The 111645-nt window shown below is 60.1% G+C and carries 118 protein-coding genes and 2 pseudogenes (1 of these 120 only partly in view); 53 read left to right on the forward strand and 67 right to left on the reverse strand.

All coding sequences use genetic code 11. The features are described from left to right. From tnpC to ABH944_RS23080, 4 genes are all read right to left on the reverse strand, one after another. Window positions 1-1415 (reverse strand): IS66 family transposase (gene tnpC / locus ABH944_RS23065; protein WP_404659501.1); only part of this gene is annotated, 1415 nt, incomplete at its 3' end. 55 nt (window positions 1416-1470) lie between these two features. After that, the gene (tnpB, locus tag ABH944_RS23070) at window positions 1471-1818 is read right to left on the reverse strand and encodes an IS66 family insertion sequence element accessory protein TnpB (RefSeq protein ID WP_062093208.1); all 348 of its coding nucleotides are present in this window, start codon (window positions 1816-1818) and stop codon (window positions 1471-1473) included. Continuing rightward, complete coding sequence (gene tnpA, locus ABH944_RS23075) at window positions 1815-2222, reverse strand: IS66-like element accessory protein TnpA (RefSeq protein ID WP_404659504.1); 408 nt, start codon at window positions 2220-2222, stop codon at window positions 1815-1817. The genes tnpB and tnpA overlap by 4 nt, the downstream gene beginning before the upstream one ends. A gap of 15 nt (window positions 2223-2237) precedes the next feature. Beyond that, window positions 2238-2870, reverse strand: a complete 633-nt coding sequence (locus ABH944_RS23080; protein WP_404609834.1) for a hypothetical protein — start codon at window positions 2868-2870, stop codon at window positions 2238-2240. A 298-nt stretch (window positions 2871-3168) separates the two neighbouring features. Here ABH944_RS23080 and ABH944_RS23085 point away from each other — a divergent pair, with 298 nt between their 5' ends. Beyond that, window positions 3169-3591 carry a GFA family protein gene (locus tag ABH944_RS23085; protein ID WP_404609833.1) on the forward strand — a complete coding sequence of 141 codons (423 nt, stop codon included), beginning with the start codon at window positions 3169-3171 and terminating at the stop codon, window positions 3589-3591. A gap of 62 nt (window positions 3592-3653) precedes the next feature. Here ABH944_RS23085 and ABH944_RS23090 read toward each other — a convergent pair whose 3' ends face one another. After that, on the reverse strand, window positions 3654-4550 hold the full coding sequence (locus ABH944_RS23090) for a LysR substrate-binding domain-containing protein (protein ID WP_404609832.1): 897 nt from the start codon (window positions 4548-4550) through the stop codon (window positions 3654-3656). Window positions 4551-4668: 118 nt separating this feature from the next. Here ABH944_RS23090 and ABH944_RS23095 point away from each other — a divergent pair, with 118 nt between their 5' ends. Together ABH944_RS23095 and proS are read left to right on the forward strand one after the other, a co-directional pair. Then, a complete protein-coding gene (locus ABH944_RS23095) occupies window positions 4669-4854 on the forward strand; it encodes a 4-oxalocrotonate tautomerase (RefSeq protein ID WP_404609831.1) in 186 nt (61 codons plus the stop codon). 209 nt (window positions 4855-5063) lie between these two features. Beyond that, on the forward strand, window positions 5064-6608 hold the full coding sequence (gene proS / locus ABH944_RS23100) for a proline--tRNA ligase (RefSeq protein ID WP_404609830.1): 1545 nt from the start codon (window positions 5064-5066) through the stop codon (window positions 6606-6608). 190 nt (window positions 6609-6798) lie between these two features. Here the strand turns inward: proS and ABH944_RS23105 are convergent, their stop codons facing one another. The 7 genes from ABH944_RS23105 to ABH944_RS23135 all read right to left on the reverse strand — a co-directional run bounded on the left by ABH944_RS23105 (window position 6799) and on the right by ABH944_RS23135 (window position 14130). After that, a complete protein-coding gene (locus tag ABH944_RS23105) occupies window positions 6799-7308 on the reverse strand; it encodes a hypothetical protein (protein WP_404609829.1) in 510 nt (169 codons plus the stop codon). A 289-nt stretch (window positions 7309-7597) separates the two neighbouring features. After that, window positions 7598-8233, reverse strand: coding sequence for a DUF2894 domain-containing protein (locus ABH944_RS23110; protein ID WP_404609844.1), 636 nt, complete (start codon window positions 8231-8233; stop codon window positions 7598-7600). A gap of 43 nt (window positions 8234-8276) precedes the next feature. Continuing rightward, a complete protein-coding gene (locus ABH944_RS23115) occupies window positions 8277-8924 on the reverse strand; it encodes an OmpA family protein (RefSeq protein WP_404609828.1) in 648 nt (215 codons plus the stop codon). Further along, window positions 8921-11278, reverse strand: coding sequence for a DUF802 domain-containing protein (locus tag ABH944_RS23120; RefSeq protein WP_404609827.1), 2358 nt, complete (start codon window positions 11276-11278; stop codon window positions 8921-8923). Before ABH944_RS23120 ends, ABH944_RS23115 begins: the two co-directional genes overlap by 4 nt. Window positions 11279-11288: 10 nt before the next feature. Continuing rightward, entirely contained in the window at window positions 11289-12023 is a 735-nt protein-coding gene (locus ABH944_RS23125) for a DUF3348 domain-containing protein (RefSeq protein WP_404609826.1), read from the reverse strand. Between the two features lie 208 nt (window positions 12024-12231). After that, window positions 12232-12900 carry a Vgb family protein gene (locus ABH944_RS23130; protein ID WP_404609825.1) on the reverse strand — a complete coding sequence of 223 codons (669 nt, stop codon included), beginning with the start codon at window positions 12898-12900 and terminating at the stop codon, window positions 12232-12234. Between the two features lie 9 nt (window positions 12901-12909). Continuing rightward, a complete protein-coding gene (locus ABH944_RS23135; protein WP_404609824.1) occupies window positions 12910-14130 on the reverse strand; it encodes a helix-turn-helix domain-containing protein in 1221 nt (406 codons plus the stop codon). Window positions 14131-14254: 124 nt separating this feature from the next. On the opposite strand from ABH944_RS23135, the gene ABH944_RS23140 reads away from it, so the two are divergent. Beyond that, complete coding sequence (locus ABH944_RS23140; RefSeq protein WP_404609823.1) at window positions 14255-15022, forward strand: DUF899 domain-containing protein; 768 nt, start codon at window positions 14255-14257, stop codon at window positions 15020-15022. An 8-nt stretch (window positions 15023-15030) separates the two neighbouring features. Next, window positions 15031-15855 carry a DUF2182 domain-containing protein gene (locus tag ABH944_RS23145; protein ID WP_404609822.1) on the forward strand — a complete coding sequence of 275 codons (825 nt, stop codon included), beginning with the start codon at window positions 15031-15033 and terminating at the stop codon, window positions 15853-15855. Between the two features lie 21 nt (window positions 15856-15876). Here the strand turns inward: ABH944_RS23145 and ABH944_RS23150 are convergent, their stop codons facing one another. Further along, window positions 15877-16890 (reverse strand): SGNH/GDSL hydrolase family protein, encoded by a 1014-nt coding sequence (locus tag ABH944_RS23150; RefSeq protein WP_404609821.1) that lies wholly within the window; start codon window positions 16888-16890, stop codon window positions 15877-15879. Between the two features lie 397 nt (window positions 16891-17287). Here ABH944_RS23150 and ABH944_RS23155 point away from each other — a divergent pair, with 397 nt between their 5' ends. Both ABH944_RS23155 and ABH944_RS23160 read left to right on the forward strand, forming a co-directional pair. Then, on the forward strand, window positions 17288-18232 hold the full coding sequence (locus ABH944_RS23155; RefSeq protein WP_404609843.1) for a hypothetical protein: 945 nt from the start codon (window positions 17288-17290) through the stop codon (window positions 18230-18232). A gap of 17 nt (window positions 18233-18249) precedes the next feature. After that, window positions 18250-18612 carry a hypothetical protein gene (locus tag ABH944_RS23160; protein WP_404609820.1) on the forward strand — a complete coding sequence of 121 codons (363 nt, stop codon included), beginning with the start codon at window positions 18250-18252 and terminating at the stop codon, window positions 18610-18612. A 64-nt stretch (window positions 18613-18676) separates the two neighbouring features. Here the strand turns inward: ABH944_RS23160 and ABH944_RS23165 are convergent, their stop codons facing one another. Continuing rightward, on the reverse strand, window positions 18677-19300 hold the full coding sequence (locus ABH944_RS23165) for an ABC transporter ATP-binding protein (RefSeq protein WP_404609842.1): 624 nt from the start codon (window positions 19298-19300) through the stop codon (window positions 18677-18679). 403 nt (window positions 19301-19703) lie between these two features. Between ABH944_RS23165 and ABH944_RS23170 the strand changes: the two genes are divergently transcribed. Continuing rightward, entirely contained in the window at window positions 19704-20606 is a 903-nt protein-coding gene (locus tag ABH944_RS23170) for a DUF4148 domain-containing protein (RefSeq protein WP_404609819.1), read from the forward strand. 144 nt (window positions 20607-20750) lie between these two features. Further along, a complete protein-coding gene (locus ABH944_RS23175) occupies window positions 20751-20855 on the forward strand; it encodes a potassium ABC transporter ATPase (RefSeq protein WP_404609818.1) in 105 nt (34 codons plus the stop codon). Window positions 20856-20970: 115 nt separating this feature from the next. On the opposite strand, the gene ABH944_RS23180 is transcribed toward ABH944_RS23175, so the two are convergent. The 6 genes from ABH944_RS23180 to ABH944_RS23205 all read right to left on the reverse strand — a co-directional run bounded on the left by ABH944_RS23180 (window position 20971) and on the right by ABH944_RS23205 (window position 27116). Continuing rightward, complete coding sequence (locus tag ABH944_RS23180; protein WP_404609817.1) at window positions 20971-21825, reverse strand: urea carboxylase-associated family protein; 855 nt, start codon at window positions 21823-21825, stop codon at window positions 20971-20973. A gap of 74 nt (window positions 21826-21899) precedes the next feature. Further along, window positions 21900-22610 (reverse strand): GntR family transcriptional regulator, encoded by a 711-nt coding sequence (locus ABH944_RS23185; RefSeq protein ID WP_404609816.1) that lies wholly within the window; start codon window positions 22608-22610, stop codon window positions 21900-21902. Continuing rightward, complete coding sequence (locus tag ABH944_RS23190) at window positions 22607-24127, reverse strand: amino acid ABC transporter permease/ATP-binding protein (RefSeq protein WP_404609815.1); 1521 nt, start codon at window positions 24125-24127, stop codon at window positions 22607-22609. Before ABH944_RS23190 ends, ABH944_RS23185 begins: the two co-directional genes overlap by 4 nt. A gap of 112 nt (window positions 24128-24239) precedes the next feature. Next, window positions 24240-25040 (reverse strand): ABC transporter substrate-binding protein, encoded by an 801-nt coding sequence (locus ABH944_RS23195; RefSeq protein WP_404609841.1) that lies wholly within the window; start codon window positions 25038-25040, stop codon window positions 24240-24242. 586 nt (window positions 25041-25626) lie between these two features. Then, window positions 25627-26286: a ProQ/FinO family protein gene (locus ABH944_RS23200; protein WP_404609814.1), complete on the reverse strand. Its 660-nt coding sequence runs from the start codon at window positions 26284-26286 to the stop codon at window positions 25627-25629. A 248-nt stretch (window positions 26287-26534) separates the two neighbouring features. After that, complete coding sequence (locus ABH944_RS23205; RefSeq protein ID WP_404609813.1) at window positions 26535-27116, reverse strand: DJ-1/PfpI family protein; 582 nt, start codon at window positions 27114-27116, stop codon at window positions 26535-26537. Between the two features lie 286 nt (window positions 27117-27402). On the opposite strand from ABH944_RS23205, the pseudogene mnmC2 reads away from it, so the two are divergent. Then, window positions 27403-28116: pseudogene (gene mnmC2 / locus ABH944_RS23210) on the forward strand (tRNA (5-methylaminomethyl-2-thiouridine)(34)-methyltransferase MnmC2); the annotation flags it as partial. Between the two features lie 171 nt (window positions 28117-28287). Here the strand turns inward: mnmC2 and ABH944_RS23215 are convergent. Beyond that, window positions 28288-29667: a sigma-54 dependent transcriptional regulator gene (locus ABH944_RS23215; protein WP_404609812.1), complete on the reverse strand. Its 1380-nt coding sequence runs from the start codon at window positions 29665-29667 to the stop codon at window positions 28288-28290. Window positions 29668-30324: 657 nt separating this feature from the next. Beyond that, on the reverse strand, window positions 30325-31296 hold the full coding sequence (locus tag ABH944_RS23220; protein ID WP_404609811.1) for a LysR substrate-binding domain-containing protein: 972 nt from the start codon (window positions 31294-31296) through the stop codon (window positions 30325-30327). Window positions 31297-31398: 102 nt separating this feature from the next. Between ABH944_RS23220 and ABH944_RS23225 the strand changes: the two genes are divergently transcribed. The 6 genes from ABH944_RS23225 to ABH944_RS23250 all read left to right on the forward strand — a co-directional run bounded on the left by ABH944_RS23225 (window position 31399) and on the right by ABH944_RS23250 (window position 37799). Beyond that, window positions 31399-32475 (forward strand): ABC transporter ATP-binding protein, encoded by a 1077-nt coding sequence (locus ABH944_RS23225; protein WP_404609840.1) that lies wholly within the window; start codon window positions 31399-31401, stop codon window positions 32473-32475. 68 nt (window positions 32476-32543) lie between these two features. Further along, a complete protein-coding gene (locus tag ABH944_RS23230) occupies window positions 32544-33254 on the forward strand; it encodes an HAD-IA family hydrolase (protein ID WP_404609810.1) in 711 nt (236 codons plus the stop codon). Next, a complete protein-coding gene (locus tag ABH944_RS23235) occupies window positions 33251-34582 on the forward strand; it encodes an NAD(P)/FAD-dependent oxidoreductase (RefSeq protein ID WP_404609809.1) in 1332 nt (443 codons plus the stop codon). The genes ABH944_RS23230 and ABH944_RS23235 overlap by 4 nt, the downstream gene beginning before the upstream one ends. Before the next feature lie 62 nt (window positions 34583-34644). Continuing rightward, complete coding sequence (locus ABH944_RS23240; RefSeq protein ID WP_404609808.1) at window positions 34645-35511, forward strand: ABC transporter permease; 867 nt, start codon at window positions 34645-34647, stop codon at window positions 35509-35511. Window positions 35512-35534: 23 nt separating this feature from the next. Further along, entirely contained in the window at window positions 35535-36326 is a 792-nt protein-coding gene (locus tag ABH944_RS23245) for an ABC transporter permease (protein ID WP_404609839.1), read from the forward strand. Window positions 36327-36371: 45 nt separating this feature from the next. Next, complete coding sequence (locus ABH944_RS23250; protein WP_404609807.1) at window positions 36372-37799, forward strand: aldehyde dehydrogenase family protein; 1428 nt, start codon at window positions 36372-36374, stop codon at window positions 37797-37799. Here the strand turns inward: ABH944_RS23250 and ABH944_RS23255 are convergent. Together ABH944_RS23255 and ABH944_RS23260 are read right to left on the reverse strand one after the other, a co-directional pair. After that, complete coding sequence (locus ABH944_RS23255; protein ID WP_404609806.1) at window positions 37787-39466, reverse strand: GMC family oxidoreductase; 1680 nt, start codon at window positions 39464-39466, stop codon at window positions 37787-37789. The two genes, ABH944_RS23250 and ABH944_RS23255, sit on opposite strands and share 13 nt — an antisense overlap. A gap of 888 nt (window positions 39467-40354) precedes the next feature. After that, window positions 40355-41395: an ABC transporter substrate-binding protein gene (locus ABH944_RS23260; RefSeq protein WP_404609805.1), complete on the reverse strand. Its 1041-nt coding sequence runs from the start codon at window positions 41393-41395 to the stop codon at window positions 40355-40357. Window positions 41396-41801: 406 nt separating this feature from the next. Here ABH944_RS23260 and ABH944_RS23265 point away from each other — a divergent pair, with 406 nt between their 5' ends. Next, window positions 41802-42164 carry a hypothetical protein gene (locus ABH944_RS23265; protein ID WP_404609804.1) on the forward strand — a complete coding sequence of 121 codons (363 nt, stop codon included), beginning with the start codon at window positions 41802-41804 and terminating at the stop codon, window positions 42162-42164. On the opposite strand, the gene ABH944_RS23270 is transcribed toward ABH944_RS23265, so the two are convergent. Continuing rightward, window positions 42135-43007, reverse strand: a complete 873-nt coding sequence (locus tag ABH944_RS23270; protein ID WP_404609803.1) for a substrate-binding periplasmic protein — start codon at window positions 43005-43007, stop codon at window positions 42135-42137. The genes ABH944_RS23265 and ABH944_RS23270 overlap by 30 nt on opposite strands. Before the next feature lie 229 nt (window positions 43008-43236). Between ABH944_RS23270 and ABH944_RS23275 the strand changes: the two genes are divergently transcribed. The 4 genes from ABH944_RS23275 (at window position 43237) to ABH944_RS23290 (ending at window position 48621) form a co-directional block, all read left to right on the forward strand. After that, complete coding sequence (locus ABH944_RS23275) at window positions 43237-45330, forward strand: ATP-binding protein (RefSeq protein ID WP_404609802.1); 2094 nt, start codon at window positions 43237-43239, stop codon at window positions 45328-45330. Then, the gene (locus ABH944_RS23280) at window positions 45327-47354 is read left to right on the forward strand and encodes a hybrid sensor histidine kinase/response regulator (RefSeq protein WP_404609801.1); all 2028 of its coding nucleotides are present in this window, start codon (window positions 45327-45329) and stop codon (window positions 47352-47354) included. The genes ABH944_RS23275 and ABH944_RS23280 overlap by 4 nt, the downstream gene beginning before the upstream one ends. After that, a complete protein-coding gene (locus tag ABH944_RS23285) occupies window positions 47351-47983 on the forward strand; it encodes a response regulator (RefSeq protein WP_062092530.1) in 633 nt (210 codons plus the stop codon). Before ABH944_RS23280 ends, ABH944_RS23285 begins: the two co-directional genes overlap by 4 nt. A 428-nt stretch (window positions 47984-48411) precedes the next feature. After that, window positions 48412-48621 (forward strand): hypothetical protein, encoded by a 210-nt coding sequence (locus ABH944_RS23290; protein ID WP_404609800.1) that lies wholly within the window; start codon window positions 48412-48414, stop codon window positions 48619-48621. Window positions 48622-48841: 220 nt separating this feature from the next. Here the strand turns inward: ABH944_RS23290 and ABH944_RS23295 are convergent, their stop codons facing one another. Continuing rightward, complete coding sequence (locus ABH944_RS23295; RefSeq protein WP_404609799.1) at window positions 48842-49765, reverse strand: LysR family transcriptional regulator; 924 nt, start codon at window positions 49763-49765, stop codon at window positions 48842-48844. 137 nt (window positions 49766-49902) lie between these two features. Here ABH944_RS23295 and ABH944_RS23300 point away from each other — a divergent pair, with 137 nt between their 5' ends. After that, window positions 49903-50658: an SDR family oxidoreductase gene (locus tag ABH944_RS23300; RefSeq protein WP_404609798.1), complete on the forward strand. Its 756-nt coding sequence runs from the start codon at window positions 49903-49905 to the stop codon at window positions 50656-50658. 81 nt (window positions 50659-50739) lie between these two features. On the opposite strand, the gene ABH944_RS23305 is transcribed toward ABH944_RS23300, so the two are convergent. From ABH944_RS23305 to ABH944_RS23315, 3 genes are all read right to left on the reverse strand, one after another. Further along, window positions 50740-52005, reverse strand: coding sequence for an NAD(P)/FAD-dependent oxidoreductase (locus tag ABH944_RS23305; RefSeq protein ID WP_404609797.1), 1266 nt, complete (start codon window positions 52003-52005; stop codon window positions 50740-50742). Window positions 52006-52038: 33 nt separating this feature from the next. Next, window positions 52039-53337 carry an MFS transporter gene (locus ABH944_RS23310; RefSeq protein ID WP_404609796.1) on the reverse strand — a complete coding sequence of 433 codons (1299 nt, stop codon included), beginning with the start codon at window positions 53335-53337 and terminating at the stop codon, window positions 52039-52041. 96 nt (window positions 53338-53433) lie between these two features. Then, window positions 53434-54045 carry a helix-turn-helix domain-containing protein gene (locus ABH944_RS23315; protein ID WP_062092540.1) on the reverse strand — a complete coding sequence of 204 codons (612 nt, stop codon included), beginning with the start codon at window positions 54043-54045 and terminating at the stop codon, window positions 53434-53436. Between the two features lie 241 nt (window positions 54046-54286). On the opposite strand from ABH944_RS23315, the gene ABH944_RS23320 reads away from it, so the two are divergent. Further along, complete coding sequence (locus ABH944_RS23320; RefSeq protein ID WP_404609795.1) at window positions 54287-55615, forward strand: LLM class flavin-dependent oxidoreductase; 1329 nt, start codon at window positions 54287-54289, stop codon at window positions 55613-55615. Window positions 55616-55638: 23 nt separating this feature from the next. On the opposite strand, the gene ABH944_RS23325 is transcribed toward ABH944_RS23320, so the two are convergent. Genes ABH944_RS23325 through ABH944_RS23365 form a run of 9 tightly spaced genes read right to left on the reverse strand, consistent with a single transcriptional unit; the run spans window position 55639 to window position 64975 of the window. Then, on the reverse strand, window positions 55639-56874 hold the full coding sequence (locus ABH944_RS23325) for a glutamine amidotransferase-related protein (RefSeq protein WP_404609794.1): 1236 nt from the start codon (window positions 56872-56874) through the stop codon (window positions 55639-55641). 46 nt (window positions 56875-56920) lie between these two features. Further along, on the reverse strand, window positions 56921-58150 hold the full coding sequence (locus tag ABH944_RS23330) for an aminotransferase class I/II-fold pyridoxal phosphate-dependent enzyme (RefSeq protein ID WP_404609793.1): 1230 nt from the start codon (window positions 58148-58150) through the stop codon (window positions 56921-56923). Window positions 58151-58174: 24 nt separating this feature from the next. Further along, on the reverse strand, window positions 58175-59098 hold the full coding sequence (locus ABH944_RS23335) for a dihydrodipicolinate synthase family protein (RefSeq protein ID WP_404609792.1): 924 nt from the start codon (window positions 59096-59098) through the stop codon (window positions 58175-58177). Window positions 59099-59130: 32 nt separating this feature from the next. Continuing rightward, window positions 59131-60306, reverse strand: a complete 1176-nt coding sequence (locus ABH944_RS23340; protein ID WP_404609791.1) for a M24 family metallopeptidase — start codon at window positions 60304-60306, stop codon at window positions 59131-59133. Window position 60307: 1 nt separating this feature from the next. Further along, window positions 60308-61414 (reverse strand): mandelate racemase/muconate lactonizing enzyme family protein, encoded by a 1107-nt coding sequence (locus ABH944_RS23345; RefSeq protein WP_404609790.1) that lies wholly within the window; start codon window positions 61412-61414, stop codon window positions 60308-60310. Window positions 61415-61418: 4 nt separating this feature from the next. Next, complete coding sequence (locus ABH944_RS23350; RefSeq protein WP_404609789.1) at window positions 61419-62582, reverse strand: M20 family metallopeptidase; 1164 nt, start codon at window positions 62580-62582, stop codon at window positions 61419-61421. A 35-nt stretch (window positions 62583-62617) separates the two neighbouring features. Beyond that, a complete protein-coding gene (locus tag ABH944_RS23355; protein ID WP_472975136.1) occupies window positions 62618-63355 on the reverse strand; it encodes an amino acid ABC transporter ATP-binding protein in 738 nt (245 codons plus the stop codon). 39 nt (window positions 63356-63394) lie between these two features. Then, complete coding sequence (locus tag ABH944_RS23360) at window positions 63395-64117, reverse strand: amino acid ABC transporter permease (RefSeq protein ID WP_404609787.1); 723 nt, start codon at window positions 64115-64117, stop codon at window positions 63395-63397. A 42-nt stretch (window positions 64118-64159) separates the two neighbouring features. Further along, on the reverse strand, window positions 64160-64975 hold the full coding sequence (locus ABH944_RS23365; RefSeq protein ID WP_404609786.1) for an ABC transporter substrate-binding protein: 816 nt from the start codon (window positions 64973-64975) through the stop codon (window positions 64160-64162). Between the two features lie 194 nt (window positions 64976-65169). Between ABH944_RS23365 and ABH944_RS23370 the strand changes: the two genes are divergently transcribed. Next, window positions 65170-66063 carry a GntR family transcriptional regulator gene (locus tag ABH944_RS23370; RefSeq protein ID WP_404609785.1) on the forward strand — a complete coding sequence of 298 codons (894 nt, stop codon included), beginning with the start codon at window positions 65170-65172 and terminating at the stop codon, window positions 66061-66063. A 155-nt stretch (window positions 66064-66218) separates the two neighbouring features. Here the strand turns inward: ABH944_RS23370 and ABH944_RS23375 are convergent, their stop codons facing one another. Beyond that, entirely contained in the window at window positions 66219-67364 is a 1146-nt protein-coding gene (locus ABH944_RS23375; RefSeq protein WP_404609784.1) for a porin, read from the reverse strand. A 730-nt stretch (window positions 67365-68094) separates the two neighbouring features. Between ABH944_RS23375 and ABH944_RS23380 the strand changes: the two genes are divergently transcribed. The 5 genes from ABH944_RS23380 (at window position 68095) to ABH944_RS23400 (ending at window position 71900) form a co-directional block, all read left to right on the forward strand. After that, a complete protein-coding gene (locus ABH944_RS23380) occupies window positions 68095-68406 on the forward strand; it encodes a DUF4148 domain-containing protein (RefSeq protein ID WP_097274373.1) in 312 nt (103 codons plus the stop codon). 246 nt (window positions 68407-68652) lie between these two features. Continuing rightward, window positions 68653-68865, forward strand: coding sequence for a DUF4148 domain-containing protein (locus ABH944_RS23385; RefSeq protein ID WP_404609783.1), 213 nt, complete (start codon window positions 68653-68655; stop codon window positions 68863-68865). Window positions 68866-68999: 134 nt separating this feature from the next. Continuing rightward, complete coding sequence (locus tag ABH944_RS23390) at window positions 69000-69680, forward strand: response regulator transcription factor (RefSeq protein ID WP_404609782.1); 681 nt, start codon at window positions 69000-69002, stop codon at window positions 69678-69680. A gap of 57 nt (window positions 69681-69737) precedes the next feature. Then, a complete protein-coding gene (locus ABH944_RS23395; protein ID WP_404609838.1) occupies window positions 69738-71117 on the forward strand; it encodes a sensor histidine kinase in 1380 nt (459 codons plus the stop codon). 60 nt (window positions 71118-71177) lie between these two features. After that, window positions 71178-71900 carry a response regulator transcription factor gene (locus ABH944_RS23400; RefSeq protein WP_404609781.1) on the forward strand — a complete coding sequence of 241 codons (723 nt, stop codon included), beginning with the start codon at window positions 71178-71180 and terminating at the stop codon, window positions 71898-71900. A 29-nt stretch (window positions 71901-71929) separates the two neighbouring features. On the opposite strand, the gene ABH944_RS23405 is transcribed toward ABH944_RS23400, so the two are convergent. Both ABH944_RS23405 and ABH944_RS23410 read right to left on the reverse strand, forming a co-directional pair. Next, window positions 71930-72181: a cupin domain-containing protein gene (locus tag ABH944_RS23405; protein ID WP_404609837.1), complete on the reverse strand. Its 252-nt coding sequence runs from the start codon at window positions 72179-72181 to the stop codon at window positions 71930-71932. 484 nt (window positions 72182-72665) lie between these two features. Beyond that, entirely contained in the window at window positions 72666-72935 is a 270-nt protein-coding gene (locus ABH944_RS23410) for a DUF4148 domain-containing protein (RefSeq protein ID WP_404609780.1), read from the reverse strand. Between the two features lie 373 nt (window positions 72936-73308). Here ABH944_RS23410 and ABH944_RS23415 point away from each other — a divergent pair, with 373 nt between their 5' ends. After that, window positions 73309-74487 (forward strand): porin, encoded by a 1179-nt coding sequence (locus ABH944_RS23415; RefSeq protein ID WP_404609779.1) that lies wholly within the window; start codon window positions 73309-73311, stop codon window positions 74485-74487. 87 nt (window positions 74488-74574) lie between these two features. Here ABH944_RS23415 and ABH944_RS23420 read toward each other — a convergent pair whose 3' ends face one another. The 5 genes from ABH944_RS23420 to ABH944_RS23440 all read right to left on the reverse strand — a co-directional run bounded on the left by ABH944_RS23420 (window position 74575) and on the right by ABH944_RS23440 (window position 82325). After that, window positions 74575-75990, reverse strand: coding sequence for an efflux transporter outer membrane subunit (locus ABH944_RS23420; protein ID WP_404609778.1), 1416 nt, complete (start codon window positions 75988-75990; stop codon window positions 74575-74577). Next, window positions 75983-77182 carry an efflux RND transporter periplasmic adaptor subunit gene (locus tag ABH944_RS23425; protein WP_404609777.1) on the reverse strand — a complete coding sequence of 400 codons (1200 nt, stop codon included), beginning with the start codon at window positions 77180-77182 and terminating at the stop codon, window positions 75983-75985. The genes ABH944_RS23420 and ABH944_RS23425 overlap by 8 nt, the downstream gene beginning before the upstream one ends. Further along, window positions 77172-80402: an efflux RND transporter permease subunit gene (locus tag ABH944_RS23430; protein WP_404609776.1), complete on the reverse strand. Its 3231-nt coding sequence runs from the start codon at window positions 80400-80402 to the stop codon at window positions 77172-77174. Before ABH944_RS23430 ends, ABH944_RS23425 begins: the two co-directional genes overlap by 11 nt. A 285-nt stretch (window positions 80403-80687) precedes the next feature. Then, window positions 80688-81362, reverse strand: coding sequence for a response regulator transcription factor (locus ABH944_RS23435; RefSeq protein WP_404609775.1), 675 nt, complete (start codon window positions 81360-81362; stop codon window positions 80688-80690). A 39-nt stretch (window positions 81363-81401) separates the two neighbouring features. Further along, window positions 81402-82325 (reverse strand): LysR family transcriptional regulator, encoded by a 924-nt coding sequence (locus ABH944_RS23440; RefSeq protein WP_404609774.1) that lies wholly within the window; start codon window positions 82323-82325, stop codon window positions 81402-81404. A gap of 470 nt (window positions 82326-82795) precedes the next feature. Here ABH944_RS23440 and ABH944_RS23445 point away from each other — a divergent pair, with 470 nt between their 5' ends. Next, entirely contained in the window at window positions 82796-83962 is a 1167-nt protein-coding gene (locus ABH944_RS23445) for a porin (RefSeq protein ID WP_404609773.1), read from the forward strand. Between the two features lie 236 nt (window positions 83963-84198). Here ABH944_RS23445 and ABH944_RS23450 read toward each other — a convergent pair whose 3' ends face one another. Beyond that, window positions 84199-84573, reverse strand: coding sequence for a hypothetical protein (locus tag ABH944_RS23450; RefSeq protein ID WP_404609772.1), 375 nt, complete (start codon window positions 84571-84573; stop codon window positions 84199-84201). A gap of 746 nt (window positions 84574-85319) precedes the next feature. Between ABH944_RS23450 and ABH944_RS23455 the strand changes: the two are divergent. Continuing rightward, window positions 85320-85880: pseudogene (locus ABH944_RS23455) on the forward strand (proton-conducting transporter transmembrane domain-containing protein); the annotation flags it as partial. A 75-nt stretch (window positions 85881-85955) separates the two neighbouring features. On the opposite strand, the gene ABH944_RS23460 reads toward ABH944_RS23455, so the two are convergent. The 20 genes from ABH944_RS23460 to ABH944_RS23560 form a co-directional block, all read right to left on the reverse strand. Continuing rightward, window positions 85956-87017: a tyrosine-type recombinase/integrase gene (locus ABH944_RS23460; RefSeq protein WP_404609771.1), complete on the reverse strand. Its 1062-nt coding sequence runs from the start codon at window positions 87015-87017 to the stop codon at window positions 85956-85958. Then, window positions 87014-87214 carry a hypothetical protein gene (locus tag ABH944_RS23465; protein ID WP_404609770.1) on the reverse strand — a complete coding sequence of 67 codons (201 nt, stop codon included), beginning with the start codon at window positions 87212-87214 and terminating at the stop codon, window positions 87014-87016. Before ABH944_RS23465 ends, ABH944_RS23460 begins: the two co-directional genes overlap by 4 nt. Before the next feature lie 273 nt (window positions 87215-87487). Then, the gene (locus ABH944_RS23475; RefSeq protein ID WP_404609769.1) at window positions 87488-87694 is read right to left on the reverse strand and encodes a hypothetical protein; all 207 of its coding nucleotides are present in this window, start codon (window positions 87692-87694) and stop codon (window positions 87488-87490) included. Then, on the reverse strand, window positions 87691-88050 hold the full coding sequence (locus ABH944_RS23480; RefSeq protein ID WP_404609768.1) for a hypothetical protein: 360 nt from the start codon (window positions 88048-88050) through the stop codon (window positions 87691-87693). The genes ABH944_RS23475 and ABH944_RS23480 overlap by 4 nt, the downstream gene beginning before the upstream one ends. Then, window positions 88043-88684, reverse strand: a complete 642-nt coding sequence (locus ABH944_RS23485) for a hypothetical protein (RefSeq protein WP_404609767.1) — start codon at window positions 88682-88684, stop codon at window positions 88043-88045. Before ABH944_RS23485 ends, ABH944_RS23480 begins: the two co-directional genes overlap by 8 nt. 49 nt (window positions 88685-88733) lie before the next feature. After that, the gene (locus ABH944_RS23490) at window positions 88734-89321 is read right to left on the reverse strand and encodes a hypothetical protein (RefSeq protein WP_404609766.1); all 588 of its coding nucleotides are present in this window, start codon (window positions 89319-89321) and stop codon (window positions 88734-88736) included. Window positions 89322-89421: 100 nt separating this feature from the next. Next, window positions 89422-89898, reverse strand: coding sequence for a hypothetical protein (locus ABH944_RS23495; RefSeq protein WP_404609765.1), 477 nt, complete (start codon window positions 89896-89898; stop codon window positions 89422-89424). Window positions 89899-89907: 9 nt separating this feature from the next. Then, a complete protein-coding gene (locus ABH944_RS23500) occupies window positions 89908-90387 on the reverse strand; it encodes a DNA N-6-adenine-methyltransferase (protein WP_404609764.1) in 480 nt (159 codons plus the stop codon). Then, window positions 90377-90607 (reverse strand): DUF7220 family protein, encoded by a 231-nt coding sequence (locus ABH944_RS23505; protein WP_404609763.1) that lies wholly within the window; start codon window positions 90605-90607, stop codon window positions 90377-90379. Before ABH944_RS23505 ends, ABH944_RS23500 begins: the two co-directional genes overlap by 11 nt. 181 nt (window positions 90608-90788) lie before the next feature. Continuing rightward, window positions 90789-91097, reverse strand: coding sequence for a hypothetical protein (locus ABH944_RS23510; protein WP_404609762.1), 309 nt, complete (start codon window positions 91095-91097; stop codon window positions 90789-90791). 53 nt (window positions 91098-91150) lie between these two features. After that, complete coding sequence (locus ABH944_RS23515; protein WP_404609761.1) at window positions 91151-91786, reverse strand: hypothetical protein; 636 nt, start codon at window positions 91784-91786, stop codon at window positions 91151-91153. Window positions 91787-91804: 18 nt separating this feature from the next. Next, window positions 91805-91990 (reverse strand): hypothetical protein, encoded by a 186-nt coding sequence (locus ABH944_RS23520; protein WP_404609760.1) that lies wholly within the window; start codon window positions 91988-91990, stop codon window positions 91805-91807. Next, complete coding sequence (locus ABH944_RS23525) at window positions 91987-92796, reverse strand: hypothetical protein (protein ID WP_404609759.1); 810 nt, start codon at window positions 92794-92796, stop codon at window positions 91987-91989. Before ABH944_RS23525 ends, ABH944_RS23520 begins: the two co-directional genes overlap by 4 nt. Beyond that, complete coding sequence (locus tag ABH944_RS23530; RefSeq protein ID WP_404609758.1) at window positions 92735-93598, reverse strand: PD-(D/E)XK nuclease-like domain-containing protein; 864 nt, start codon at window positions 93596-93598, stop codon at window positions 92735-92737. Before ABH944_RS23530 ends, ABH944_RS23525 begins: the two co-directional genes overlap by 62 nt. A 70-nt stretch (window positions 93599-93668) precedes the next feature. After that, window positions 93669-94061: a hypothetical protein gene (locus ABH944_RS23535; protein WP_404609757.1), complete on the reverse strand. Its 393-nt coding sequence runs from the start codon at window positions 94059-94061 to the stop codon at window positions 93669-93671. Between the two features lie 171 nt (window positions 94062-94232). Continuing rightward, window positions 94233-94601 (reverse strand): hypothetical protein, encoded by a 369-nt coding sequence (locus ABH944_RS23540; RefSeq protein ID WP_404609756.1) that lies wholly within the window; start codon window positions 94599-94601, stop codon window positions 94233-94235. A 1-nt stretch (window position 94602) separates the two neighbouring features. Beyond that, window positions 94603-94944 (reverse strand): hypothetical protein, encoded by a 342-nt coding sequence (locus ABH944_RS23545; protein ID WP_404609755.1) that lies wholly within the window; start codon window positions 94942-94944, stop codon window positions 94603-94605. Window positions 94945-95034: 90 nt separating this feature from the next. Next, window positions 95035-95175, reverse strand: a complete 141-nt coding sequence (locus ABH944_RS23550; protein ID WP_404609754.1) for a hypothetical protein — start codon at window positions 95173-95175, stop codon at window positions 95035-95037. Window positions 95176-95177: 2 nt separating this feature from the next. Then, window positions 95178-95912, reverse strand: coding sequence for a pentapeptide repeat-containing protein (locus ABH944_RS23555; protein WP_404609753.1), 735 nt, complete (start codon window positions 95910-95912; stop codon window positions 95178-95180). A gap of 431 nt (window positions 95913-96343) precedes the next feature. After that, a complete protein-coding gene (locus ABH944_RS23560) occupies window positions 96344-97096 on the reverse strand; it encodes an XRE family transcriptional regulator (protein ID WP_404609752.1) in 753 nt (250 codons plus the stop codon). A gap of 79 nt (window positions 97097-97175) precedes the next feature. Between ABH944_RS23560 and ABH944_RS23565 the strand changes: the two genes are divergently transcribed. The 21 genes from ABH944_RS23565 to ABH944_RS23665 form a co-directional block, all read left to right on the forward strand. Then, window positions 97176-97400 carry a helix-turn-helix domain-containing protein gene (locus ABH944_RS23565; RefSeq protein WP_404609751.1) on the forward strand — a complete coding sequence of 75 codons (225 nt, stop codon included), beginning with the start codon at window positions 97176-97178 and terminating at the stop codon, window positions 97398-97400. 64 nt (window positions 97401-97464) lie between these two features. Further along, window positions 97465-97764, forward strand: a complete 300-nt coding sequence (locus tag ABH944_RS23570) for a helix-turn-helix domain-containing protein (RefSeq protein ID WP_404609750.1) — start codon at window positions 97465-97467, stop codon at window positions 97762-97764. 11 nt (window positions 97765-97775) lie between these two features. Continuing rightward, window positions 97776-98744, forward strand: coding sequence for a DUF1376 domain-containing protein (locus ABH944_RS23575; RefSeq protein WP_404609749.1), 969 nt, complete (start codon window positions 97776-97778; stop codon window positions 98742-98744). Further along, window positions 98686-99345, forward strand: a complete 660-nt coding sequence (locus ABH944_RS23580; protein ID WP_404609748.1) for a hypothetical protein — start codon at window positions 98686-98688, stop codon at window positions 99343-99345. The genes ABH944_RS23575 and ABH944_RS23580 overlap by 59 nt, the downstream gene beginning before the upstream one ends. 256 nt (window positions 99346-99601) lie before the next feature. Next, entirely contained in the window at window positions 99602-99802 is a 201-nt protein-coding gene (locus ABH944_RS23585; RefSeq protein ID WP_404609747.1) for a hypothetical protein, read from the forward strand. Next, window positions 99799-100344, forward strand: coding sequence for a RuvC family protein (locus ABH944_RS23590; protein WP_404609746.1), 546 nt, complete (start codon window positions 99799-99801; stop codon window positions 100342-100344). Before ABH944_RS23585 ends, ABH944_RS23590 begins: the two co-directional genes overlap by 4 nt. Window positions 100345-100369: 25 nt before the next feature. Next, complete coding sequence (locus ABH944_RS23595) at window positions 100370-100594, forward strand: Acb2/Tad1 domain-containing protein (RefSeq protein ID WP_404609745.1); 225 nt, start codon at window positions 100370-100372, stop codon at window positions 100592-100594. Window positions 100595-100671: 77 nt separating this feature from the next. Next, window positions 100672-100866, forward strand: a complete 195-nt coding sequence (locus tag ABH944_RS23600; protein WP_404609744.1) for a hypothetical protein — start codon at window positions 100672-100674, stop codon at window positions 100864-100866. Continuing rightward, complete coding sequence (locus tag ABH944_RS23605) at window positions 100863-101177, forward strand: hypothetical protein (RefSeq protein ID WP_404609743.1); 315 nt, start codon at window positions 100863-100865, stop codon at window positions 101175-101177. Before ABH944_RS23600 ends, ABH944_RS23605 begins: the two co-directional genes overlap by 4 nt. Then, window positions 101174-101422, forward strand: a complete 249-nt coding sequence (locus ABH944_RS23610) for a hypothetical protein (RefSeq protein WP_404609742.1) — start codon at window positions 101174-101176, stop codon at window positions 101420-101422. Before ABH944_RS23605 ends, ABH944_RS23610 begins: the two co-directional genes overlap by 4 nt. A 47-nt stretch (window positions 101423-101469) precedes the next feature. Continuing rightward, window positions 101470-101646 carry a ribosome modulation factor gene (locus ABH944_RS23615; RefSeq protein WP_404609741.1) on the forward strand — a complete coding sequence of 59 codons (177 nt, stop codon included), beginning with the start codon at window positions 101470-101472 and terminating at the stop codon, window positions 101644-101646. Further along, window positions 101639-102493, forward strand: a complete 855-nt coding sequence (locus tag ABH944_RS23620) for a hypothetical protein (RefSeq protein WP_404609740.1) — start codon at window positions 101639-101641, stop codon at window positions 102491-102493. Before ABH944_RS23615 ends, ABH944_RS23620 begins: the two co-directional genes overlap by 8 nt. 3 nt (window positions 102494-102496) lie before the next feature. Then, a complete protein-coding gene (locus tag ABH944_RS23625) occupies window positions 102497-102898 on the forward strand; it encodes a terminase small subunit-like protein (RefSeq protein ID WP_404609739.1) in 402 nt (133 codons plus the stop codon). A 42-nt stretch (window positions 102899-102940) separates the two neighbouring features. After that, window positions 102941-104407, forward strand: coding sequence for a hypothetical protein (locus ABH944_RS23630; protein ID WP_404609738.1), 1467 nt, complete (start codon window positions 102941-102943; stop codon window positions 104405-104407). Window positions 104408-104442: 35 nt separating this feature from the next. Beyond that, a complete protein-coding gene (locus ABH944_RS23635; RefSeq protein WP_404609737.1) occupies window positions 104443-106029 on the forward strand; it encodes a glycosyl hydrolase family 28-related protein in 1587 nt (528 codons plus the stop codon). 7 nt (window positions 106030-106036) lie between these two features. Continuing rightward, on the forward strand, window positions 106037-106840 hold the full coding sequence (locus ABH944_RS23640) for a hypothetical protein (protein ID WP_404609736.1): 804 nt from the start codon (window positions 106037-106039) through the stop codon (window positions 106838-106840). Window positions 106841-106850: 10 nt separating this feature from the next. Beyond that, window positions 106851-107126, forward strand: a complete 276-nt coding sequence (locus tag ABH944_RS23645; protein ID WP_404609735.1) for a hypothetical protein — start codon at window positions 106851-106853, stop codon at window positions 107124-107126. A gap of 2 nt (window positions 107127-107128) precedes the next feature. Further along, the gene (locus ABH944_RS23650; protein ID WP_404609734.1) at window positions 107129-109375 is read left to right on the forward strand and encodes a flotillin family protein; all 2247 of its coding nucleotides are present in this window, start codon (window positions 107129-107131) and stop codon (window positions 109373-109375) included. 187 nt (window positions 109376-109562) lie between these two features. Further along, window positions 109563-109946 (forward strand): FmdB family zinc ribbon protein, encoded by a 384-nt coding sequence (locus ABH944_RS23655; RefSeq protein WP_404609733.1) that lies wholly within the window; start codon window positions 109563-109565, stop codon window positions 109944-109946. A 296-nt stretch (window positions 109947-110242) separates the two neighbouring features. Continuing rightward, window positions 110243-111274, forward strand: coding sequence for a hypothetical protein (locus ABH944_RS23660; RefSeq protein WP_404609732.1), 1032 nt, complete (start codon window positions 110243-110245; stop codon window positions 111272-111274). An 18-nt stretch (window positions 111275-111292) separates the two neighbouring features. After that, window positions 111293-111645, forward strand: the 5' portion of a protein-coding gene (locus ABH944_RS23665) for a phage major capsid protein (protein ID WP_404609731.1). The gene runs 637 nt beyond the window's last position; 353 of the gene's 990 nt are visible here — the first part of the coding sequence; the start codon lies at window positions 111293-111295; the stop codon falls past the right edge of the window.

A 111645-nucleotide genomic window follows, 5' to 3' on the forward strand; every position in this document is an offset into this window, starting at 1 on the left:
TTTAGGCGTGCCGTTCCGATCAGGCTGTAGATTATCGCAGCGCTCTCGCCGCCGCCGTCGGACCCTGCGAACAGATAATTCCGGCGTCCAAGAACTAGAGGGCGAATTGAGCGTTCTGCGGTGTTGTTGTCCACTTCGATGCGCCCATCTTCGCAGTAACGCGTCAGCGCCTGCCAATGTGTCAACGAGTACTTGATCGCCTTGGCTATGCCGGACTTCACCGATACCTGCAGGAGCGTTCGTTCCAGCCAGACCTTCAGGCTTATGAGAAGCGGCATCGCACGCGTCAGGCGAACCGATTGCCGCACGGCGGGCATTTGTCCGCGGATATCCCTCTCAATTGCGTACAGGGCTCTGATCCGGAGCAGCGCCTCCTCGGCGATCGGAGAGCGGTCTAACTCGAACAAGTCATAGTACTTTCGCCGAGCGTGGGCCCAGCAAGCGGCTTCGATAATCTGGCCATCGCGATATAGCGCGGAATACCCGCTATAGGCATCCGCTTGCAGGATTCCGCAATAGCCGTCGAGATGTGCTCTGGGCCTTTCGCCTTTGCGGTCAGGCGAGTACTGGTACCAGACCGCTGGGGGCGCCTGGTTGCCTGCTGGCCTATCGTCTCTCACGTACGTCCATAGTCGCGCCGTGCGTGTCTTTCCGCGACCGGGATCTAACACTGGCACCGGCGTATCGTCGGTATGGATCTTTTGCGCCTGCAGGACATACTGGCCTATGGCGTCGGCCAGGGGTTCAAGGAGGCGACCCGCTTCGCGCACCCAAGAAGCCAGCGTTGCGCGATCAAGCTCGATGCCTGCACGGCGATAGATGCTTGCTTGTCGATACAGCGGGGTATGGTCAGCGTATTTGGAAACCACTACTTGAGCCAGAAGACCCGCCCCGGCCATACCCCTTGCGATTGGGCGGGAAGGAGCAGCAACCTGGACGACTTTGGAACAGCGACCACACGCTAGTTTGGGACGCACGTGCCGAGTCACCTTGAAGTAACCCGGCACATAATCGAGCATCTCGGAAACGTCTTCGCCGAGCGCACGCATATGGGTTCCGCATTCGGGACAGTCACAAGTCGCGGGCGCATGAACCAGGGTCTCACGTGGGAGGTGGTCGGGAAACGTGCGTGGTTTGCGGCGACGAGCGGCGGCCTTGTCTGTTTCCTTCGAATCGACCGTTTCGCCTTCGACGGGCAAGTCTGTAGTTGGAACGCTCGGCACCTGCTGTACGGGCAAATCTCCAAGCGCCAGTTCGAGCTGATCCATCAGCTCAGTCATACGCTCCGATGAACGACCGTACTGCCAGCGTTTAAGACGTGCAATCTCGGCCACCAACTGGGCAATCGTCTCGTCGCGCGTGGCCAGCATGCGCTTGAGGGCGGCGATGTCGTCAGGAAGGGAGCTAGCGGGCATGCTTGTTATTTTAAAACATGCCCGCCGCTTCTGAACGCTTGCGCAGAGGCTTTTTTTAAGCTGCTCGAGTAGGCTGCCAGGTCCGTTCAGGCCGTCGCCAGTCAATGCCCTCTAGGAGCATCGAAAGCTGCGCTGCGGAGAGATGAATGCTGCCCGATTCGGCCTGGGGCCAGATAAAACGGCCGCGCTCAAGACGCTTCGCATAAAGATTCATGCCGTCGCCGCTCCACCACAAAATCTTAATGATGTCACCGCGCCGTCCACGAAAGGCGAAAACGTGACCAGAAAACGGATCAAGTTCCAGAGTGGATTGAACAAGAGTAGCGAGGCCGTCCATGCCGCGACGCATGTCCGTAATGCCAGCGGCCAGCCAAATACGGGTGCCGGAAGGAGGTGCGATCATACGGGCATCAGACAACGCAGCACTAAACGCAATTGAACGGGGTCGACCCTGCCAGTGAGCCGAACGCGCGCTCCATTGAGCTCGATCTCGATGCTTGCTGCATCACGCGCAGGCCCCTCAGGATTTGCAGCTACCGCCGGGGCCGTGGATGCCTCCGCTTTTACCTCCGTTGGCAAGCTCACAGGGAGTAGCACTGTCGCTTCGGCGCCGCCGTTGCTAAGCAACCCGGCGCGGTATTCGCGGCGCCATTTGAAAACCATATTTGGATTGATTCCATGGGCCTGAGCCAGTTTAGCCACGGAAACATTGGATTCACAGGCCGCGATCGCGACCTGTCGTTTGTAGGCCGGATCGTAGTTCGGTCGGCCCTTGCGATTCGAAATCTGCATCTCATCTTTAGACAAAGTAGTCCCCATCACTTATTTGGTGGGGACTACTTTGGACACTATCCAGCTGTCTGTACATGCGGCCTTCAGATGACGCTTACTCTGCACCACTACGGTCGTACCGGACTGAGTGGCGAGTGCTCCTGTCGTAGCGGACTGCATGGGAGCGGTCTCCGCTGTCCATTGGCCTTCGGCTTCGATCTTGATGGCTTCAAATTTGCCGGCCGGGACCTCTACGGATTCAGGGCCGACAACCTTGAAGTGGGTATCGAACGATTCCGAAGCGTGCCTTGCGTTGGGGTGTGCTTCCGTATATTTCAGGTCCCATGTCTTGCCGATCGAGAGCGGAAAGAACAAAGGCCGATTGACGGTTGTTTCGGTTCCGTTCACGTTACGCGAGCGGCTCCAGTCGGCGCCCTCGACCACTTCAATCGGCGCCTGGGTGGTGCCGGCCTGCTTCGTTTCAAAGTAGACATGGTCGGACGTTGTACGAAGCACGACGATCTCGTTATGTGTCTGACGCCAACCATTCGGCGCAGCCTCCACTGTGTCGACATAGGTCCAGGTATCTCCCGGACTGAGCTTTGGGGCAGACGTGGATTGCGCGTGCGCGACCAATGGAACAGCTGACGAAATCAGGAGCAGGAGGGTTCTTATCGTTTTCATGGTCGACGGTTTTTATCTTGTGACGACCGTGCTCGAATGCGATCAACGGACGCCTTATGCGGCTGAGAATACCCCGGGCGCGTCTTAGCGCTTAACTCTCGTTCACGCCTGGCTTTCAAAACAGACAGGTTACTTGCAACAGCGGCGCGAGACGCGCACGATCGTACCATGCAGATCGCGCTGGCCGGTCGGGTTAGCGAGCTTTCCATAGCACCATGCACGTCATGCAAACCACACTAAAATAACTGACCGCGCTTACTTCCTTTAAAAGTAAGCGAAACTACTTCAGTTCGTTAGCATGACTGCCTTCATAGAGACCAAAGTGAATCCCTTGCTTGCCGGTAGATGCCTTTGCGGTGCAGTCCATTACACAGTGAAGGACGAGTTCATCTATGCGTTGAACTGCCATTGTTCAAACTGCCGCCGGGCAACGGGTTCGGCGTTCAAGCCATTCGCCGGGATCGAGCGCGACAAGCTGAGCATCACCCAAGGGCAGGGCAACCTGTTGATTTTCGGCGACGAAAATTCGGCACACGATGTTCATTGCAAGCTATGCGGAAGCCTTATGTTTTCGGTAGTCGGTGAAGGACGGGTGCACGTTACGCTCGGAACGCTTAGCGACACTCCCACCATTCGTCCGACCGCACACATTTTTGTGGGCTCGAAAGCAGCGTGGCATTCCATCACCGACCAATTGCCGCAGTACGACGAATTTGACTGACACGGGCGAGTCGATGATTGAACTACTCGGCGCCCGCACGGCATATTCCGTTTGACGGTGGCTCAGGATCCTGCAGCGCTGAAATGCTCCAGCAGGAAATCGATCACACTGCGCAGCTTCGCCGTAGGCCGGCGATCCTGCGCGTAGATCAGATACATGGGCGTGGGCTTATACGACCAGCCGGGTAAAACCGGCACTAAGCGACCTTCCGCGAGATCATCGGCCAATGACGCTTCAGGCTGAAGCACAATGCCGGCGCCACACAATGCGGCGATCCGCAAAGCACTGCCCTGGTTAGAGGTGAACCGGCCTTTCACCAACACTTCGCAAGCTTCGCCACCCGGTCCAAGCAAGTGCCAGCGGTCGTGCCGGCGCCAGTACAACAGGCCCAGGCAAGCATGCGCATTCAACTGCTCCGGGTGGTCGGGCCGGCCATGCTTCGCCAGGTAGGAAGGCGCGGCGGCCAGTATCCTGCGGTACGGCTGTAGCGGCCGCGCGACCAACCCGGTGTCGTCAATATCGCCAATGTGGATGCCCAACTCGTAGCCTTCGCCAATCAAGTCCGGGACCCGGTTGTCCAGCGTCAGTTCGACGCTGACTTCGGGATGACGCGCCAGATAGTCGGTCAACACAGGCACAAGGGTCTGGCTGCCAAAGCTGACCGGCGCCACCAGCCTCACCCGGCCGCGTGGGCTGGCCTGCAGCTCCGAGGCGCTGGCCTCGGCCAGTTCTACTTCAGCCAGCGCATGCTTGCAACGCTCGTAATAGAGCCGGCCGACTTCAGTAAGCTGCTGCCGGCGCGTGGTGCGATGGAGCAGACGTGCGCCCAGCCGTTGCTCGATCGTCCGGATATGTTTGGCGACCATGGTCGGGGAGACTCCACTGGCCTCGGCTGTAGCGCTGAAGCTGCCGATTTCCACCACTCGCACAAACATCGCCATGCCGGCCAGCTTGTCCATGATTAAGAACCTGCAGGTTTTGAATGACCCAAATCATCGCATGTTTATCCAGGGTCGGAACTGCGTGACACTGAGGCCGTTGCACTCCATCCGGAATGCTGCTCACCGAGGATTTTTCATGCCTACCTTGCATCTGGAAATGCACCCCGGCCGCACGCTGGAGCAAAAGCGCGCCTTCGTTCGCGAGGTGACGCGAGTCACTGTTGAAACCCTGGTTTGTCCGCCCGAGAGCGTTGATATCGTGATCACCGAAGTGCCGCGCGACGCTTGGGCCAAAGGGGGCAAGCTGCTCGCCGACGGTTGAACAGAGACGCGCCGGGCAGCAAGCGTGCCGTTGACTTTGTCCGGAAAAAACCAGATCATGAAGTCATGAAGCAGCTCAACGTACAGTTCCCGCCAGCTTTCCACACCGGTTCACCAGCGGTGGGTTAGCGTGCGTCCGTAAGCTGCTCCAACAAACCGCCTCTGAGGCGGTTTTTTTTTGACCTTCACTTTGCCAAGTCCGGTTAAGCCATGACCAAGATGAAGAGAAACGCCATTTCTCCGACGAGAGCGGAGAACTATGCCGAGTGGTATCAACAAGTGATCGATGCAGCGGACCTGGCAGAAAACTCGCCTGTGCGTGGCTGCATGGTGATCAAGCCGTGGGGTTATGCGCTCTGGGAAAACATGCAGCGAGAGCTCGACGACATGTTCAAGGCAACCGGGCATCGCAATGCCTATTTCCCGCTGCTTATCCCCATGTCGCTGCTCGAGAAGGAGGCTGAACATGTCGATGGCTTCGCGAAGGAATGTGCCGTCGTCACGCACCACAGACTCATCCATTCTGCAGATGGCACGCTGATTCCCGATCCCTCGGCTGAACTCGAGGAGTCGCTGGTGATTCGTCCCACTTCCGAAACGATCGTTGGCGTGATGTTCGCGAAATGGATTCAGAGCTATCGCGATCTACCTTTGCTGATCAATCAATGGGCCAATGTATTCCGTTGGGAAATGCGTACGCGCCTGTTTTTACGGACCAGCGAATTCCTGTGGCAGGAAGGACATACAGCGCATGAGACGGAATCCGAAGCACGCGAAGAGGCCACGCGGATGCTGGACATCTACACACGCTTTGTGGAGGACTGTCTGGCAATACCGGTCATCCAGGGTGCAAAGAGTGACAGTGAGCGCTTTCCTGGCGCTATTGATACCTACACCATCGAAGCGATGATGGGTGATTGCAAGGCGCTGCAGGCCGGGACCTCGCACTTCCTTGGTCAGAATTTCGCCAAGGCTGCAGGCATCGAATTCCAGGGACGTGAACCGGGTAGCAGGCAATTCGCCTGGACTACATCGTGGGGCGCGTCCACCCGATTGATCGGTGCGCTGATCATGGTGCATGGCGACGATGACGGTCTTGTCTTGCCGCCGAATATTGCCCCCGCTCAGGTGGTTATTTTGCCGATACACCGGTCCGAAGACATAAACGTAAAAACCGAGGTAGACGGGTATGTCGACCTGGTGGCGAGTCAATTACGCGCGATGCATTTCGGCGGCAGGCGGGTACGCGTCGAGATCGATCGCAGGGAATCACGAGGCGGTCAAAAACAATGGGAATGGATCAAGAAGGGCGTTCCTGTCAGGATTGAAATCGGCCTCAGAGACAGGGAACGTGGTTCAGTCACGCTCTCGCGGCGGGATCGCGACGCATCCGAAAAAATATCGGTTTTGCTTGCGGATATTCCCGAAACCGTCACGTCACTATTCGACGAGATCCAGCGCGGATGCCTTGAGCGCGCACGACAGTTTCGGTCCGAACACACGCGCGTGATTTCGGACAAAGGCGCTTTCGAGGATTTTTTCAGACCGCAAGCCGAACAGCAAACCGATGTCCGGAGCGGTTTCGCATTGGCCGCCTGGTGTGGCGACAAGACTTGCGAGAGCTGGGTGAAGGAGACGTTGAACGTGACCATCCGATGCCTTCCGTTCGATCCGCCGCACGACGACATCGGCGTGGGATGTGTCGTCTGCGGCAAACCCGGAAGCACCGTTGCGCTTTTCGCCAGGAATTACTGAGACCAGGCTCAACGTTGCTATTAATCTCGTGTTGCGCGAACGGGTAGCGGGGGGCATCCCGAGCGTAAGACGCACTGGACTCGCGAGTGAGCACCGGGAACTGTCGCCCAATCCGTCGCACGTTTTCCCTCGCTGCACGTCGCGCTGGCTCATGCAGTGTCTAACGAAGCCCGGCGCGCTTCAGGATCAACTAACTGCCGGGAGGTTGGGGCGCCACCCTCTGCCAGCCGGCGGGGCATGCCTTCACATACGGGTAGTAACCCTGAGGCTTCCCGCAGTAATACCAGTATGAGGATTGCGGCGCGCCGCCGCCGGCCATGTCCGCTTGCGCGCCCGTCTGCCCCTGCTCCATATATTGGGTCGGCGCCGAAGAATCGACGACCGGCAGCGGCGCGTAAGGATAGTAACCAGGATCGTAGTAAGGGTAGCCATAGGGGTAGGGGTAACCGTACGGATACCCGTAGGCAAAACCCGGACCAAAATAGACACCGATGGACCCGCCGCCACAGCAGTACCCGCCGTGATAGTAACCACCATGGTAGTAGCCACCACCGTGGTAATACCCGCCACCGCCCCAGCTGCCGCCGCCATGGTAATAGGTCGCGCCGCCCCAGCCACCCCTGCCGGCCACGGCTGCGCCGCTGGCTCCCAGGAGGACTGCCAACACCAGCAATAGCTGGCCTGCTCTTCGCCCATTCATGATGATCACCTCGACTGTCTGCGCCAATTCAGATTGGCTCACCGAGCCGAATCTTGCCGAGGGGCAAGCTCGCCTGAATCAGGACCGGTTAATCATAAGTGTATGAATTTTGGCGGCACTTTTCATTGTTTGTGAAGCGGGGGCAACGCGATCGTTAGGCGACTCAAGATGGCAGATTTGCCATGTTCGGTCATCCGCGGTAATGGCTTGCCGGTCGTCGTGGACACGGCGCTGGTAGTGCCGGAGATCTCGCACCTGACCGCCCGGATGCCGGTGGAAGCTCCGGGCGCTAGCGTGATTTGCCCCGGGCACTTTTCCGGGCGCTCGCGGAGCGGGGCGCTTCTTTATCGGCCGGGGCGCTGCCGCCGGTCATCTGTTCCATCCACGACAACGCGTCGACATACGACAAGAACTGCTGCAGATAGCCAGGCGACAGTTCGCGCATCAGAGACAGCGACCGATGCACGAGACTACTCGAGTTGAGCGGACCGGCATTCCCGGGCACTTGCGCGAGCGACTGGCGAAACTGCTTCTCGGTACTGACCTTCGTCCAGGTTTCCCTGAAGTAATCGAGGACCTCCAGCTCAGGATAGGAGGGCGTCCGCTGCGAGGCGGTCCCATCGTTATCTGAAGGTGAAAGCGCTTGGCTGGCAATGTAATCGATCAGTGCGGCGAGCGTCCGGGGAGTGGCCTCACCGGGCGATGCTGCGCGATTTGCATCGGCATCGACATCGGCATCAGCAGCTTTCGATGCGCTCTTTCGGAGATCATCAGCATAAGCCTCGATCAGTCTGGACAGCCTTTCATCCAGGATGCGACGTGCTTCACCGCTGTGACCGGCCGCCCTCCGGTGCAACGCGTCGATGAAATAAAAGCGAACAGGATACAGTCGATCAGCGCCGCTCGCGCGCCATGCGTCGAGCATCAGACGGGCGTGGCTAGTCACATCATTGAGGTGATCACCAACGCTACCCACGGGGCTTCACCGTTGTTGCCGAGGGCCTCGGGACAGGCGCTATTTCAACGCGCCGGTTCTTCGCCCGTCCCTCGTTGTCGGCATTCGAACTCACGGGCTGCTGGGAGCCGAACGCGGCCGCGAATACAGAGGAGGAGGGCACGCCGTTATCGATCAACGCGCGAGTCACCGTCAACGCACGCTGCGCCGACAGCTCCCAGTTGTCCGCAAAGCGACGGTTAGCCTCCCGCACCTGCCGGTCATCGGTAAAGCCGCTCACCATCAGGATCTGGTCATTGGTCTGGAGATAAGCGGACAGCGGCCCCGCGAGACTCTTCAATACCTCCCGGCCTTCGGGCTGCAATTGATCGGAGTTCAGCGCGAACAACACGCTGCCGTTGATGCCAATGCGCCCGTTGACCAGCGTCACCCGGCCCGCTGCCAGCGGCCCTGCCAGCGCCTGCTCCAGGGTCTTGCGCCGCTGGGTTTCCATCTGCCGCTGCTTGACCTCCTGGTCGAGCCTGGACGAGAGTTCCAGCTGCACGCCAATGACACCCACCATGATCAGCATGAAGGCGCCCAGCAGCACCGACATCAGGTCGGCAAAGGCAGGCCATATTGGCGCTGCCGGCTCTACGCCGCCATCGATTTCCTCGCTCATGCCGCTGCGGCTCCGGCCGACGCACGCCGCCCGGCGAGCTGTTGCAGGTCTTCGACAATCTGCTTCTGCGACATCATGCTCAGGTCGATGACTTCGCGAGCCTGCGCCACATAGTAGGCAAGCTGTTCGTCGCTGCGCGCGAGCGACTTGTCCAGCGCGGTTTCAATCCGCTGCAGGTGGGTCACGAGTTTGTCGTTGGACTCGCCGAACGCCTGTACAGCGGTCCCGAATGCTTCACCCATGCTCGCCACTTCGACCGCGCTGCCCGTGACTTGCGCCGCAACGGCGCCGAGCTTGCCGGTTTCCGCTTCGACCTTGTCAGCGAACTGGGTGCCGACACGATCCAGCAGGCCCGCCGACGTCGAGACCAGCGCGTCGACAGCAGTGCGTTGCTCGGTGGAGGCGTGGTTTACGGCATCGAGCAGGGTCTCCAGCGTGGCCAGCAGACGGCTGCGCTCTTCCAGCATGGCGGTGTCGCGGACCATGCTGTCGGAGAGCTTCTGGCGCAGTTCGGCAACGACTTCTGCCGCAGCCTTCGGGGCTTCCGACGCGGCTTGCACGAGGCGCTCGATTTCAGCAATCGTGTCGCTGGCGTGTGCCTGTGTCTGAGCCGATATCTCGCGTGCGGTCCGCTCCAGCGTGTCGCAAATCTCCTGCTGCCGGCTTGCCGTGCGTGAGCCCGTTTGCTCCCACTCGCGGCTCAACGTGGCGGCCATGGAACCGAGCGCTTCCGTCCAGGCTGTCAGCCGTTGCTGGTCCCGCGACGCCAGTTCCGCCTGCAAGTCTGCCGCGGCCTTGGGCGCTTGCGCTGCAACTTGCGCGATCCGGTCGATTTCGGCGATCGTGCTGCTGGTGTGTGCCTGCGTCTGGGCCGATATGTCGCGTGCGGTTTGCGCCAGCGTGTCGCACATCTGCTGCTGCCGGCTCGCGGCCAGCGTGCCCGCCTGTTCCCAGTCGCGGCTCAGCGAAGCGGCCATTGAACCGAGGGTCCCGGTCCAGACTGCCAGCCGTTCTTCGTCCCGCGATGCCAACTTCGCCTGCAAGTCCGCGTGCGACTGGTCCACCGTGCGCAGCAGCGACGCCGCGTGTTGCTCGAAGGTCGATGCAGCCGCTGCCAAGGCCTGCTGATTGTGGCTCGCCAGCTTCTCGCCGGCGCTTGTCTGCTGCGACAGCGCCGCGTTCCACGCTTCCTGCACACTGCCTGCCGTCGTTTCCAGGCGCGTGGAGACGCCTTCCAGAAGGCTGGCCGAGCGTTGCTCAAAGGTCTCGGTGAACTGATCCAGCGAAGTGCGCAGGTGCCGGGTGAGCGCCTCGCTCGACTGCCGGTGCTCCACGAGCGCCTGGTTCCAGATATCCGCCACGGTCGTGGTGGTCGCCGCGAAACCGGTCGTCAGTCCATCCAGTTGCCGTTGCACCGCGTTCGTGACCGTGCCGTGCAACGAAGCCGTCTCGTGTGCGAGACCTGCCATCGTCGCTTCGACAACCGGCTGCAGCGCCGCGCCCGCCGTGCGGGCGCTTTCGGCAATGCTTTCCTTCATCGATCGTTCAACCGATAAAGCCAGGCGGGTGTAGATTCCTTCGGTCTTGTCGTGGAAAGCGTCCTGGCTGGCGATCTGGCGCGCGTTCAAGGCCAGGTTCTGTTGCTCGATGGTTGACATCATCGTTTGCAGCCGGTCGACGAGGGTGGGCATCACTTCGGTCTGGCGCTGCAGGAGCCTGAAGGTTTCCTCGCGCTGATGGGCCTGCGAGTAAATGCGCAGTGTTGTCCCGATCTTCACGTCGAGCATGTGCGCTGCCTGGATCCGTTCACGCCGGCATAACGCGGAGAGCAGCCCCAGCATGGCGGAGGTGGCCACGCCCGCGATCGAAGTGCCGAACGCAAATCCCAGCCCCTTCACCGGTGCGGCCAGCGACGCGCGGACAGCCTCGATGTCGGTCGCGCTGTCCAGCGCCAGCCCTGTGCCTCTCAAGGTCGCCACCATGCCCAGGAGCGTGCCCAGCATGCCCAGCAACACGAGCAGGCCGACCAGATAGGGCGCCAGCGCCGGGCCGGCCAAGGCCACGCGTTCACCCTCGACCCGCAGGCGCACCGGATTGCGCAGGCTGGGATGCAGGGGCTCGAGCCAGGCGCCCAGGCTGGGCGGGGGGCCGGACAGGCCCGTGACGGCAAGCGTCAGCGAGGACGTCGCCTGGCTGTAGCGCCGCAACTCCAGCGCGCCCGCCAGGTAGCAGGCGCCAATCAACATCGTGACGGCCAGCGCCAGCGGGTTTGAGCCCACGTAGCCGGCGCCGATCCAGCACACAGCGGCCAGACCTACCAAAAAAACAGCGAGATTAAGCAGATTTCTGGACATAGTGTCCCAGTTAGCTGGTGCGAAGGGCCGCGAGCAACCCTTCGACCGGTTGAAAACGAAGATCCAGTTCAGCGAGCAACACGCTCTGCATATCTTTGCGGAACACGTCCAGCCATGCACCCGGCGTGACCGCGGGAGCATCTCCTGACGCCGGGTCGTCGGCCACGGTCTCCTGCCCGGCCTTGCGCAAACGGTCGAAGTGCCCGCCGAGTAACCCGGGTACGCTGGCCAGCAGACTCCGCTCGCGCGCGCCCAACGCTCGCTCCATGACGGCATCCACCTCCGCGAGCCGGCCCATGCCGGGCGTCCTGGCGGCCAGCAAGGCCCGCAGTCGGCCGCGCAGGTTGCCGATGCCCGTCTCCATCGACTGCTGGATGGACAGATAGGTCTGACGAAAAGCCGGATAGTCGATAGCCGTATCCACACGGGCTTCAGAAACATGCGCGGGCCCACGCCGCTTCCTGGTGGCAAACACCTGATTGCCGACGATGGCGTTTCTCAGCGTGGTGCGTACACGGGCGCACTCGTTCTCCTCAGCGCTGCTGAGGGCTCGCGCGCCAGAGGGCACGGCAGGCGGATTGCCGTTGAGCGCAGTGGACAGCGCAATGGCATCTGTCCAGTGAACCCATTGGCTTAGCCGGTCCGAAAGCGGTTGCCTGGATTCGGTCACTTCGACCTCCGCCAGGCGCGCAAGTAGGCGAATGAGCGTCGGGCCGCTGAAAGCTGTGCGCTGTGGGGCTTGCACCGTACCACCGGAGAGAAAAAGGTCGCTAGTTTACACGCAGTCGGGAGGGTGGCCGCAGTCTGTTGATCCATCGGGTGGCCGAGGGGGGATTTTCAGCGTGCCCGACACGCTGCTTGTCACGTCCGAACTTGCACTTGCCTATCCTTTGAAGTCGCGGCGCGGCGCGGCTATAAAGGCATGGGCAAGCCAGCATACAGGCAGGCTTCGATTACTCGCTGGTGGAGTCGACAGGGACCTCGGTGCCCCGTGGTGGACGGCGGACGGATCTGACCTTTCCGCTGTTTCCACCTCCGCAGAAGAACTGTTCGCCGCCATCGGACTCGAGCCCCGACACACCTGTTCCAGATGGCATCTCGAGGCTCTCCAGGACCTCTCCAGTTCGAGAATCGATATGCCTCAACTCGCTCGCGTCGTCTTCCCAGGTGCCGTGCCAGAGTTCTCCGTCGACCCACGTGACACCGGTGACGAAGCGGTTGGATTCAATGGTCCGAAGAATCGCCCCGGTTTGAGGATCGATTTGATGGATCTTCCGGTCCCGATACTGCGCCACCCAAAGCGACCCTTCAGCCCACGTGAGCCCTGAGCATGCGTTGCCGCCGGGCGCCGGAATCGTGGCAAGCACGTGGCCGCTCTGCGGATCGACTTTCTGAATGCGATCCCCGGCAAGCTGGAACAGGTGCTGGCCATCGAAGGCCGTTCCTGCATCCGCGACGACATCGAGCGAGCGCAGTGGTTTTCCGCTCGCCGGATCAAGCGCATTCAGCTTGTCCCCCGATGCAAACCAGACGTGCTGGCCGTCATACGTGACCCCGGCCACGTGATCGACGCCCGGAAAGGGACCATATTCACGGATGATTTCGGCTGCGGATCGCTTCATGTTGTCATCCTAATCATTTGTCAGTGGAGTGGGGAGTAACAAGGCCGTCGCGAATCCGGGCACGGGCGGGGTCATCCAGCGTCGCGCCCGTCCGCGGCCAAACGACTGCACCTTGCCGGCAGCCGCAAGCGTGTCGAGTGCCCGCTGTACCGTGCGCTGGCTCGCTCCAAGCACAAGCGCCAGGGCCGAACTTGTCCACGACTCGCCGTCGGCAAGGAAGACCAGCACCGCCGCATGCTTGTCTTCTGCAGGCCGCGCCAGCACGACGACCTCGCGTGCGCCGTGCGGCACGAGCGCAAACCCGCGCTTTGTCGCGCTCACGCCGGCCAGCGTCGCCAGCACGGTGCGAAGCCGCCCGACCTCAACCCGCAATCGCGCGCGGTGAGATTCATCGGCATGCTTTCCCCGGAACGCCCGCGCGACGAGCGTGTCCCTCGGCACGTCTTCGGGCCAGGCCTCACCCAGCGCGCGTGCGAGTGCGAACAAGACTGGACGCTTGGCGAGGGAGACCGCCGTGCCTGCGTCGCATACAACGTGACGGCACGCATCCACCACAAGCGCCTTCGATGCCAGCAGAGCTTCAACCTCCTCGAGCAGGAGAAGCCGCTCCTCGCCGCACGCAATCAGGCGCGCAGAGGGCATGGTGAGGATGAGAGATGCGCTTTCGACCTCTGCCGTCAGCGCGGGAATACCCGCCTCGCGCGCGGCGTGCCCGGCCCGGGCAAGCGCGGCGCGTGCCATTTTCGTCCGGAGGCGCCGCAGCGCGATCCCCGCTACGACCAGCTCGTGGACAGCCTTCAACGCGGCCGGGAAGGGCGTGGGGTCGAGTCGGCCGAGCGCACGCTCGGCCTCGTCGATCTGCCCGATCAGGAGGAGGCGCCGGACCGCGAGATACCGCGCGTGAGCGGCGTTCACGCGGTCGCCGTGTGCTTCGAGTGTCGCCCGTGCGGCATCGAGCGTCTTCGCGGGCCAGCCCAGGTCCCTCGATGCAAGCGCGATCTCGGCCTCGGCGACGACACACCTCGCGCGGGCCACGGCGTCTTTGGGACCGAAGGCGCGAGCCGCTCTTCGCACGAGCGCCTTGGCCCGGGCGAGATCGCCGAGCTGCGCCATCGCGATGCCGCGAAGTGCGAGCGCCGGCGCGTCGTCGCGCAAGGCCACCTGGTTCAGTGCGCCGAGCGGGTCACCCGCCGCGAGCGCACGCGCTGCGACCGCTATCAGCGAGTCCATGGTCTATTTGAATCCCGACACACTTGTCACTCCCACCGTTCAATGCCCGGCACTAATCTATCACCAACCCGCACGTCGTATCGAGCACGGAACGAACGGCGAAGAACACTCAACGGAAGGAGAGATGATGACGACACACATGACCGGAACACGTAAAGAATGGATGGCGGCGCGGCTTGAGTTGCTCAAGACGGAGAAGGAGTTCACGCGGCGCGGCGACGAGCTTGCGCAGCAACGTCAGGCGCTGCCGTGGGTTCGAATCGACAAGGACTACCGGTTCGAGACCGATGAAGGGAGCGCCTCGCTGGCGGATCTTTTCAAAGGGCGCTCACAGCTCCTTGTCTACCACTTCATGTTCGGGCCCGACTACAAGGCGGGATGCCCGTCGTGCTCGTCGATCGCGGATGGTTTCAATGGCATCGCGGTCCATCTGGGGAACCACGACGTTACGCTTTCGGCGGTATCGCGGGCGCCGCTTGCGCAGTTGCAGACGTACAAGCGCCGGATGGGCTGGACGTTTCCCTGGGCATCCTCATTCGGCAGCGACTTCAACTTCGACTTCAATATCGCGTTCACCGAAGAGCAGCAGCGCGAAGGGAGCATCGAATACAACTACGAGCGCGGCGGCCATGCGATGGACGCGGCACAGATTCCGGAGCCCGTCGCCCAGTTCGCGGCCACCTGCGGAACCGACGCAGCGACCTACACGCGCGACAGGCCGGGCTTGAGCACGTTCGTACTCGAGGACGGAGTCGTCTATCACGCGTATTCCACCTACGCACGCGGGGTGGACGGCATCTGGGGCATGTACCCGTGGCTTGACCGCGCGCCCAAGGGACGCAACGAGACCGGCGTCTGGTGGCAGCGCCACGACGAGTACGACCAGCGCTGAGGCGGGTCATGGCTCACCTTGGCGCAACCTGGAGGCGGGAGGTCTCGCGACGCATGATCGGCGAGCGCGCTTTCTTCGCCGTCACGGCGCTACTCTTCGCTGCTTGTGCGACGGTGACGGTCGTCTGGTGCACGTCCATGTCGGCGACGGGCGAGATGCCGATGCCCGGCGGCTGGACGATGTCGATGGCGTGGATGCGGATGTGCGGACAGACGTGGCCCGGCGCGGCGGCATCGTTCATCGGCATGTGGGTCGTGATGATGGTAGGGATGATGCTGCCATCCTTCACACCCATGCTGTGGCGCTATCGACAGGCCGTCGCCGGGACACGCGAGTGGCGCCTGGGCTGGCTGACTGCGCTGGTGGGCGTGGGGTACTTCTTCGTGTGGACCGCGTTCGGAATAGCTGCTTTCATGCTGGGAAACGCGTTCGCTGCGCTTGCGATGCAACTGCCGGCGCTGGCGCGCACAGTTCCGATCGTGGCTGGTGCGATCGTCATGCTCGCGGGCGCACTCCAGTTCACCGCGTGGAAGGCACATCACCTTGCCTGCTGCCGGGACGCTTCGGGGTGTGGCCTGCCGTTGCGGGTGGACGGCGCCACCGCCTGGCGGCATGGCCTGCGCCTTGGTCTTCACTGCAGCACCTGCTGTGCCGGGCTGACGGCAATCCTTCTCGTTACCGGTCTCATGGATCTGCGTGCAATGGCAGCCGTCACGGCAGCCATCACCGTCGAACGTCTTGCACCGGCGGGTGAGCGCGTGGCGCGAGCTATCGGCGCGATCTTGGTCGTGGCAGGGTTGGTGCTGATCGTGCGAGCGGTGGGGTCAGGGTGAACGAGTCATCATTTTCCAGGTTCAATGACCGAGGCCGGTCGCGGCAATCTGCTGCTCCACGTATTGGGCGAACAGGGTATGCAGATGCGTTGTCGGATGAAGGTCGTCGGCGAACATGTACGTCTGGTCGGCATTGGACGTCACGTAGGTAGCCGGCGAGCACAGCAATGACGTGTCATCGGGCGTTGTTGCAGGGTTGCAGGCTTCGCCCGTGTTTGACACGGCGAAGCCATTCGCCTGAAAGTTCGCAATGATCTGATCCGCCCAGGTGTAGGAATCGATCTGGATCACCTTGCCTTGCAGGCCATCGGCCTGCAAGGCGGCGTTCAAGTCACTGTTGAACATTTGCGATAACTGGGTCAGGTTTGCCCCGCCGTCGGACGCGGCGAGCCCCTTGGGCGTCAGTCCGACATTCGGGACATTGACCACTACAACATGCGTGGCGCCGCTCTGGATGATCTGTCCAATAACTTGAGCCAGGGTGGTCGCCGCCGTCTGCACGGTCGCCGCCGCAGCCGGCAGCGGCCCGGCGCGAAGCACGTCGTTCGCGCCGGCCCAGACCAGCACCAATTGACCCGAGTTGAAGCTGCCGTGGGCGGACAGATAGCTCGACACCTGCTGATTGACGGGCATTTCCACATTGCCGATCACGTCGGTAAGAAAGTCGTACAGGTTTGCCGGCGTTGCCACCGTGGAGCCGCCCTCCGCATAACCGAGGCCACCTTGCGGACTTAACTCATGAGCGATGTTGATCGTGAACGCCGCGGTAAGCGTGTCCCCGTAGTATTGCGCAACATCCTGAGTCCACACTTGTCCCGGATTGGTTGTGAACCGCCCCCCGCCGACCGCGCTGGCGATCGGCGCGTAAGTCCCCACGTCGGACAGGCTGTCGCCGAACGAAACGACTTGCAGATCAATCCCGCCCGGCGGGTTGGGCGCGCCACTCGAGCCGCTTCCACCTCCGCCGCATGCGGTAAGCAGTGAGATCGCTACGGCAAGAATTGCAGCACGTACCTTGTCATTACTTCCTTGCATAGTTCCTCCACCACGGGTCGGGGCGGGCCTACCGTCAGCCTGCATATCGCTGTTGCGACATGCAGCTTCGTCAAGCAAAAAACATGCGCTATCTATCGACCTGGGAGGTTCGCCGAATTTCACTGAAGGGCGGCAAAGGGCCGGGTAGGGACGTCTCGCTCAGGTTGACTCTCTACGACCGCAGCCGTATCGCATTCCGACTCGCAACAATTCATGTCGAAATATGTCACGGCGCGCTTCCCCCTCCCGCAAACCCCCGTCTGACGGCCCTCCGTCGCGGTGAAACCGCGTGACATATCTTCGCTACTGATTAAATCCGCGTGTACTCCTATAGTCCGCCCATCGCCACGACGCAGTGCGGAAAGTGGCCCGGAACCAACAAGGAGATACCGTGAACATTCGCTCGTTCGTGCTGTCGATAACAGCCGCTTTTCCCGCGACCACTGCGTCAGTGCGTGGCGCCTTGCGCAAGCTCGTGCTCGCAACAACCATCGCCGTGCTTGCCCTCGGCAGTGCTTCAGCTTTCGCCTGGTCGCAACACGGCACTGCATACACATCACGTGGCACCTATAACGGCGCTCGCTACGGCTCGTGCGGCGGCGGTAGCTGCTCGCATGCAGGAGGTGTCGCCGGCCCTTACGGCGGCTTCGCGAGCAACACAGGGACGGTCACCCGCAACGCGCCGGGCCAGTTTTCGAACTCGGGTACCGCGACCGGACGCTACGGCAATTCGGTGCAGCACGCCGGCGACACCAACTGCGCGGGCGGCACGTGTTCGCACACCGGAACCCTCACCGGACCAGACGGCAAAACGGCCTCCACATCCGGCGACGTGACCAGAACCGCACCGGGCCAATATTCATCGTCCGGATCGATCACGGGTTCGAACGGCAACACGGTCGACCATTCGGCATCAACAAATTGCGCGGGTGGAACGTGCAACCGTTCGGGCACGGTGACCGGCTCCGACAGCGGGAGCGTCTATCACTCCGGTACGGCGACGCAAGTGGCGCCGGGTGTTGTCACGACATCGGCCAGCGCCACGGGTACCCGCGGCAACACCGTGACAACGAGTGGCACGGTCACGACCACGGGCGTTGTCACGACGGGCGTTGTCGCCACGGGCAGTACCACGGTTGTCATCGCGCCGAAGCCGGTGGTGGTTGCTCCTCCGGTCGTCTATGTGCCGCCGCCCCCGGTTGTCTACGTACCGCCCCCGCCGCCGCCGACAGCCGTGTATGTTGCTCCGCGTGTCGTCTACATGGCGCCGGTGCCGCGTCCGGTAGTGTGGGTGCCGGGCCACTGGGTCGGGAACATCTGGGTACCGGCGCACTGGTCATGAGAGAGGATGGGCGAAGCATGAACGGTGGCATGGTGACCCGAATCGGAAAGCAAGGCAGCGTGATGCTCGGTGGGCCAGGTGTTGAATCGCGACGCAAATTGTCAGGCAAAGCGGCGACGCTGGCCATGCTGATCATGGCGATGGTGTTAGCGATCGGCGTCGGTGGCCGCATGACGAATGTCGAAGCCTTGACCGGGCATCGAGGGAACGAATCCTTGCAGCACTGTGCGGCGCAGTATGGGGAGATGTTGGATCTTGCGAAACTGGCAAGACGCGACGGGAAATCGTCCGACATCATGGTGCGTGAGCTCACCGTGATGACCGGGCAGATGGGTGAGTGCCCGTTGATGGCTCCCGTACAGGTTCAAGCTTCACGATAGCGCGCCTTTCCGGCGCTGCGCAGTGCGCTGAATCCATGGGCTCTCTAACGCAGCAAGCAGCCTCTCAGGCACCCGCGCCAAGGTCGGCAAAGCTGATCGTTTTCGCTCTGCAAGCCTCTGTGAAGGCCGTGTCATAACTCGAAAAGAAAACCGTCCGGTCCTCAGTCAACGTGGTGAACAAATCGATCAGGACGGCGCGCGCAGCGGCGTCGAGCCCGGCGCCCGGTTCATCGGCTATAACGACCTTGACTTCGCCTACGGCGGCCGACGCCAGGAATATTTTCTTGCGTGTGCCAAACGACATTTGCTCGAAACGCTTGTCCAGATGGGGCGTCAGGCCGAAGCGGTCGGCGAGGTCGAGAGCCTGACTGTCGACGGCTGTATTTCTCTTCGATGCCACAAGTTCCAGATACTCCCGCCCGGTCTGGAGCGAGTAGGGCATGCAGTCCTCGGGCACGTAAGTGAGCACGGACTGCGCCTCAAGCGGAGAGGTCAGCAGCGAGTACCGGTCGATCCAAACCTCGCCCTGGTCGGGCTTGATCGCACCGGCGAGGATGCCCAGCAAGGTGGATTTGCCGCTGCCGCTTTCATCGTTCAGCGCCACGCAGCCTGCGCCGGTGCTATAGCGTAGTCCCTGAAAGACAGAGCGCTCGTCGTAACGTTTGCAAAGGTTCTCGAATCGAAGCATGGGTTGCGGACTTTGTCGGAAGAAGATCGGCCGCGCGACGGTCACGCAGATTGTGATTGGCACGGGACGGGCGGCGCGGATTCGAAACCGCGGCAAGTGTAGCAGCGCGCAGAAGGGCGGTATGACCGCGGCCCAGTCGCTCCCTCTCGGGAATATGAGCGCTGAGAAATTTCAATCGTCCTGCCGGACAACTCGACGAACGCCACCGTTGGGAAGCGGGCAAAGGCTTCAATTTTGGCGGATATTGGCTAACGATTGGCGCATCCAATCTTGCGTCTGGCCTCGTAGATCACTCAAGGCGAAGCCGCATTTCTTTCGCGGCCCTTTTTATGCTGCATTGATGCGTGCCACTCACCCTTCGCCGGGTGAGGATGGGTCAGGTTGATTTTGCCTACGCGGTCGGATGCGCATTTCAAGCTACGGGACAGACGTCATGTTGAGCACCCCCAAGAGGACAGTTCTCGCGGGCCTCCTTGTTGGTGCACTGGTGATTGGTGCATCTGTAATGCGGTCAGGTGAGGACACGCTTTCTGAGCGTGATGGCGCATCTGTTTCCGGTGAACTGGACAATAGCCAGACCGAAGCCCGGGGAACAAACCCGGATTCCACCAGCGGCCGTTCCGATGATGTCACGCACATTCTGCAGGCGGTCCGGGACAGCCTGAGACGTAATGATCTCGCTTCTGCCAAGGTGCTGTTAGGCGCTGTGCAAACGCTTCACAAAGACGATAGTCGAGCGTTAACCCTCGAGAAGGAGTTGCAGGCGCGTGAGGGAAAAGTCGACACCGGGCCTCCTGTCATGGCCCCGGACAAACCGCCCAATACATCGAAACCGGGTCGGTTTGCATCGCGGCCGTCTGCGAAATCCGACCGTACGCGTGACAGCGCATCACCGGCTCGCGAACATACGGTCGGCATGTCTCGTCACTCAAGGGTCACGGGCAGACCTCAAGTCAGGACGCCATCGGACAACGGTGTAAGTGTCGACGCAAATAGCCCGGCTCCAGAAATCGGCGTGACGGATTCGACTTCGCTGGAGGCTTCACCAACGGTAGCCAGTACGCCTACACGACCCACATCGGCACGCGCAACGCCTCCGGTTGAAGAAGCTCTGCGGTCTGTCCAGCCTGTGAATTCCAAGCCGCTTCCCGTGCAATCCGATCAAACTCCAAAGACGCGCGAACAGGTGCGTTCGGAACTGTATCGTGCGCGTGCGAATGGGGCGCTTCCGCGCTTCGGCAATCCCGATCCTGCCGGACCGGGCGGCATGCCAAGCAGTACAAAAACGGAATTCGGCAGTGAATAAGGGAATGAAAAGAAGCCGTTAGACCAGGCATTCACGCTGCTTTTACGGTTTGTTGACGAGTCCTTGCACTCTCTTCACGCGGCATTGTCGGGTCCTTGCCTAGTCTTAAGAACAAAGACCAAATAATCCGTCAGGAGACAAATCATGGACCTGCTTTTTATCGGGGCAATCATCGCCTTCTGGGCGATTTCGGTGGCAATGGCGATTGGCTGCGACAAGCTGCGCCGCACGTCGCATCATCGTGAATAGTGCAATGCAGCACCAAGCGGTCGCGATTCAGGCGATCAACGGCGCCATCGAGCGTGTTGCCCGATGACGCTGCATCAACAAAAAGACGTCAGTCAAGCGCCTCTCGGCTATATGCTCAGCAACAGCCGCCGCGACCCGATGTATCCAGCCGCATTCCGTGCAGACCACGATAAGGCGGTACCTCGGGTGAACTCCAGCCATCGAGCATCCGGGGTTCAAGCCGGTATACCTCGACACCCAGCGGCCGGCAAACTTCTAGCGGATCACGCGCGTCCGGACCCCACATCGGCAAGGACAAATCTCCGCCGGGACAAGTCGACAGCGCGCACAGCAGATCGATCTCCGCGAAGAACTCCAGGTAGTCACCTTTTTTCGCCGGACATGCCTTCATGAAGTACTGATCGTTCAGGTTGAGCCCGGTGCACTGGAACACATTCAGTACATCATGCACATCGAATTCGGTGAGACCGTACGGCGCGATGGCGCGTGTCAGGTTCGAATGGCAATGGAAATCGAAATCTTCGCCGGTCAGCATCCGGTTCACATACGGATCGCAGCGCGTCCCCAGCAGGTCGTGAACCCGGCCGCCGTGTTCATCGATTCCGTAGCCGGCCAGAGTGTCGTCGGTGATGGTCACGAGCGGGCGGAGATAGGGCAGGGTCGACCACAGCCGGTCGAATGTGCTGACATGCGCCTGCTGCAACTGGCGCGTGCGGGACGCCCAGAAGCGCTCGCGGGGATTATGCTGATTCCAGATGTTGAGGTCCGCGACCTGCGGCCCTTCAATGGTCACGATCCGGAACACGTGTCCGGCGGGGACCTTCCACGCGTAGCCGGAGCGGATCGGCACCACCGCCGAATCAACCAGCGTGCGCGTTTCATGCTCGGAGGCGACACGCGTATAAAAGTCGCGATCGACTTCTAGCGCGGACCCCTGGGTTACCTGATAAGCGGCAGGATAGTTCAACATGGCATTAGATCTCCTGAATGAGTCGATGCGAGGCGCCAGCCTCGCCCGAGAAAAGAACCCCGCAAAGAAGCGGTTCAGAGAAGGTCGATCAGCGCTTCCTCCGAGCGGTCCAGGTAGTCGGAAAGTTTCTTGCTTGCCCGCTTGTATTCCCCGGCCACGATCAGGTCGTAGAGTTCGCGGTCGCGTTCGATCCACGGCAACTGGAACCGCCGTTCGTCGGGGGCGGCGGAAAACAGCAAGCGCAACTGCGCGAGGATCGTGCGGAAGAACTGGTCCAGCAGCGCGCTGCCGATCATCTCCACAATGTACTGATGAAAGCGGAGGCTATGCGTGCCCACGCTGCGCCAGTCTTCCTGTAACGCGGCTTGCGCCGCGGCGTCGCACGCAGCGGCCATGGCGTGCAGCACAGCCGGGTCGGGCGGGTCGGTGTTTACCGGCAGTGCAAGCGCCTGCAATTCCAGCGTGCGGCGGACCCGGAAAATGTCGCGCACGTCGGTGCGTGTAAGCGTGCGCACCACCACGCCGCGATGCCGGTAGTGCACCGCCAGACCTTCCCGGCAAATCTGTCGCAGCGCCTCCCGAAGCGTATTGCGTGAGACGTCGAACGCCTTCGTGAGATCGGCTTCGGTCAGTGGCGTGCCCGGAGCCAGGTCACCGCAGATGATCTTGTCGCGGATCTGCGTGACGATGCGTTCGGTTACGGACTCTTCTTCAATGTGCCCGGTTACGGTCTTGTTTTTGGTCACGGCCAAGTCAGAAACGGGCATGGAAACGATTCGGGTCATGCAAGCTGGAGGTCCTTGAGAAAGTGCGCGACGCGGGAATCCTTGTCGAACGCGGACATGACGCGAGGGGCGGCGTCCGCCACGATCGTGCCATTTTCCAGGAAGATTATCCGATCCGAGATGCGGAATGCGAAATTGATCTCGTGCGTGACGATCACCATGGTCATTCCTTCACGTGCAAGCTGCTCGATGACTTTCAGGACTTCGGCGACCAGTTCGGGGTCGAGCGCGGAGGTCGGTTCATCGAAGAGGACGATTGACGGTTTCATGGCCAGCGCCCGCGCAATTGCCACCCGCTGTTGCTGCCCGCCGGAGAGCTGGTGGGGATACTTGTGCGCATGAGCGCCCATTCCTACCTTTGAAAGCATTTCCATGCCGAGCCCGCGCAACGCGGCCTTCGAGCCACGATCGTGATAGCGCGGCGCCAGGGTTACGTTGTCGAGCACGCTGCGATGCGGAAACAGGTTGAAGCTCTGGAATACCATGCCGATATCAACAATGCCACGCATATGCTCGCGATGCGACACGGCCCGCCGCGCCTTGTTTGCGCCCCATTGGAAGAGCTTGCCGTGCAGCACGATCTCGCCGTCGTCGAGCGGCTCCAGACCGTTGAGCGTGCGAATGAGCGAAGTCTTGCCCGAACCCGACGGCCCGATCACCGAGATCACTTCACCCGCCTGCACCTTCAGGTCGACGCCCTTCAGTACTTCATGTTCGCCATAACGCTTGCGCAGACCGGCCGCTTCAAGCGCCACGCGGCCGGTCTCTTCTACCCGCGCCGCTGCCGCCACCGTCTCCGCAGCGGATGCGGCCGGCTCGGCCGGACTGAAAGCCGCTGGCTCCCTGCGCACAACGTCTAGGCGCTGCTCGAGCAGCTTCAGCGCATACCCGACCACCGTCACGATCAGCACGTAGTAGAACGACACGGCGAGCATGGTCTCGAGGACCTTGAAATTTTGCGTATAGAGGCGCTCACCCACCAGTAATATTTCCGCGAGCGAGATCACGGACACAAGCGACGTGAGCTTGACGATCGTGATGTACTCGTTGACAAGCGACGGCAAAGCTACGCGAAACGCCTGCGGCACCACCACCAGCCGCTGCAGGCCGAGGTACCGCAACCCGAGCGCGCGACCCGCCTCGAACTGTCCCTTGCCGATGGAAAGCAGGCCGCCCCGGTGAATCTCCGCTATATAGGCGGCTTCGCTGATCGACAGCGCAATCAGACCTGCCCAGAAGGGATCCGCGAGCACCACGCTCGACGCGGGAAACACTTGCGGCAGGTTGTACACGAAGATCAGCAGCACGAGCAGCGGCAGGCTGCGAAACAGCCAGATGTAAGCCGAACACGCCACGCGCAATGGTGCAATGCGCGACTGCTTGCCGAGCGCCAGCAGGAACCCGGCGACGATGCCAATCATCCACGTCGCTATGCTGAGTTCGACCACGCGCCAGGATGCGCTCCAGAACGCCTTGTCGGCGAGCAGTGACAGGGCGTAGTGCCAGTCAAAAATCATTCATCTTCTCCGCAAGGCGACGTGGCCGTTCGAACGCGCCGCGTCGCCCGTGACTGGTGGCTGGGGGTGAGGCCGATACGAGCTGCTTATGCGAGTTGCTTATGCGAGTTGCTCAGTTAGACGCGCCGAGTGCTTGTGCGATCTCTTCGCCGGTCGGTTCGGCGACGTTGTAGCGCTTGAGCAGCGCGGCGTACTCGCCGTCCTGCTTCATCGTGTCGAGCGCGCCTTTCACCGCGGCGAGCAACGCGGGATCGCTCTTGGCGACACCGAGGCCGACCACCACCGGAAACAACGGCGTAGTCGACGTGATGGCGAGACGCCCGCTCATCTTGTCGACAGTCATCTTCGCCACCGCCGAGTCCTCGAACTGCGCGTCGACAGCATGAGCCAGCAGCGCTTGGGAGGCTTGCGGCGAGGTTTCGAACTCGCGTACATCGATAGCCGCCAAGCCCTTCGATGCACAGGTATCCTGACTAACCTTCGCCAGTTTAGGGATCCACGAAGCGCCCTTGATCGAACTGACGCGCTTGCCGCACAGGGCCTCGGGTGTCGCGGGCTTGAAACCACTGCCGGTCAGCGCGAGGAGCGAGCCGCCGGTCTTGAAGTAGGGCACGAAATCAATCTGTTTCGCGCGCTCGGGCGTGACATAGAGCGCGGACGCAATGATGTCGATGCGCTTCGCGTTGACCCCGAGGATCAGGTTGGCGAAACGCGTGTCGACGAATTTCGGTTTGAGTTGCAGGTGCGACGCCAGCGAGGTCATGAAATCAGGATCGAGTCCGGCGGGCGTATCGCCGTCCATGAACGCGTACGGCGGATAGGTCAGGTCGGAGCCAATGGTGAGCGTGCCTGCGGCGAGGGTGTGCGGTGCCGGCGTAGCGGCGTCGGCCGTACCCTGCAGGACCAGCAGCATCAAACCAGCGAGCCCGGCAACCAGGGCGCGGCGCGGCGAGAAGGACGGACGATACGCGTGCATGGACGTTCCCTTTCTGTGGAAAGGATCGCTCTCGGCGACCCTAATTGTTGAACAATGTACGTAATGTTGTTCAACAAAATAAGGATGTCAAGGTTTTGCGAAACGTCGGACGGAGGTATCTGCGATGACCCGCGCAGTGCTGGCGAACGCAGAGGATCGTGCGTTCAACACACACTTCGGATTGTTGTGGTTACGACGAAATTGACGAGAACTGCTTGAGGACGTGCCGAGTATCTGGCCGTACGCGGAAGGGGGTGGTCAGGGTATTTGGGTGATCACCGAAGCGAGAACGGACCGGCTTTCCGCTTTACCGGAATCCGCGATGGTGCTGATTCGGTCCGATACCGGCTTGATCGCGGAGAAACGGGGGAACGCAACAATATTGCCTGGCGATGAGGCGATGCTTCTGTTGTCGTGCGGAGCCGGCCGAAGTGTTCGTGCCGTGCAGACCACCAATTGCAGCGCAGAGCGCGCGGGGGAGGCTGCGGAATTGCCGCAAACCTCCTGTCCCAACCCGCTTGTTTTATCCGGCAACCTTCTCCGGATCCGGAGCGGCTGCGGTTTCGGCAACCGCCGCCTTCTCAGGAGCCGCCGCTTTCGACGCGACCCTGGCCACGCGGCCTTCTTCCAGCTTTGTCGCGCGGACGCCGTCTTCAGGAGATACACGGCCGGCTTCCTCACCCGCGAGGTCAACCCGCACCGCACCTTCGACCATGGCTGTCCAGTAGCGGCTGCCGCGGCACCAGATCTTGATCGCGGCGCGCAATTCAGTCTCGCTCAGCGCCAATTCCGTAGCGTGCGAGAGAAGATCTTCGAAAATGCCGATCTTCAGCGGCACCTTGGGCGACGGGTTTTTCGGGAACGCCTTCGGAAACCGTTTTTGCAGCTTCCCGATAGTCAACACCACGGGGTCCACGGGTTTCGACCTGACCGCGGCGGGCGCAGCAGGCCGGGCCACGGGCCGGGGAGGGCGCGGCGGCTTGGCGGCCTGCTTCGAGACTGGCGCGGCCGCGGGCCTGGAGCCGGGCTTGGAGGAAGCAGGCCTGGCGCCGGACTTGGAGACAGCAGGCTTGGAGCCGGGCTTGGAGGCAACAGGCTTCGCCGCGGGCTTCGACTGCGCGCGCTTCTCCTGTTTCTCTTTCTCGAGTTGTTGTTTCAATACAGCGAGCTGTTCAAAGCCCATAGCACATGACCAGGCAAGTAAAACATGGATTCTAGCAGCCCGCCGCGCCCGGCGTTCTGCAGCCTCGGGCGGGCGGGATAACCATCAGTCAATTGCGGCACTTGCCGACGCCGGCAATCGTTCGAAAACAGCTGCCGGACGCTGATGGACAACCGGGCGGAGCACGAAGGCATCCGCTTTCCGGGAACGCTCTGAAAGCCCTCCAAACGAGCCCTGGAAGCATCAACCGCCGCATCCTCCGCATTCATTCAAAGCGAAATTTCGGTTCCAAGCCGTGCAAGGAACTGACCCAGCCATTGCGGATGAGCGGGCCACGCGGGGGCTGTGACGAAATTGCCGTCAGTGACCACGCTGTCCACTTCAATTTCCGCATAGTCGGCGCCGGCCAACCGGACTTCCGGGGCACAAGCGGGATAGGCGGAGATCCGCTTGCCGCGAATCACGTCGGCTGCCGCCAGCAACTGCGCACCGTGACAGACTGCGGCAATCGGTTTTTCGGCGGCTGCGAACTGCCGTACGATTTCGATCACCCGCTTGTTCAGCCGCAGGTATTCCGGCGCACGGCCGCCGGCGATCATCAACGCGTCGTAACCGGCGACATCGACGTCATCGAAATTCGCGTTCAGCGCAAACAGATGCCCCGGCTTTTCAGTGTAGGTCTGGTCACCCTCGAAGTCGTGGATCGCGGTCTTGATCTTGTCTCCGCTCTTCTTTCCAGGGCACACGGCATGCACCGTATGGCCGACCATTTGAAGCGCCTGGAAAGGCACCATGGTTTCATAGTCTTCCGCGAAGTCGCCGGTCAGAAATAGGATCTTCTTGGCTGCCATGCTGTTCTCCTGTCAAAGAAAATCACGCGCTAATGTGGCCCGGCCAAACCGGGACCATTCGATTTATCTTAGCGTGTCTTCATGGCAGAACGAGGATACTTTGCCGCGTGCCGGATAAATCGTGTTTGAGCACTGCGACAGGGCGACGCTTTTCTTCAGCGCATTTTTCGCCGGAGACAGGCCGTTTTTGCTAACGTGCTGAACCTTCACCGGACCGCGCGACCACGACGCGGCCGTGGCCCGTCAACATGGTTGCCCGCAGTCCCCTCCCTGACATCCGACCCGCATGACCGATCTGCTGATTCCCGCCACGCTTGCTTTCCGCCCCAATGGGTCGCCGTATTCGCCCGAATACGGCGATATCTATCACAGCATCGTGGGCAGTCTTGCCCAGTCGCACCATGTATTTTTGCAGGGCAACGGTTTGCCCGGACGATGGCAGGGACGTCCAACATTTACCGTGCTCGAAACCGGTTTTGGCATGGGCATCAATTTCCTGACGACATGGGCCGCATGGCGCGCCGATCCCGCGCGCAGCGAACGGCTGCATTTTGTGTCGATCGAAAAGCACCCGTTTTCGACGGACGATCTGCGGCGTGCCTACGCGGTGACCGTTGACGACGAATCGGTTCTTGCGCTGGCCGACACGCTCGCTGCTGCGTGGCCGCCGCTGGAACCCGGTACGCACCAGTTGGATTTCGACGATGGCCGCGTCACCCTGACGCTTATATTCGGCGACGCGGTGAAGATATTGCCCACACTGCGCTTGCGCGCCAACGCGTTCTATCTGGACGGTTTTGCGCCCGCGAAAAATCCTGAACTCTGGACGCCCACGATCTTCAATTCGCTCGCCGCGCTGGCCGGTGACGACACCACGTTCTCCACCTACACCAGTGCCGGTGATGTGAAACGCGCGCTGCTGCAAGCGGGGTTTGAATATCGGAAGGTAGCGGGTTTCGGCTGGAAACGCGCGATGCTCGTGGGCCGCTTTGTCCCGCGCCAGGAGCGCGAAGGTGCGGGTGGAAAGCCGTAGAACGCGTGCACATTGCGGGTGGGAATCGCGTTGCGCACGGTTTCGTCCAGCGCCGAGACGGGTGCCGTACTGAGCCACCAGCCGACCGTGGGCATCTCTCCCCGCAGCGCCACAGGATACCGTTGCCGCAGGCAGGAACTAGTCCAGGCCGAGACCCGACGGCGTTTCCGCATCGCGCATGTTGTAGGCGGACAAGATCCGGTACAGCGTGACACGGGACACGCCGAGTTCGCGTGCCGCGTCGCCCACGCGTCCGCGATTCCTCAGTAGGGCCATTTCGATAGCCTGCCGTTCTCCCACCTCGCGTGCCTGCGCAAGCGACATGGGCACGCACTCCGCAAACTCGCCGAGTTCGAGATCATTCGCGCCGATCAACCGGCCTTCGGCCATCACGATCGCGCGCCGCACGCGGTTGATCAGCTCTCGCACATTACCGGGCCAGCCATAGTTATGAATCGCGGCGATAGCGTCAGGGGCGAAACCGCGCAGACGCCGGCTGGCGTCTTTCTCGAATCGATCCAGCATGTGCCGGGCCAGTAATTCAATGTCCTTGCCGCGTGCCCGCAGCGGCGGCTCTTCGATCTGCAGCACGCACAACCGGTGATAAAGGTCAGAGCGGAACCGGCCTTCAACCATGGCCGTCTGCATGTCGACGTGCGTAGCCGAGACAATGCGCACATCAACGGGTGTGGACTCATGGCCGCCCAAGCGCTCGATCTTGCGCTCCTGGAGAAAGCGCAGCAGGCTTGCCTGGCTCTCGAGCGGCAGGTCGCCGATTTCATCGAGGAACAGCGTACCGCCGTTCGCCGCTTCCACACGCCCGATCTTGCGTTGGTTCGCGCCGGTGAACGCGCCGCGTTCATAACCGAATAACTCGGACTGCAAAAGATGCGCGGGAATAGCCCCGCAATTGATTGCGACAAACGGTTCGTTGCGCCGCACCGAGCGCGCGTGAATGGCTACCGCGGTCAGCTCCTTGCCCGTGCCCGATTCACCCGAGATAAACACGGGCGCGTCGGTCATGGCCACTTTGCGGATCGCGCGGAAGAGCGCGAGCATGGCGTCGCATGAACCGATCATGTCGCCTTCGGCGTTGCTGTCGTTCTTGGCGTCGACGGCGTCGCGTGACCCTGCGTCGTGCAGGGCCGCGATGCCATAAGCATGGCCAAGCGCATTCAGAATACGCTCGCCCGATGCGGGGAGCGTTACATAATCAAAGCAAAAATCCCGGACGAGACGCCGGATAGTCGAATCTTCAAGTTGCGCCGGCGACAAGAGCGCCAACCAGCCCACGGTCTTTACCGATAGCCAGGTTTCGGCCAGCCGCAGATTGGCCAGAACGTTTCGCGCCGAGAAATCGAGTAAACCGCCACTAGGTTTCGATGAAAAATTCCCTGGCTCCCGGTCCAGTTCCAGAGATTTGACTGTCCAGCCACGCGTATCCAGGAGCGAGCGAAGTTCGAGCGTCAAAGGATCGCCTACGTAAAACAGATGCCTGGGAAGTGGAGAAGCAGCCATGAAAGTCATACCGGTTAGTTATAGCGAACACCGCTATCAGCACGCTGCGGGGTCAGCACATTTTGGACACGTCGCGAAAATTGCAGTTGTCGCCCTCACGAAAACTGCACACGCTTTAAGTTATATCGACTCAATAAGCGCAAACTTGAAGGAATCGAAGGTTGATCGGCTGTCTCTTGGTCATGCCACAAAGCCCCGTTTAAGCGCCATTCAAGCCCCGGAAAGCCCGTTAAGCCTTGTTCGAAGTTCGCGTTCCGTCTTCGGGCGAGCATCACTTAAGCGCCAAGTAAGCGCCAAGTGACAGCGGTCTTGTCCTAACCGGCCAAGCATTGTTCACCGCAATACGCTTTTATAGCCCTTATTAGCATATGTTATCTGCGCGCATGCCCGGTTTGTTCGCTTTTTGGTACTGTTACTAATTATTTCACGTAATTTGACGTTCACCCATTGCGGGTATGTACCGGGTTCAATTGTTATGGGAAAGCAACACGTCCGGCGAGTTTGAATCAGGCGTCGGTTAGCGAGCTTCGTGATCCATGACAGACGCAAATACTGGTCCCGCCTAAAAATAGCGCCAGTCCGATTATTTGTATGAAGATTAAAACCCGGGTGGAGGGAGCCCAGGCTCATATCAGGTCTATCAAGTGATCCCCAGCATCACCCCAGCACCAGCCCTGCGCCTTTGAGCGCGTCGCGAATGCCAAGAGCCGGATAAGCCTGGTCGACGGTGCGCATGTCGACACGCGTCTCCTCGACAATCCAGTCGCGGATGGCCTCGACCACCGGACGCATCGGCCGGTTTTCCGGCGATACCAGACAACACCGCCTGCTGGTCACGAGCAACTCCTGCTCGGCCGGCAGCAACGCGCCTTCCGCCAGCCAGTGCGATACGACGTTGAGCCAGCCAAGCGCGATCCCTTGCCCGAGCAACGCGGCCTGCACGACGATGGCATAGTCGTTGAAGCTCAGCATGTTGGCTGCACGCCGCTGATGCTGGCCAAACGCGCTGAAGCGGTCATGCCAGCCACGCTCGCCGTCATCCATCACGATGATGGTGTCTCCATGCGCGGAGGCCTCGTCCAGCAGCGCCTGTTCGTGATACCGGCGGTTGCACACTGGCAGCAGCACTTCAGGCATCACAAGGACGCTGTTCGCGCCTATCTCGTCCTGCGTCATGAAACGCATGCCAAGATCGACGTCGACAAGGGGCCCGCCAATGCGCCCCGAAATCAGTTGAAAGCGCAGGTCGACGGAAGGGAATGCCTGATTGAGCCGGTTCATGCGTGGCATCAGCCAGTGTGTGGTGAAAGCAGTGGACACCGATAACGTCACCGACTCCACACCCGTTGCGCGCGCCTCGATCTCGCGGATCGCGCCTTCAATCCCGCTGAAGCCCTCCGAGATTTTCCGGTAAAGGATCCGGCCGTTCTCGGTCAGTTCGATACCGCCTCGCACGCGCTCGAACAAACGCACGCCCAGATGGTCTTCCATGCGCGCCAGCATCCGGCTGACGGCTGGCTGGCTTACGTAAAGCTCCTGCGCCGCGCGGGTAAAGTTACCGCAGCGCGCGGCGGCTTCAAAGACGAACAGTGCGTTCGCACTCGGCAGTTTCTTGCGTAGATTAGGCATGACCTCATGTTATGCCTGATCCAACAATTCGGGAATTGCGGCCAAAAACATCGCACCGTATATTTTGATCAACCGAAGACTTACATGGCGAGAAAACAGGGTATGGATGCAAGGGCGAAAGCAGGTGTATCGATCCGGTCAGCCACGAAGCGCTACGGCTCCGTGGTCGCCCTGGACGACGTGTCGCTTGATATTGCGCCCGGCGAATTTGTCTCGTTGCTGGGGCCTTCGGGCTCGGGCAAGACCACGCTGCTCGGCATTCTGGGCGGCTTCGTGCAGCCGACCTCCGGCGCGGTGTGGGTGGGCGAGCGGGATATTACATACGCGCCGCCGCACAAGCGCGACATCGGCATCGTGTTCCAGAACTACGCGCTGTTCCCGCATATGACGGTCGGCGAGAACGTTGCGTTCCCGTTGCGTGCCCGGCGTCAGCCGAAAGCCGGCTGGGCTCGCAAGGTGTCGGATGCGCTCGCGATGGTCGAGTTGGGTGGCTATGAAAGCCGCGGCGTGGCCCAGCTGTCGGGCGGCCAGCGTCAGCGCGTGGCGCTGGCTCGGGCAATGGTATTCGAGCCGCAACTGATCCTGATGGACGAACCGCTTTCGGCGCTCGACAAGCAGTTGCGCGAGACCATGCAGATCGAATTGCGCCGCCTGCACAGGAAGCTGGAAGCGACGATTGTCTACGTGACCCACGACCAGCGTGAGGCGCTCACCATGAGCGACCGCGTGGCCGTGCTGCGTAATGGCCGGCTGGTCCAGATCGATACGCCGGAGCGCCTTTACGACCGCCCGTGCGATGCGTTCGTGGCGAGTTTCATTGGCGAGGCGACGCTGCTCGACGTGACCCGTGCCGGCGATGACGCCGTGAAGCTCGGCAACATTGTCCTGCGAACTGCCTACCCGCTGCCGGCCGGCGACAAGCTTTTGCTGGCCGTGCAGACCGAAAAGCTGGTGATTGACGGCGGGTATGAAAGGCCCGGCGTGAACCGGCTGGTGTGCCGTGTCAGCGAAGTGCTGTATCAGGGCGAGAGCCTGCGGGTGCTCGCCACGCTTGCCGACGGCACGCCGATCAGCCTCAGGCAGCCCGGCAGCCACGACGCGCGACAACGCATTCCCGCGCCCGGGACCGAGATGACAGTCCTGCTCGACCCGCAGGACACCATCGTCGTACCGGCCTGAATTTTTACACGCCGTGAAGACAGGCATCAAAGCCTGGATCTCAATCAAACTATAGAGGATTACGAATCATGAAGCTGAAGGATTTCAAGGTACTGACGTTCGACGTGGTCGGCACGCTCATCGACTTCGAGCGCGGTGTGCTGGCCTCGGTGCGCCGCCTGGGTGGCGCGGCGGCCAGGGAGCTCACGGACGACCAGATCTTCGAGCCCTACATGCGCGGCCGTGCGGCGTTTCCGGGCCGCTCGAGCAAGGCGATGGCAAGCGTCTATCAGTCGCTCGCCAACGAACTCGGCCTGCCCGCGGATGACGAGACCGCTGCCGCGTTCCAGCGCGACGTGCTTGACTGGCCCGCGTTTGAAGACTCGGTGGCGGCGCTCAAGCGGCTGCGCAAGCACTATCGCCTGGTTGCCATGACCAATGCGGACCGCGTGGCGTTATCGGCCTATGCTCACACGCTGGACGATCCGTTCGACGACACCGTATGTGCCGATGAAACCGGGGTAGCCAAGCCGGACCCGCAATTCTTTGCTTATAACCGGGGCCGTCAGGCAGCGTTCGGCTATAAGTTCAGCGAGATCCTGCACACGGCGCAAAGCCAGTACCACGACATTGGTGTTGCGACCGAGCTGGGTTATGCGACTTGCTGGATCGAACGTCGTCAAGGCATGAAGGGCTTCGGCGCAACCCCGACGCCAGGCGCGGTCACCACGCCCACGTTCAATTTCCCGACCCTGGCCGCGCTTGCCGATGCCGTGGAAGCCGAAGCACGCGCAGCATGAAGCAAACGCTGACCCGGCCGGGCGCGCCCTCCTTATGGATCGACATGGCGGGTGCTGCGCCGCAAGCGGACGCGCCCGTCAGCACGGGTGCGCCGCTCGAGCGCGATCTCTCGGTGGAGGTGGCCGTGATCGGCGCGGGCTACTCGGGCTTGTCGGCGGCGTATGCATTGCAAAAGCGCGGCGTGCAAACGGTGGTGCTCGATGCCAATCCGGTCGGCTGGGGGGCGAGCGGTCGTAATGGCGGCGTGGTGTCGTCGAAATTTCGTTTGTCGTTCCCCGCAATCGAGCGCCTGCACGGGCTTGAAACCGCGAAGACCATGCATCGCCTCGCCCACGACGGCGTGCGCGTGGTTGAACAGTTCATCGATGAATTCAAGCTTGACCGCGCCCGTTTCGAACACACCGGCAGCCTGCGCTGTGCACACACCGAACGCGCATTCACCTCCATTCGCGCCGAGGCGGAGTGGGTGAAGCAAAAACTCGGCGACACCACGATGACGGTTCAATCGCGCGCCGAGGTCGAGCATGAAACGGGATCGAAGGCGTTTGTCGGCGGCGTGCTGAGCTCGGACGCGGGCACGATCCTGCCGCTTGAATACGTGCGCGGACTCGCCGCCGGCCTGACGCGGCGCAAGGTGGATATCTATGAATCGACGCCCGTGCTTGAGATGATCCGCTCAGACGGCAGCGGCGGCGTGACCTTGCGCACGCCCAACGGCACAGTCCGCGCGAAGCAGGTGATTGTCGGGACCAATGCGTATTCGAACCTGACGCCTGCAACCGCGGCTTATCAACGCGAACTGGTGCCGTTTCGCAGCGCGATGATCGCGACGGAACGCTTGCCTGCCGGACTCGATGACCGCCTGATGGTCGAGCGTCGCAGCTATGCCGAAACGCGGCGCATGATGAAGTGGTTTCGCAAGGTCGATGGCCGCATGCTGTTCGGCGGTCGCGACGCATTTGGCAAGGAAGGGCAGACGGCCGGCTTCGACGCGCTGGAGCGTGCGATGGTCGAGTTGTTTCCAGACCTGGCCGGCGTGCGGGTGGAGTACCAATGGTCGGGGTATGTCGGCATGACGTTCAACTCGCTGCCGCATGTGGGCCGCAGTGACGGCGACACCACTTTTTGTCTCGGGTATAACGGGGCGGGGGTCGCGATGGCCAGTTTGCTTGGGCAGCATGCCGCGGCTCTCGCCCTTGGGGAGAAACCGGAGCTCTCGCTGCTGGCGGCGCCCGGCTTGAACCCGGTGCCCTTCCATTCGCTGCGTGCGCCGGGCGTTCGCCTGGTGGCGGGGTGGTATCAATTCCTCGATGCCTTGGGTGTGTAATGAGGTGTGTGAGGAGGGGCATGATGCGAAGCGCTACCCGGACCTTTCAAGGACAGACTGCAATGCACGCAACACCGGCCGGGCCTTCCATTCTTTATCAGCGCCGCGAAGACCGCGCGATGCTGCTGCTGATGACGCCGGCGCTGCTGGTGATCGTATTGCTGCTGGTCGTGCCGCTTGCATGGCTCTCGTGGCAGTCCATCTGGAATCACGGTTTCACGTTCGAGAACTACCGGCGCATGTTCACGGGCGTGTACCTCGACACGTTCCTGCTCACCTTCAAACTTAGCGTGATCGTAACGGCCGTCACCTTGTTGCTCGGTTATCCGGTGGCGTACCTGGCGGCGTCCGTGCCGCCGAAGTTCAGCGCGCTGATACTCGGCATGGTCATCCTGCCGTTCTGGACCAGCGTGCTGGTACGCACTTACGCCTGGCTCGTCTTGCTGCAGCGCACCGGTGTAGTCAACAAGGCGCTGATGGCGAGCGGGGTCATCGACCATCCATTGCAACTCGCCTATAACCAGTTCGGCACCGTGGTCGCGATGGTGCATATCCTGTTGCCGTTCATGGTGCTGCCGCTCTATTCGGCCATGCAGAAAATTCCGCAGAACCTCTCGCAAGCCGGCGCAAGTCTTGGCGGCTCGCCGCTGCATGTCTTTGCGCGCGTGTTCCTGCCGTTATCGATGAGCGGAGTGGTGGCAGGCGTCACGCTCGTCTTCATCTTGTGTCTCGGCTTCTACATTACGCCGGAGCTGATGGGCGGCGGCAAGTCGGTCATGGTGTCCATGGTCGTGAGCCGCAACGTGGAAATCTACAATAGCTGGGGGGCGGCGAGTGCGGTCAGTGTCGTGTTGCTGGTCTGTGTATTCGCGATCTTCTATGCGGCGAGCCGCGTGGCTCCGCTCGAAAAAACCCTGGGGGCGAAATGAGCGGAATGACCCACATGAATGACATGAAAGCCCTCTCGTTCGGCCGTATCGTCCTCGCCTTCGGCGTGCTGCTGATCCTCGTGTTCCTGATGGTGCCGATCCTGATCGTCGTGCCGCTGTCGTTCTCCGACACGCGTTTCATGACCTTCCCGCCACCCGGCTACTCCTTGCGCTGGTATCACGCGTTCTTCAGCAATCCGGCCTGGATCGATGCGGCGCGGACCACGCTGATTGCATCGACCAGTGCCGCCCTGATTGCCACGCCGCTCGGCGTGGCCGCCGCTTATGCGATCCAGAACGGCACGCACCGCAGCATGCGTTATCTGCGCACCGTGCTCATGCTGCCGCTGATGGTGCCTATCATCATTGTCGCGGTGGGCGTGTTTTTCGTGTATTCGCAGATGGGATACGTGAATACCGTTGGTGGTTTGATTGTTGCCGACACCATGCTCGGCTTGCCTTACGTGCTGATCTCCGTGGGCGCCGACCTGCGTACCTTCGATCCTACCCAGGAGATGGTCGCGCGCAGTCTCGGCATGAACCGCTTTCGGAGCTTCATGACGGTCACGCTGCCGCAGATCAAGTCGAGCGTGATCTCCGGCGCGGTGTTTGTATTCATCCAGGCGCTGGATGAAACGGTGGTCGCGCTGTTTGTCTCCGGTGGCCCGAACCAGACCCTCACGCGCCGCATGTTCGTCACGCTGCGCGACGAGATCGATCCGACCATTGCCGCGATCAGCACCATGCTGACCGCCCTGACGCTGTGCCTTGTGATGATCGTGGTGGTGAGCCGAAAATCATCGGCACGCGCCTGAACCATGCTTGATCCATACCTAACCGCTACCTGACGGATACCAGCAATGAGCCATGAACTACAGTTCTACATAGGCGGCGAATGGGTCTCGCCGACGGGCCACGCGCGACTGCCAGTGATCGATCCTTCAACCGAAGAAACCTTCGCCGAGATCGCGATGGGCACCCCCGTTGATGTCGACCGCGCAGTCGTCTCGGCGCGCCGCGCGTTCGCGTCGTTTTCGTTGACCATGCCCGACGAACGGCTTGCACTGATCCGCAAGATACTGGAAGCGTACGGTGAACGTTATGACGAGATGGCGCAGCTCATCTCGCGTGAAATGGGCGCACCGCGTGCGTTGGCACACGGTTGGCAAGCCGGACTCGGCACGCGGCATCTGAAGGAACTGATTCGAACCTGCGAGGCGTTCACCTGGCAAAGAAACAAAGGCACGACGCTCATTACACACGAGCCTATTGGCGTGGTCGCATTGATCACGCCATGGAACTGGCCGATGAACCAGATCGTCTGCAAGGTCGCACCGGCCATTGCTGCGGGCTGCACGATGGTGCTCAAGCCTAGCGAAGTGTCGCCGTTAAACGCGCTTCTGTTCGCCGAGATACTCGACGCGGCCGGTGTGCCACCGGGCGTTTTCAATCTCGTGAACGGCGACGGTCCGACAGTCGGTGCGGCGTTGTGCAGTCATCCCGACGTGGACATGGTGTCGTTCACCGGATCGACGCGCGCGGGTATCCAGATCGCCGCGCTGGCCGCACCGACGGTCAAGCGCGTGCATCAGGAACTGGGTGGCAAATCGGCGAACCTGATTCTCGATGACGCCGATCTCGACGCCGCTGTGACTGCGGGCGTGAATGCCTGCTTTGGCAATAGCGGCCAGTCGTGCAACGCGCCCACGCGTATGTTCGTGCCGGCGGCCCGTCATGAAGAAGCAATAGCGGTCGCGCGCCGCGCAGCCGAAGCGCATGTAGTCGGTCCCGCCGACACACCCGGCACAACGCTGGGACCCGTGGTCAGCGAGTTGCAGTTCGAGCGTATCCAGCGGTTGATTCAAACCGGAGTGGACGAGGGCGCGCGCGTGGTGACCGGCGGAACCGGCCGGCCTGAAGGATTGACGCGCGGCTACTTCGTCCGCCCTACGGTATTCGCCGGTGTGACGCCGGACATGACCATCGCACGCGATGAAATCTTCGGTCCGGTGCTTGCTATCCTGCCGTATCGCGATGAGGAGGAGGCCATTGCCATGGCAAACGACAGCGTGTTCGGCCTGGCGGCGTATGTGCAATCCGGGGATCTCGAACACGCCCGGCGCGTCGCGTTCCGCTTGCGCGCGGGCAGTGTCCATCTCAACTATCCCGCGTGGGATGCAGGGGCACCGTTCGGGGGCTACAAACAATCGGGTAACGGCCGTGAGTATGGCGAATGGGGCCTCGAGGCGTTTCTCGAGGTCAAGGGCATTGTGGGTTACGGCGCCTGACGCGCTTCCGAGCGGATCATGTCGGCAATCCGCTCGGCGATCATGATGGTCGGTACGTTAGTGTTCGCGCACGGAATGGAGGGCATCAGCGACGCATCGCAAACACGCAGGTTCTGCACACCATAAACGGCGCCCGATGCGTCCGTGACGGCCGCCGGATCATCGGCGGCGCCCATCCTGCATGTTCCCGAGGGGTGCCATGTGCCACCAACCGAACGCGTGACGAACTGCGTCATGGCGTGGTCGTCGGCGAGCAGCCCGGCGATGGAAACACCTTCAGTTACCAGCCGGTGAATCAGGTCTTTTCGCCATGGCCCGGCCCAATCCAGCAGCGCGCTCAATGCACCGCGCTGAATCGCGTTGGTGGCTCCCGGCACTGCGACCTTCGCGACTCGAGGTGAATAACTCGACGGGAAGATTGCGCTCTGGTGCGCTGCCATCGAAGGGTCCGCCAACGTCTCGGCACCGAAGCGAACGGCGAGCTTCAGGCGGTCGAGGTCGCGTGGATCGGAGAGCATGTTGAACTCGACAGCAGGCTCATCGAGCGGGTTCGCCGATGTCAGCGTAACGCGGCCGCGCGAGTACGATTTGTTGACCCAGAAAAAGATCGTCCCCAGCCGATAACCAATGGAATGCCAGCCTGAACGCGACAGGATCGCGCCGTGCATGTCGCCCCTGACTGTTCCCGGGAGTCCCGACGAAAAGCGCACGATCGCCTGCTCGTGGTGTTCATCGGGGAAGGGCGTACGGGCGGACTTGGGCAGGAAGGCCGACACGGCGATAGACGGATGCTCCATCAGGTTGCCGCCAACCCCGGGTCGATCCGCAACCTGGGGAATGTGCAGTGCAGCGAGGCTATCTGCTGGACCAATGCCACTGCGCAGCAGGATCGCCGGGCTATGGATCGCGCCCGCGCACACGATCACCTGGGCGGTTTGCACGGTCTCGCCTGAACCGAGTAGTGCTCCGATTGCGCGAGTGCCGTCGAACAGTACGCGGTCTACAGTCTCGCCGGTCCTGATTGTCAGGTTAGGCCGCTGGCGCACGGCGTCGGTAAGATAACAGATGGAGGTCGGAATGCGTTCACCCGCCGCGCTGACTGCAATCGCGCCAACGAAGGTTCCGTCTTGCCACGGGCCGTTCTGATCATCGAGCAGAGGATGGCCGCGCGTGTCCAGGGTCGCCAGTACGGCGCGCACGAACGGCGAGATACGCGGCCACTCGGTGCGTTTGATGCGCAGGGGACCGGTCCCACCGTGTAATTCGCCGCTGAAGTCCACATCCGTTTCGAGCTTGCGAAAGTAGGGCAGACACGTGGCCCAGTTCCAGCCGTGCGCGCCGAGCGTGTCCCATTCGTCGTAGTCGGCCGGAGCGCCGCGATTGGCCATCAGCGCGTTGATGGCCGAGCCGCCGCCGAGGATGCGGGCCTGCTCGTAGCGGCGCGGTTGCGCGGTGCCGCTCATTCTCGCGGTAAGGCGTTGCCAGATGTTGCCGGCGTCGAGATACGCGCGGCCTGGGTAGCGGCTGCGAACGGCGGCGGGCATGCTGGCTGCTGAAATAGGACGGCCGGCTTCGATCAGGCAAACGGTCTTGCCAGCGTCTTCGGACAGGCGTGTGGCCAGCACGCATCCCGCTGAGCCACCGCCGAGAATGAGGTAATCGACCACGTTTTTTCGTTCGCACTCGGGGTTTGGTTTTGGACGTGACAGGGTTTGGGGTTTGGAGGTTGGGGTTGGGGTTAGTGCCGGGTGCTGCTTTCGGCCTTAGCGGTCTGCTTGAGTGAGATATTCTCCTTATCACTATTAGCCACTGCGCGTGGCCGCCCGTCATTTCTTTGTCCAAAGCGACAAAGAAACGAAGCAAAGAAAACGCTTTAACCGCTCTACCCTAAGTGTCCACAGCGTGCAGTTTCTATTCATAGGTGCCCCAAAAGCACGGTGCTCGCCAGAGCCACCGATGTGTGAACCCCTCTTTCTCCGAACACGGATACCCACACGCTTCGCCACCAGTGATTGAACCTGCCCAAGGGACACCCCGCGCTATCCGCGAACAACCTTCCACCGAATTTGTACACACGTCGAACCACGTCGCCAACCCACGGAGAAACAAGGTCCCAAAAACGCGTGAGGCCGTGCTGACCGTGGGGTGCTGGTGCTTGCCCGAGAGCACTGGTGGCGAAGCGTGTTCATGTCAGGATTCGCGAGAAAGAGGGGTTCAACTGTCCGTCGCTCTGGCGAGCACCGTGCTTTTGGGGCACCTATGAATGGGAACTGCACGCTGTGGACACTTAGGGTAGAGCGGTTAAAGCGTTTTCTTTGCTTCGTTTCTTTGTCGCTTTGGACAAAGAAATGACGGGCGGCCACGCACAGTGGCTAATAGTGATAAAGAGAATATCCGACTCTCGCAGACCACTAACCCTGAAAGCAGCAACCCGGCACTGACTCCGACCGCTAACGCCAAAACCTGGCAACCCGGCATTGACCCCGACCGCTAACCCTGAATCCTGGCACTAACCCCAACATCACCCCAACCCCGAGTGCGAACGCCCCCCCCGCTTACTGCATGAACTTGAGCCACCGCGCCTTGGCCTGGATGCCCGGCTCTGACGCCCACCACTCCTCCGACATCAATGCCTGCTTGCCCGCATTCTCCGGCGAACTCGGCAATTCGCTCGCACGCTTGGCGGTAATCTTGCCGGTCTTGAATGCGGCCGGATTGCCCGGACCATAGTCGATGTAAAGCGGCAGGTTAGCCTGCAAATCAGGAGACACCGCCGCGTTCACGAACTGGATCGCCGTCGACAGATTCGGAGCGTTCTTCAAGATGCACAACTGCGTGTTCTGCAGAATGCCGTCGTTGTAAGTAAAGGCCACATCCGGATTGTCCTTCTGCACGGCGCTTGCGCGCCCGTTCCAGATCATCTCCATGTCTACTTCACCGTCGTGCAGCAACTGCGCCGACTGACCACCCGACGTCCACCAAACGGTAATGTCCGGCTTGATCTGCTGAAGCTTCTTGAAGGCCCGGTCCACATCCAGCGGATAAAGCTTGTCACGCGGCACGCCGTCGGCCAGCAACGCGGCTTCCAGCACCGTCTGCGGATCGTTGCGAAGCGCCCGCGTGCCAGGGAACGCCTTTACGTTCCAGAAATCCGCCCAGCTTTGCGGCACTTTCTTGAGCGTCTTCTTGTTGTAGCCAATTACCGTGGAATAGAACTCGTAGGCAACCGAATACGGCGTACGGTACTGCTCCGGCATGGCGGCTGCATTCGGCAGTTTCGAAAAATCCAGCTTCTCCAGCAAGCCTTCACGCCCGCCGCGCAAACAGTTCGACGTTGGGGTATCCACTACGTCCCAGATCGGTTTGCCAGTCGCGCCTTGCGCCTTGATCGCGGGCCATGCGTCGGGGATGCTGTCCTGGTTGACCGTGATCGAAAGAAGCTTCGCGGCAGGATCGAGAATAGCCTTGGTCTGAGCTTCCTGATAACTGCCGCCTTGGGACACGAAGGTGATCTGTCCCGCGGCGAACGCAGGTCCGGTCGAAGCAAGACCAATTAGCAGCGACAATGCGACGGGGCGAAGCGGCAGGTTTCTCATCGACGGCGGTCCTGGTGGTTGAGTGAATCGGCTGCGGGTTTTGGAGCCGCGTGTGGCTTGCCTGTAGATATGAAGTCAGTCGCGCGATCAATGTAATGTCATCTCGCGGCCATGCCGTTGATGCAGACTCCCACGCTCAGGCAACCGCCGTTGCAATGCAAGGCAGCGTGCGCACGGCTGGCATGGGGAAAATATAGGGGGCCATTTTTGAGGTGGCAATGCCGCAATTGTTTGAGTACCCATAACGTAGGGTAATGATCGGCCCAGGATGCCGTGCTCAAGTCAGGATTCCCCTAGGCGGGCAGCAGCACTTTCTTAGCAATTTTCGAGGGTTTCCCGATTTCTAAATCCTTGTTCCTGTTTTAGGATCGGTCTACCCAAGACTCCCTGCCCTCCGCTACCTGCGATGAGCGCCGATTCTTCCGACTCCAAGCCCGCCACCGACCAAATAGACGCTATCTGCCTGCGGCTGTTCGATTCGTGGTGCGACACCCGGAACGTCATCTCCCTGACCTTCCTGCTGCGTTGCTGGCCACTGATCAGCGTGGACGCTGCCTCGATCAGACAACTTTGCACTACCCTGGGTGCACTTCAGGAATTGCATGGCAGCGTCCTGGATAAGGAGCAGGAGGGACTGCTGCTCGAATTAAAACAATGCATCGACGACCTGCAGGTGTATGGCCCCAAAGATCGTGCGCTGGTTCGCCATAGCCGCGACCGCGCATGGGCGACGTCGAAGTTAGTACGGCTTTGCCGGATCGAACCATAGCTCCTTGCGTGCATAGGGCACCCACGACGGCAAGAACGGATTCTTGAGTTCGATGACGGTTCTCGTCTGCAGCTTGAGTCCGGATAGTTGCTCGGCGAAATGGCGGTTGAAGAACGCGTCAAAACTACCGTCGCGTTCCATTTGTTCCAGACCGTCGTTAATGCGGGTTGCAAGATGCGGATCGGATTTGCTGACGTAGAAGCACTGGGCGAACGGATACTTGATCAGCAAATGCTGCTCGATCGCAAGACGGGGATAACGCCCCTGGTAGGCGGCAAGCTCTCCTGGCGCCTCGGTGACGCCGCGCGGAAACATGTCGAAGCGCCCATGCGTCAGCATGAGAAACAGCGACTCATAGGTCTCGGCAGTCCTTACCGTGACGTGGTTGTACTCGTACACGCGTACATCGCCCCATAACGCGCCCTGGCCGACCGAGAGCGCGCGGAATTGATCCAGCGTCTGGACCTGGGCTATTTTCGCCTGACTGTCCTTTGAAATCAGCGCGACACGGTAGCCGAGCAAACCCTTGTCGATAGGAAAAGGGATCGGAATCATTCCCTCATCCAGTTCCTTGTGGCCCACGTCGCTGATCATGATGTTGATCCGCGCTCCCTTGATCGCTTCCAGGTGCGAGCGCGCAACGGAGATGTCGTCCGTATAGGCCAGCTCGACGTAAGGGCCGTATTGCTGCGTTGTTCGTCGCAGCACTTCGTTCAGCAATTCGAACGCATACGCATAGCGAACCCGGAATTCTTCGGACTTCAGCGGTCTCACGATATCCTGCGCGCCAACCGTGGAAGTCAAGGCGAGCGCGGTCAGCCATGCCATGAGGATAGTACGCATGGTCCCCTCCCAAGCACGGGGCGCCGGCAGGCTTGCCGCCGTTGCCCGATTCCGGCGACAGCCGGCACTCTCCCTGAATTCCTGTTGTTGGCGGACCAGCGTTAGACCACCGCCCCCAGAGCGCGCAGAATAGATGGGTCTGGAACCCAAGGGTGGTCTGAGGAATATGGCGCTTAATACGTTTGGCGGACTATGTGACCTCGTCGGTCGCCACCGCAGCAGTGTTGTGATGCGACTACTCGCTACCGTTTTCCTGTTCAGTTGCACAGTCACGCTCACGCTCACGGCACTTCAACTGTATCGCGATTATCACCGGGGGGTGATGCTTATCGAAAGCCGGCTTGCGGAGATCGATGGCAGTTATCGCGGCAGTCTGGGCGAGGCGCTCTGGCGGCTCGACCGGCCGCAGCTGGAGCTCCAGCTCGAAGGTATTCTGCATCTGCCGGACATCCGGCTAGCCGAAGTCACCGAGGTCATTGCCAGCGACAGCTCCATGGTGGTCGCTGCCGGAACCCATTCAAAAGGCCCGGTCATCGTCCGCAGTTTTCCGATTGTGTATCGCATCCAGGGTCATGAGGAATCAATCGGCACGCTGCGCGTCGAGGCGACCCTCACCAACCTGTACGACGATCTGTTCAGGACGGCATTGGTGATCCTGCTGAGCCAGGGCGCCAATACGTTTCTGGTGTCGCTCTTTACCATCTATATTTTCTCGCGGCTCGTCACGCGCCATCTCTCCGCGGTGGCGCGGCGCGTCGAAGGTTACGACTTCCGGCAGGCGCCGCAAGCCTTCACGCTGCAGCGCCGCAGGCCACGCCGTCCGGACGAACTCGAACGCGTGGTGGCCGCGTTCGACTCCATGTGCGCCCGCCTTCATCGCGCCTATAACGACGAGCGGGAAGCAGCCGAGGGCCGCGAAGCCCGGCGCACCGCCGAGGCGGCCAATCGTGCGAAATCCGAATTCCTTGCCAACATGAGCCATGAATTGCGCACGCCGCTGAACGGCATCCTGGGGTATGCCCAGGTCCTCGGCCGGGACCGCGCGCTAAGTGAGCGCCAGCGGGACGGGCTCGGCGTGATTCAACGCAGCGGCGAACATCTGCTTGCACTGATCAACGACATTCTCGATATCGCCAAGATCGAGGCCGGCAAAATGCCGTTCGATATTGTTGCGGTGCCGCTTCGCGGACTGCTGGGCGACGTCGAAGAAATCATTCGCGTGAAGGCCGAGCAAAAGCAGCTTGTCTTCATGTGCGATGCAGCGCGCGACGCGCCCAACGCCGTGCGCGCCGATGAACGGCGGTTGCGCCAGGTGCTGCTCAACCTGCTGGCAAACGCTGTGAAGTTCACCGACAGCGGCTACGTGAGCTTGCGCGTGGCCCCTTTGCTCGATGGCCGGGTACGCTTCTCGGTGGAAGATACGGGGATCGGCATTGGCGAAACGCAACGCGAGCTGATCTTCGAACCCTTCGAGCAAACCGGCGATGAACAACGGCATCGTGGAGGCGCGGGGCTTGGGCTTGGTATCAGCCGGCAACTCATGCGCTCGATGGGAAGCGACATCCTGGTCGAGAGTTGCAAAGGCGAGGGCAGTACCTTCTGGTTCGACCTCGAGGCGGTGCCTGAACCGCTACCGTTCGTGTCGGCGGACACGCATGCGGCGTGGGTGGTAACCGGTTACACGGGAGCGCGCAGGAGCGTGCTGGTCATCGACGACGTACCCACCAACCGCGCGGTCGTGGTCGACATGCTGGGGCAGATCGGCTTCGACATGATTGAAGCGGCCAGCGGTCAGGAGGCACTGGAGATAGCGCGGGCGAAGCGCCCGTCGCTGGTCCTGACCGACATCGTGATGCGCGAGATGGACGGGCTCGAAACCATGCGCCGCTTGCGGCTGCTGCCGGATTTTACCGGCGTGCCCATCATCGCGGTCTCCGCCAGCGCCACGGGCGGTGACGAAAAGCGCAGCCTGACCGCCGGCGCCGATGCGTTCGTGGCGAAACCCATCCACCTGGACACGCTGCTCACGCAAGTTGCCGCGCTGCTCTCGCTTACCTGGACTTACGCGGCGCCTGGGCTACCGCTGGTGCAGCCTGCGGCGATGCCATTCCCGGCCGTGCCTTCGCATGAGATGCATGACCTGCACCGGCTCGCGCGCCAGGGCAACATGCGCGAAATAGTGTTGTGGGCCGAACGCATCACGGCACTCGACGAGCGTTACAGTGCATTCGCTGCTGAATTGCGCTCGCTCGCGAAGAACTACCGGACCAAGGCAATCGTGCAATTCGTCGAACGGCATCTTGAAGGGGGGCGCGCGTCATGAATGACACGACTATTGACCCTGCACCCGCGAAGGTGGAACCGCCTGCAGTCCTGATCGTGGACGACATGCCCGCCAATTTGAGCGTCGTGGTGGAGAGTCTGGAGGGGCAGGGCTTTCGCGTACTCGTGGCGCTCGACGGTCTGGAAGCGCTGGAACGCGCGGCGTTCTCGCAACCCGATCTCATCCTGCTCGACGTCAAGATGCCCGGCATAGACGGCTACGAGACCTGCCGCCGGCTGAAGGCGAATAGCGACACCAGCGATATCCCGGTGATCTTCATGACGTCGATGTCCGCGGCCGCCGACGTGGTTGAAGGGCTCGCCGCGGGCGGCGTGGACTATGTGACCAAGCCGATCCGGGTTGACGAGGTAGTGGCCCGTATAGGCACGCATCTGGCATTGCGCACGCTGCAGCAGCAACTTGTTACGCGGAACATGCAGTTGCAGCATGAAATTGCTGCACGGGAAAAAACGCAAAAAGCCTTAAGCGATGCGCGAGACGAACTTGAAGCGCGAGTAGCGCAACGCACCGAGGAGTTGGCGCGGGCCAATGTCAGCCTCAACCTGGAGATTATCGAACGCCGGGGCGTGGAAGCGCGACTGAAAGAAAGTGAGGCGCGGTTTCGCGCGATCGTGGAGACTAGCCCGGTTCCGTTGTGCATCACGTCCATGCCCGAAGGCGACATCCTGTACATGAACCAGCCGCTGCGCGAACTCTTTGCGCTCGACGCGACACAGTCTGCTCTTGGCAACATTGTCGACTTTTACGCTTCGCCCGGGGAACGTGACCAACTGGTGTGTCATCTGCGTGAGGATGGATGTCTGCGCAACGCCGAGCTGAGTTTCAGACGGGCGGACGGCACCACGTTCTGGGCCGTGGCGAACGCACGGGCGGCGACCTATGGCGACGTTCCGGCTATTTACGTGGGGCTTTACGACATTACGGCGCGCAGGAAGGCCGACGAGAAACTGCGTGCGAGCGAAGCGAGTCTCGCCAACGCGCAGCGCCTGGCGCGCCTTGGCGACTGGGCATGGGATCGCGATAGCGAGGTTACGCACTGGTCGTCCGAGGTCTACCGCATTCTTGGTCTGGAGCCCTCGGCCGTGAAGCCGTGCTACGGCACCTATCTCGCGCTGGCTCATCCCGACGACCATGCTACTGTCCGGCGCGCGGTTCGCGAACTGCTCGCGAAGGGGCAGCCCTTCGGCATCGACCATCGCATCATGAGTCCGGACGGGACGACACGCATCGTCCGGCTTCAGGCAGAACTCGTGGATGCGCGAGAGGGGCAGTCATGGGGTATTGTCGGCACCGTCCAGGACATCACCGAGAGGAAGCGTACCGAGGAGGAACTGCTGGCGTCGCGCGAGCAATTGCGCGAGCTGTCGGCGTATCTGGAAGCAATCCGGGAAGAGGAGCGGCGCCGTATAGCGTTGGAGATTCACGACGAACTGGGGCAGTTGCTCACCGCGCTGAAAATGGATGTTGCACTGCTCAAGATGCGTGTTGTCGCGGACGCGGAAGCGACCCGGAAGATCACCGACATCCGCGAGCTGGTGGAGAAAACCATCTGGATGGTGCGCAACGTCGCGAGCCATTTACGACCGGCGGCGCTCAACTTCGGTATTGTGTCGGCCTTGGAGTGGCTTGCTGAAGACTTCAGCAGGCGCAACGGCATGCCTTGCCAACTGGTTGTGCGTGGCGGTGAACCGAGCCTGGCGGACACCGATGCAACGGCCGTGTTCCGCATTGTCCAGGAATCGCTGACGAATGTATCGCGGCATGCCGGTGCGTCGCGCGTGGCCGTGACGCTTGTCAGCACGGAGCAGGCACTCGATCTCCGGGTGAGCGACGACGGTCAGGGCTTTGAGCCGGAGTCGGCACAAAGCGCTTTCTCCTATGGCTTGCTGGGCATGAGCGAGCGGGCGCGCCTGATCGGCGGGACATTGCACGTCGACAGTGCGCCGGGCGCCGGAACCATGGTTTCAATCAATTTGCCTCTGGATGGCGGACGGGAACGATGATTAGTATTTTTATTGCGGATGACCACGCAATCGTAAGAAGCGGGCTGAAGCAGATCGTGGCTACGACGACCGATATTGCCGTGGTCGGTGAAGCCGCGCATGGGTCCGAAGTCGTGGACAAGCTGCGAGCTTGCCGCGTGGACCTGCTATTGCTCGACATGACCATGCCGGGCATCAGCGGCGTGGACCTGATCCGGCGTGTGCGGGCCGAGCAGCCCACGTTGCCGATCCTGGTGTTGAGCATTCACAACGAAGGGCAGGTGGTATCGCGGGCGCTACGCGCGGGTGCGACGGGCTATGTGACCAAGGACAGCGACCTCGAAGTCCTGCTTGCCGCTATCCGGAAGTTGGCGGCGGGTGGGCGTTTCATTGATCCGAAGCTGGTCGACGCAATTGTTTTTGACTCACCTTCCAGCGACGGGCCGCCGCACGAGATTCTCTCGGACCGCGAGTTCCAGGTGCTGCAGATGCTGGCGGCTGGTAACAGCATCAATGACATTGCCGACGCGTTGTCGCTGAGTGCAAAGACCATCAGCACGCACAAGATGCGGCTCATGCAGAAGCTCGGGCTCAATAATAATTCGGAAGTGATTCGTTATGCCGTCAGGCACGGCCTGGTGACGGAGTGAGGAGCTTACCGCCTCAACCTGCATGATTGCCTTGTCAGGAAATCCTTATAGTCATTGCAGGATATTCCTAGATCAAATTCCGCTTCCGCCGACTGAAAATTAGATCGGAACCAGATAGCATGATGTCATGCAAAACGGTATGAGGAGTGCGCCGGTAACGGCAGATCCTTAGGTCTTTAGCAAGGAACAATAGTGGCCGGTAAAGGCCGCCGTGGTTCAGGTGCTAGTCTGTCTGTTTAGTACTTTCATGGCGGGGCAGAGTGGTTGTGCTTAGGCTGCATGGGCGCAATGATCCGTCTGCTACCTGGCGCCCGGTGTTCTTTCATCACTATGGTTCTTGGCAAGTAATCCCGCCGTCCGGGAAGGCTTTGGTGGAGGCTGTCCGGGTGGCAGCTTGATGACCCTTGGTGAATTCTGCGGAGAAACGCATGGATGACAAATCGGGGCTGCAACAACAGGAAGATGTGGCTGAGCTTAGTGGGTGGATCAGCGTGTGGTACGACCAGGCGGTCGCCGCGCGGTTCATCGACCCGCCGTTCGTGCTTGACGACACGACCGCGGACCGTCTTCAAGGTTACTTCGAAGTTGGCCTGACCCCAGACGACGCGGTTCATGCTTTTTTCGGTGTGATGCACTGACCCTGACTGTCGCGCCCCTCCACGCGGGCACGTGGCACAGGCGGCAAGTTTATAGAACCTTCAGCGGCCAATGCGCCGGGGAGGTTGAGTTGTAAGCTGGCTCTCAGTTCTAGCCCTCCCCTCGGAGCTAGAATTTAAGGCGTCGTGTCCGCACGGCGCCTTTTTTTTCTTCCTCGCAGACGCGTAGTTTGATGGTCAGGGCGTGATGTTACTCAGACTGTCAGCCCGACACGTAAGGCCCGTGCTGCAACTCGGATTTCTCCAGCGCAGCCAGCACGGTGTCGAATACAAGCCGTATGCGTGCGGGCACCGGTCCTCGCTGTGGCCTATAGACGTAGACCGGCCACGGCTCCGGCGCAACGTCATCCAGTACGCTTATCACCTTGCCCGCGCGCAGCAGGGGCAGCGCGAGATAACTCACGATCTGCCCAAAGCCCAGACCCGCCACTACGGCACGGCACTCGCAGTCTCCATCGTCGGTCTGGAACGTGAGATTCGCCGGCGTCATTTCCTGCCCGTTGGAAAACTGCCAGGGCCATACGCGCCCGGTGTTCCTGTCGATGAACCCCGTCGACGGCAGCAGTGCAAGTTCAGCCAGATCCGCAGGTTGGCCCACGCGGGCGATCAGCTTGGGGCTGGCAATGACGGAGAAGCCCACCCGCGATGCAGGGCGGACCACGAAGCGGCTATCTCGCATGAACCCGATCCGCACGCCAATATCGATCTGCTCCGCGATGGGGTCGGTGATGGCGTCGGATAAACGCAGGTCGAGCGTGATGCCGGGATGTTTCTCGGCAAGACGCGTGAGCGCAGGCATGAGAAAACGTTCGCCGATGGACTTGGGCGCGGTCAGCCGAACCAGGCCGGCGATCTCGGCATCGATCCCGCTGTCCTTCGGTCTTAACAGATCATCCATTTGCTGAACGAGTTCGCGCGCCCGCTGCGCAAATGCTTCTCCTGCTTGCGTGGCACGCACCTTCCGGGTGTTGCGGTGGAAGAGAATTTCTCCCACCAGCGCTTCCGCTTCCTGAACGGCGCGCGTAATTGCCTGGGGCGAGATTCCCAGCCGCGCGGCCGCTTCCTTGAAGCTTTGCGCTTCAACGGCCGCACAATAGATGCGCAACATTTCAAGGCGATTCTGCATGACGGGTTCCCGGTTTTGCTTCCATAAACTGGAATTATGAAATCGTATCATTTCCATTGAATGGTTGAGTCGCGATTCCCATACTGTCTTCTGTCGCAGGGGCCTTCGCCCCTCAGGATCACAGGAGCGCGTCAACAATGAGCCATAACGTCAGCAATGGAATTGAAGGTAAGGTCGTTGTCATAACCGGCGCGAGCAGCGGGCTTGGTGAAGCAACGGCGCGTCATTTGTCGGCAAGAGGGGCAGCGCTTGTATTGGGTGCGCGTCGTCTCGACCGGCTCGAGAGCATTGCCGCCGAGCTGCGCGAAGCGGGCGGCAAGGTTGAGGTATTGGCCGCCGATGTCACCCGCCGTGCAGATGTCCAGGCGCTGGTCGATCGGGCAGTGAGTGCCTACGGACGCGTGGATGTAGTGATCAACAACGCAGGCTTCATGGCGATCGCGCCTATGTCGGAGACGAAGGTCGACGAGTGGGAACGCATGATCGACATCAACATCAAGGGTGTGCTGTACGGAATCGCAGCCGCGTTGCCGGTATTCCAGAAGCAGGACCGTGGTCACTTCATCAACATTTCATCGGTGGCGGGCATCAAGGTTTTCAGCCCGGGCGGCACTGTTTATAGCGGCACCAAGTTTGCCGTACGCGCTATTTCCGAAGGGCTGCGCCACGAAGTCGGCGCGTCGATCCGCACCACGATCATCCTGCCGGGCGCGGTCGACTCCGAACTGAAACTCGGCAGTTCCCACGAAGAGAGCGCGAAGGTGGTGGGGCAGTTTTATCAGCAGGCGATTCCCGCTGATTCGGTCGCTCGCGCGATTGCCTACGCGATCGAACAGCCGGGCGATGTCGATATCAACGAGATCGTGCTTCGTCCGACCATGCAGGAATTCTGATCGACGGGCTCCGGCGGGGCGGGTGCGCGTCGCCGGGGCTGGTGCTGTACGTTGTTATTGTCTATTCGCACTGGTCCGGTCTCACGCATTGAACCTGTCCAGCCGGAACGCCTTCGGGTCCACTCTCGGCGTGTCCCCGGTCACCAGATCAGCCATCAACGCGCCGGCTGCCGGGCCAATGCCAAATCCATGCCCTGAAAATCCCGCGGCCAGAAAGAACCCTGGAATCTTGCCGACCTCGGAGATGACCGGCACCGCATCAGGTGTCACATCGATAAACCCCGCCCAGGCTTGTGCAACCGTCGCATTCTTGAACGCCGGGAACGCATGCTTCAACTTGCCTAATGCGCCGTCGACCATCTTCATGGTCGGCGGTGGATCGAGCGTCCGGCATGCTTCGAACGGCGTGGGTGCATCCAGGCGAAAATGGCGCGGGATCTTCATCTCTTCCACAAAACGCCTGCCTACACGAAGCTTCAAGTACTTGCGCTCTGCCATCCAGGCCGGCAGGAATTGACGGCACAAGCGGATGCTGTCCGGTGTGAGATCAGCAATTGATGCCCCGAGTTGCGACACCGTATAACCGCCGTCAGCGCGCTTGCGGCACGTAAAGTCTGACCCGTTGATCGCCATCTCCAGCCCGGTTTCCAATGGCCCCGTTCGCAGCACTGACGCATGCACCTTCAACTGCGGGAAATCCACCGCGTTGTTGCCGCAAAAAAGCCGTGACCATGCGCCGCCTGCCAGCACCACCGACGCACACTTCACAACGCCCCGCTCGGTAACGACCGCCGACGTTCTCCCCGCGCTGGTCTCAAGCCCGCGAACCGCGCATTGCTCGAACACGAGTGCACCGGCTTCGCCCGCCAGTTGGGCGATTGCTGCGGTCGCGAGCGTGGGTTCGGCGACGCCGTCGCCCGCGCTGTACAAAGCGCCGATCCACGGCCGGTTCGACGCAGGGATAAGGCGCGCCAGCTCGTCGCGCCCCAGCAGATTTCCTTCGGTGCCCGTGCCCCTGGCCGAGTTGAGCCACGCCTGATGACGGGCCATTTCCTTGTCAGTTTCCGCCAGATAGGCGAGGCCGGTACGCCGGTAACCCACGTTGATGCGCGCCTGGATGTCCACCCACATGTCGTTCGCTATGGCAGATAGCGGCAACTCCTTCGGGTCCCGCCCGACCGTGCGAATCCATCCCCAGTTACGCGACGACTGCTCGCCCGCGACCGTGCCTTTTTCGAATACAGCAACACGTATGCCCTTGCGCGCCAGCGCGAGTGCGGTACTGATGCCAATAATGCCGCCTCCGATGATCGCAACATCGATCTCCGCAGGCAATGTCGAACGCATGGTTTGTCCTCGAGGGTAAGCGGTCGTTGACGGTCAGTGAACACGGCTTCGGCTTGCCGACAAGCCGGCCAGCGCAACCACGCCTATCACGATCACGTAATAAGCCGGCGACATGATGCTGCCCGTCTGTGCGACCAGGAAGCCGACCACGAGCGGCGTGACGCCGCCGAAAAACGTCTGCGATGCAACATAGGCGATCGACACGCCGGTCGTCCGGCACGACGTTGGAAAGAGCTGTGACAGCAACGATCCGACCGGCGCGTAATAGAAGCTGTAGAACACCAGCGACATTGCGCATTGGAACAAGATCAGCGACTGGAACGAGGGGCTATGCGTCAGCACGAAGAACATGGGGAAGATCATGATCAACCCGGCGATCAACGCAATCCGCATGACCTTGATCGTGCCGAAGCGGTCGGCGGCCAGTCCGCCGAAAATCGGGAATATCGTGCTGACAAGACCGCTGAAGATGGATGCAATGAACGCTGAATCCTTGGCTATACCAAGGTTGTTGATAGCGAACGTCGGCATGTAGATGTTGAGAAAGCTTGCCACATTGCCTGCCGCAACAACGGCCGCGCCGATGAGCAGGAAACGCTTGTGAAAGGTGAAGACCTCCGCAAGCGGCCGATGCGGTTTGTCGGCGACCTCCTCGAACTCGCGCGTCTCGTTGATCTTGGTGCGGATATACAGTCCCACCGGACCGATCAGGCAGCCGAAGATGAACGGCGTGCGCCATCCCCACGAATCGACCTGCTGTTGCGAAAGATAGTGGTTGATCAGGTACGCAAACAGCGAGGCGGTCAGCACCGCCAGGCCCGAGGTCGAGAACTGCAGGCTGGCGAAAAGCGCTTTCGTGCGCGAGTTCTGCTCGGTCAGGTAGGAATTCGCGCAGCCAAATTCACCGCCGACCGAAAAGCCCTGCAGCAAGCGTCCGAACACCAGCAGCGCGGGCGCCCACGCACCAATCACCCGGTACGTTGGAATCACCGCCATCAGCAAGGTGCCGCAGAGCATCAGGAACGCGGCGATGGTCAGCGCCGCGCGACGGCCGCGTTTATCCGCATAGATGCCCAGCACCACCGCGCCAATGGGGCGTATGACGTAGGCGCTCGCGAAGGTCAGCAGGCTGTACAACAACGCTGACTGCGGATTGCCGGTAGGGAAGAACAGGCGCGAGATGGTAATGGCAAACATGGCGTACACGAGCAGGTCGAACCACTCGAAGAACGTGCCCACGTTCGCCGCCACCACGTCGCGAATCTTGTGCGTGGATGCCTGCCTGGATGATGGAATACCGCCCGAATCGATGCTGCCGATCGCCTGTTTCATCGTTGCGTCCCGTGTGGTGAGCACCGGCCGGTTGGGGCACGGTATGTCCAGTAGAGCTAAGTAGGCGCACAAGACCGGCCGCGCCCGGGCGAAAACCTAAACGTAGAAATGATTGCTGTTGATGACCAGGATGGTGGTGGGCGACTCCCAGCCGTTTTCCCATCGATAGCGGTGACCCGACGGAAAACCATATACGTCCCCGGCTTCCAGCAGCATTTCCTGGTCGTCGACGAACAGACGCAGCTTGCCGCGCACGACGTAACCAATCTTGTCGCCGGTCTGCAAGACGAAGTTCACGTCCGACACGGCGCCCGCGCCGATCTCCATCAGGAACCCTTCCATGACCGAGCAGCCCGCCGGCGTCACGCGATATTTGGTGACGCCGCCCACGCTCACCGGCTTGCGATCCGCGAGCCGGACAACGAAATCCGCGCCCGCGCCGCCCTGCGGAGCGGGCGTGCTGCGCTCGTCGAATAACGCCGCGCCGTCCACACCCAGCGCATGGCAGATGTTGCGAAGCACGCGAATGGAAGGCGAACTGATGCCGCGCTCGATCTGGCTGAGCATGCTGACGGACAGGCCCGCCTGCTCGGCCACGTGCTTGAGGCGCAGGTCCTGCGCCTTGCGCATGGCGCGCAAGCGGCCGCCGATGACCACGTCCTGCTCGTGCGTAGGCGCATTCGTCAACGGCAAGGAGTCTTCGGACACGGTGTCGCCTTGTACGGGGGAGTGCATTAAAAATTACACTGTGATGAAGTTTCTGTCAAAAAATTATTGTTTTCAAGAAAACAATAAGGATTTGGTGAAATTTTGCGCTAGATTAGTTGGACAACGCGTGACGTGGCCCGCGGCGATTTCCTGCAATTCTTCGGTTGATTCGCCTGCTGCCACTCGTGAGTAATAGCTTCCACGCAGCTTCCACACAGCTTCCCGACCAAGGAAACGAGCCATGTCGAAGGACCGCAAGATCAAGCTGGGTTTGTCGATGCGCTACCTCGGATATCACGTTGCCGCGTGGCGGCATCGTGATGTGCCCGCCGACGGCGCCGTGCATTTCGACTACTTCCTGAAGAGCGCCATCAAGGCTGAAGCGGCCAAGCTGGACATGATCTTTTTCGCCGATGGGCTCGGCATACGCGCGTCCGATGAACCGGCGGGGTCGCTCTGCCGGGACATGCGTAACGTCGAGCTTGAACCCCTGACCCTGCTCGCGGCCCTTGGCGTATGTACCAAACACATTGGCCTGGTCGCGACGGCGTCGACTACCTATAACGAGCCATTTCACGTTGCACGGAAGTTCGCGTCGATCGACCACATCAGCGGCGGTCGTGCGGGGTGGAACGTCGTTACATCCTGGTCGGAACAGGAAGCCTGGAATTTCAGCCGCGACACGCATCTTGGTTACGCCGAACGCTTCGAGCGGGCCGATGAATTCGTCGATGTCGTCAAAGGCCTGTGGAATAGCTGGGAGGACGACGCGTTCATTCGCGACAAGGAGAGCGGCGTGTTTTACGAACCGTCCAAATTGCACACGCTGAATCACAAGGGCAAGCATTTCAGCGTGAGGGGACCGCTCAACGCGGCACGTACGCCGCAGGGGCGACCCATCATTGTCCAGGCGGGCGGGTCCGAGGCGGGGCGTGAACTGGCCGCGAAGGACGCCGATGTCGTCTATAGCAACGCGTTTGAACTGGCGCCCGCCAAGGCTTTCTATGACGATGTAAAAGCGCGCCTGGCAAAACATGGGCGAACAGCGGATCAACTGTTGATCATGCCGGGGGTCACGCTGTACGTTGGCAAGACGCGCGAGGAAGCACAGGCAAAATTCGATGAGCTCCAGGCGCTGATCGATCCGCTAAGCGGGCTCGCCATGCTGCATGCTTATCTCGGCGATCTGTCCGCCTACGATGTCGATGGCCCCGTGCCCGAGGTTGTGCTCAGTGGCAACCAGGTGCGCAGCATCGCTGAAAACCTGTTGAACCTGGCGCGTAAAGACAAGCTGAGTATCCGCCAGCTCTATCAGACCGTGGCGGCGGGGAATGGTTGCCGTGTATTGATTGGTACGCCTGCTGACGTGGTGGATGATCTGCAGCACTGGTTCGAGAGCGGAGCTGCCGACGGCTTCAACATGTGCCCGGCTACATTGCCGCAAGGAATTGACGATCTGGCCGAACTGGTGATTCCCGAAATGCGCCGCCGAGGACTATTTCGAACGGAGTATGAGGGCGTCACGTTACGGGAGAATCTCGGGTTGAAGAGCCTGGCTTTCGGCGCTTAGCGGTGCGACGGATTCTTGCTGATCTATCTCTTTCTCAACCGCGACGCCGCTTCCAGGAATGCGCATAACAACGGATGCGGGTGGTCGGCCGACGACGACACTTCCGGATGTCCCTGCATGCCGATATAAAACGGGTGGTCGCGGGCTTCGATTGCATCGGCGATATGACCCGACGCATCCGTCGCGCAGACCGTCACGCCTGCATCATTCAACAAGCCGAGAACGCGAGGATTGAGCCTGAAGTGGTGGTTCGTGCGGATCGTGAACCGTTCGCCCAGAATCTCGCGCAACTGCGAGCCTTTCCCGATCTCGACCACCTGATCGCCCAACCGATGAACGCACGATCCGTCGTTCGCGGTGAGCCGGATGAAACTGTGCAGGCTCGCTGCGGGGTTGGCTTCCGCGAGGTCGACCTCGTCTGAACCCGAGGCGATCTGTGCAGCGGCCGTCGCCATGGTCTGCATGCCAAGGCATAGTCCGGTCACCGGCACGAGCGATACGAACCCATAACGCGCCGCGATCACCTGTCCCGGGACGCGACTCATATCTGAACCGCCCGGCAGCACGATGCCATCAATGCCCGCGAAAAGGCGGGTCATGTTATCGACGTTGATCGATTGCGGTGGGATATAAATGATGTCGACGTCCATGTCCTGAGCGTCGGCGGCATCGCCCAATGCTGCCAACGTGGCCGGATTGACACCTCGATGGTCCGCCTCGCTGCCGATCAATGCGATGCGCACGTGCGTAGTCGTGCGGTTTTGTGCTGACTGACCCTGACGCCCAGCCTGCCTGAGCCGGCCGAAGCGGTCCTGCGTCCATGCTCCGGACGCAGTGATGGGATCAAGCGTTGCAGCGTCGACTACGTGCGCACCGGCCGCGTTGCGCATCACGCGATAACTTTCGTGTTGTACACCGCGGCGTTTCGCTTCGGCGATCAACCCTTGCGCCGATGCAACCGAACCCGAGTTGCACGGATGCAGTGGCACGACAACATCCTCGCGCGCTGCACGGTCGAGCAACGCGCTTGCGGTAACGGGTGATGAAACCGTCTGTACTCCCAGACGTTGAGCCCAGACAAGTCCGCTCGACACAAGCAAACCATCGGCCGTGACATGCTGGGCTGCATCGGCGAAGACCTGTTCATCCCACACGGCCTCCATATGCATAAGCGTCGCGTGGCGCACGTTCGCAAGGACAGCGGCGAGTGCGCCATAGTTCGCGGGCAAATCGTCATCGTCTTCAAGCACCATCAGCATGATCGGGTTTCCCTGGCGCTGAAGCGTCGATCGATTGCGTCACGGTTCATCGAATACTCGTCTCGGTTTGAGGCACGAGCGCCGCGCATGCGCGTTCGATCCGCGCACAGGCTTCGCGCAGGGTGGCGTGGTCGACCGCGTAGGCAATCCGAATATGATTGTCGACGCCGAATGCCCCTCCATGCACAACGCCCACGTGCGCAGTTTCGAGCAGGTAGGTCGCGAAGTCGAAGTCGTTGCCGATGATCTTTCCGTCCGGCGTCGCCGCGCCGATCATGCCCTCGCAATTGACGAATGCGTAGAACGCGCCATCGGAGGGTGTGCAATGCAGGCCGGCGCAGCGTTCGACCGACTGGAGCACGAGCTTGCGGCCCACTTCAAGGATCCGCAGCCAGTCGCCCATGAAACCAATGCCCCCTCGCAGCGCAGCGACTGCTGCGGCCTGCGAGATCGAACTGGGGTTCGACGTGCTTTGCGACTGCAGCGTTTGCATGGCCGCGATCAGCCATGCCGGCCCGCCCGCGAAGCCGATACGCCAGCCGGTCATCGAATAGGCTTTCGATACCCCGTTCACCGTCAGCGTGCGCTGCTGTAAACGCGGTTCGACCTGCGCCGGGGTGAAGAAGAACCCTTCATAACGCACGTGCTCGTAGATATCGTCGGCCATCACCAGCACATGCTCGTGCTCCATCAGCACGTCGGTCAGTGCCTTGAGTTCGTCACGGCTATAGACCGCACCCGACGGATTGTTCGGCGAGTTGAGGATCAGCCAGCGCGTGTTCGGACCAATCGCCGCGCGCAGGGTGTCGGGTTTCAGTTTCCAGCCATTCGCGGCGTCGCATTGAAGCACGCGGGTGCGGCCCTCGGCGAGTGCGACCATGTCCGGGTAGGAGACCCAGTAGGGCGCGCAGATCAGCACTTCGTCTTCAGGCCCGATCGTCGCGAGCAGCGCGTTGAAGATCAGTTGTTTCGCACCGCTTCCCGCAATGACTTCGTTCGTCGAATAGACAATGCCGTTGTCCTGCGCAAATTTATCGATGATCGCCTGCAGCAGTTCTGCGGTCCCGGCGACCGCCGTGTATTTCGTATCACCCCGTTCAATGGCCGCAATGCCCGCGCGCTTGATATGCGCGGGGGTATCGAAGTTGAGTTCGCCTTCGCCGAGATTGATGACCTTCTTGCCTTGCGCGAGCAACGCGCGGACCTGGTCGGAAATCGCAGCCGTAGGCGACGGCCGCACGCGGCTCATGCGCGCGGCGAGTTGTTTCAATGCCATGTCGATCCCTTGTTCCTGAAGCAGTTATGCAACGAGCCTGACACCGCTGCGCGGCTCGTTCGCCAGCGCCTGCATGGCCGCGCGGACGTCGTCGAGCGCCTTGGCGCCGAGGTCCTGCAGCGGCGGGCGCACGGAGCCGCCGGTGAAGCCGCGAAGGGTCATGGCGGCCTTGACGGCCTGCGGTTGCCCGTGCGTGCGTGCGACGGCGCGAAAGCCGTACCACAGGCGATGCAGGTCGCGCGCGGCATGTGCGTCGCCGCGTTCGATCGCCCTGTAACTTGCGAGGATGAGTTCCGGCAACGCGCCGCTGTTGGTGGAGCTGATGCCGTCGAAGCCCGCCGTCATCGGTCCGAGGAAAGCGAGGTCCGACGCACAGAAGAGCCGCAGGCGGCCGCCCACGCGATTCGCAATCTGGTCGATAGCGGTGGGGGTCAGGTCGCCCTGTTTCAGCCCGACCACGCCGTCTATGTCGGCGAGACGCTCGATGGTCGACGGTGACAACGTGATACCGATACCCGGCGCGTTGTAGATCAGCACGCCGGTGCGCGAGAGGGGCGCCATGTCGCGGAAGAATGCGACGATCTGGTCATCCGTGACTTCGGAGACGAAGGGCGGTGTGACCATCGGCAAGCCGCCCAGGTCACCGGCCAGTTGCGTGAGTTCGCGCACGACACGTGCGTCCGACGACGCGCTGCAGAGCATCACCGGCACACGGCCGCCGGCGATTTCCACGGAGCGGCGAAACAGCGTGGCGCGTTCACTCGTGGACATCGCGGGGAACTCGCCATAGGTGCCGCCGATCAGCAGGCCGTCGAAACCCAGCGCGATCACCCGCTCGATGTTTTCAGCAAGGCCGGTGTAGTCAAAGGAGCCGTCCGCGGTGAAAGGCGTCACTGTGATATTAAAGATACCTTTAAGCCGTTCACGGCATTCGATCATGTCTTTCATTTCATGCACTCCATCAGGATTAGGGATCTCGATCAGGTCTCGACCTGCAGCAAGGGCCGGGCGATCGAGCCGAGCACGCGATACCCCGTCCCGGTCACGACGACGGTCTCGCTGACCCCCACGGTGAACTCGCCGTAGATGCGCAGCGCGGGTGGAATATGGAAGGTCATGCCGGGTTCGAGCGGCGTCTTTACGCCGGTGTAGAGGCTGAGGATTGAGCCTTCGCCCCAGTCCGGCGCGAACGATATGCCGATCGAATAACCAGTGCGCTTCTTGAAGTTGTCCGCGTAACCGGCCTGGTCGATCACGCGTTGACACGCCAGATGCGGCGCTTCGCAGGGCTCGCCCGGACGGATCGCATCGAGTGCGGCTTGCAGCGCCGCCTGGCAAACCTTCTCCATGTCCAGCGCGTCTGCCCGCGGCTTGCCGAGCCATGCCGAACGCATCAGTGCCGCGTGATAACGGTCGTGACAGGCTGCCATCTCGAGGAACGCGGGACCGTCCGCGTCAAGCGGCCGGCGCCGCCAGGTGCCGTGCGGTACCCCGGTACGAGGACCCGCTGACACGAGCGGTTCCATGCCCACGTACTCCGAACCCGCAAGGATTGCTTCGGACATCATGGCCGCCACCAGCGTGTTTTCTGTCGCGCCGGGCCGGACTGCCGCGAGACCCGCGCGCATGCCGGCGTCCACGTACCCCGCCGCGGTTGCGATCTTGCCGATCTCCGCCGGCGACTTCACTGCGCGCAATTGCTCGATCACACGTGCACCGTCGGCGATCGTGCCCAGCTTCGCTGCGAGCGCTTCGTACACGGCGATCGGCAGGAACCAGCCGCGCTTGTCGATGGCAACACGTCTTGACGCCCACCCCTGTTTTTGCACGACGCTGACCAGCACATCGATAGGGTCTTCGCCGTCGCTATAGACCTGCGCATCGGCAATGAAGGTGTTCGCGATGAAGTTGAAATATTCGAGCTGGCGGATCACGAACACCGGCTCGCCGTCAACGGGCAGCAGCAGTGCCTGGAACGTGTAGTAGCCTGGCGTTTGCTGGCCGGTCAGGTAAAAGATGTTCTCTGGACCGGTGACGATCATCACGTCAATGCCCGCTTTCGCAAGCGCTGCCCGCGTGCGTGCGACGCGCCCCGCGTATTCCTGTGCGTCGAACGCGGATTCGCAGCCTTGTTCAGGGCCTTTTCGTTCTTGCATGTCAGTTCTCCGTAATAGTTTGGATTGATTGTGTGAGGGCCGTGTCGAACGCAACCCCAAGGCCAGGTGCATCCGCGGACCACACCGCGCCACGCTGGTAGACGAGGCCGCTCACCGGATCGTCGTAGAGGCCGTCGGCGCCATATAACTCGGCCCAGTGCGGGCGCGTCGCGCAGGCGGCATGCAGCGCCGCTGCCGTCGCGGCACCGCCTTCGTTCATTTGACCGATCATGAAGGGAACGCCCGCGACGGCAAGGCGCCGGGCCGCGGCGACGGTCGCGGCAATGCCGCCCAGCTTGACGAGCTTGAGGTGTGCGGCGAGTTTTGCGCCGCCAAGCAGGCAGATACGTTCAATGTCCGCGCCGGACTGCACACTCTCGTCGAGCATGAGTGGTACCGGGCTGTCTTGCGCGAGACGTTCGATAGCGTCCCAGTCGCCCGGAGCGACCGGTTGTTCCACATAGGCCACGGCGTGCTTCGCGAGTGCTTGCAGATACCCCGGCGCCATGTCCACGGGCCATTGGCCGTTGGCGTCGACGGCGATCTTCAGGTCCGGGCCGAAGCGCGTGCGCAAAAGATCGATGCGGCGCAGATCGTCGGCGAAGGCGCCTATGCCAACCCGCAGCTTCAGGTCCATGAAACCGCGTGCAACATAAGAATCGGCGCGCGTAAGCAATGTTTCATCGTCTGACCAGAACAGCGTCTGGTTCGTGGGCCATGTCGCGTGCCCGGCTGGTTCAGCGCCTAACCATCGGGCGACACTTACACCCGCCCGCTTCGCACAGAGATCGTGCAAAGCACAGTCGAGCATCATGCGAAGCGGGGAGGAGAAGGGCGCGGCCCAATCGGAGAAACTATGAATGAGCCATTCTGGCTCGCGCTTCCAATCCACCGTGGGCAGCACACCCATTGCCTCGCTGATCACCTCGTGCGGTGCGAGCCCGTTCAGGTAAGCGATGTTGATCCGGACCTCGCCTATACCGGTTTTGCCGCCTTGTCCGAGCCGAAGATACAGCGCGTCGAGTGCCGCCACGCTTCCCGATGAAGCGGTATGAAGCGTCAGCCCTTCACGGTAATGAAGCTGGCTGCGATGAAGAGTGACTTCCACGATCTCAGCGGCCTGCCTGCATCATCGTCAGCGCGATATCGCGATAGATGAGGCTCGACAACAGGAACTCCTCGATCGGGACGAACTCGTCAGGCTTGTGCGCGACGGCGAGCGTGCCCGGCCCGATCACGACGCCGGCCGCCCCGACGCTGCGAAAGTGCACGAGGTCGCAACCACCCTGGAAACCGAACGGCCCTGGTTCGGTTGTTCCGTGATGGCGGCACGCCGCAAGGCTCGCCTGCACGATCGGGGCTTCAAGTGCAGTCTCGGTCGCACCGCCCGTGGTCGGTTTGTATTCGAGGATTTCCGCCCGCACGCCGAAGCGTTGTTGTGCGAGGTCGAGCAACTGGTCGAACTCGCGCTTGACGTCGGCCTCGTCTTCGCCGGGCACCATGCGGCGGTCCAGCAGCAGGTCGCAAGCGCCCGGCAGCACGTTGTCCGCGTGTCCTCCGTTCATCCGCGTGACGGTCAGGCTCGCCGAGCCGACGAGGGGATGGCAACGGCAACGCACGCTGTTCTCGTGATGGCTTTCGATCAACCCGAGCAGTTGTGCGGCGCGATAGATCGCGTTCTCTCCAAGATGCGGCGTGCCCGAATGTGCCGTCACGCCATGCACGCGCACGAGTGGGCGCAAGCTGCCTTTGTGCGCCGAGAAGGTCGCGTTCGACGTGGGCTCGCCGACCACCACATAGTCGACCACTGGTTTTGTCGATGCATAGAATTTCGCGCCTTCGCTTGCGATCTCTTCATCCGCCACGAACACGCCGAGCAATGTTCCCGACCAGTTCGAGCGGTTAGCCGCCAGCAGGCGCATGGCTTCGATCATGGCCGCAAGCGGCCCTTTCGCGTCGCACGAACCGCGGCCGAACAGGCGGCCATCCACCTCGCGCAGGATGAACGGGTCGGAGGCCCAGCCGTCGCCGGCCGGCACGACGTCCAGATGCGTGTTGAACGCAAAGGTGGGGCCGGCTCCGTTCTCCAGTCGCGCGATGACGTTGGCGCGGCCCGGTTTGTATTCGCTTAGAGAGAGATCGAAACCTTCCACCGCCAGCAGGCGATGCACGAGTTGCGCCGCCTCGAGTTCACGACCGGGCGGGTTTTCCGTATTGATACCGACAAGCGCGGCAAGATCGCGCTTCATGCGAAGCAGGTCGGGTTGCGTGGACATGCGGTGTGGCTCCTTGGCGATTGATGGCCTGACGCTTAGTGGAGGATCTGATCGAGGAAACGGCGCGCCCGCTCGTGCACGACGCCGCTGAAGAATGCGTCGCTGGTGGCCGTTTCCACCACTTCTCCGGCGTCCATGAAAACGATCTTGTCGGCCGCGCGGCGTGCGAATCCCATCTCGTGGGTGACTACAATGCTCGTCATGCCTTCGGCGCTGAGTTCAGCCATCACGTCGAGAACTTCGCGGATCATTTCCGGGTCGAGCGCCGAAGTCGGTTCGTCGTAGAGCATCAGCTTGGGCTTCATGGCAAGCGCCCGGGCGATGGCGACCCGTTGCTGCTGGCCGCCCGAGATTTCATCGGGGAATGCGTCGGCGCGATCGCGCAACCGTACCTTGTCGAGCAGGCTGAGCGCGAGAGCATGGGCGTCGCGGCGGCTCATGCCGAGTACTTTCATTGGCGCGAGCATGATGTTTTCGACGGCTGAAAGATGCGAGAACAGTTCGAAGTTCTGGAACACCATGCCGATCTCCTGGCGCACCAGATGCTGGCGATTACGTTCGCGGGTGAGGTCGCGGCCTTCGAAGAAGATCTTGCCGGCATCGACCGTTTCGAGCAGGTTCAGGCATCGCAGCAGCGTCGACTTGCCAGAGCCGGACGGCCCGATCACCACGATGGTTTCCTTCGGTACGATCTCAAGCGAACAGGCCTTGAGGATTTGCGTCGAGCCATAGCTCTTGTCGATCCGGGCAACCCTGAGGAGTGGCTGAGGCAATTGAGGCGGCTGGGTCAATTCCATGGACATAAACCTTCCTTACCGTACGACGGGTTGACCGACACCGAGAAGGCGCTCGGTCAGCGAGATGTGCCGCATACGGGTCTTGCGTTTCGGATCGAGCGAACGTTCGAGCCAACCCTGGAACAGCATGAACAGCGTGGTGAGCGCAAGGTAGTAGATGCCCGCGGCGCTCAACGCTTCCAGGTAGCGGAAGTTCGCGCTCGCGGTCTGGTTTGCGATCAGCAACAGTTCCTGCACGGCAATCACCGACACCAGAGCGCTCAGCTTGAGCATGCCGATCATCTGATTGCCGATAGGCGGCATCACGACCCGCAACGCTTGCGGCAGCACGATATGCAGCAACACCTTGCCACCGGTCATGCCGAGGGCGAGGCCGGCCGTGCGCTGGCCTCGTTTGACCGAGTGCAGGCCTGACCGGAAGATCTCGCACATGAATGCGCCTTCGTTGAGCGAGAGCGCGAGCACGGCGCAGACGAACGCACTGAAGCGGATGCCGAAAGAGGGCAGCACGTTATAGATAAAGATGATCTGGAACAGCACCGGCGTGCCGCGAAAGAGCCACAGGTAAGCAAACGAGAACGTCCGGGCAATCCGGCTGCGGATCGCCTGCAACAGCGCGAGCGCCAGGCCGATCACCATGCCGAAGAACAGTGAGAGAAGCGTGAGGACGAGCGTGACGGCGGCGCCGCGCACGAACTCGGCCGAGCCCAGGTAGTCGAGCAGCAGGTGCAATGACATGTCGTGTTCCGGTTACGCGTCGTGGATAAACCGTGCGCTGGTTCAATCGAACATGGAAACCGACGGCGGCAGCTTCCATTTCGCGATCAACTGTTTGTAGGTGCCATCGGCCACCACTTTCGCGAGCGCTTGTCCAATGGCGTCCGCCATCGGCTTGTTGCCCTTGTTCACGGCAATGCCTATGTGCGTGGTCACTTCGAATTCAGGGCCAACTGCTTCATAGACGCCGGGCACTTCTTCCAGCAGCGTCACTGTGCCGGGCGTGGAGTTGTAGATGGCGTCAGCGCGTCCCTGGCGCAGCGTCAGTGCGGAGTCCTGCGCGGTTGGCAGGGTGAGGATGGTCGGCACTGCGTGGGCACTTGCGGTGCAGCGCTGGGCGTCGGCGCGGGCGTAGGTTTCTTCTATGCCCCCTAGTGTCACCGCAATGATCTTTCCGCAGATGGAATCATCGCGGCCCGTGATCTTCGCGGGGTTGCCCGCCTTCACGACGACCCGGTCGCCGAGCTTCAGGTACGGGACGAAGTCAACTTGCGCCGCCCTTGCGGGTGTCATGTACATCGCCGAATTGATGATGTCGGTGCGGCCGCCCTGCAACGCGGGGATCAGTCCGCTGAACTGTGTGTTGCTTGGGTCCGGCTTGAGGTTCATCTGCTTGGCAATGGCGTTGATCAGGTCGATGTCGAAGCCGACCAGCGCGCCGTCCTTCATGAATTCGAACGGCGCGAAGGTGGCGGCAGTGCCATAGGTCAACTGACCCGCCTCGACCGTCTTCAGGGGCTCGGCAGCGTTGACCGCGTTACAGCCGAATGAAACCGCGACCGTGACAAGCAGCGAGCACAACATGTTGCGTGAAAGCATGGGAAGGTCCTCGACGGGTTAGGATTGCTCGTGTTGTGTAAATTTATACAAACACGAAATTCACCGGTCAAGCGGAAATAAATGATACAGGAGGGCTATTTGTGGTCGTATCCGATATACGTCTCCCGTATGGTCTGTCTATAAATTGTTTTATTTGTATATAATTACGCATGTCCAGACAGGGAGTTGGAACAATGCCGCGTGGACCAGGCAAAACCTCGCATCAGTTGGCCAAGCAGATTCTTGAGTTCGTTCAGGAGGCGCGGTTCGACGTCGGCCATCATCTGCGCGAACAGCAGTTTGCCGACGTGCTGGGTGTATCGCGTACGCCGGTGCATGCCGCAATGAAAGTGCTCGAGACGCTTGGGGTTATCGAAGCGCGCAGGAATCAGGGCTTCTTTTTGTTACAGCCGGCGGAGGGGCTGCATAAGGTGGAGCTGGACGTACCCGTAGCGGGAGACCAGGCACTCTACGACCAGATGGTGAAGGACCGGTTGACGGGTCTGGTGCCGGCGTCGCTGACGCAGACGGATATTGCGAAACGGTATGGGGTGGATCGCGTGACCATGATGCGGGCGTTGTCGCGGCTTTCGGAGGACGGGCTGATTGTGCGTAACAAGGGGCACGGGTGGACGTTCCAGCCGTCACTCGATAATGCGTCGACCTTGAAGGGGAGTTACGACTTCAGGCTTGCGCTGGAGCCGTCCGGCATGTTGTTGTCAACATTCAACATTGACCGGTCGCTGCTCGAGCGATGCCGGCGGCAGCATCTTTATCTGACGTCGCATCCCGACATCGAGACCGTCAGCCCTGCGCAACTGTTCGAGACCGATGCGAGTTTTCATGAAATGCTGGCTGAGTTCAGCGGCAATACGTTCCTGGCCCAGGCAATCCAGCAGCAGAACCGGTTGCGGCGACTGCTGGAGTTTGGCGGATACGCAAATCGTCGGCGGATACGTGAATGGTGTAGTGAGCACCTGGCGATTATGGATGCTGTGGTAGAGGGGGATATGACGCGTAGCGCCGAGTTGATGCGTACGCATTTGGCCCATGCGTATGGAGTCGCCAGCAAGGGGCGCTCGCACTAGGGAGGTGCAGACCCGTGGCCAGGTCAATGCCAGGGTGCCGCTTCAGGCTTCGCGGTCCGCTTGAATTGGATTTTCTCGTTGAGCAATAAAAGGAAATCCGGCTCAGACAGACCGCTGAAGGCAGCAGCGGCCCCCAATCCCGCAGGTGCGAACGATCAGAACCTGTGTGTCATCGCCACCCGGGCCATCATCTGATTTCCGGTTGAAGATATCCCCGATGAACCCGGGATATCCGCATTGTCGAACTGCGTTCCCGTGTTGCCGTTCACGTGTTGATAAGCCCCTTGAATATAGACCGACGTACGCGTGCTAAGGTCATAGTCAAGCATCAGGGAGAATTGATTGTACTTGGGCATCGAGCGCCCGGTCGTAGCGGAAATGTGGGCGAACGTATAGGTGTAAGCCGCCGCCATCCAGAAATCAGGCTTGAAGAAGTACTGGCCATTGACTTCGAAGTTGTCGAACTTCCATGAGTTCTGCGTACCCGCCACAGGCTGATCCGTAAAGTACGCATTGCCCGTCGGATTGTAGACATCCACATGTGAATACGCGAACGCCAGCATCGCCTTGTTCGAGAAGGTGTACGACACGCCAGCATCAATATTCTGTTGCGAGTTGGCCGTAAAGACCGTCGTATCGTTCGACACGGCACCCGAGGCATTGGCTCCGCCGCTATTGATCTTCATATAAGCGAGAGCCGCAGCGAAGCCACCCATCTTGTAGGTGCCGGCCGCACTGTACATGCGGTTCGTCGCGAACCCGCCGGCCTGGTTGCTGAAGCCATACATGGCTTCGCCGGTAAAGCCGCTATAGGTCGGCGACACATACTTGACCGAGTTCTGGATACGAAAATCCCAGTCGGAGTTGTCGTTGTCGAACGGGTGCGCCGCGAGATCGCCCATGGTGTTGCCCGCAGCGGTGAACCCGCTCCACATGTCGATGGTCGGATCATACTGGCGACCCATGGTGAACGTACCATACTGAGCTGACGATAAGCCAACGTAGGCCTGGCGGCCAAACTCAAGACCGCCTTGACCCAGTTGCCCGTTATTTGTATTGAAGCCATTCTCCAACAGGAAGATTCCCTTCAGCCCGTTACCCAGGTCCTCGCTGCCTTTCAAGCCCCAACGGCTGCCCACGGTGTCGCCGCTGACCATTTCGTAGCTGCGATGGCCTTGACCATTGCTCGTAAAATCAAACCCTTCGTCGATCAGACCATAGAGCGTGACGCTGCTTTGCGCATGTGCGGCGGTGCCCAGGAAAATTGCCGGAATCGCAGCGGCTAGCAAGGTTTTCTTCATGATTTTCAAATCCCAATATATAGATTCAGACGCGTGTGTGTGTCGCTTGATGTCGGGTCCTGCCGCGCGAACTTGACGACGAACTTAAGACTTCATGAAAGCGCCCACGAAGGTTAATGAGCCGTTATTCGCAACTGCACCGACTAACTGAAATTCAGACTTTCAGGCGCCGGAAGAGATGGGTTCAAGAAGCGTTGGGGCTTGCTGGCGAGCGAGCAGAGAACTCTGGGGACCATCGGGCAGGGACGAACGAAGGCTGCGTGTGTCGTGAATCCGATACAGCCAACTTCCAAACAATTTGAATTGATGCATGGGGACGTTCCTCGAACGCTTCGCAGCGTTCGCATCCTGTATGCGAAGGCAATGATGTAAAAGTACGAACGCCCTGGCGGGCAGGGGGTGTGATAGATGCAACGCGGTTTGTAAGCGAAACGAGCCTTTACGCAAGCGGCGTGTAACTCCGCGCAGTCATTGATAAGCCCGGTGTTTCCGGACGCGGCGTTTTATAGCGCGCTAACGCCTGTTCGTTCGGCACACACTTGGCAGAGGACCATCCCGACCTTGCGTCGGCACCTCCCGGCTTACCTCAACGAACCTTAAATTACTCTTCATGTTACAGCGGGCTTTCCGTCTAAATCAGTTCGCTATCCTGAATCTCGTCACCCGTCGCTAAACAAAACCAGTCAGGCGCAGGGGACTGCTCAAGATCGAATCTTTACGGAGAACACCCATGAAACGCCTTTCCGCTGCATTGATTACGTTTTCACTCGCCCTTACCAGCGCATCGGCCCTGGCCGCCCCAGTCCTCACGCAAGCCGAGTGTCATGACTATCCGTTCACGCCGCTCAAGCACACGGTCACGCATAAGCAGCTGATGCAGGAATTGAGCGAGCTGGAAGCGGTCGGGTATCAGCCGACCGCCGACGACAACGAATATCCGGACGATCTGCAAACCGCCGAAGCCAAGCTGCAGCAGGAGTTCCGTCACGACTGCATGCCGGCGCAGGTAGCGGGCGATCCGGCCAGTCCGTCCGCGAACTAGGTTCTGAGCGGTGCTCGTGGAACGACCTGTCCGAAGCAAGCCGGCAATTCGACAGGCCGTGCCACGCAATGGTTCACAAGATTTCGATGTTGTCTTAGAGGCTTTTCCCTATAAGCGTATTTCAGTAAATATCTTTTCATGAAGCAGATGACGGACCGTTAAGGGTCACCGCGTAGTCTCAACATTGTCGTAACGCCATTCGCGGACAGCGACGCTTAATTCACCAGGATCACCAGGAGTCGTGACATGAAAAAACTTTTTTTCGCAGCCAGCCTTCTCTTATGCGCAGTGTGTTCTTCGGCATTTGCCCAGTCACCGGCAAAGCCCGCTCAGAACCAGTCGTGGCAGCCGCCGGTCTCGACGCTCACCCGCGCGCAGGTTGAGCGCTCGCTCGTTCACGCTGAAAAAGACGGTCAGCTCAATTACCTCGATACCGTGGTTTATCGCGGTAGCCGCTAAGGTCAGGCCGCTTTCCGATGCCTGTCCGTCAATTCCATTCGCCGATCTCTTCGAGTCGGTTGTGGCATCATTTACCCTCTGGAAGTGCAGACGGTACCCGGTTTTCTGCCGGTGCCGACTTGGGATTGGGAACAATGACGACACGAGTGCTCACGGTAGAGGACGATCCGCTGGCAGCGAATGAGATCGTGGCAGAGCTTGAAAAATGCGGGTTCGAGGTGGACTGGGTAGATAACGGACCGGACGGTCTGGCCCGTGCGATGAGCGGCGAGTATGACGTGATCATGCTCGACCGCATGCTGCCGGGACTCGACGGCCTGACTATCCTCACCACCTTGCGAACGGTCGGCGTACAGGCGCCGGTGCTGATGCTAAGCGCGCTTGGCGACGTAGACGAACGTATTCGCGGCCTGCGGGCGGGCGGTGACGACTACCTGACCAAGCCGTTTAATTCAGACGAACTCACCGCACGTCTTGAAGTATTGCTGCGACGCCGGCGCGAGACTCCCGCACGCAACGAAACAACGCTTAACGCAGGACCGCTCCTCGTCGATCTGATCTCGCGCAAGGTAACGCGCGACGGCGTTGAAGTGTCGCTGCTGCCGACCGAGTACCGCATCCTCGAGTTCATGATGCGGCACGCCGGTCAGACCATCACACGCACCATGCTGTTCGAAGCGGTGTGGGGTTATCACTTTGACCCCGGTACCAACCTGATCGACGTTCACATGGGACGCTTGCGCAAGAAGATCGATCCCCCTGGTGCCAAAGCAACGATTCAGACCGTGCGTGGTTCGGGCTACATACTGACGTGATCCATCTCTTATAAGAACACCTTGGCTGACTCAACGAATCGACCGCATCCTACAGACATGGGGCGCCGCTGGCATAACACGACCTTCAGGTGGCTTTCGGTCTACGCCGTGATCTTCGCGCTGTCGGTCATGGTGCTGATTGGATTTATCGGCTGGTCGGCGACCACGCGCATGGAGTTCGACGCGGACTCGGTGCTCCATTGGCAGCTCTTCTACTTCGGGTCTATCGATGACCCGGAACTTCCCGCCACAATTTACCGTCGCACGGAAGGCGAGCATCTGAATACCAATTACTTTGGGCTGTTCGCCGCCGACGGAACACATCTTGCCGGCGATATCCGCGTCTTGCCCGCGGACCTGCCGCTCGATCGTCAGGGTCATACGCTCAACGACAGCCTGATTGTCGCGAACCAGACGAAGTCACCGGTTGTCCGCGCAATGGGCGTACGCCGGCACAGCGGCGAACAGATCGTGGTGGCCCGCGACCTCACGCACGTGCTGGCCGTTCGCGAGACCATGATCAACGCGCTTGTTGGAGGCGGCCTGTTCTGCTTGCTGGTGAGCATAGCCAGCGGCCTGCTGCTTAATCTGCGACAGATGCGGCGAGTGCGTGATATCCGCAACGTGACGTTGCGGATCGCAGAGGGCGACCTGAACCGGCGTTTGCCGATCGGAGGACGCGACGAGCTGGATATGCTCGCGCATCTGGTCAATCACATGCTCGCGGAAATCGAACGGCTCATGACGGAGGTCAAGAGCGCATGCGACGGAATAGCACATGACTTGCGTACCCCGGCCGCGCATATTCGCACCTTGCTTGCCAATGTGGCCGAACGGATGCATGTGATCCAGGACGACGGCGTTGCGCAAATGCTCGACCGTGCGCGAGTCGAAGCAGACGTATTGCTCGATCGTTTTGGTGCAATGCTCCGCATTTCCGAGATTGGCGCCTTGAAGCGGCGTGGCGGCTTCTCGTCGGTCGATCTCACTACCCTGGTGCATGAATTGGGCGAACTGTATGAACCGCTCGCCGAGGACCGTGGAATCAGCTGGGCCGTTGCGGTCGAACAGGTTCCCGCGGTGCATGGCGATCGGGCGTTGCTGTTCGAAGCATTCAGCAACCTGCTCGATAACGCGATCAAGTTCGCACCGGATAACGGGGCGGTACGGATCGAACTGACGGATCACGCACAGGGCGCACTCCTGGTGATTTCGGACAACGGTCCAGGCATTCCCGAGCATGAACGGGAAGCGGTCATGCAGCGCTTCTACAGAGCCGACCAGACGCGTCATCTGGCGGGTTCGGGGCTTGGACTGAGCATCGTCTCGGCCGTGATGCGGCTGCATGACTTCGCGCTTCGTGTGGGCGCCAATGGTACCGGTACCAACCCCGGCACGACAATGACGGTTGAATGCTGGCCGCACGCGCTCGAATGATGCGTGTGCTGATTGTCGGGTCTTCCTGATTACCTGATTAAACGAGTAAGAGCCACCCCTATGCGAGTTCTGCTCATTTCCACCATTTGCACCGAAGGTGCTTATCTGCATAAGGCTTTACGCGAAAGCGCGCACAGCCTGCAAATGACCGACGACCTGCGCGACGGACTCCATCTCGCGTCGCAAGACAACTTCGACGCAGTGCTGATCGTAGCCGTCGATACCGAGTCCATCTGCAACCTGGCTACGCTGTTGCCGGAGTTCGCGCGTTTGCCGGGTTCACCCGCAATCCTGGTCGTGCTCGGACGCGCGACGCCGGTAGAGAGAGCGCGCATGCTGCGTGCCGGCGCCGACGCCTGTTTCGTGCAGCCGTACTCGTTCATCGAAATGCAGGAACGCATGCTGGCCTTGTACCGATCGTCGGTGCATGACCCCATGCTTGATCTTTCGCTGAGACTGGATCCGCTTACGCGGGAGCTGGTGGAAGGGGACAAGCGTTTCACCCTGACCAAGCGCGAGTTCCTGTTGGTGGAGTCACTGCTGCGCCAGCCTGATGCGCCTGTTGCACGCGACCAGCTGATTCGGTATGCCTGGCCTGACAAGGACGTCGTGGACCCGTCGAGCGTGAATCTGGTTGTCTCGCGGTTGCGCCGCAAGCTTGAGTTGCATAACTTTGGCGCGCGTCTGGAAACCGTCAGCCGCTTCGGTTATCAGATCAGCACGACACACCTGCCGCCTGTTCCCGCTTTTTCTGTTTCTCGACCGAACCTCGAAAACGCGTAAGCGGGGACGCTCGCCGGTCCGGCGCAATGTTATCGGCGAGTTGTTTTTGCGGCGACCTTTGCTTTTGATTTCGGGGTTGCCGCTTCGGCCTTTTTAGCGGGCCGCTTCCTGGCGACGACGGCGCCACTGTTGTCGTCGAACAATTTCAGTGTGCCGATGGAAATGAGATCGGCCGGCGTTTCACCTATGTTGGCGAGACGGTACTGCCGGCGTCCGTCGAAGTGGAACGCGTCGCCGGTCGTGAGCGGATACGCTTTCTTGCCGACGGTATGTACACGAATTCGTCCCCTTCATACGAGACTCATTCCGAGCGCGCTGGTTCACGCAACCCATGCCGAGCATCGACGGAGTGTTTGGCGTGGGTTGAGGTCCCAGGTGCGATGCTCCCATCCCGGGAGCGTACCCGCTTGAGTCCTGAGTCAGGAACCGAAGAAGGGCTGGCAGTAATCCACCGGACCCACACAAGCATTCGGATCGGTCGATGCGCCCTGCATCGACGCGCAACCGGTCAGTGAAATGCCCAACGCGAGCGCGCACAGCGGCAATCGTAAGGCGGAGAATATGCGTCTTAAGCGGCTCATGGCATTACCTTGGGCTATTACGCCTGTCACTCGATCCATCGGTTGAACGCTCGCCTTGCAGCGACCGGATGTGCACCGGAGCGCGGTGACGGAAGGCGTGAAGCCGAGGTGGCGAGACCGGGAACGCTCCTGGCACACCAACTCATCCCCTCCGTCACGGCACGCGGCGATCGACGCTTCATGCCTAGTGATGCCAGTACAACGTGCGGTTCAGGTAATCCAGCTGGCCATCCTGTTCAGACTTCACGAGGTCCTGATAAACCTCGGCGCGCGTTTTAGGCGCAATCTCCTGTCCATCCGGAGGTACCCATTGACCGGCCTGTGCGACCGTGACCGGGTCGGGTGCCTGAGCAGGCGCTTGAGTGGATGCCTGAGCGGGCGCCGTGCTCTGGGCAAAGGCTGAGCCCGTGGCGGCCAGGCCGGCAAAAGCGAGGGCAATCATCATGGTCTTCATGGCGCTTTCCTAAAAGTCCGTTTAACGAGTGACCGGGCTTCAATACAGAGATGTGATCGTTGCCCGGTGAAAGCAGATTAACGAGTCGGCCGTGTCGGGAAAGACGCTCAAACGTGAAGAGTTGTTCATGTAGAGCGGTTCACGAAGCGTGATGAAAGACCAATCAAATAACATCGGATAACTAAGTTAAATATTTTGTGTCCGCTTTATAAATTATTCTTCATGAAGCAGCGCGATTCAGACACGTCCGCGTCATGCCAGCCGCCTAAATTTGCCCCGGTCCGCATGGCGAGTCGGGCGGCTGCACTTCGCCATCTTGTCTTCGCCATGCCGGAGAGCGGAACAGCAGCCGCATCATCCTGGAATTGCACACATGAACAAAGCGTTGATTGCCTCCTTGAGCCTGATCGCGGCCGCGGTCTCTCAAGCCGCGAACGCACAAAGCAGCGTTACCTTGTACGGCACACTTGATACGGGTATCGACTATATTTCCAACCAGAAAGCCGCGACGGGTGGCAATGCCGCGTGGGGCTTGCAAAGCGGCAACGTGAGCACGGATCGCTGGGGCCTGAAAGGCACGGAGGACCTCGGCGGAGGTCTGGCGGCCGTGTTCGACCTCGAGAACGGTTTTAACATCGACAACGGCAAGTTCTCGAACGGTGGCGACGAATTCGGGCGTCAGGCATGGGTCGGTATTTCAAGCTCCGCTTTCGGAACCGTTACGCTGGGACGCCAGTACGACTCCATGGTGGACTTCGTGGCGCCGCTCTCGGCAACGGGTTCGGGCTTCGGCGGCAACATAGCCGATCACCCGTTCGACAACGACAACCTGAACAACGACTTCCGCATGAACAATGCGGTCAAGTTCCGCAGCGTGAACTACGGCGGTCTCGTGTTCGGTGGCGCCTACGCGTTCAGCAATTCATCGAATGGCTTCAGCAACAACAACGCCTATACGGCGGGCGCGTCGTATAACACCGGTCCTTTGAGTCTTGCTGCTGCATACTTCCAAGCCAACAATCCGGGCGGTGTAACGGCGCCGGCGAACACGGGTGGCGCACTCTCGAGCAGCGACAGCAATGCGACGCTGGTCGGCGGCCGCCAGCGCATCATGGGTGCCGGCGCGCGTTACGTCATTGGTGCCGCGACCATTGGCGCCGTGTTCACGCGCACGACGCTCGACGACCCTAGCGAGATCTCGCAGGGTGGTTCTTACACCGCGCTTTCCGGCAACAAGCTCACATTCAACAACTACGAACTGAACGCTCGCTACGCACTGACACCGGCGTTGACCCTGGGCGGTTCCTACACGTTCACGGACGGCAAGTTCGACACCGCCACGTCGAGCCTCTCTCCGAAGTGGAACGCGTTCATGCTGCAGGCGGACTACGCGCTGAGCCGCCGTACCGACGTCTACCTCGAAGGCGTCTACCAGCACGCGACCGGAGCAACAGGGGTGAATGCATTGGGCAATGCGTCGATCTACAACCTGGCCGCGTCGTCGAATGGCAAGCAGACGGTGGTCGCAGCGGGTGTTCGTATGCGCTTCTGATCCTGCCCGGGCAGGGCACGATGTAAAACCGCCGCCGGGGCTGAAATATCCCGGCGGCGGTTTTTACTTCCGCGGATCAAACAAGCGTCAGGCGGCCTTGCCGGTCCATCCACCTCCGAGAGCCTGGATCAGCGATACGGAAGCCGTCAGTTGCCGCATACGCAAGTCCAGTGACGAGATTTGCGCGGTCAACTCCGTGGTCTGCGCCGTCACCACGTCCAGATAACTCACCACGCCGTCCTTATACTGCGACGTCGCCAGCGCGAGCGTCTGCTGCGCAGCGCTCAACGCCTGATCCTCGTTGACCGACTCATCGCCGAGATGATGCAGCAGCGCCAGGCCGTCCTCGACCTGCTGGAATGCCACGAGCACGGTCTGCCGGTACTTCGCGCCGTTCTCGGCGAGTTCCGCCCGCGAGTTCGCCACGGCTGCGCTGCGCTTGCCGCCGTCGAAGATCGTAAACAGCAACTGCGGTCCCACCGACCAGATCTCGTTAGGCGCCGCGAGCCACGGCGAAAGGGTATCGCTCTGGTATCCGCCATCCAGGCCGAGTGAAATGTCCGGGTAGAACGCGGCTTTCGCTACGCCGATATTTGCATTCGCCGCCGCCACGCGCCGCTCCGCCGCTGCAACATCGGGCCTGCGTTGCAACAGTGTCGAGGGCACTCCGACGGGTACGTGCGGCAAATAATTGAACGCAACGTCCGGCGCCAACGAGAACGACGAGGCCGGCGTTCCGGTGAGCGTCGCGATTGCATGTTCGAGCAGCGCCCGGCTCGCCTGGGTGTCGTCGGCGGCCGCACGGGCGGAAGCGAGTTGTGTCTGCGCCCGCGATACATCCATGCCCGAGGCGAGGCCACCGTTGTGACGGCTCACGGTCAGCTTCAGCGCACGCTTGTAGGTATCGATGGTGTCGTTGAGCAGCTTGGCGCGCTGGTCGAGTCCACGCAATTCGAAGTACGTCGACGCGAGGCTTGCCTGAAGGCTCAGGCGCAACGACTCGAGATCGTCCGCGCTGGCTTCCTCTTGTGAGCGGCCGGCGCTGACCTGATTGCGCACCTTGCCCCACAGGTCGAGGTCATAGCCAATCCCTACGTCGGCGTCTGCCGTGTTGTAGGTTGAAGGCTGGCCCACGCCGCGCAACGGCCGGTTATCCGATTGCCGTTGCCGCGAAACGTCGGCTTCGGCGCCAATCGTGGGGAACAGGCCGGAACGCGCTTCCTGAAGAAAAGCGCTGGCTTCATCGTGCCGCGCGACGGCGGCTGCAACGTTCGGATTCGCAGTCGCAATCCTTGCTTCCAGAGAACTCAATACCGGATCGCGATACATGGTCCACCAGCCGTCACGCGGGATGCGGTCGGCGGGTTTCGCCGGTTGCCACGGACCGGCTTCCTTGAAGGTCGTGGGAATCGCGGTGGCGGGCACCTTGTAGGTTGGGGCGAACGAACATGCGTTCAGCGCGACGGCGCAGGCTACCGCGACCAGGATATGGCGTTTAACCATGCTCATGCTCCGGATGCCCGGTCGCTGCGGTAGCCACGGTGGTCGCGGCATGGCGCACCAGTTCGCCTTCGGCGAGCGAATCCGGCGGGTTGTCGATGATCCGGTCGCTCGCCGACAATCCGGATGCAATCAGGACATGGGTGCCGAGGTCGGTCGCGATCTTCACGTCTTTCAGGTGCACGTGATTATTCGGATCGACGACCGCGACTTGCATGTTGTTGGTGCGGAAGATCAGCGTGCTTGCCGGCACCAGCAGTGCGTTGCCGCTGTTCGGCAACGCGAAGTTGACCTGGGTGTATTCGCCCGGCAAGAGCAGCCCCGATGAATTGTCCACCGACAACTGCACCAGCAACGTACCCGATGCGGGCGTGATGGCGTCGTCCGTGTCCACGAGTTTCGCGTCGAACGTCATGCCTGGACGTTCCGGCACGGTCAGCTTTGCAGTAAGTCCGGGCTTGATCGCTGCGGCATCGCTTTGCGGCACGTTCACATAGACCCGCAAGCGGCGTGCGTCCGAAACCGCGAACAGTTCCGGACCCGTGCCGCCGCCGGCGTCGATCAATGCGCCGATATCCGTCTTGCGCGCCGTCACAATACCGTCGAACGGCGCCGTGATCCGCTTGAACGATTCAAGCGCTTCGAGGCGCGCGACGTTCGCGCGGCTGGCATCCACGGTCGCCTGCTTGGCGACCAGGTCGCTGGTCTTTTCATCGGCGTCCTGTTGCGACACCGAGTCCTGCTTCAGCATCTGCGTCCAGCGTCGCGCGGTGGTTGCCGCGAGCTTTTCGTTCGCTACTGTATTCGCAAGGTCGGCTCGCGCCTGTTGCAGTTGCTGATCGAGATCCGGCGTATCGATCACGCCCAGCAACTGGCCCGCCTTCACGTGCGTGCCGATATCGGCGTACCACGTTTGCAGGTAGCCGGACACGCGGGCATAGATGGGTGCGTTGACGAAGGCCGCGAGTTGCCCCGGCAGTTCGAGTGACTGCTCGGCCGCGGGCAACTGGGGCGTGACGGTGGCCACCGTGGGCACGGCTTGCGCGTCGGTCCAGGTCGTGAGTTCACGCTCGGCGCGCGAGCGGCTGATGATGCCATTGGTCACCACGCCGGCAGCAATCAACGCAAGGATCACGCTGATCAGTTTCAGATGACGCAAGCGCTTGGGGGAATTGATTTCAATTTCAGTGGACATGCGATTCTCCTGATCCGGAAGGGTTGTGATCCTCTTGAGGCTTGTCATTGCGATGCACGAGGCTGAACACGACAGGGACAAAAAGCAGCGTGGCGATGGTGGCGCACATCAAGCCGCCGATCACCGCACGCCCGAGCGGGGCATTCTGTTCGCCGCCGTCGCCCAGGCCCAGCGCCATCGGCAACATGCCGATGATCATGGCCAGGGCGGTCATCAGAACCGGGCGGAACCGCGTGAAGCCGGCTTCCATGGCGGCGACCAGTGCGTCGCCGGTAATGGCCAACCGTTCACGGGCGAAGGTGACGACCAGGATGGAGTTCGCCGTGGCGACCCCCATGCAGAGGATCGCGCCTGTCAGCGCGGGGACGGACAGTGGCGTGTGCGTAATGAACAGCATCCAGACTATGCCCGCGAGCGCCGCCGGCAGGGCGGTCACGATCACGAACGCGTCGCTCCACGAATGGAAGTTCACCACGATCAGCAGGTAGATCAGCACGATTGCCGCAACCAGGCCAAGCCCCAGTCCCATGAACGCGCTGTTCATGGTCTGCACCTGGCCGCGCACCGTCACTTGCGAACCCTTCGGCACGTCCCTGGCGCTCTGGTGCACGATCGTGTTGATCCGCGCGGCGACGGCGCCCAGATCGCGGCCCTGGGTGGTCGCATAGATGTCGAACAGGGGTTCGATGTTGTAGTGCGAAACAACTGCGTTACCCACTCCGCGCTTGATCGTCGCAATGCCGCCGAGAATCTGCGCTTCGCCGGTCTTGCCGGTGACCATCAGGTTGCCGAGGTCGTTGAGCGAGGTCATGCGGTACTGCGGTGTTTGTGCGACGACCTCATACGACACGCCATTGCGCGGGTTGAGCCAGTAGGTCGGGGCGACCTGACTCGTGCCGGAGAGATTGGCCACCACGGAGTTCGTCACATCGCCCTCTGTGATACCCAGTTCGTTGGCACGGGTCCGGTCAACCGACACCGTGAATTGCGGATAGGTTGTCGCCTGCTGAATGCGGGTGTCGGCAATCCCCGGAATCAGTTGCACCTTGCGCAGCAGTTGCTCGGCATACGCATAGTTGGCGTCCTGATTCGGACCGGCAACCTGGATGTCGATGGGGGCCGGTGACCCAAAGTTGAGAATCTGCGAAATGATGTCGGCCGGCAGGAACGAGAAGGTCACGCCCGGATATTCGCGCGGCAGCAGCCGGCGCAGTTTCTTGACGTACGCGGCGGTTGGCGCGTGATCTTCGCCGAGCGAGATGAGGATGTCGCCGTCGGACGGTCCCATCGTGCCGCTGTTGTTATAGGTCAGGTTGATGCCGCTGTTCGGCAACCCAATGTTGTCAATGACGGCTCGCAACTGGTTCGGCGGAATGGTCCGGCGAACGGTGTTCTCGACGTGATCGAAGAGGTCGGCGGTCTGTTCGATCCGCAAGCCGATCGGACCTCGCACATGCAACGCGATTTCGCCCGAGTCAATGTCCGGGAAGAAGTTGCGCCCAAGATACGGTGAGAGTAGAAACGACGCCCCGACCACGGCAAGGAAACCGATGATGAACCGCTTGCGGCTGCTGAGCGCCATCCCGAGCAGGATGCGGTACACGCCGCGAAAGCGCCCGAATAGCTGTTCGAAACCGCGCTGGAATCGCACCAGCGGATTGTTCGAAGGCGCGTGATGGATCGTGCCGTGCGGGTCCATGCTCGCGGCAAGCTCGCCCGATGCGTGACCGCCCGACGCGTGCGGACGCAGCAGGTATTGCGCCATCATCGGCACAAAGGTACGGGAGAGCACGAACGAGGCGATCATCGCGAAGATCACCGCCTCGGCCATGGGCACGAACAGGAAACGTGCAATGCCGTCGAGCAGCAGCATGGGCACGAACACAATACAGATACACAACAATGAGACGAGAGCAGGCGTGACGATCTGTGCGGCGCCATCCAGGATGGCATCCTTGACGGGCTTGCCCTGTTCCAGGTGCCAGTTGATATTCTCAATGGTGACGGTTGCATCGTCGACGAGAATACCGACCGCAAGCGCAAGTCCGCCGAGCGTCATGACATTGAGCGTCTCGCCCATCGCCGAGAGCCCCGCGATGGCAGCCAGCACCGCCAGTGGGATCGACGACGCAATGATCAGCGTGGAGCGCCAGCTTCCCAGGAACAACAGGATCATGAGCGAGGTCAGCGCGGCGGCGATGATACCTTCGCGCGCCACGCCGCTCACCGCCCCCTTCACGAACACGGACTGATCACCCATGGTGACGAGCTTGAGGCCCGGCGGCAGGGTCTCGCGAATCAGCGGCAACTTCGCCTTGACGCCCGCGATAATGTCGAGCGTGGAGGCCGAACCGTTTTTCAGAATACTCATCAGCACGGCACGGTGACCGTCGAGACGCACGATATTGGTCTGCGGCGGATTGCCGTCGCGAACGTGTGCTATATCGCGGATATAAATGGTCGCGCCGTTGATTGTCTTGACCGGCAGATTGTTGAGCTGGTCAAGCGCGAGCGGGCTGTTGTTCAGCTTGATGTTGTATTCGAAGTCGCCAATTTTCTGGGTCCCTGCCGGCACGATCTGGTTCTGCTGCGCCAACGCGTTCGCCACGTCCGTAGCGGAGAGACGGTCTGCCTGCAACGCGTGGGGGTCCAGGTCGATCTGCACTTCACGGGTCTTGCCGCCGTACGGCGTCGGGATGGCCACGCCGGGCACGCTCACCAACGCGGGACGAATGAAGTTGGTCGCGTAGTCGGCAAGCTTTTGCTCGTCGATCGTGTTGCTGGTAAGGGCAATCTGCAGGACCGGAACCGTCGACGCGTTGTAGTTCAGGATCTGCGGCGGCGTAACACCCGGCGGCATTTGCTTGAGCACCGTCTGCGAGACCGAAGTGACTTGTGCGGTTGCCGTCCGGATGTCTACGGTCGGCTGGAAGAAGATCTTGACAATGCCATAACCCCGGAACGACTGCGATTCAATATGCTGGACGTCGTTGACAGTCGTGCCGAGCGTACGTTCGTAGTACGTGACAATACGGCCCGACATGTCGTCCGGTTGGAGTCCCGCGTAGTTCCAGATGACACTGATGACGGGAATGCGGATATCGGGGAAGATGTCCGTCGGCGTACGGAGTGCAGCGAGCGGACCGATCAACACGATCAGCATCGCCAGCACGATGAACGTATAGGGCCGAGTCAAAGCTAATCGGACAATTTTCAACATTGAGAACGGCTCCGTTCAGGGTGCGCATGGTTCGCGCTGACTTAAGGACGTAAGAACATCAAGGACGCAAGAACATCGGGGGATCGGACTACGCATCGGACTGCTCATCGGACCGCCCCGGCAATGACAGCGCCGGTGTCAGTCATTCTGGAAGGATCGGGTTAACGCCCACGCGCGGGAAAAATGAAACTAGTTTTAGTTTCGGGAAAGCAGGAGGGCTTGACGAAACTCGAGCGCAACCACAAGGTGTTCAGCACCCTGCGGTTGCGCTCGATGATGAAGAGCTCAGTCCAGCAGATAACCCGAGCCGCGAATCGTGCGGATCGCCGGGCGGCCGGTGGAGTCATCCACTTTCTTTCTCAGGCGCCCGACATGGACATCAATCAGGTTGGTACCCGGATCAAAACGGCAGCCCCATACGCCTTCGAAGATCATCGTGCGTGTCAGCACCTGGCCCACGTGACGCATCATGAATTCGAGAACGCGAAATTCGGTGGGCTGAAGGTCGAGCACACGGCCGTGCAGTGTCGCGCGGCGGCGGACCAGATTGAGTTCGAGGCCATGCACGCGCAGGACGGTTTCGTTGGATGACGGTCCGGCCTTGCGTCGAAGCAATGCTTCCACGCGTGCGCGCATTTCATCGTGGGAGAAGGGCTTGGTGAGATAGTCGTCACCGCCGGCCCGCAGGCCGCGCACGCGGTCATCCACGTGACTCATTGAACTGACGATCAACACAGGCGTGTCTATGCCTACGCCTCGCATGGTCGTCACGATCGTGAGGCCATCCAGGTCCGGCAACATGCGATCGAGCGTCACGATGTCATACCGGCCGCCAATGGCCTTGGCGATACCGTCGCGGCCGGTGCGGGCAACCTGGACCGTATAGCCCGGTGCTGACAATGCGCGTGACACTTCCTGCGCCATCAGTTCGTCGTCTTCTATGGCAAGTACTTTTGGCATTACAACGCGCTCCAGAGTGGGGGATGCACGGAATGCACATCAAGCCGCGGCACGCAGTCCTGCCGCGTTATCAGGTGCGCGATACTGGCTCACCGAGAAGTCGATGAAATGCCGGACCTTCGCGGAGAGGTAGTTGCGGCCGGTATAGAGAATGGACACCTGGCGCATGCCGCCCGCTATCTGGAACTGGCCGAGGATGGGAAGCAGGAAGCCTTTCGCAAGATCGTCCTTGACCAGCGGGGCCGGCAGCAGTGCGATCCCCATGTCCGCGAGCGCAGCCGAACGAACCGTTGCACTGCTCGTGGCATGCAGCGCGTTGCCGGTCGCCACGCGATACACGCCGTTCTGGTCCGAGAATTCCCAATTACGCGCGGAGCCGTCTGAGATCGACAGCAGATGATGATGGGCCAGCGCCGCGGGATTCACCGGCGTGCCGTGTTGAGAGAGATAACCCGGCGAGGCGACCGCTACCTCCTTGAACGCGGTCAGATGACGGCAGACCAGTGACGAGTTGGGCAGGTTGCGATCCGCGGAAAAACCAACATCGAAACCGCCTTCTATCAACTCTATAGGGGAGTCGTAGGTCGTCACGTCAAAGCCAATGCGCGGGTATGCAGCGCGATACGCCGCGAGAAGATTGCTCAGGCCGCATGCCGCGTACGTGGTCGACGCCGCTACGCGCAGCGTGCCGCTGAGATCGCGGGTCGAGCGCACGAGGCTCTCTTCAATCGTATCGAGTTGCTGGATGATCGTGCGGCAACCATCCACATAGGCCTGTCCTGCTTCGGTCAACGAGAGCCGCCGGGTGGAGCGGTTCAGGAGGCGCATGTTCAGGTGTGCTTCCAGCATGCTGATGCTGCGCGTGACAGCGGCGGCCGACATGCCGAGTTGCTTGGCGGCCAGGCTGAAGCTGGTGAGATCGACGACGCGGGTGAACACGCGCATTGCTTGTAGCTGGTTCATGAAGGGCAGCCTGTATCGATTTGACTGACCGCATGATCTGCTACGTGACGTAACAAGGACGCGCCTGCTTCATTAAGTCTTTTTTAACTTTGTCGGCCGTTCTTAAGACAACCATAGATCAACAGCGTGGTGCATTCGATACACGCAAACCCTCGATGATGGAAATGAGACAAAACAGGAATGCCGCTCAAACCTAGCGTACGTCTGCGTTTGCGCTGACTGTCCAAACCTTGCTTTCGAAAACTGAAAATCTGTCATTCAGTTCGACCACGCTGCCGGGCGCCACTCGCTCCGTAGACTTCGATGCTCTGAGGTCAGGGCCGCACTCAACGCTGCATGTCTTCCCGCTCGAAGCACTATCTGCTTCGCTTAAGCGCTGTGTCAACGGCTGTGTCAACCGCTGTGACAACGTCAAGCAGCGTTGCAGGCTGCCTCCTGGCCCGGAACCCGTTATCTATGTGGAGTTCAAGATGAAGAAAGTTCTGTTGGCTGCAACTGTTTCCGGCCTTTTCGCTGTAGCCGCTCATGCACAAAGCAGCGTCACGCTATATGGCGTGATTGATGCCGGCGTGGTGTATGCGAACAACTCGCACACGCCGGGTTCGGCTTCGTCGGGTCAATCGTGGGGTGTGGGTAGCGGTAATGTGAGCGACACACTGTGGGGCTTGAGGGGCAGTGAAGACCTCGGTGGCGGCATGCACGCCATCTTCAAGTTGGAAAACGGTTTCAACGCGAACAACGGTGCGCTCATGCAGTCGAACGAGATCTTCGGTCGTCAGGCTTATGTGGGTTTGCAATCGAACCAGTACGGTACGGTGACGCTCGGCAAGCAATACGATTCAACGGTTGATTATCTGGCGCCGCTCTCGGAAGCAGGCCAGGGCCTGGGTAACAACCTTGCTGCCCACCCGTTCGACAACGACAACCTGGACAACAGCTTCAGCGTCAGCAACTCGGTGAAGTTTGCGAGCATTGATTACGCCGGTTTCAAGTTCGGCGGTTTGTACGGCTTTTCGAACAAAGCGGGTGCGTTCTCGGACAATCGCGCTTACAGCGCCGGAGCGTCTTACGCCAATGGTCCGTTGAGCATCGCTGCATCGTATTTGCAGATCAACAACCCAGGGCAGGGCGACAATGCAAATGGTGCGGTGTCGGGAGCGAATAACACGGCTACATTCGTCGCTGCGCGGCAACGCACGTTCGGCGGTGGTGTCAACTACGCTTTCGGCCCGGCCACGGTCGGGTTCGTGTACACGCATACGAAGCTTGATGGTCTTGATGCGATCAACATGAACGACGGTTATACGGCCTTGTCGGGTAACAGCTTGCGTCTGGATAACTACGAAGTGAATACGCGTTATGCGTTGACGCCGGCCATGAGTCTTGAGGGCGCTTACACGTTCACGAACGGCTCGTTCAACACGGCTGCCGGCGACGCGAAGCCGAAGTATCACCAGTTCTCGCTGCTCGCTGACTATGACCTGAGCAAGCGCACGGACGTGTATGCGGAAGGCGTGTTTCAACACGCGTCGGGTGGCGACGGTACGGTTCTGGGTGATGCGGACATCAACGGCCTGAGCCCTTCTACGACGAACAAGCAAGTGGCTGTGACGGTTGGTATGCGTCACCGGTTCTAAGCTGCAAGGATTGAGTGGGTAAATGATCGACGCCGCGTGTGTTCACGCGGCGTCGATTTTTTGTGTACGGGTGAGTATGCGATGTGTACCGCGGAGCTTAAAAGCAGTTGGGGCGGTGCGGAGGCGATAGGTTGTGTGGATGACGCCCAGGGTTCTTTGTGCCGCCCCGATCTACAGGTCGACCGGCTCCTCGCCGGTCTTTTGTAACGCGCGTTCGGTGATGACGTAAACCCCGATCAACTCGGTATCTGGCTCACTTCAAACGACTGCGGCACCGGCTTGACGATAGCGTCCTGCAGGCGCTCCAGGCTGGATTGAGGGATCGCAAATCCTGCCCAGCCGAGCCCGGTATGACGCAACAGCAGAACCACCCCGTCAAACAGCGGATTCTTGTCCAGATACCAGCACGGGTCAATCTCGATCACATAGTTATGCGTGCGCGACGGTTCTTGCGGCAAGGCCGGCAAGAGTCCCGAACGTATATGGCTGAGACGTTCGATCAGCAAGTCGACGTCGTCGACATCGAGGATTGCCGCGTTCGACCCGATATTGAAGCGTACTGCCTGACGCCCGGAATCGTGGACCGCCTCGACTAGTAGTGTTTGGTACATCGCGAAACTCCCAATGTGTAATCGGTCCATTCATTATGTAATTCCGGGAGTCGCGAAGTCTGAAACAACGCTATCGAAGCATGAAGTTTTTTTTAGATTTGACCGGATCGTGTGCGCTCCGATGGTGGCTGCAAGACGTCTGCCGGACATGGAAAGGTGAGCGCCCCGCCAAACATGCCAAGTAATACGAAATATTTGAAGCGGAAAACGCGGAAGCTAATGACGATTCCCGGGCGACCTCAGCCTGGAGTTTTCACGATGCGCGCGCTCGAATCGCCCGGCAGCGCGATACCACTTCACGGAGTCGCAGTTGAACGAATGCAGTCGCAGAAAATAAAAATGAAAGCATCGATGTAAGAAATGTCTGCAGTCATTCAACGGGACATCAAGTCATCCGATAGCTGCGGAGACGTCCCATATTTTGGGTCAATATCTACAAAATATTTTGCAATCGCACATTTTTACATTCCCTCCTTCACAGCAAAAATCCATTAAATCAAACACTAACGGGACATCAAAAAAATTTCATTGCTGCTGCGGTGCAAAATATTTTCGCCTGAATTATGCTCGTTAACCCGTAGCCCGAGTGCTCGCAATCGCTGACGAGTTTTCGTTTCCTTACGTCCGCCGTTTAACGCCGGATCATGGAAAACAGGCTGACGGTTAGCTTTCACTATTTCATTCCCGGCAGCGGCCATGCCTCAGGCAGTGCCGATCAGTGCTTAAAACAAGGTCTTATCTCAGCGATGTCATCCTTACCGCTTCTCAGTCTTGCCATCTGGCTTCCGATCATCTTGGGCGTCGCGATTCTCAGGATCGGGTCCGACCGCAACCCAATGCCTGCACGCTGGCTCGCGCTCGCCGGGTCCGCCATCTGCTTCATCGTCACGCTGCCGCTTGTCACCGGATTTGAAACGCATTCCGCCGCTATGCAATTCGTTGAGCGCGTGAACTGGCTGCCGGCTTTCGACATCTCGTACCACCTTGGTGTCGACGGCATCTCGATGTGGCTCACGGTGCTCACAGCATTCACGACCCTGATCGTGACCATTGCTTCGTGGAACGTGATCACGGTGCGCGTCGCGCAATATCTCGCGTCGTTCATGTTTCTGTCGGGGCTGATGATCGGTACGTTCGCCTCGCTCGACGGCATGCTGTTCTTCGTCTTTTTCGAAGCGACGTTGATCCCCATGTACCTGCTGATTGGCTCCTGGGGTGGAAGCGGACGCGTGCTGGCGGCCGTCAAGTTCTTCTTCTTCTCGCTGGTCGGCTCGCTGATGATGCTCATGGCGATGTTGTATCTCTATCAAAATAATCGCCCGCAAACCCAATACCAGTAAGGCGTTTCTAATATTTTCGAGAGAGTTTCTAATATTCTGGCGTTAAGCGGACTTCGGTATCGTCAAATGGATAGTGCTGACCGGCGCTTCCCGACCCTTGAAATAAATCTCTGTCGTCTTCGCATCGGTGTGCGCAGCAGCTATCCGAAGAGCCTTCATATCGTACCCAGCGCGCTGCGCATCGGTGAGCGCTTTCGCCCGGATATCCTTGATCGTGTAGCCATGCTTTCCCAGCTTCGCCGCGTTACATGCTCGACGCCAGACGCGCAACGCTGAGGTATCGGACCAGAAGCCACCTTCCTGGTTATGCACGACGTACTGAGACTTCACGCTGCCTGCTGTACGGGCTCGCTCAAGAACCGTCTCTATCTCGGCACTGATCGGCCAATCGACGGCCACACGGCTTGATTTTAGCGTCTTGGACGGCATGAAATGGATGACGCCTTTCTCGCGATCTACCCAATTGGCTGTCTTGTCGTCAGTCTTGCGCCAACGCAGATTGCGAATCTCTGTAGATCGCTGCACGGTTAGGTAGCAGAGATCGACCATGCACAGGATCATCGGGTCATCGATATTCGACCGGATTAAATCGAAATGATCGTTAGGGATATAGACATCGCGGGGGTCGGGCTTAGGCATCTTAATGCCGTTGCATGGGTTCTCCGCGGTCATGTAGCCTTCTTCCCGGCACCATTGGAAGAACCCGTTGAGGAACGACCGCATCATGCGTTTCATCGGTAACTTGTCGTGCCAGTTATTGCGCAGGAATTCTTTGACGCAGGCCGGGTCGACCTGATCGATATTGATGTCGGCAAAGTCTTTTTTCACCGGCTTTCCATAGTCTTCCCAGCGCTTTTCGCGGTGCGCGGCCTTGTGCGCATCGGTGTATAGGTCGACCAGCGCTGGGATATTGCCCAAGCCTTCGGGCCGCTCGCGCTTACGCATCTCGGCCGCCAGGCGCTCAAGCATCTTGCGCTCACCGTCGTCTACGCGGCACAGCTTGATCCAGCCGGCGCCCTTCGGCACCCAATAATAGCTGCCGCTCTTGGCATAGACTCGATTGGGGAGGCCATCGGGGACGGTGCGGCGACGTGCTGCGTTCATTTACACCACCCCAATGCAGAGATAACCACGGTAGGTTGATGATGCGAGAAGATAACGCGCTCAGTCGCGCCGTCAATCGAACCTAATTCGAAACCCATACCGCCAGTCTCATAATTAGGCTCGCCCGGATATTCGATGACCACCGGATGATGCCCGGGAAATTTTTGCAATTCTTCGATCAGTTCGGATACCGTCATTTGACAGACCTGAGCGTGCTGGACCGCAAGGGCGGTCGTTCTTGTTTTGATGGCGCTGAAGTCAGGCCAGCGCGCTTTTGGTTCAATGCTTCGAAGGTGGCCCAGGTCATAATCGGGCTACCGTCTCCGCAGCGGGCCACATTGACTGAAAACTCGCGCCGGAACCATTCTACTTGGTTGCTGAACCGCTTCATCCCTGTCACGCGCTCGAGATCGGCGGCAGTCATTAGCCTATCACTCATGCTCTCTCCCCATTCCCGCTACTAGCGGGAGTTACTCAGCTATTTCATCGTCGGCATCAAATGCATCCGAGTCTTCAAAGAGCAAGGAATGCGCACGATGCTCGAACAGAAATTTCTCAATCTCGTCGAGCAATCCCGGCCCGCGCCACATCTTGTCTCCATATGCAATGCTGCTCGAGGCGATACACTTCACCGATTTTTTGCACACTGTGCAGTACAGGTCATAGTCAGTGCTCACGATCCATCCCCGCTTCGTTGCGACTCGATAGCAGCGTCTAGCGCTTCTCGTGCCGTGTTGAAATATCGATCCTCGCCCGATACCACGAGATATTCCTCATCCTCGTTTTGGTCATAGACTTGGCATTGCCTGATCGACCCATCACGCAATGTCCACTGAACCCAGACCCGCTGCTCGATCATGAAGTCCAACCGCTCCGTATCCCGCCCACAGCCCGCAGCATTGCTGACCTCGGCAGTAGGGGTGGCGTGGGCTTGCACTTCGCGTTCAATGGCACGTGCAAAATCGAGAGTGCGCACGGCGCGGTCATAACCTAGATTGAGTTCGGCAAGTTCGAAAATCCGTTCGTCAGTCACGTGTCTTCCCCTTCGTTGGCCGCGCAGGAAGCGGCATCCAAAACTCAACTTCCTCAGTCGCAGTCTCAGGTCCGTTCGTCCACGAATCGCTGATCGTGAACTGCCCCGGACGATCGGTGTACGCATCAAACTCTACGAGCACCGGTTCGTCGCTGGTATAGCCGAACGAGTTGCCATCGGCCATCATCGCCAGATAGTTACCGGGCTTCGTCGGGAGCGCTTCAGGTGCGGACGTCCATGGATTGCTTGGCGCGGCGTCGCGGGTGGCGAGTCGGCGCAACGTGGCGGAAATTGCGTCCACGCGCGTGTCATCGTCGCTCTGCACGTCGAGCCGATCCAACATAATCAGTGCGGCGTCGATCTCGGTGTTACCTGTCCAACCAATTTCGCTCGCCGCCGGTCGCGCATCTGCGCCCTGCGTGGGGGAAATCGCCTTGCGCGCTACTTCCAGCGCCGGGGCAACATGCTGCTCGAATATGCCGCATTCGATCTCGCACGCGAGGACTTGCGCAACGTGGTTTATATAGCCACTCGGCGCAGCGTCGAGAATAGCCCGAGCAAACACAACAGGACGTTCAGCCCAACCAGCTTCTAAACTGGCATTCCAGATTGTTAGGATTTCTTGCTCAGTCATGATTTATCTCCGCCCATAGACGGAATCCCGTCGATTAGAATTGGTTTCATTACTTTCTCCTTGCAGCGTCTATTTGGCTCCTGCCCACGGGTGGGCCTCCTGCTGCCAGCGTCGCAAGCCCGCGAGCGGCTATGTTCCTTGCCATGTAGTCGGCAACGCTGCGCAATTCGTTAGGGTCGGTAGCGTCGGATTTTATGGCGTTTGCTCTCATCGAGATGATAGATACGTTCCCCTTCACATAGCCAAGTGATGGGATGTGCCTATCGATGGATGGGCTATTCCGCGATAACTTCCCGCCGAAGATCAATGGGATACCAAGAACCTTGCAAGTCAAATCGGCAGGTATCAGAGACAGGATGTCCTCCCATGTCAAGTCGAACGGCAGATCGTTCTTCGAACATCTGCATTTGATTGACCTAGTGATATGTCTCGACCATGTTTCGGCATCGTTTCTGCGTCGGTCGTCATACGCTGCTTTGATCTGTTTCCTCCGCTCCGGATTTGCCTCTGCCCACTGCTTGGCCTTGGCCTTGATCTTTTCCGTGTTGGCGGCGTACTGACGTTCGTGGAGTGCCTTAGCCCTGTCTGGATTCCTTATTCGCCACTCTCTGGCACGCTCTGAACTTGTCATTGCCATTTCAGCGATCTCCACACGGTATTGACGTCGCGAGCCATGGCCAGCAACGTCTTTGCGTGCTTATCTTTGATCCGTAGCTTCAACGTCTTAACGGCTTCCATCATTCCCCCTTGGCACCTTGTGCACTGAGGAGGGCGCGACACTCCGCGAGGACTAGATCAGGGTCGGTGTCCTCTGCGGGTACGCGCATCAACGAACTGCCGCTGGTGATCCTGTCTATAGCCGAATCAATGCGTTTCAGCAGACTGGCGACCACGCTTGGGTGCGGCACACTCGCGGCGGGACTGTCAGACTTGGCATCCCATGCGTCTTGCCATACGTGCCAAAGGTCCTCTTGATTGCTCATTTCAGCGTGTGTCGATTTCTCGAACGCGGCCCACGCACCATTTGATTCATCGGCAAGGATTTGCGCTTCCGGCGCGCTTCCGGTGGTCGGGGCGGTGGAGAGAGCTGCCATCCATACTGCATGCACAAGCGCGTCCATCGGCATGAGGGCCAACCGCTGTCTGTGCGCCTCAAACCATTCCTGCTCACTCGCTACAGATACCGCGAGATCAGGTGTGCTGGGGGTGGTCATTTCGTTCCTTTATGGAAGAGCTACGAATCCGAGGTTAGATTTCAGCAGCGCATCGACATTGTTTTGGCCGTAAGCGACGAGACATATGGGCGCACCAGAATTAAATGGCGCTCGCCGGCCATCGACATAATGGAAGTGCGGACGCCCACGGATAAACAGCACAGCATCCGATTTCCCCCATACGCATTCGTAGAACATCTTCGTTTCTGTCCGCGCCGGGATCAACGCGATTCCGTTTGCATGTTCGACCATTCGCCGCAGCCATTTAACGGCCTCCCGACCGAACGGCGGATTGCACCAGACACGACCACGCCATTCCTTCAGCAGTCCGTCGTCGGCTTCCGTGAAGTGCTGGGCTGCGGTTTCCCACGGCCGCACAGCGGGCGCGCATGGATCGAGATCGAATGAACCAAGCGGTGCGAGGATTTCGGGAGGCGTCAGCCATTCGTCATTCTTGAAAGCTGCGCTCTGATGCGAACTAAGCGCCATTTCCAGGCCTCTTGCCGAAATGGTTATAGGCACGGCGCAAAACGTAGCTGCGAACGATGCTGATTGCAGTGAACCAGAGGCCGATTGCGATGTTGTCATGAAAGGCCACATGGATGCCGAACAGCGGGAATATCGCGAGTTGCGATGCAAGCGCAACCAGATAGCCGATGGCGACATTGGTTAAAGTTTCGGCTAGCGATGCTCTCTTTGATTGACTCATCGTGCTTCTCCATTTCTAGTTATCAACCCATCCCCAATCCGAATCGTCGCCGTCATCCCCGACTTCCGCGCCACAAGCTCTAATACCGCAACGATGAACGCATGCTCTATCGCGAGCGTTGGCTTCCTCGCGGAGAGATAGGCCATAGCAGCGGTGAGGAAGGGGCGGGAGAGAGGGTCGGTCATGGTGAGCCTGTTGCTTTTGCGATGGCGCCACGCATATCTTTGGCCCAGATATCTGTCGAGTCACCGTCAGGATCGATGATTGCCATGAACGCCACGGCAGCATCGAGCAAATCAGGAGCCGCAGCGATCAGGCGACCATTGGCTTGGGCTTCGTCCATTGACGGAAACCAAGGGCTATTGTCACTCCAGCTAAACGACGCAATCTGCTTATCGCCAGCCTTGATGACGCACAACTTGGCGTACTGCATAGCGGCAACTTTTGTCGCGTCGATGTAGGCCCACGGCCCCGATGTATGCGTTGTCATTTCCCAATCCTCTCAATTAGCGCCCATCGCAGCAGATGCGCGGACGCTCGTGGTTATGCTTCGATGCGCGTTTCGTCTTGGGCGAGGTCGCTATTGGCGAAGGGATCGGCATCCGTTCCGATCTTGGCCGCTGCTGCCTTCTTCTTCGATTCCTTCGGCAACTTGATCTCTGCCTGCTTCTCGCTCGGCGGCGTCAAGGTGATCTCGATCTCGGTTTTGCTCATGTGATCGATATACCCGCGCACCTCAGCTGCTGGCTTCATGTACGCATTGCAGGACATCAGCACAGAGCCACCTTCCTGCGGATCGCCAACGAAGTCATCGAGACGAACCTCAGTCAGCTTGATATCCGACTTCTCGGTGGCGCCACGATGGAACGTGATCTCGTAGCCGTCGAGTTCCTTGACGAAGTGCAACGGCGTGACGACGTTGATGCATTTGCGCTTCGTCAGTTCGACATCCTGGCGCGGCAGCGACAATTCTCCCTGGCCTTCCGCGCTGGCAGCAGGCTTGCCCGTATCGCGCTCGTAGAATGCAGTACGCGCGTGTTTGTCGAACTCGTCGAGGATCGTGTTGGCGACGACCCACTCGATACGGACGCTGCAACCATAGTCGCGCTTGTCGCCCTTGAATTCTTCGACGCCGGTTACCTTCTTGATTTTTACGAGCTTGCGATCAAACGAGATCATCTTTACTTCTCCTTGTGGTTACTTCGGAAGCCGCGCGTCGATATCGCGGATACGGGAAATGATTAAGCTCGGCAACGCCATAACCTGGCCGCCGTCGAGTGCTGCGAGCGCTGGTCGCAACAACTCTCTGTCCATCGGCTTGAGCGTGTCCACGTGCTTGCTGATGCGGCCGAGCGCTTTCCAGAGGGGATCGGTAGAGGTCATGACAGTTCCACTCGGCGCAGGCGATATGCTTCGGCCAGTTCATCGGCCTGATCACCATCGAAGTCGCGCACCTCATCCATGATGAGATCGAGCACATCAAGGTCCGTTGCGCCCTTGATGTTCGCCATGATTTTGTCGAAGCTGCTGATAGGCTCAGTTGTGGCGGGTTGTGCGGGCGCGCGCTTGGTGCTCGTGGATGCGCTCTTAAGCTCTTTCACGCGTGCATTGAACGCGTCTTGAGCCTTCTGCGCGTCGATCTCGCCCGTGAGTTTCATCGCCTTTACCTTGGCTGCATTGAGGCTATTACGATCAGATGCCGCAGCGATGGCTGTGAGCACGTCGGCAAGCGTCACGACTTCGAGCGGAAGAATAGTGTGCTGCGCTTTCTTGCCCTTCGTCGCGGTCAAAGACAGCGATATTTCGCGTTCGATGTGGCTCAGATGGCTGATTCGAATCCCGCCCACGACCATCCCGCCAAAGCGCACGGCCTGATCGTTATAGAGTGTCATCGACTTGCCGACCCAGCCGCGACCGTCCTCACCCCACGCGAAAATGAGAAGCTTGCGCATGGTCTTACAAGGCTTGTACGGGCGCCCCTCATCGTTCTCGTAATGAAGGATCACGGGCTGATCGTCGCTGCCCATGCGGACATCGGTGACGGTGATAGTCGCATCGCCGCCCAGCAATTGCTCTGCGTTGAGCTGGTCCGATTTCGGAACGATGGTACTGCGAAGGTCTGTAACGTCAGACATAGGAAATCTCCACTTCTTGAGATGTAAAGGCATACGGCGGAAGATCGATTTCAACCGTCTTATTCGCGTATCCGGGCCATTTTTTTGTGCGCAGACATTCCTCGTACACGTCCAGCAGGCGACGCCATTCGAGATAACCTTCCTCGCGGCTTTCCTTTCCGAGCGTGTACGATGCAGCCGCATACGGGTATTCAGTTTCGACGGCGACGAACACGAATTTCTCGACAGTGACGCGCGCCGCGATGCTGAAACCTTCCGAGTAGAAAGTGTCCTGCACGTGATATTTCTTCCTCGCACACTGCCGACGAAACTCTTCCGCTGCTGCGCTGCTAAACGTTTTGACGTCCAGCAAAACAACTGACGACTCCGAAAGCGGATGCACGAAATCAGGACGGCAGCGGCATTCAACGCCCGTAATCGAGTCACGCCAGAATGCTGATACCTCAGCTTTTCCGCTTCCTAGATATCGGTTGATTTCCGGTAGTGCGCGCACCGATTCAGCCTGGCGCATAGCAGTCTCGAACTGATCCTGCTGAATCGCGATGCGCCCTAAGCCTTTGTTGCGCTCTACAAACTCCTTCCAAATATTTGTGCTTCTGTTCACGGTCGGGCCGACGACATAACGCCGTTCGAATTGTTCCGGTTCAAGAATTGAACAGTGCGCCAAGTTTCCTTCGAGTTGTCCCGCTAAGGCGCGACGCGGCGGCCGATTCGGGTCCAACACGCGTGCATGGAAGATCGCTGGCGACTGCGCGATGAGATCGAGCCCTGACTTGCTGATGCCAGGCATCGAGTGGTAAACATCGATGCTCAGCGAGTGGTCAAGATAGGCCGGCGAGGTCAGTTCAGAGTTCACGCTACACCGTGGATAGAGAGGTAGATCGAAACAGCCAGGAACAGCACCGGGCCAAGGGCGTCGAATATTTTCATGACCGGATTTCTCCAAAAAATGCTGCATCTTGCCAATGCCGAAACGGCTTGATCTCGCGAGCCGCCTTGCGCAAGCGCTCAGCGATTTCATATTCAGCGAACTCTTCGCGCGTCATCTGCGGATTCTTTATGCGCTTGATCTGGCTGGGAGGGCGATGACCATGTGGGAATGGCGCATCCGGCTCAGTTCCAAGCTCATAGCGCCGTTCCTTTCGCGTCGGGCTGCGCATGTCGTAGCTGTGCACGCGGATGCCGTGCTCAAACTTGCGCAGGATGCCGATGTGATATGTGACAGCCTTCGCCGTCATATGCAATTCGGCACCGATCTGGCGAGCGGTTAGCGGGCTCTTCGCCTGCAAAACACCTTTGATATCGTCGATGCGGCTCATATCGCACTCCACAAGATGATTGACGCGAACACTGACAAGCAAGCCGCGATGAACAGAAGATCGAATTTCAATTGCTTACGCGTGTACATCACATCCCCCGAACGGCACAGATAACGAAAGCGAAGCCCAGCGACACGCACCAGACGATGAAGTAGGCGATCAGGCCGCGCATCAGTGACAGTCGCCCGTCTTGATAGCGTCGAGCGTCTTGAACTCTTCTCGCGCTTGGCGAAGCGAATCGGATAGCAGCGCGGCGATCACATATGTTTCGAGGACAAGCGCGAAGCTGTCGGAATGCTGCAGCATCGCTTGCCGGATTCCCTTAATGCACATCGGGTACGTGCTCAACGTTTCCATCGCAAGCGCCATGTCTTCGTCGGTCAGGTTCTTGAAGCGCGCAAGGTTGATCTCGTCGGCGCGAGCATTGAGCAGACAGGCGCGTTCTTCGCGCTGGTGCTGCGCTTCGTCGGCTTCGGCTTGCTCGCGGTCAAAGACGGCCTCTCCGAGCCGGGTAACACCAATTGGGGTGATTGCGCCCATGTCAGGCTCCTATGGCTTTTTTAACTGCGGCACACGCTTGTGCATGAATTTCATCCACCTTTGCACGCGTTTTCTTTCGCATACCGACATTAATTTCAAGCGCTTCCCATTCGCCGAGCACTTCAACATCGTTCTGAATGCGAAGGAGTTTTTGCAGCGCTTCGAGCAGATCAGGTGCGGCGGCGATCAGGCATGCGTTTGCCGCCTCCTGCTCGCTATCTCCGAATGCTTCCGAATAGACGCGCGCGATCAACGTCTTGGCCGCGACTGCCGAGTGCGGCAGACCGGCTTGCGGAATGCGACCATGATTCGTCCACGGCCCCGCCGTATGCGTTGTCGTCATCACTCTCTCCAAAGAATCATCAACAGCATCCCCGCTGCGGTGAACACGCAGCAGGCCAAGAACAGGGCGTCGCAGAAGTCGAGGGCCATGTCAGCACCACACCACTTGCGCAAGCATGTCCACGGTGCGCGAATACTTGCCGTTGATCGTCTCGACATACGCATGCGAGAAAGGCTCGATCTGGATGTGCGCCATTCGCTTGATCGCGTAGAGGTAGTCGCTGTAGAACATGACTACTCCCCAGCGCTCGCTTGAGCGGGCGCGAAAGCAGCGCGTTGCGTGGCCAGCCATTCTTCGGCCCAGCCCAATGCGATCGCTGAAACCCGATTCGTTTCCGGCGTGTCGCCTTTTTTGATGTTCATGAAAAGCCGCTCAGCCGGGCGCGATGCATCGGGCGCAATAGTGCGATAGTCGATGCCCCGCGTATTCGCGATCGTGCCCACAAGGCAGGCACACGGCCCTTCGTAGGTCGAGCCATCAACGCGGCCCTCTTTGAGCGCTGCGATAAGCGCCGGCACTTCGAGCGGGGCGCGCGAGATGACTTCGATGAAATCAGCTTTGATTGGCAGCAGGTCCGCGCCACGCAGGTCCGCGTCACGCAGGTCCGCGTCACGCAGGTTCGCGCCACTCAGGTACGCGCCACGCAGGTCCGCGCCACTCAGGTCCGCGTCACGCAGGTCCGCGTCACGCAGGTCCGCGTCACGCAGGTTCGCGCCACTCAGGTACGCGCCACGCAGGTTCGCGCCACTCAGGTACGCGCCACGCAGGTTCGCGTCACGCAGGTCCGCGTCACGCAGGTTCGCGCCACTCAGGTACGCGCCACGCAGGTTCGCGCCACTCAGGTACGCGCCACGCAGGTTCGCTTTTGCCTCGACTGCGGCTTGCACCGTGAGGCACATTGTGTTGTCTTCAACGTCGTGCGAGAACAGGACCTCGAGCGACCAGCGGTGTTTGATTTTGATTAGCATTTCGGTGCCTCACGTGTTGGGGTGGTGAGGTAATCTTATGCGACAGTGAATAGGATGTCAATACAGCAATGAATAATTTTTGACGTAAAAAAGCCCCGACCAGCGGCGGGGCTATTCATGCATCAATTGTTCATCTTTCTATGACGGCTGCTTGCACTCCACGACCATGGACCGTCCGAGTGTGGTTCCACCCGCAAATCCCGACGATCCTCCGCCGAACACCGCGGCGCTCTCCGCGGAACTCTGGAGGATGTTGTATCCCCGGGTGCCGCACAGATCACCAGCTTTTTCCAGACAGGTGCCCCAGCTCCGCGCCAACCCTGAGCAATTGAGCGAATACGCCGGTTTGCCGTCCGCGCCGTATGTCGTCGAAGACGAGGCGCATGCTGAAAGAAGGGCGCAAGCGCCCAGGGCTATCATTGTTTTCATTTTTACCCCGCTCGATAGATAACCCGGCCCACCACTTGCACGAGTTCTATCATCTCGCGCGGCACGGTCTTGTCGGGATATTTAGGATTGTAAGAATGCAGCACGACTGCGCCCCCGACTTGCTTGAAAATCTGCTTTACCAGTGATTCGCCTTCGAAAAACACCGCGTACCGCTCTCCGTCTACCACGTTGATAGAAGCCGTGTCGATCAGGAAAACGTCCCGGTCTGACAGATATGGCTCCATGCTGTCCCCTCTCGCCTCAAGCAACCGGCAGTCCTTCGGATTCGCGTCGTTATTCCGAAAAACGGTCACGTTGATTGGGAGCGCATTCTTTTGCTGCACTTCCCATTGAATCACGCCTGCCCCCGCCGAAAAATGGTAGCTGAACTTGTCGATCCAAACTCTGCTCTCGTCAGACTTTAGATCGGCCTCAGTTTCCCACACTTCGACGCCCGTCTTACCGCTAGACAGAAGCGGATTTTGGGCACTATTTGCTAATTTGGTTACTGGCAAAGTGCCGTCAGAAAGCCATGTGAACCCGACGGACAAGGCTTCGGACAGTTTTCTTAGGGTTTCTACGTCCGGTGTCGGTGTTTTCCCTTTGAGTATCCGATTGATAGTCGGTTGAGGAACGCCAGAAGCGCGACTGAGCGCGCTCTGGTTACTCCCGAATCCGCGAAGTTGCATAGCCTCGTCGAGGCGCGTAGCGATATCCATCACACGAATATACGTCCCCGAATAGCTCTGATTCAAGTTGCTATCCACCTTTGTATTGACTATGCTATTCATTGTCGTATAGACTCATGATTAGTTGAATAACCTTGGATCGGACATGGACAACCAAACGCCTAGCGATCTCCTCGTCGAGATCAAAACTCACACGCAACTGAGCGAGGTCGCCCTGGCTGCGCTCCTTGGCATTTCCCAGCCGACCGTGAACCGCATCCTCAAGAACCAGCCTGGGTGCTCGTCGAAATCGCTCATGGCGATTCAGCGAGCCCATGCGGACATGAAGAGCGGGAAGCTTCGACCGGCGGAACAGCCGGCTGCGGCATAACCGCAACAATAAAGATGCCGCGGTGCACAAGCACTCCCGGCTTTTTGACTACGGGTGAACCCTAATGAATGCGCCGCAATCCTCTAACCGCCGGCCAAGCCTGGAGCACGCTTTGCGCGATGCGATTCGTGATCCTGAGCGCCAAGCGTTGATCCTCGAAGCCACGGGCTGGGATCGGTCCATGTTGTCGAAGATCACATCGGGACAGACTGGCATCACGATCGACAAGCTCGACGCCGTAGTAGGCGCCCTGGGCCATTCGCTGGTCACTCGCCGCTATCTCGATGCCATCGCAACATTGTGCGAAGTCGGGGCGTCATGCGAGTGCGCGCGGGCCGGAATGGGCGAGTGTGGATTGCGGTAACGGAGCCGTCCTTGAACTTCTACAAACACCACATTGGCGACTTCGACCAAGCGACGCGGCACCTGTCGTTTATCGAAGATGCGGCCTATTGCCGAATGATTCGGAAGTACTACGCCGAAGAAAAAGTTTTGCCGGTGGACGTGAAGAAGATAGAACGGCTCATTGGCGCGCGCACGAAAGAAGAGCGCGAGGCCGTCGCTGTCGTTCTGGATGAATTCTTCGTGCTTGAGGACGACGGTTGGCATAACAAACGGTGCGACGAAGAATTGGCTGAAGCACAGGAATCCGTCTCCGAACGCGACGAGAAGAAAGCCAATGAGCGGGAGCGCCAGAAACGCCACCGGGCCGAGCGCAAGGGGCTTTTCGAGAAACTTCGCGCTTTGGATATCGTACCCGCGTACGACACGTCAACCGAGACGTTGCGTGCTCTCCTGTCACAGCGTACGAATAATCCTGTCACGCGTGACGGATCAGAAAATGTCACGCGTGAATATGAATCCGGTAACGCACATGTCACGCGTACGGCCACGGCTAACCAGACTCCAGACTCCAGACTCCAGACTCCAGACTTAAAAGCAGCGGCGGCAAGTACGGACGTTAGTGGTCCACCGAATGCGCGACCCGCCGAACTCTCCGCCGCAATGCGCCGCAACTCCATCGAATCGCAACCCGGTGACCCTCGCGTCATCGCTGCTGCCGAAGCCGGCGTCTCTGTCGCCACCGTCGAAGCTGCATGCGCCGAAGCAAAAGCGTCCGACCCGAACGGGCGCATCAAGCCCGGATTCGTTCTCGCCATTGCTGAGCGCTGGACGGCGGACGCGAAAAAGCCCCGCGCTCAAGCCCGTGCCTCGCCGCTGCGCTCTGCGAACCACCACGACGAACGCGCCCACACCATCGCAGTGCTGACCGGCAGGAGCCGAGATGACAACCAACCCGACGAGCCTTTCACCATCGACGCACCAGCCACCCGCATCGGATGACTGGCCGCAGAACGCCGTACCGCGCAAGTGGATCGAAAAGCTGTTCTCGCAGATGTCCGCGTACTGGGGCTCGCGCTTCGCGGACGCCTGGCGCGGAACGGAATTGCTCGACGTGCAAAAGGCGTGGGGTGTGCAGCTGCAAAAGCTCTCGAGCAAGGAGTGGAACGCTGGCGTTAAGGCGCTGATCAACCAGAAATTCCCGCCGACGCTCCCGGAGTTCTTCGCGCTGTGCAAGCAATCGCGGCTCATCGAAGCGTCATGCGAAGCGCCGCTGCAGCTCATCGACCAGACCAAGGCCACGCCCGAAATCGTCGAAGCGAATCTCGCACGCATGCATCAAATCCTCGCACCCATGCGTGCGCCGAAGGAGCAGACGGCCGAATGGGCCTACAAGCTCTTGCTGCGCGGCACGTCGGCATCTGGCAAGCCGCTGCCCTACGAGGTCATCCGCTGCGCGTCTGACGCGATCTCATCGAGCGCTGGCAAGCAGGTCGTCGAGGATTGTGACGATCCCGACCTCAAGGAGACGTACGAGGAAATCCGCGTCGGCGTGCTCATCGGCTACGAGAACGCAGGACGCAAACCTTGGGAGACGATATGAACTGCAAACCTGGGGATTTGGCTTCTATCGTCGGCGGCCTAAGCAATCCTAGCCCTAACATCGGTCGCGTTGTCGAAGTTATTCGATTGGAAGTGGTGGATGCCGTTATCGGACCCGTATGGAATTGTAAATCTAGCCAGCCTCTGCAAACGGTCCATGGGCTTAAAGACGACTTTCATGTACGCGACGCGTGGCTGCGCCCGATCGGTGGCGTCCCTATCCACGATGAAGTAACTGAAGACCTCCAGGAGCCAGCATGACCACCACTTCCCACGCGCCCGCGCGCGCGACCGACCTTGAATCCCGCGCTCTCTCCATGCTCACCGACGACCAAGTTGTGCAGTCGTTCATCCGCTCGGTTGGCGTTAGGCACGGTGCTGCTGTGCTGCCGTCGCTGCATGACCGGCTCGGCGTCGAGGATTACGTGGCGCTGATCTTTGCGAGGTGTCCGGCATGATCGTCATCGGCATAGACCCGGGCCTGACGGGCGCAATCGCATTCATCGACACCATGGACGGCCGCGTGCACGTCGAGGACATGCCGACCATCGCCATTCCCGAGGCTGGCCCGAAGACCACGATCAAGACCGAAGTTGATGTGATCTGGCTGAACGAAGTCATCCAAGAATGGATTCCTCCTGGCGCTATTGCGTTCATGGAACACACGAGCAGCGTGGGACAAGTCGGCCAGGAGCAAGCGAAGTTATCGCTCGCTGCTGGGAAGGCCTCCTGCTTGGCCGTGCTACGCCTCGCTGGTGTGACAGTGCATCGCGTGACGCCGGTCGCTTGGAAGCGCTTTTATGGCATCAAGGAGCCGATGCCGGGGAGCAAGGGACTGAGCCAGAAGAAGCAGGCACTCAGGCTCGCACGCGACCTGTACGGCGTCGAATACCTGAAGCTTGAGAAGCACCACAACCGCGCTGATGCGCTTCTGATAGCTCGATGGGCTCTGCGCAAGATCGTTGAGCCGGAAGCGATTGCTGATCCGCTTGACGTTTAACCGTAGCACCCACCAGGAGAAGGAAATGGATAACCAGCACAAGCAGATCAAGGGCTATCGCGACCTCTCGCAGCATGAGATCGACTTGATGAACCATGTCAAAAACGAAGCGGCAGCTGTCGGCATTCTGTTCGATGGCCTTGAGGCTGCCGAAGGGATCGATAAACGTTGGCTCGCGATCGCTAAGACTGACCTGCAGAAAGGCTTTATGGCACTCGTTCGCAGCATTGCTCAGCCCACCACGTTCTGACTTCTCAGGCGCACGCTCGGTCCACCGATGGTGGCGATTGACGCACGAAACGCGTCATCAACTCACCGGGGATCACCATGCATCGCGACGATAAGCAAGCAGAAGCCGTGCGCCTAGCGCGCGATCTCTGTCGCAAGGATTGGCGATTAGCGCGTATTCGAGTGATGGTCGAGCGCGGAGACCCCGTCGCGGCCCTTGCAGTTCGCCGACTAACCAGGGCGATTGTTGAGACCGTCGATGAAATGGCACGCCGCATCTGGGACATCGTATGAGACCACGCAAACACAAGCTCGCTCTCTCGCTCGACACGCTGCGGGACCACATGTCGCCGGGCCGCTCCTACACCGCTGCGATCCTCGCGTGCGTATTCGACGGCTCACCCGCTGCCATTGCGCAGATGCTAGAGACGCTCACAGCGTCCGGCGAGGTACGCAGCATGATCGCCTACCGGGAGACTCGGCCAGAGCGTCGTAGGTACTGGATTGCGCCTCCTAAGCGCATGACGCACGCCGAGCGCACCGAATTGCGCGGATATGACCTGATGCGGTTCCCACGTTTAGCCATGGAGGCTAGGAAAGCATGATCGGATTTTCAGGGCTGCGTGGCCCTAACGCGCAAGAAATTCGCTTCATGTGCCATGTCTGGGGCCAGCGCCCACACCTAGACGTGATTCACGGCTCGTGGCGCTGCGTAGGACAGTTCACCTATGGCTATGGGCGAACGCACGACGAAGCTTATCGGAACTGGCTCGCGCTTCTTCCGCATAACCAGGGCCGACAACTGCATAACCAGATGCCAGGCATGCCGGCGGGTTGGTATCGCCGCTAGTTTTCCCGCTGCCTATGCTTTCCCGCATCCACCGGGAGGGAATAGGCATGCTGAGCCGCGACGAGATCGAGACGCTGATGCGCGAGGGTGCAGAAGCATTCGAGAACGGCATGGGGCGCCAGAACTGCCCCTATCGCCTGCTCAGTGCCCAATTCGCCACGTGGATGCGTGGCTATCAAAACGCGGCGTATGGCGCCGCACAACTGGAGAAGCACCATGTCTGATCCCGTAGCGGAAGCAGCGGCGGCACTCGCAGCGCGGCAGGCCGAACCCAGCCTGATCGACGAGATCAAGGACGGCATGCACGACCTGGCAGAGAAGGTGGAGCATCTGATCCATCCGGAGGCTGATGCGGGAAACGCTGGATCCCCCGTTGCGGAGACGACATCTGCTACGGGGGCTATTACCTCTGCTCAGCCTGCAGTAGAAGCGTCTGGAAGCGTTGCCTTGGTGCCTTCAGCATCTATCGAGGCTGCAGAGAACCGGTCAGATGAAGCCCCAAACGTCTCGGATTCGAGCACTGGCACGCTGCCCGAATCGAAGCCGAGTGCGATTACTTCGACTGTCCAGACTGCGGAGACGATTCCGACCTCTGCGATTGTGGCCTCGACGGAGACGACTGAACTCCCAAACGCTGTCTCGGGTGCGGCCGAATCTACAACCGTCACGGCCTCTGCACCGCCTGCCTCTGGAAATGGCGAAACATCGTCCATCGGCGCAAGTTCAGGTGAAGACCCAAACGCTGGCGGCACCACAGCTACGGCTACTGTGGATTCTGCCGTGACTGCCACGCCGACATCGAACTCTGCGTCCCGGCAGGGTGGACAGAGCACGACATTGGAGCTGGCGCAAGCGTCTTCACGCGTGATTGATAGTCCGCTTCATGTGCGGATAGCCGCCCATCTTGAGGCCATTTACAGCTTGGCGAAGACGGCCCCGGTTGCCGCAGTGGCCGACACCAGCACGCTCAAGGCTCACGTCGGCGACATCCTGCACCGCATCAGCAACGGCATGCAGGTCACCGAGGGCGAACTCGTGCAGAAGCTCGAAGCGCTCTATCGGATGCTGTGAGCCATGGTCGCATCGATCTTTACGCAGGTTCTCTTCGACAAAATCTGCGATCAACTCGCGGACGGGAAGAGCTTGCGTGAAATCTGCGAAAAGAAGGGCATGCCGAACCGCAAAACCTTCCATGTGTGGTGCAAGAACTCGCAGGAACTGAAGGCGCAGTACGACGAAGCTTGCCTCGATCGCGAGGATGCCATTTTCGATGACATTCTGTACATCGGAGATACCGCGAAAGACTCGAAGCTTGGCAAGTTGGCAATGGACGCGAAGCAATGGACCCTTGCTCGCATGAATCGCAAGAAATACGGTAACCACATCACCGAAGAGATGGTAGGTGCCAATGGAGGCCCGATCCAGATCGAGCGCGTGCGACTCAACATGGCGCCGGTCGAGGAGTTGCCGGAATGAACGACGAGCGCGACCACTTCGACGAGCGCCTGGGGGGCAGCCGTGGGCGTCGCCGGTGAGATCATCCTCCCGCACAACTGGACTCCGCGCATCTACCAAGGCCGGTTGTGGAACGCCATGCTCAGTGGCAAGAAACGCGCGATTGACATAGCGCATCGGCGCTGGGGCAAGGATGAGGTCTGTCTGCACTGGACGGCGATGGCCGCCCATGACCGGATTGCAACCTACTGGCACATGCTGCCACAGGCGTCACAGGCTCGCAAAGCCATCTGGGAAGCGATCAACCCGCATACCGGCAAGCGGCGCATAGACGAAGCCTTCCCGCTCGAAATTCGCAAGAGCACGCGCGAAAACGACATGATGATCAAGCTGCGTTGCGGTTCGACGTGGCAAGTCATCGGCTCTGACAACTTCAATTCGCTCGTGGGTTCTCCGCCAGCGGGCACCGTGTTTTCAGAGTGGGCACTGTGCAATCCTGCCGCGTGGGCCTATTTGAAGCCGATTCTCGATGAAAACGATGGCTGGGCGATGTTCATCACGACGCCGCGCGGCAAGAATCACGCACATGCCATGCTCAAGATGGCGCAGGCCAACCCGAAGTGGTTCGCCGAAGTCTCCAACGTCCTGAAGACTGGCCGATTCTCGCGTGCTGATCTCGACGAGCAGCGCGCAGAGTATGTCGCCATGTACGGCGAGGACCAGGGCGGTGCGATGTTCGAGCAGGAGCTGATGTGTAGCTTTGATGCTGCAATCCTCGGTGCGTACTACGGCAAGGAAATGGCCGATGCGGAGCGCGAGGAGCGTATTTGCCGTGTTGCGCACGATCCATCTCTGCCAGTCTTCACCGCGTGGGATATCGGCCGCACGGACGACACGGCGATATGGTTCTTTCAGGTCGCGTGGGGCGAAATCCGCGTCATCGACTTCTACAAGGCCAACGGCAAGGACCCGATTCACTATGCCGAGATGTGCCATGGCCGCAAGATCGAAGTCAGTGAATACGGCCTCAATGGTAAGCCCGTGAAATGGGCGTTTGGTGCTCCGATTCCCGAAGCTGCTCACCGCATTGCCTATCGGTACGGCACGCACTGGCTGCCCCATGACGCCCGCCCCAAGTCATTCGCCTCGCCGCGCTCAGGTCTTGAACAACTGCGTGATTTCGATATCAAGGCCAAGATCACGCCGAGCCTGAGCGTGCAGGATGGCATTCAGGCAGCGCGCGCGACGCTCGCTCACTGCTGGTTCGACGCTGATCGGTGCTCGCATGGCATCGAATCTCTCAAGACCTATCGCCGGGAGTGGGATGAGGATAAGAAAATCTTCACAGATAGCCCGGTGCACGACTGGACCTCGCACGCGAGCGATGCATTCCGCTATCTCTCACTCATATGGCGCAATCCCGAGTCTGAGAAGCCGGTTGAGAAGCCGCGCTTCCTGCACGATATGACAGCCAACGAAGTGTTCTGGCCGAAGCAGGGCGATACGGCACCCACTCGGGAGCGCATCTGATGTGGGGCCAAGCCGACCTCCAAAAGCTCGTGCAGATGCTCGCTTATCTGGGCATCGTGGGGCCGGGCGCGTACCCTCCACACTCTGTGGTGCTCGGGAATGGCACGTACGCTCTGCCTGGCGCCGCGGGGACAATTCTGGGATCGAACGGAGCATCTGCCGATCCGTCGTTTGAATCGCTCGCAGCGCTCGGCATTCAGCCCGCTCTCGGTTATACGCCGGCTCATTCTGGCGCGAATAGCGATATCACTTCCCTCAGCGCGCTCTCTACAGCGCTCTCGATTGGGCAAGGCGGCACGGGCCAGACAACCGCTGCAGCTGCACTTGCGGCGCTCGGCGGTCAACCGGCCGGCACCTATGCGCCACTGCCATTGCCCGCCAATTCGGTCGGGTCTTCGCAACTGGTGAACGGCTCCATCGCCGATATTGATGTCTCCGCCACTGCCGCAATTCAATCAAGCAAACTCTCTTATACGCTCGGCGTAACAGGCGGCGTCGCGCGCGCGGTGAATCTGCGTCTCGATGACTGGATCAGCGCGATAGGCGCTGGCGTGACAGGTAATGGCAGCACTGATGATTCCGGGACGCTTCAAAACGTTCTAAATAACTCACCCGCTGGCTCCATTGTTTGGTTGCCGCCCCTCACGTATCGCATCGCGTCCGGAATAACGGTCCCTCCAGGAAAGGCTCTGGTGGGGCTGTCTTTGGGAGGCTCGACCGCCCAAAATACTTCCATTTTGATGGCTGACCTTGGCGTAGCGGTGCCGGTCACCATTGATGGCGGAGCCGCGTCGGGTGCATGCGCCTTGATGGCGGTCACCGTCACAAGAGCAGCGGGCACCATTCCCGCTGGTTCAATCGGCGTAGTGGTGCAGAACACTAACGAATCCATCCTTCAAGATGTTTATTCGCTTCGGGCATCGATCGGATACAGCATCGCCGGTGCTTCCCAAACGAATCTGGGAGTGAGGCTTTTGCGTTGCCTCAGTTCGCAGATCACTGACGCGCACGCTGTCATCAGTAATTCAGTCGAGACGACTTTCGATTCGTGCAGGTTCGGAAGAAATGGTGGCGCCGACGTGGCGTGCAATGCTTTCGTTCGGATTAGCGGCCCGACTGTGGATACCGTTAGGTTCCCGAACTCGCAATTTAACCAATCGGGCGCAAACGCGAACTACGTCATTCAGTTCGTCGGGTATGCAGGCAATCCGAACGGCATTTTCACATTCTCCGAATGTCATATGGAGACGTGGAACGGCGTTGTGAATTGTGATGCGACCAGCACTCCGACGCGGCTTAGATTTATTGCATGCACGATCAATGGGTCTGGTCCGATCTATAGCGGGCCCGCTGCAGCGCTTACGGAATTCATGCTGACCGGCAATAACATCAACGGTGGCGGCACATTGACGCTGGATCAGCATGTGCAATCTGTATTGAGCGGCAACCAGATTGATTCAACCATTCTCGTCAACGCAGGAAGCCAAGTCATTGTCGGGAATTCATTTGCGGGCGCTGTGACGCTGCAGGGGGCTGCGGTGAAAACTATTTTCGTAGGCAATGCGGTCGGCTCATTGACCAACACGATGACCGGCACGTTTGCCGTCGCCAATAACGCTTGAGGAAATTATGAAACGCTTTCTGATTGGAATATCCGCGGCGCTGCTTTCGATAGCTGCGTTTGGCACCACGCTCAATCCGGTGCAATTGCTCAATCCGACCGGGTCTACGAGCGGGCAAACGATCGTCTCGACCGGTGCGAGCACGGCGCCGGGGTGGGGGAATGTGCCGGTGGCGAACGTCACTGGTGCGGCACCGAGCGCTTCACCAACGTTCACCGGCACAGTAACTATTCCGACTGCGGCCACATCGAGCAATACGACGGTCGCGGCGTCTACAGCATTCGTGCAAAACAACTTCACGAACCCGAGCTTCCCCTACGGCGGCGGTACTCCGTTGGGCGTGTTTGCAACCACGATAAGCGCGACCGGCCTAATTTCTCCGACGAGCACGGTCGGCATCAAAGGCACCGCTGCGGCCGACAATGCGCAGGCTGGCAGCGTCGGAGAATATCTAACCGCTACCGGTACGGCAACCAGCCTGACGTCTGCGACGACGACTGCGACCGTCAGTTTGTCGCTTACGGCAGGAGATTGGGACGTTTCTTCCACGCAGATAATCGCCCCTGCTGGCACCACGACAACGTCAGTTGTCTACGCTGGCACGAGTCTGTCGGCAACCACCCTTGGCGGCACGGGTTCGAACAACCAAATATCCCCCAATACTGGAGCGGGCCTTGGAAACACGGTATCTAGTCCTGTCGTAAGAGTGAATGTCTCCACGACTACTACTGTTTATGGAACCGTCAACGTTGGGTTCGGAGTCTCGACATTGACATCTACCGGTTTTATCCGCGCTCGTCGCGTTCGCTAAAGGGAAAATCATGAACCACAACACAGCAGGCTTCAGCTACAAGCAGTTCAGCGCCAGCGCCAATATGTGCGTCGGCGACGGCATCATGGCTGGCATCTTCGTCAGTTCCACGACCGCTGGCACGGTGACAGTCTATGACGACGCGGCGACCGGCACCACGACCAAGATCGTCGATACGGTCACGCTCGCGGTTGGCTGGAATCCGATGCCCTTTGCCTTCTCAAAGGGTCTCAATATCGTCGTGGGCGGCACGCTGTCGGCTACCCTCGGTTACATTCCGGGCTGATCATGACCGAAGCGCGCGCGCAGGGCGATACCGAACTCTCGACGGACAATACCGTCACCCGATGGGTGAAGGAGATCGAGCTTTACGAAGCCAAGGCCGAGCAGTGGGAGACGAAATCGAAGAAGATCCTGCGTCGGTACAAGGATGAGCGCAACGCGCGCGAGACCAAGGAATCGCGGTACAACATCCTCTGGTCGAATATTCAGACGCTGCTTCCTGCGCTCTATTCGAAGAATCCGAAGCCTGACTTTCAGCGCCGCTTTCTCGATGCCGATCCGGTCGGGCGTGTGACTTGCCAAGTGCTTGAGCGTGCTACGAGTTTCACGCTGGATAAGGAAGACTTCTTCCTGACCGCTCGCCAGTGTGTGACCGATCGGCTGCTGCCGGGGCGCGGTACGGTATGGGTGCGCTACGTGCCGCACTTCGCAGATGCTGAGGACGACCAGCAGGGCGAGCAGATCGGCAATGAAGGCGTCGAGATCGACGACGACGCGAACGCCAATCAAGCCGAGGATCCGCCGATCGAATCCTCCGATGGCGAGCGTATCGATGATGTCGAATACGAAGAGATCGATATCGATTACGTGCACTGGTCGGACTTCGGCCATACGATCGCGCGTACATGGCAGGAAGTGCGCGCGGTATGGCGCATCTGCTATCTGACGAAGGCAGAATTGATCGCGCGCTTCGGGGAAGAGAAGGGCAGCAAAGTGCCACTCGACTACAAGCCGGAAGACCTGAAGGGGCAAGAGGTCACCGAGTATCAGCAGAAAGCGCGCATCTATGAAATCTGGGACAAGACCACCAAAAAGGCCATGTGGCTGAGCCGTGGTTTCCTTGGCGAACTGCTCGACGAGCGGGCGGATATGCTGGGTCTTGAAGGCTTCTTCCCGTGCCCGCGTCCGATGCTGCCGAATCACGCGAACGATACGGTGATACCGGTTCCCGACTACGCGATGTATCAGGATCAGGCGAACGAGCTTGACGACCTGACCACGCGCGCCAAGCTGCTGTCCGATGCCCTGCGTGTGGCGGGTGTCTACGATTCGAGCATCCCCGGCCTGCAACAGATCCTCGCTGGCGGCTATGACAACAAGCTGGTGCCGGTCGATGCATGGGCCGCATTCGCTGAAAAGGGTGGGCTCAAGGGCGGCGTCGAGCTGCTGCCGATGGACATGATCGCGACCACGCTGCTGTCGATCTATGAGACGCGCGACAAGGTCAAACAGGACCTGTACGAGATCACCGGATTGGCTGACATCATCCGCGGCTCGACCGATCCGGACGAGACCTACGGCGCGCAGAAGATCAAATCCAATTGGGCGTCCATCCGCCTTGTTGACATGCAGGCCGAGGTTCAACGGTTCGCTCGAGACGTGGTGGTGCTGATCGCGGAAGTGCTCTCCAACCAGTTCGACATCAAGACGCTGGCCGAGATATCCGGCTATCCACTGATGACCGCGCAGGAAAAGCAGATCGCGCAGATGATCGTTCAGATGGGCGGCCAGCTGCCTGACGACATGGAGAAGCCGTTCACGGAGCCGACGTGGGAAGAAGTCGATAAGTTGCTGCGTGATTCCAATATGCGTCATTTCCGGCTCGATATCGAGACCGACTCGACGCTGAAGATGGACCAGAACCAGGAGAAATCTGATCGCACGGAGTTCCTGACCGCGATTGGTGGTTTCCTGAAGTCAGCGGAGGGCGCAGATCCGGTGCTAATGCCGCTGCTCGGCCAGATGCTCATGTTCGCGGTGCGTGCGTTCCCGGTTGGCAAGCAGATGGAATCCTGCCTGCAAGAGACGGTCGACGCGCTCGAGAAGAAAGCCAAGCAGGCGCAGGACAATCCGCCGCCGCCCAATCCCGATCAGGTTAAAGCAAACGCGCAGATTCAAATTGCCGACGCAAAGAATCAGAGCGACATGCAGCAGAACTTGGCGGAGATTCAGGCGCGCGAGAGGGCTCAAATTGCCGATCGATCGGCGCAAGCGCAAGCAGATGAAGCCGACCGACGCGCCCAAGCAATGGCAGATCAATTTGAGTTCCGGCTGAAAGCGCAACTTGAGCAAGCCAAATCAGAGCGCGAAGAGGCGGCGAAGGCTCAGCAGGCTCAATTCGACGGGATGCTCAAGATTATCCTTGCGAAATTGGATGCCGCGACGAAGATCGAAACTGCGGAGATTGCAGCCGGTGCTCAACTCGACGCCGCCGAGATCAGCGCGGCCAATGCGGCAACCTCGGGGGAGTGATGAAGCACCGGATAGTTGTCGGATCTTTTCACAGCCCAAAATGCCCTTCATGCGGGTCGGTCATGTGGATGGAGTACTCCAAAGACGGAGAGAAGATTTTCTTGTCTTGCAGATACCCGCTTCCGTGCGAAATGAAGGATAAGAAGCTGAGCGTGCCAATTCAGTACATTGAAGCCGAGGAGGAATAATGCCGCTCTACACCTTCAAATGCCCGGCGTGCGAGCGCACCGAAAGCGCCTTCCGCAAAATTGACGCGCGCGATCTCATGCCGCCTCTATGCAGCTGCGAGGAAGCGATCGCACCGTTCAAGATCGGGATGGAGCGCATCATCGAAGCCCCCATGGTCGCCCCCGATATTGGCGCCTATCAGGCCGTCGCCGTCGATGTCGCCACCGGCAAGCCGCCCGTGATCAATAGCCGCAGTTCGCACCGCGAGTTCCTGAAGCGCAACGGTTATCAGGAAGTGGGCAATGAGCGCATCGGCCGCAAGCCCGGCGAGGTGCGCGGTGATTTCAATCTGCGCAAGGAACTGACAGAAGCCACGCGCGAAGTCTTGGGGAAACGAAAATGATGGGTGCATTCCTTCCGCGCTTGGTCGCGCTGCTGCATCAAACCGAAGCGCGGGCCGCGCAGCAACGCGCCGCACAGATGGCACAAGCCGCGCAGCATCCTCCGGCGATGGGCGCTCCGCCAGGATCTCCTGCGCCCGGTCTGCCGCATCCGATGCCTCCTCAGCCCATGCAGCCCCAAGGAATGGCGCCAGCGCCCCAAGGAATGCTTCCGCAAGGCATGCCACCGCACTGACCGCATTGCGGCGTAATTTGCCGCTGCCTAGCATCTCCTGCATATAAATCTGCGGGGTTCAAGATGCCAGGCGAAAACAGTCAGGTCGAAACGGGCGAAGTCGTCGAACAACCGGCAGAGCTATCGCTGCGCGAGGAGTTGGTAAAGAACCTTGCGGACCTGAAGAGCGATCCGGTTGACCCGCCGATCGAAGCGCCTGTTGAAAAGACCGTCACCGCGACGCCGACTGAGCCGAAGACCGGCGATGCGCCTGTCTCCAAGACCGCTCCGACCGAAGTAACGCCGCCTGTTGAATCGAAAGCCAAGGTCCCGCAATCGTGGTCCGCGACTGAAAAAGCGCACTGGGACAAGATCCCCGCCGAAGTCCAGGCTGTGATTGCTCGCCGCGAGGAAGAAGCGCACCGCGGCATCACGGCGCTCGGGCAGGACGCATCGCTTGGCAAGCAGTTGAAAGAGGTCATCTCCCCCTATCTCCCGATGATCCGCGCAGAAGGTGGCACAGAAGCCGGCGCAGTTCGGGATCTTCTCCAAACAGCCTATATCCTGCGTACCGGTAACCCGACGCAAAAGGTCGACGTGCTGCGGCATGTCGCCGGACTGTATGGAGTGGATTTAGCAGTCGCTGCGCAAACGGTGCAGCAAGTCGACCCTCAGGTGCATCAGCTTCAAACGAAGATTGCACAGCTTGAGGGCCGGTTTGTCAGTGCCGAGCAGCAGCAACATCAGCAAGTACAGGGGCAGGCGCAATCCATCATCGAAACCTTCGCTGCGGACCCGAAAAACGAGTTCTACGAACAGGTGAAGCCAGTCATGGCTCAGCTCCTGGTCGGCGGAATCGCCAAGGATATGCAAGAGGCTTACGACATGGCGTGCCATGCAGCACCTGATGTTCGTTCCACAATTCTCACCCGCCAGACGGCGGATGCAGAGGCGAAGCGGGCAGCCGAGGCGAAAGCCAAAGCTGATGCAAAGCGTAGGGCAGCAGGATCGATCAGCGGATCACCGGCCGGAACTGTTTCGACCACGACCACCGCGAATCAGGACCTCTCTCTGCGCGATGAATTGCGGCAAGCAATGCGAGCCGTAACCTCGTAACCCTCTGGGAGTCACATCATGGCCCTGCAAAATCCGTCCTCTACCCTGACGGAAATTGTCACGACCACGCTTCGCAATCGCACCGGGAAGCTGGCCGACAACATCACGAAGAACAACGCTCTGTTGTTCCGCCTCCGCAAACGCGGCAATGTCAAAACCGTATCGGGTGGACGGACGATTGTCCAAGAACTCGAATACGCTGAAAACGGCACGTTCAAGCGCTACAGCGGTTATGAAGCGCTGAACATTTCGCCCTCCGACGTGTTCACCGGTGCCGAGTTCAACTACGCGCAAGCAGCCGTTGCCGTGTCGATCTCGGGTCTGGAGCAGCTTCAGAACACGGGCGAAGAAGCGATCATCGACCTGCTCGA

Origin of the sequence: Caballeronia udeis, assembly GCF_044909315.1 — a bacterium.
In the GTDB taxonomy this organism is placed as follows: domain Bacteria; phylum Pseudomonadota; class Gammaproteobacteria; order Burkholderiales; family Burkholderiaceae; genus Caballeronia; species Caballeronia udeis_A.

Excerpts from the sequence above, each read along its gene's own strand:
- tnpB (WP_062093208.1), bottom strand. The coding sequence starts at position 1,818 with ATGATCGCACCTCCTTCCGGCACCCGTATTTGGCTGGCCGCTGGCATT.
- ABH944_RS23080 (WP_404609834.1), bottom strand. The coding sequence starts at position 2,870 with ATGAAAACGATAAGAACCCTCCTGCTCCTGATTTCGTCAGCTGTTCCA.
- ABH944_RS23085 (WP_404609833.1), top strand. The coding sequence starts at position 3,169 with ATGACTGCCTTCATAGAGACCAAAGTGAATCCCTTGCTTGCCGGTAGA.
- ABH944_RS23090 (WP_404609832.1), bottom strand. The coding sequence starts at position 4,550 with ATGGACAAGCTGGCCGGCATGGCGATGTTTGTGCGAGTGGTGGAAATC.
- ABH944_RS23095 (WP_404609831.1), top strand. The coding sequence starts at position 4,669 with ATGCCTACCTTGCATCTGGAAATGCACCCCGGCCGCACGCTGGAGCAA.
- proS (WP_404609830.1), top strand. The coding sequence starts at position 5,064 with ATGACCAAGATGAAGAGAAACGCCATTTCTCCGACGAGAGCGGAGAAC.
- ABH944_RS23105 (WP_404609829.1), bottom strand. The coding sequence starts at position 7,308 with ATGAATGGGCGAAGAGCAGGCCAGCTATTGCTGGTGTTGGCAGTCCTC.
- ABH944_RS23110 (WP_404609844.1), bottom strand. The coding sequence starts at position 8,233 with ATGCTCGACGCATGGCGCGCGAGCGGCGCTGATCGACTGTATCCTGTT.
- ABH944_RS23115 (WP_404609828.1), bottom strand. The coding sequence starts at position 8,924 with ATGAGCGAGGAAATCGATGGCGGCGTAGAGCCGGCAGCGCCAATATGG.
- ABH944_RS23120 (WP_404609827.1), bottom strand. The coding sequence starts at position 11,278 with ATGTCCAGAAATCTGCTTAATCTCGCTGTTTTTTTGGTAGGTCTGGCC.
- ABH944_RS23130 (WP_404609825.1), bottom strand. The coding sequence starts at position 12,900 with ATGAAGCGATCCGCAGCCGAAATCATCCGTGAATATGGTCCCTTTCCG.
- ABH944_RS23135 (WP_404609824.1), bottom strand. The coding sequence starts at position 14,130 with ATGGACTCGCTGATAGCGGTCGCAGCGCGTGCGCTCGCGGCGGGTGAC.
- ABH944_RS23140 (WP_404609823.1), top strand. The coding sequence starts at position 14,255 with ATGATGACGACACACATGACCGGAACACGTAAAGAATGGATGGCGGCG.
- ABH944_RS23145 (WP_404609822.1), top strand. The coding sequence starts at position 15,031 with ATGGCTCACCTTGGCGCAACCTGGAGGCGGGAGGTCTCGCGACGCATG.
- ABH944_RS23150 (WP_404609821.1), bottom strand. The coding sequence starts at position 16,890 with ATGCAAGGAAGTAATGACAAGGTACGTGCTGCAATTCTTGCCGTAGCG.
- ABH944_RS23160 (WP_404609820.1), top strand. The coding sequence starts at position 18,250 with ATGAACGGTGGCATGGTGACCCGAATCGGAAAGCAAGGCAGCGTGATG.
- ABH944_RS23165 (WP_404609842.1), bottom strand. The coding sequence starts at position 19,300 with ATGCTTCGATTCGAGAACCTTTGCAAACGTTACGACGAGCGCTCTGTC.
- ABH944_RS23170 (WP_404609819.1), top strand. The coding sequence starts at position 19,704 with ATGCGCATTTCAAGCTACGGGACAGACGTCATGTTGAGCACCCCCAAG.
- ABH944_RS23175 (WP_404609818.1), top strand. The coding sequence starts at position 20,751 with ATGGACCTGCTTTTTATCGGGGCAATCATCGCCTTCTGGGCGATTTCG.
- ABH944_RS23180 (WP_404609817.1), bottom strand. The coding sequence starts at position 21,825 with ATGTTGAACTATCCTGCCGCTTATCAGGTAACCCAGGGGTCCGCGCTA.
- ABH944_RS23185 (WP_404609816.1), bottom strand. The coding sequence starts at position 22,610 with ATGACCCGAATCGTTTCCATGCCCGTTTCTGACTTGGCCGTGACCAAA.
- ABH944_RS23190 (WP_404609815.1), bottom strand. The coding sequence starts at position 24,127 with ATGATTTTTGACTGGCACTACGCCCTGTCACTGCTCGCCGACAAGGCG.
- ABH944_RS23195 (WP_404609841.1), bottom strand. The coding sequence starts at position 25,040 with ATGCTGCTGGTCCTGCAGGGTACGGCCGACGCCGCTACGCCGGCACCG.
- ABH944_RS23200 (WP_404609814.1), bottom strand. The coding sequence starts at position 26,286 with ATGGGCTTTGAACAGCTCGCTGTATTGAAACAACAACTCGAGAAAGAG.
- ABH944_RS23205 (WP_404609813.1), bottom strand. The coding sequence starts at position 27,116 with ATGGCAGCCAAGAAGATCCTATTTCTGACCGGCGACTTCGCGGAAGAC.
- ABH944_RS23215 (WP_404609812.1), bottom strand. The coding sequence starts at position 29,667 with ATGGCTGCTTCTCCACTTCCCAGGCATCTGTTTTACGTAGGCGATCCT.
- ABH944_RS23220 (WP_404609811.1), bottom strand. The coding sequence starts at position 31,296 with ATGCCTAATCTACGCAAGAAACTGCCGAGTGCGAACGCACTGTTCGTC.
- ABH944_RS23225 (WP_404609840.1), top strand. The coding sequence starts at position 31,399 with ATGGATGCAAGGGCGAAAGCAGGTGTATCGATCCGGTCAGCCACGAAG.
- ABH944_RS23230 (WP_404609810.1), top strand. The coding sequence starts at position 32,544 with ATGAAGCTGAAGGATTTCAAGGTACTGACGTTCGACGTGGTCGGCACG.
- ABH944_RS23235 (WP_404609809.1), top strand. The coding sequence starts at position 33,251 with ATGAAGCAAACGCTGACCCGGCCGGGCGCGCCCTCCTTATGGATCGAC.
- ABH944_RS23240 (WP_404609808.1), top strand. The coding sequence starts at position 34,645 with ATGCACGCAACACCGGCCGGGCCTTCCATTCTTTATCAGCGCCGCGAA.
- ABH944_RS23245 (WP_404609839.1), top strand. The coding sequence starts at position 35,535 with ATGAAAGCCCTCTCGTTCGGCCGTATCGTCCTCGCCTTCGGCGTGCTG.
- ABH944_RS23250 (WP_404609807.1), top strand. The coding sequence starts at position 36,372 with ATGAGCCATGAACTACAGTTCTACATAGGCGGCGAATGGGTCTCGCCG.
- ABH944_RS23260 (WP_404609805.1), bottom strand. The coding sequence starts at position 41,395 with ATGAGAAACCTGCCGCTTCGCCCCGTCGCATTGTCGCTGCTAATTGGT.
- ABH944_RS23265 (WP_404609804.1), top strand. The coding sequence starts at position 41,802 with ATGAGCGCCGATTCTTCCGACTCCAAGCCCGCCACCGACCAAATAGAC.
- ABH944_RS23270 (WP_404609803.1), bottom strand. The coding sequence starts at position 43,007 with ATGCGTACTATCCTCATGGCATGGCTGACCGCGCTCGCCTTGACTTCC.
- ABH944_RS23275 (WP_404609802.1), top strand. The coding sequence starts at position 43,237 with ATGCGACTACTCGCTACCGTTTTCCTGTTCAGTTGCACAGTCACGCTC.
- ABH944_RS23280 (WP_404609801.1), top strand. The coding sequence starts at position 45,327 with ATGAATGACACGACTATTGACCCTGCACCCGCGAAGGTGGAACCGCCT.
- ABH944_RS23285 (WP_062092530.1), top strand. The coding sequence starts at position 47,351 with ATGATTAGTATTTTTATTGCGGATGACCACGCAATCGTAAGAAGCGGG.
- ABH944_RS23290 (WP_404609800.1), top strand. The coding sequence starts at position 48,412 with ATGGATGACAAATCGGGGCTGCAACAACAGGAAGATGTGGCTGAGCTT.
- ABH944_RS23295 (WP_404609799.1), bottom strand. The coding sequence starts at position 49,765 with ATGCAGAATCGCCTTGAAATGTTGCGCATCTATTGTGCGGCCGTTGAA.
- ABH944_RS23300 (WP_404609798.1), top strand. The coding sequence starts at position 49,903 with ATGAGCCATAACGTCAGCAATGGAATTGAAGGTAAGGTCGTTGTCATA.
- ABH944_RS23305 (WP_404609797.1), bottom strand. The coding sequence starts at position 52,005 with ATGCGTTCGACATTGCCTGCGGAGATCGATGTTGCGATCATCGGAGGC.
- ABH944_RS23310 (WP_404609796.1), bottom strand. The coding sequence starts at position 53,337 with ATGAAACAGGCGATCGGCAGCATCGATTCGGGCGGTATTCCATCATCC.
- ABH944_RS23320 (WP_404609795.1), top strand. The coding sequence starts at position 54,287 with ATGTCGAAGGACCGCAAGATCAAGCTGGGTTTGTCGATGCGCTACCTC.
- ABH944_RS23325 (WP_404609794.1), bottom strand. The coding sequence starts at position 56,874 with ATGCTGATGGTGCTTGAAGACGATGACGATTTGCCCGCGAACTATGGC.
- ABH944_RS23330 (WP_404609793.1), bottom strand. The coding sequence starts at position 58,150 with ATGGCATTGAAACAACTCGCCGCGCGCATGAGCCGCGTGCGGCCGTCG.
- ABH944_RS23335 (WP_404609792.1), bottom strand. The coding sequence starts at position 59,098 with ATGAAAGACATGATCGAATGCCGTGAACGGCTTAAAGGTATCTTTAAT.
- ABH944_RS23340 (WP_404609791.1), bottom strand. The coding sequence starts at position 60,306 with ATGCAAGAACGAAAAGGCCCTGAACAAGGCTGCGAATCCGCGTTCGAC.
- ABH944_RS23350 (WP_404609789.1), bottom strand. The coding sequence starts at position 62,582 with ATGTCCACGCAACCCGACCTGCTTCGCATGAAGCGCGATCTTGCCGCG.
- ABH944_RS23360 (WP_404609787.1), bottom strand. The coding sequence starts at position 64,117 with ATGTCATTGCACCTGCTGCTCGACTACCTGGGCTCGGCCGAGTTCGTG.
- ABH944_RS23365 (WP_404609786.1), bottom strand. The coding sequence starts at position 64,975 with ATGCTTTCACGCAACATGTTGTGCTCGCTGCTTGTCACGGTCGCGGTT.
- ABH944_RS23370 (WP_404609785.1), top strand. The coding sequence starts at position 65,170 with ATGCCGCGTGGACCAGGCAAAACCTCGCATCAGTTGGCCAAGCAGATT.
- ABH944_RS23375 (WP_404609784.1), bottom strand. The coding sequence starts at position 67,364 with ATGAAGAAAACCTTGCTAGCCGCTGCGATTCCGGCAATTTTCCTGGGC.
- ABH944_RS23380 (WP_097274373.1), top strand. The coding sequence starts at position 68,095 with ATGAAACGCCTTTCCGCTGCATTGATTACGTTTTCACTCGCCCTTACC.
- ABH944_RS23385 (WP_404609783.1), top strand. The coding sequence starts at position 68,653 with ATGAAAAAACTTTTTTTCGCAGCCAGCCTTCTCTTATGCGCAGTGTGT.
- ABH944_RS23390 (WP_404609782.1), top strand. The coding sequence starts at position 69,000 with ATGACGACACGAGTGCTCACGGTAGAGGACGATCCGCTGGCAGCGAAT.
- ABH944_RS23395 (WP_404609838.1), top strand. The coding sequence starts at position 69,738 with ATGGGGCGCCGCTGGCATAACACGACCTTCAGGTGGCTTTCGGTCTAC.
- ABH944_RS23400 (WP_404609781.1), top strand. The coding sequence starts at position 71,178 with ATGCGAGTTCTGCTCATTTCCACCATTTGCACCGAAGGTGCTTATCTG.
- ABH944_RS23410 (WP_404609780.1), bottom strand. The coding sequence starts at position 72,935 with ATGAAGACCATGATGATTGCCCTCGCTTTTGCCGGCCTGGCCGCCACG.
- ABH944_RS23415 (WP_404609779.1), top strand. The coding sequence starts at position 73,309 with ATGAACAAAGCGTTGATTGCCTCCTTGAGCCTGATCGCGGCCGCGGTC.
- ABH944_RS23420 (WP_404609778.1), bottom strand. The coding sequence starts at position 75,990 with ATGGTTAAACGCCATATCCTGGTCGCGGTAGCCTGCGCCGTCGCGCTG.
- ABH944_RS23425 (WP_404609777.1), bottom strand. The coding sequence starts at position 77,182 with ATGTCCACTGAAATTGAAATCAATTCCCCCAAGCGCTTGCGTCATCTG.
- ABH944_RS23430 (WP_404609776.1), bottom strand. The coding sequence starts at position 80,402 with ATGTTGAAAATTGTCCGATTAGCTTTGACTCGGCCCTATACGTTCATC.
- ABH944_RS23435 (WP_404609775.1), bottom strand. The coding sequence starts at position 81,362 with ATGCCAAAAGTACTTGCCATAGAAGACGACGAACTGATGGCGCAGGAA.
- ABH944_RS23440 (WP_404609774.1), bottom strand. The coding sequence starts at position 82,325 with ATGAACCAGCTACAAGCAATGCGCGTGTTCACCCGCGTCGTCGATCTC.
- ABH944_RS23445 (WP_404609773.1), top strand. The coding sequence starts at position 82,796 with ATGAAGAAAGTTCTGTTGGCTGCAACTGTTTCCGGCCTTTTCGCTGTA.
- ABH944_RS23450 (WP_404609772.1), bottom strand. The coding sequence starts at position 84,573 with ATGTACCAAACACTACTAGTCGAGGCGGTCCACGATTCCGGGCGTCAG.
- ABH944_RS23460 (WP_404609771.1), bottom strand. The coding sequence starts at position 87,017 with ATGAACGCAGCACGTCGCCGCACCGTCCCCGATGGCCTCCCCAATCGA.
- ABH944_RS23465 (WP_404609770.1), bottom strand. The coding sequence starts at position 87,214 with ATGACGGTATCCGAACTGATCGAAGAATTGCAAAAATTTCCCGGGCAT.
- ABH944_RS23485 (WP_404609767.1), bottom strand. The coding sequence starts at position 88,684 with ATGACTGAGCAAGAAATCCTAACAATCTGGAATGCCAGTTTAGAAGCT.
- ABH944_RS23490 (WP_404609766.1), bottom strand. The coding sequence starts at position 89,321 with ATGGCAATGACAAGTTCAGAGCGTGCCAGAGAGTGGCGAATAAGGAAT.
- ABH944_RS23495 (WP_404609765.1), bottom strand. The coding sequence starts at position 89,898 with ATGACCACCCCCAGCACACCTGATCTCGCGGTATCTGTAGCGAGTGAG.
- ABH944_RS23500 (WP_404609764.1), bottom strand. The coding sequence starts at position 90,387 with ATGGCGCTTAGTTCGCATCAGAGCGCAGCTTTCAAGAATGACGAATGG.
- ABH944_RS23505 (WP_404609763.1), bottom strand. The coding sequence starts at position 90,607 with ATGAGTCAATCAAAGAGAGCATCGCTAGCCGAAACTTTAACCAATGTC.
- ABH944_RS23510 (WP_404609762.1), bottom strand. The coding sequence starts at position 91,097 with ATGACAACGCATACATCGGGGCCGTGGGCCTACATCGACGCGACAAAA.
- ABH944_RS23515 (WP_404609761.1), bottom strand. The coding sequence starts at position 91,786 with ATGATCTCGTTTGATCGCAAGCTCGTAAAAATCAAGAAGGTAACCGGC.
- ABH944_RS23520 (WP_404609760.1), bottom strand. The coding sequence starts at position 91,990 with ATGACCTCTACCGATCCCCTCTGGAAAGCGCTCGGCCGCATCAGCAAG.
- ABH944_RS23535 (WP_404609757.1), bottom strand. The coding sequence starts at position 94,061 with ATGAGCCGCATCGACGATATCAAAGGTGTTTTGCAGGCGAAGAGCCCG.
- ABH944_RS23540 (WP_404609756.1), bottom strand. The coding sequence starts at position 94,601 with ATGGGCGCAATCACCCCAATTGGTGTTACCCGGCTCGGAGAGGCCGTC.
- ABH944_RS23545 (WP_404609755.1), bottom strand. The coding sequence starts at position 94,944 with ATGACGACAACGCATACGGCGGGGCCGTGGACGAATCATGGTCGCATT.
- ABH944_RS23550 (WP_404609754.1), bottom strand. The coding sequence starts at position 95,175 with ATGTTCTACAGCGACTACCTCTACGCGATCAAGCGAATGGCGCACATC.
- ABH944_RS23555 (WP_404609753.1), bottom strand. The coding sequence starts at position 95,912 with ATGCTAATCAAAATCAAACACCGCTGGTCGCTCGAGGTCCTGTTCTCG.
- ABH944_RS23565 (WP_404609751.1), top strand. The coding sequence starts at position 97,176 with ATGGACAACCAAACGCCTAGCGATCTCCTCGTCGAGATCAAAACTCAC.
- ABH944_RS23570 (WP_404609750.1), top strand. The coding sequence starts at position 97,465 with ATGAATGCGCCGCAATCCTCTAACCGCCGGCCAAGCCTGGAGCACGCT.
- ABH944_RS23580 (WP_404609748.1), top strand. The coding sequence starts at position 98,686 with ATGACAACCAACCCGACGAGCCTTTCACCATCGACGCACCAGCCACCC.
- ABH944_RS23585 (WP_404609747.1), top strand. The coding sequence starts at position 99,602 with ATGACCACCACTTCCCACGCGCCCGCGCGCGCGACCGACCTTGAATCC.
- ABH944_RS23590 (WP_404609746.1), top strand. The coding sequence starts at position 99,799 with ATGATCGTCATCGGCATAGACCCGGGCCTGACGGGCGCAATCGCATTC.
- ABH944_RS23595 (WP_404609745.1), top strand. The coding sequence starts at position 100,370 with ATGGATAACCAGCACAAGCAGATCAAGGGCTATCGCGACCTCTCGCAG.
- ABH944_RS23600 (WP_404609744.1), top strand. The coding sequence starts at position 100,672 with ATGCATCGCGACGATAAGCAAGCAGAAGCCGTGCGCCTAGCGCGCGAT.
- ABH944_RS23605 (WP_404609743.1), top strand. The coding sequence starts at position 100,863 with ATGAGACCACGCAAACACAAGCTCGCTCTCTCGCTCGACACGCTGCGG.
- ABH944_RS23610 (WP_404609742.1), top strand. The coding sequence starts at position 101,174 with ATGATCGGATTTTCAGGGCTGCGTGGCCCTAACGCGCAAGAAATTCGC.
- ABH944_RS23615 (WP_404609741.1), top strand. The coding sequence starts at position 101,470 with ATGCTGAGCCGCGACGAGATCGAGACGCTGATGCGCGAGGGTGCAGAA.
- ABH944_RS23620 (WP_404609740.1), top strand. The coding sequence starts at position 101,639 with ATGTCTGATCCCGTAGCGGAAGCAGCGGCGGCACTCGCAGCGCGGCAG.
- ABH944_RS23625 (WP_404609739.1), top strand. The coding sequence starts at position 102,497 with ATGGTCGCATCGATCTTTACGCAGGTTCTCTTCGACAAAATCTGCGAT.
- ABH944_RS23635 (WP_404609737.1), top strand. The coding sequence starts at position 104,443 with ATGCTCGCTTATCTGGGCATCGTGGGGCCGGGCGCGTACCCTCCACAC.
- ABH944_RS23640 (WP_404609736.1), top strand. The coding sequence starts at position 106,037 with ATGAAACGCTTTCTGATTGGAATATCCGCGGCGCTGCTTTCGATAGCT.
- ABH944_RS23645 (WP_404609735.1), top strand. The coding sequence starts at position 106,851 with ATGAACCACAACACAGCAGGCTTCAGCTACAAGCAGTTCAGCGCCAGC.
- ABH944_RS23650 (WP_404609734.1), top strand. The coding sequence starts at position 107,129 with ATGACCGAAGCGCGCGCGCAGGGCGATACCGAACTCTCGACGGACAAT.
- ABH944_RS23655 (WP_404609733.1), top strand. The coding sequence starts at position 109,563 with ATGCCGCTCTACACCTTCAAATGCCCGGCGTGCGAGCGCACCGAAAGC.
- ABH944_RS23660 (WP_404609732.1), top strand. The coding sequence starts at position 110,243 with ATGCCAGGCGAAAACAGTCAGGTCGAAACGGGCGAAGTCGTCGAACAA.